This is a genomic window from Pseudooctadecabacter jejudonensis, from assembly GCF_900172275.1.
Lineage (GTDB): Bacteria > Pseudomonadota > Alphaproteobacteria > Rhodobacterales > Rhodobacteraceae > Octadecabacter > Octadecabacter jejudonensis.
Map to the genome: position 1 here is coordinate 225,181 of NZ_FWFT01000001.1, position 111,646 is coordinate 336,826.

Consider the following 111,646-nt stretch of genomic DNA (forward strand, 5'->3'; position numbering starts at 1 on the left):
TCTTTTTGCGGTCGTCGACCGTATCGGCACGGGCGCGAATTTAGAAGAACACTGGTTTGACGACCCTTATGTCGTGACGCCAGCCACCAAGCCCACAGCATAGCGGGCAAAATAACCTCAGGGAACAAGGGACTTCAACAATGACAACAACCTATTCAGATCCAAATGTGACACCGCCCATCGGGCAAGCCGTCCCGCTTGGGTTTCAACACGTGCTGGCGATGTTCGCCTCAAACGTCACACCGTCGATTATCGTTGGTCAGGCCGCAGGCCTTGCATTCGGCAGCCCTGATCTGATTTTTCTGATCCAGATGGCCATGCTGTTTGCAGGGGTTGCGACGCTCTTCCAGACTGTTGGCATTGGCCCCATCGGCGCACGCCTTCCGATCATGCAAGGCACAAGTTTTGCCTTTGTTGGGGTGCTTGCGGGGGTTGCGGCGACGCTTGGGCTGGGCGTGGCCCTGACCGCCTGTATCATCGGCGGTGTGGTGCATTTCATCCTTGGCGGATTTATCAAGCACCTGCGCTGGTTGTTCCCGCCGCTGGTCACCGGCCTCGTGATCTTGGCCATTGGCCTGTATCTGATCCCTGTTGCGATCAAATACGCGGCAGGCGGTGCGGCTGAATTCCAGATGGCTGCGGACAGCTTCGGTTCGCTGAAGCATTGGTCGGTCGCCCTGACCGTGATCATCGTGTCGCTGCTGATCAAGTTCTTCACCAAAGGGGCGCTGTCCAACTCTGCGATCCTTTTGGGCCTTCTGGCCGGTTATGGGTTGGCGTTCGTTCTGGGCATGGTCAATTTCGCGCCTGTTGCCGGGGCTGGCTGGTTCACACAGATCACGCCTCTGCCCTACGGGTTTGAATTCAACCTTGGTGCTGTGATTGCCGTGACATTGGTGTCCATCGTCTCCGCCATTGAAACCGTGGGGGATGCCTCTGCCACCGCCAAGGCGGGCGCGCAGCGTGATGCAACGGACGAAGAGATCGCAGGTGCGACCTATGCGGACGGTCTGGGCACGGCTGTCGCAGGTGTGTTCGGCGGTCTGCCCAACACGTCCTTCAGCCAGAACGTCGGCATTGTCGGGATGACCGGCATCATGTCGCGCCACGTCGTGACGATTGCTGGCCTGATCATGATCGTCTGTGGCTTGATCCCGAAAGTGGGTGCCGTCATTGCATCGATGCCACTGCCTGTGCTGGGTGGCGGTGTGATCGTGATGTTCGGTATGGTCGCAGCCGCTGGCCTGAACATGCTGAGCGAGATCACAATGAGCCGTCGCAACATGATCATCATTGCTGTGTCGCTGGCCTTTGGTCTGGGTCTGAACCTTGTGCCGACTGCCGTCCAGTATCTGCCGGATACGATCCGTGTGCTGGCGACATCTGCTGTGGCACCTACCGCGCTGATGGCTGTGATCCTCAATTTGGTCCTGCCTCACGAAGACGCCACATAAAACATCTGTGCATCAACACCACATGGCGGCGCCTGACCGGTGCCGCCATGTTCGTTTTTAGGGCGATCAAATCGCAGTGTGCGTAGGCCGCATCCATGATCAATCCGACCTTTGGCTCAGCGCAGGCCAGCTCGGCGTCACCACAGGCGCGGGCAAGGGCGTGACGGTACGGCGCCTACGCGCGCGCAGCCATGTGTCGGGTCATGTCGATCATGCGGGCTGAAAAGCCCCATTCGTTGTCGTACCACCCAAACAAACGCAGTTGGTTTTGTCCCAGGATTTGGGTTTCCCGTGTGGCGAGGATCAGGGATTCAGGTCGCGCGCGCATATCCGTCGACACGCAAGGATCCTCCGTCACCCCGATCACAGGATCGTCCCGAAACAGGTTTTGGATAAAATCCCCGAGCGGTTCATCGCGAACGCCAGACAGTTGAATGACGGCATCCACCGCAGACACCGAAAGACTGGGCACGCGCACGGCGGACACGGTCAAGCGGTCCTGAAATTCGGGCAGCACCTGGGTGATCTGATGCGCCGCGCTGGTGGTGGTGGGGATCATCGACACGGCCGCGGCGCGGCTGCGTTCCAGTGACGGGCCGGGCACATCGACGGTGGGCTGACTGCCCGTATAGCAATGGATCGTCGTGATATGCGCCCTCTCAATCCCGAGCCCCAGATCGACCGCGCGCATCAGGGGCGCAATCGCGTTGGTCGTGCAGGAGGCATTTGACACAATGCGATGTTGGCCCAGCTCACGCTCGTTGGCGCCCATGACAACCGTGACATCAGCGACGGGCGAGGGGCCGGAAATCAGGACCGCATCCGCGCCAGCGGTCAAACCCGCCTCAGCCACGTCGCGGGTCACGGCGCGGCCCGTGCATTCCAGAACCACATCAACGCCGGTCAAATCGACCTTCGCCAAATCCGTATGGGTCCAGACGGGAACCGCGTGATCTCCTGCGGTTAAAACATCACCTGACAGGTGCACCTGTCCAGGGAACGGGCCGTAGACGCTGTCGTATTTGAACAGATAGGCACAGGTTTCGGGCGGCGCGATATCATTGATCGCCACGACCTCAATGTCGCTATGTTGGGCGCCTGTCAAAAGTTGCCGCAGCACCGTTCGGCCGATACGGCCGAACCCGTTTATGACCACTCGGATCGTCATGCTCAGCCTTTCCCTTCCGGCCGCAAGATCGCTAAAAATCGACCTCGATCGCGACACCCTTTTCGACGGCCAGATTAACGACTGACGCAGCGACAGCAAGATCTTGCAGACCGACGCCGGTGCCGTCGAACACAGTGATCTCATCGTCTGACGCACGGCCCGCGTGGGTGCCGTTGATGACCGCACCAATCTGATAAACATCACTTTCTTTGATAAGCCCTGCGGCCACCGCGTGCTGCGCTTCGCCAATGGAAACCGACTGGGCAACTTCATCGGTAAAGACTGTCGCACGGGACAGCAATGCGGCCTCGACCTCTTGCTTGCCCTTGGTGTCAGTGCCCATGCAGGCGATATGCGTGCCAGGGCTGACGTGATCAGCCATCAATGAGGGTGTAAAGGCGGATGTGATCGAAATGATGACGTCTGCGTCTTTCATTCCAGGCAGATCGACAGCTTCAAACGGAACACCAGCGTCTGCCGCAACCTTTTCGATGTTGGACAGCATATCGGGGTGGTAGTTCCACCCGATGACCTTCTCATATGCGCGCGTTTCCAGTGCCGCACCCAACTGGAACGTGGCCTGGTGACCTGCGCCAATCATGCCCAGAACCTTGACGTCCTTGCGGGCCAGATGTTTGATAGACACAGACGACGCCGCAGCCGTCCGCAAGGCCGTCAACAGGTTACCCCCCACCATGGCCTTGGCCTTGCCGGTGTCAGGATCAAACAGAAAGACAGTGGACTGGTGATTGATCTCACCCCGTTTTTCAAGGTTGTGGGGCCAATACCCGCCTGCCTTCAATCCCAACGTCAGCCCCGCCTGATCAAAGCCGCCCTTGAACCCATAAAGCGCATCCTCATGGCCGATCGCTTCACGAACAACGGGAAAGTTATAGGCGTCTTTAGACGCCATGGCCGCAAAGACCTTTTCCACCGCCTCAAACGCCGCTTCAGGGGTCATTAGGTTTGCAATCTCACGTTCAGGGACGATCAACATCAGGCAGCTCCTTTGGGTGCGACGCGCGCGGCGCCCCATTTTCATCTTGGCGTTACAACTCTCAGGGGGTCTGGGGGCAGACTGCCCCCAGCGGATCGGATTGGCGAAGCCAATTCGAAATCAATAGGCACGACCACGCGCGCTGACGGGCCAGACAACCTCAACCTTGCCGCCACGAACCCCAACATACCAGTCGTGGACGTTTGCGGTCGGGTCACAGTGGCCCGGCACCAGCTTCAGCTTTTCGTTGATCGCCAGAACGCCGCCTGCATCCATGACCACACCGTGTTCATCCGAACATTTGACGTATTCCACATCGTCGCGTCCAAAGATCACGGGCAAACCGCTATCAACCGACTGCGCCTTCAGGCCTGCATCCACGATCGCTTTGTCCGCCTTGGCGTGGGACATCACCGACGTCAGCAGGAACATTGCGTTTTCCCATTCGCCGCGATCAATACGGTTGCCGTTTTCATCAAGGATCCGACCATAGTCGGCGTCCATAAACGCGTAAGATCCACATTGAAGTTCGTTGTAAACGCCTGAGTTGCTTTCGAAATAATACGACCCGGTCCCGCCGCCGCCCACGATGTCACATTCCAGTCCATGGGCTTTAAGCGTATCAACCGCATCTTTGACCTGTGCCACGGCCACTTCGATTTTCGCCTTGCGGTCGTCATAGCTGTCAAGGTGTTGCATCGCGCCCTGATAGGCTTGAATGCCCGCAAACTTGAGGCCCTCTGCCGCGTCGATCGCTTTCGCAATCTCAATCACGGCGGGGGTGGTCGTTACACCGCACCGGCCAGCGCCGCAGTCGATCTCGACCAGGCATTCAATCTGCGTGCCGTGCTTTTGGGCCGCGGCAGACAGGTCAGCCACGTTGTCCACGTCATCCACACAGCAAATGGTGCGCGCGCCCAACTTGGGCAGGCGGGCCAGACGGTCGATCTTGGCAGGCTCGCGGACTTGGTTGGACACCAGCACGTCAGTGACGCCGCCACGGGCGAACACCTCAGCCTCGGACACCTTCTGACAGCACACACCACAGGCACCGCCCAACTCTTGTTGCAGCAGCTGCACATCGACAGATTTGTGCATCTTGCCGTGGGTGCGGTGCCGCATCCCGTGCGCCTTGGCATAGTCGCCCATCTTCTTGATGTTCCGCTCAAGCGCATCAAGGTCAAGCACCAGCGCAGGGGTTTGAATTTCGCTCTCGTCCATGCCGGGCTTTGCGGGGATGTCGTAGCCCACTTCATAGTCGTCGAATGATGTTACGTCTTTCATCTCAAGTCTCCGTTCATTTGATCCACGGCAGTGTGTCGAGGTCGACATTTCCGCCCGTTACGATGACGCCCACACGCTTGCCGGCGAAAAAGTCTCTGTTCTTGAGGATGATCGCCAAAGGCACGGCACAGCTGGCCTCCATGACGATGCGCAAGTGTTTCCATGTCAGTTTCATCGCATCGATGATCTCTGCGTCCGATGCCGTCTGGATGTCGGTGACGTGGTTTGACACAAAATGCCACGTGCGGTCTTTCAATGGTACCAGCAGCCCATCGGCAATCGTCTTGGGCGCATCGTCTGCGATGATGTGGCCCGCCTTGAAACTGCGATAGGCGTCGTCGGCCTGTTCCGGCTCGGCCGCGATGATCTGCACCTCGGGCGCCAGGGTGGACAACGTCAGGCAGGTGCCTGAAATCATGCCGCCGCCGCCGATGGGGGCCACCATCATGTCCAGCCCGTCGGTCTGTTCCATGAACTCTTTGGAACAGGTGCCTTGCCCTGCAATCACACGCGGGTCGTTGTAGGGATGCACGAAATCGCCCCCCGTTTCGGCCTGCACCCGTGCGAAGGTCTCCTCGCGGGATGATGTGGACGGCTCACATTCGGTGATCTTGCCACCATAGCGCCGCACGGTTTCCTTCTTCGCCTGCGGTGCCGTTTTGGGCATCACCACATTGCACGGAATGCTGCGAAGCATGGCCGCATAAGACAGACACGAGGCGTGGTTCCCGCTGGAATGCGTCGCCACACCTGCTTTGGCCTGTTCATCATCCAGCCCGAACACCGCGTTCGTCGCACCGCGCACCTTGAAGGCCCCGGGGGTCTGGAAGTTTTCGCACTTAAAGAACAGCTCAGCCCCCGTCAGTTCATTGAGATAGGCCGAGGTCATCACCGGCGTGCGTACGATGTGCGGCGCGATCCGCGCATGGGCGTCCAGCATGTCTTGATAGGTGGGGATATACATGTCCTCTCCTTATGATCCGTGACGGTAGAAATCCTGAGCGGCCGCCACGCCAGAGCCCAGTTTGATATCAAGGCCAAGGTCCACCATGACCATTTCAGCCACGCCCAGACCGGACAGCATCATCGCATCCGTCAGCATACCCAGGTGGCCGATGCGGAAGACTTTGCCCGCGACCTCACCCAGACCGACGCCGAAGGCCATGCCGTATTGTTCGGCCGCGACAGTCACGATGTCTGTGGCGTTGAACCCGTCAGGCGTGCGGATGGCGGAGACACTATCAGAATAGACGTCAGGTGAATTGGCGCAGAGCGTCAGGCCCCAAGCGTCAACCGCATGACGCACGCCTGTGGCGATGCGGGTGTGGCGGGCGAAGACGTTCTCAAGCCCCTCGTCCTCGATCATGTTCAGCGACGCCAGCAACCCGCGCAGCAGGCCGACGGGCGGCGTGTAGGGGAACGCATTGGCGTCATAGCCCTTTTGCATGTCGTTTACGTCAAAGAAGGTGCGGGGCAGGGTCGCAGTTTGGGTCGCAGCCAGTGCCTTGTCCGAAAACCCCACGATAGCGAGGCCCGCAGGCAACATGAACCCTTTTTGCGACCCCGTTACGGCAACATCCACGCCCCAGTCGTCCATGCGAAAATCCATCGACCCGATGGAGGACACCCCATCCACAAACAGCATCGCAGGGTGGCCCGCGGCATCCAAGGCGGCGCGCACAGCAGCGATGTCGGATTTAACACCGGTCGCGGTCTCGTTGTGGGTGGCCAATACGACCTTGATGTCGTGGTTTTTGTCGGCCTTCAGGATCTTTTCGTACTTGGCCGCAGGCAGGCCATCGCCCCATGGTGTTTCGACGACCTGCACATCCAGCTTGTGACGTTCGCACATATCGATCCAGCGGTGCGAAAACATGCCATTGCGCGCGGCCAGAATTTTGTCGCCCTCAGACAGGCAATTGGACAGCGCCGTTTCCCAGCCGCCGGTGCCCGTGGAGGGGAAGATAAAGATATGCGCGTTTGTCGATTTCAACACGCGGCGCACACCGTCCAACACGGGGTGCAGGATATCGCCAAACAAAGACGAGCGGTGATCAATCGTCGGCATGGCGCACGCCTGAAGGAGGTGTTCGGGCATATTGGTCGGGCCAGGGATGAAGACCGGGTTTTGGAAGCTCATAACGAAATCCTCTGCAGTTTCCGATGGTATATCGGGGCGAATGCTGTCGTGCTATTTTTTTGAAATCATTTTTCACAAACGGAGAATCTCGATTTTTGACGTATTGTCAGTGGGTTGTATTTTTCATATTGTGAAAATGATTTTCTAATCTCAAAAAGGTGCACCATGGACTCCCCTGAAAACGCCCCCGCGGCAGGCCGTCGCGCACGCGGTCGTCCCCGTGGTTGGGATGACAAGACCGAACAAAACACCATCAAATCGCTGGACCGCGCGATGGAGGTGTTTGAGTTCCTGAGCGAAGCACAGGGTAAGGCCCTCACCAGCATCGCATCTGAGATGGGGCAATCACCCGCCACCGTGTACCGTATCTTGGTCACGCTGGAGGGGCGGGGCCTGGTGGAGTTCGATACAGATGATCAAAGCTGGCACATCGGGGCCAAGGCGTTTGTCATCGGAGCGCGGTTTTTGCGACGAACGTCACTGGTGGAGCGCGCGCGCCCGATCCTGCGCCGCCTCATGGAGGCCACAGGAGAGACAGCGAACCTTGGCGCCGAACGGGACGGGTCTGTTTTGTTCCTCAGTCAGGTTGAAACCCATTCCAACATCCGTGCCTTCTTTCCACCTGGGTCCCTGTCTCCGATGCATTCCTCGGGGATCGGCAAGGCACTGCTGGCACAAATGGACGAGGGTCAGATCGGCCAGATCATCGGGGATGGCCCGCTTGACACGTTCACCTCGCACACTCTCACGACACGCCGTGACTTGTTGGAGGATTTGGCCCGCATCAAGGTGCGCGGTTATTCGATTGATGCAGAGGAAAAGAACCTTGGCATGCGGTGCATCGCGGCACCTGTGTTTGACGTGAACGCAGAGGCCGTCGCGGGGCTGTCCGTTTCGGGCCCCACCAGCCGCATCCGCGAGGTGGATATAGACCACCTCAGCCGCGCCGTGATGGAGGCCGCGTCAGACCTCACAGCGGCCATCGGTGGCGTCGCACGTTAGCCTTTTGGCGTGATCCGCAGGTTCATGTGGCGGTTCACGTCTTTATACAGCAGATACCGGAACTTGCCCGGCCCACCGGCGTAACAGGCCTGCGGGCAAAAGGCGCGTAGCCACATGTAATCGCCGGCCTCAACCTCAACCCAATCGTTGTTCAGGTTGTAGACGGCCTTGCCCTCAAGCACATAAAGTCCGTGTTCCATGACGTGGGTTTCCAGGAACGGAATGACCGCGCCGGCCTCGAAGGTGACGATGGTGACGTGCATGTCGTGGCGCAAATCGGTCGGATCCACAAAACGCGTTGTCGCCCATTTGCCCTCGGTGTCCGGCATGACCGTGGGCGCAATATCCTGTTCGTTGGTGATGATGACATCTGGGGCATCAAGGCCCGGCACGACCTCATAGGATTTGCGCAGCCAATGGAACCGCGCGACCGCAGAGGAGGTGTTGCGCAAGGTCCAGCCGCAATCGGGTGGCAAATAGGCATAACCGCCTGCCGTCAGCGTGTGGGTTTCGCCGTTCACTGTCACATCGACTGATCCTTCAACGACGAACAAAACGCCTTCGGCCTGATCGTCGAGTTCGGGCCGGTTAGAGCCGCCCCCGGTCTGCACTTCCATGATATAGTGGGAAAATGTCTCGGCAAAGCCGGTCATCGGGCGGGCAATCACCCAAAGGCGGGTGTCGTCCCAGAACGGCAGAAAGCTGGTCACGATATCGCGCATCGTGCCTTTGGGGATCACCGCATAAGCGGCCTTAAAGATCGCCCGATCTGTCAGCAGTTGCGTCTGAGGGGGGTGGCCGCCCGTGGGCGCAAAATAGGTGTTTGACATGACAGATCCACGCTGCGGTTACTGTGTCATGATGCGCGGTTTCACCGCCCGCGACCACAGGCCCTCATCGCAAAAGACCTTTCATGAACTTTTGAAAATAGGTCGGATCATCAGCCTCACCCAACAGATAGAACGGTCGCTTTTGGCCAAGGGCCCGTCCAATGAATGAAGCAGGGCGGCCCCATTTGAAACATCGCTGCGCGGTGTTCCAAGGACGGCTATTATGGGCAAAGCCACGCGTTCAAGTAAACCATCAGTCTGCTTTGCACGTCTTGATCCGTGTGCAATGCGCAAAAGCTCAACGCGACGGCATTGATGCAAAAGGACTGCACCCCTTCGGCTTGAAGGTCCGTGGTTATATCGGTTCGAAACGGACTGTCCTTCAGCTGGCCCGCCAAGATCCGGTGGTGGCGGTAAATGGCTGTGGCAATGTCCCCGATGTCCTCAATGGCGAGGGCCCCTGACATGCGCAGGAAGACATCAAAGACAAAGCGATCACGCGAGAGGAATTGCAGAAGTGGGGTTGAATGCGCGACGAGGTCATCCACCGTATCGAACCGCGGGATGGCTTCCATATCATCAAGAAGGACGTTCAGCCTTTCCCCGATAAGGACGTCCATGAGGGCGTCTTTGTCTTTGAAATGAGAAAAGAATGTTCCCTTGGCGACCTGGGCGCGTCTGACCACATCCTGGGTGCGGAGGGCCTCAAACCCAGCGTCGGTCACGATCTGTCGCGCAGACTCCATGAGCAGTTCTCGGGTTCTCAAGGTTCTTTGCTGTACCGTGCGTTTCATGCTTTTTTCTAGGAAAATAATTGACCGCGGTCAATATTGCTGCAATGAAATGACCGCGGTCAATTTAAGGGTCTGTCTTATGGCGCAAAAACGCATCTTCGTTCTAAATGGTCATCCGGCCGCATCGTCCTTATCCAGGCTCTTTGCGGAAAAATATGTCCACGCTGCACAAAAGGCAGGTCATGATCTGCGCATCACACATCTGCACGATCTGGACTTCGATATCGATTTTGAAAATGGCGGATATGACAATGCGAAACCATTGGAACCGAGCCTGCAGACGGTTTTTCATGATCTTGAATGGAGCGAGCATTTCGTCCTTTTGACCCCGATGTGGTGGGGCGGGCTGCCTGCCAAGCTCAAAGGATTGATCGACCGCGCCTTCTTACCTGGGGCTGCCTTTGATACGCGCAAGTCAACGCTGCTCGGGTTGCCGATGCCATTGTTGTTAGGTCGCACGGCACGGGTGATTATGACGTCAGACACACCAAACTGGTTTTTCCGCTTTGTTTATAGATACGCGATGGTGCGACAGCTGCGGTCGCAGATACTGGGGTTCGTCGGTTTCAAGCCGACACGCGTCACGCACTTCTCAGGCGCAAGCCATCCCGATGTGGCAACTGTTGAAGCTTGGTCCAAAATCGTCACCAAGCTTGGACTGCATGCTGCATGAACGTTGGGCGTTATGGCGACGACACTGTCCCATGCAGGCTTGAAAACCGGCCTCTGCCCGCGGATCATTCGCTTACACCGAGAGGGAAGCCTGTCCTAAAATTATATAATTTTAGGGCCTCCGGCGGAGGTATTTTTCACCCAAAGAAGGCAGGGCGCAGCGCCATGGATTTTGAATCCTCGTGGTCCAACGGGCGGTCAATTGGCATGCTGTGACAAGGTGTCTTCAAGTGCCGTGACCGTATCCACCATCGTGATGAAGTCCAACAGCGAAGCATCGGCGAAGCCTTGGTTGACCACGTGATGCATGAGATCCAACAGTGGGGCCCAATAGTCGTTGATGTTCAGCACCACAATGGGTTTTGCGTGCAGGTCAAGTTGGCGCCATGTCAGGGCCTCGAACATCTCATCGAGTGAGCCTGCGCCTCCGGGCAACAGGACAATCGCATCCGCGTTCATCAACATCACCTTTTTGCGTTCGTGCATGGTTTCGGTGACGATAAATGTCGACAGGTCTGTTTTGCCGACCTCCCAATCCATCAAATGTTGCGGGATGACGCCAAACGTCGTGCCGCCTGCCGTTTGCGTGGCGCGGGCCACGCGGCCCATCAATCCGACGTCGCCCGCACCGTAAACCAGCCGCCAGTCTTGACGAGCCAGCATCTTGCCTGTGTCTTCGGCAGCCCCAGCATAGGCGGGGTCAGACCCGTCGCGGGATCCGCAATAGACGCAGACAGAAAAGGGCCGCTGGGACATGATGACTTCCGATCACAGGTTCGAGGGAGATGTAAAGGTTGTTTTGACCCCTGATACCGCCGTTGTTAAGGTCTGCCAAGGCTGCGTGACAGCTAGGGCTGTCCGCAGGGGCGGCACATGTCGGGGAGGACAGGCGTGCAGACATCAACACTTGCCTTATTGGGCGGAGGGGTCGTGGCTGCGGCTGTGACAGCGGCGGTCGTTTTTCGGCCCGTGCCACCGGCCGATGCGCCCACCGAGGATGCCGTCACCGCAGCGGTATCGACGGGTGCGGCACCTTCCGCGACGGAAGGGGGTTCTGTCGAGGTTGCGGACATCGCCGGTGAGGAGCCTGCCGAGGCTGCGAACATCGCCGTGGTGGAACCTGCCGAAGTGCCTGTTGCAGTGGAAGACGATGTGGCGGATACAGCCGCAGCTATGCCGCAAGAGGTGGACGAGCCCGTCAGCCAAGCGGACGTTCCCGATGAGATCACGGAGCCCGCGCCCGCCCCCCTTGAGCCCCCTGTGCTGACGGATATGCGGTTTGAGGCTGATGGCGGGTTGGTTCTTGCAGGGACCACTCAGCCAGGGGCAGATGTTTCTATCCGTGTTGACGGCCAAGAGGTGGCGCGTCTGACGGCGGATGGGCAGGGGGGCTTTTTCCACGTGGACCTCTTGGGGTTTTCGGATGTGCCGCGGGTGGTGTCTGTTGTTGCGGATCCTGATGGGGCGGCGATTGACGCGGACAGGACATTCGTTTTGCAGGCCAACCCCGCGCCCGTTGTGGTGGCGGCGGCGGAGCCTGTCGTGACACAAACCACCGCGTCTGAGGAGGAGGCCGTGGCCCCCACCCAAGACCCAGCCTCGGCTGAGGTGCCGGTCAATTCGCAGACCGCCACGGAGGTTGCGGAGACTGGGGTTGATACAGAGACACCGCAAGAGGCAGCACCGGAACCTCAGCCTGCGGACGTAACCGAAGACACCCCACCTGAGGCGCCGCCGGTTGAAACCACAGTGGCGCAAGCCCCAACTGTGGCCCCGGTGGAACCGGTTGAGGCTGCCCAACCCACAGCGCCTGCCATCCTTGCCATCACAAACGAGGGGGTTGAGGTGGTGCAGCCCGATCTTTCCGATGTGTCACCAGCCGTGATGTCGAGTGTGGCACTGGATACGATTACCTATGATCCGGATGGGGATGTGGTGCTGGGGGGGCGTGCCTTGGGTGATGGGTTCGTGCAGGTTTACGTGGACAACGCCCCCGTCAGCCGGTTGCCCGTTGACCCAGATGGCACATGGCGTGGTGACCTGCCGGATGTGGACACAGGTGTCTATACGTTGCGGATTGATGAGGTGGACGCGCGCGGCGATGTGGTCAGCCGCATCGAAACCCCCTTTCTGCGCGAAGACCCAGAGACGGTTGCGGATGTTCTGGCCGAGGAGGTGGATGATCCGTCGTTCACGGTTGCCACGCGCACGGTTCAGCCGGGGGCGACCCTGTGGGCCATTGCCGAAGAACGTTATGGGGCGGGAGTCCTTTATGTCACTGTGTTTGAGGCCAACCGCGACCGTATCCGCGATCCTAACCTGATTTACCCCGGACAGGTGTTTGTGCTGCCTGAGGGCGATCATTGACCGAAACAGACGCGATTCCAGAGACAGCTTTGGCATGGCATCGCGCGGGCGCGCCTGTGGCCGTTGCAACCGTGGTTGAAACCTGGGGGTCGGCCCCGCGGCCTGTGGGCAGCCAGTTGGTGATGGATGGCAACGCGCGGATGGAAGGGTCTGTTTCGGGCGGGTGCGTGGAAGGCGCTGTGATCGTCGAGGCACTCGAGGCGATGGAGGACGGTGGGCCGCGTCTGTTGGAGTTTGGCGTGACTGACGATGAGGCCTTTGCCGTCGGTCTGGCCTGCGGCGGGCGCATCCGCGTTCTGGTGGAACCCGTGGGGCAGGCGATGCCTGTCGATCTGTTGGAAACCTTGGTGGCCAGAAGGGCCACGATGACGCCGGTGGCCTATGTGGCCGACCTTGAGGGGGATGCGCGGCATTTGTCGGATCTGGCGGCCTACCCTGATCGGTTTCGTTTGGATCGGTCGGGGATTGAGGCGGATGGGCGCACCTTTGTGGCCATTCACAACCCGCCGTTGCGGATGGTCGTGGTGGGGGGCGTTCACATCGCGCAACATCTAATTCCGATGGCGCGCGCTTGTGGGTATGCGGTCACGCTGGTCGATCCACGGCCCGCCTTTGCCTCACCTGACAGGTTCCCGGACACCACGATGTGTGACGATTGGCCGGATGAGGCTTTGGCCGGTTTGGGTCTTGATGCGCGCACGGCGGTCGTGACCTTGACCCATGATCCCAAACTGGACGATCCGGCGATCCGTTCGGCCTTGGGCGCGCCGGTGTTCTATCTTGGCTGTCTCGGCTCAACCCGGACCCATGCCAAACGCGTGGCGCGACTGCAGGAGGCAGGCTTTGCCGCCGAGGATATCGCCCGCATCGCGGCCCCTGTGGGCCTTGATATCGGCGGGCGGTCCCCGGCTGAGATCGCGGTGAGCATCATGGCCGAGGTGACCGCACGTCTGCGTCAGGGGGCTGATGCGTGAACTTTCACCGTGTTCCGGTCTTGGCGGCGGAGGGGGCTATTTTGGCTCATGCAACGGTTTGTGCGGGGAAAAGCTCGCGTTCAAACGTGATTGCCAAGGGGACAAAGCTGACGTCGGACCACGTCACCGCTTTGCTGGCGGCGGGGGTCGAAACCGTGCAAGTGGCACAGCTTGACGCAGGCGACATCGTCGAGAATGAGGCCGCGACCTATGTGGCGCGCAAGCTGATCGAGGGGCAGCCCTGCGTGCACATGAGCACGGCCCTTGGCGGGCGGGTGAACATTCAGGCCGATTGTGCTGGGGTTGCAGCGTTGGAGGTGGACGCAATCCACCGCATGAATGCCGTCGATCCGGGCATCACCGTGGCCACCGTGCAGCCATGGATGCGGATGGGCGCGGGTGGCCTCATGGCGACGATTAAGATCATCCCGTTTGCGGTGCCTCAGCGGGCGCTGCATGACGCAGGTGCGGTTGCATGCGGTGCGATTGGCCTTCGACCGCCGGTGTTGGATACAGCCACGTTGATTGAAACCCGCGTCCGTCCGCAGGCCCCGCCGGACAAGGGGCGTCGTGCGATGCAAACACGGTTGGACAGGTTCGGGGTGTCGCTGACGGACCGTCTTGTCGTCCCCCATGAGGAAAGATCCATCTGTGAGGCCATCGAAACCGCGCGGTCCGATCTGATTTTGATCCTGACAGACACCGCCACGTCCGATCTGTACGATACCGCACCTGCGGCTTTGCGTCTCGCGGGCGGGGACGTCATCCACTACGGCATGCCCGTCGATCCCGGCAATCTGTTGTTTTTGGGTAAGATCGGGTCACGGCCCGTGATTGGCCTTCCGGGATGTGCGCGATCGCCCGCGTTGAATGGGGCCGATTGGGTCATGGAACGTGTGATCTGCGGCGTGGATGTCACGGCGGCGGACATCATGGGCATGGGGGTGGGCGGACTGCTCAAGGATATTCCGGAACGGGGCAAGCCACGCAGGTAACACTCTGTTGATCGCCGAACCCCGCCCCATGCGGCACTGCAGCGGAAAAAGAGGTTCTCAGATCAACCGATGCGTGCTTAACTCTAGGGAAATACAAAACAACGGGAGGACGCCATGGCACAGGTCTCAATGACTGTGAATGGAAAAACTGTCAGCGGTGAGGTCGAAGGCCGCACCTTGCTGGCTGAATTTTTGCGCGAAGGATTGAATTTGACCGGCACGCATATTGGCTGTGACACCAGTCAGTGCGGAGCCTGCGTCGTTCATGTGAACGGGGAGGCCGTGAAGTCCTGCACCATGTTCGCTATGGAAGCAGACGGTGCCGATGTGGGCACGATCGAAGGTCAGGCCAATGCGGACGGGTCGTTGAACGTGATCCAGCAGGCGTTTCAGGACCACCATGGGTTGCAGTGCGGATTTTGTACGCCGGGCATGGTCATGTCCGCGGCGGCGCTGCTGAAAGAGAACCCCAAACCCAGCGAGGCAGAGGTGCGGACCTATCTTGAAGGCAACATCTGCCGCTGCACGGGCTACCACAACATCGTCAAGGCGATCATGGCCGCATCTGGTCAGGACGTAAGCGCCATCGCGGCTGAGTAAGTACACAGCTTATCGCGGCCTTACGGCTCTCTTCGCAGGAGGAGGCGAAGAGACGACCGATAGGGCGCGTTGAGCCATTTTTTGGGAGGATTTTGAATGCCAAAGGACAATGGAATTGGAGCCGCGACCACGCGGCGCGAGGACATCCGGTTTTTGACCGGCGAAGGACAGTACACCGACGATATTAATCTGACAGGTCAGGCCCACGCCGTATTTGCCCGCTCGGACGTGGCGAATGGTGTGATCAAAAGCATCGACACCACTGCCGCGATGGACATGCCGGGCGTTCTGGCGGTTTTCACCGGTGAGGACTTTACCGAAGTGGGCGGCAACCCCGCAGGTTGGCTGATCAATTCACGCGACGGGGAGCCCATGAAGGAACCCAAGCGGCCCGTGCTGGCACACGGCAAGGTCCGCCACGTGGGTGACGCCTATGCCGCTGTCATTGCGGAAACCAAACAGCAGGCCCGCGACGCCGTTGAGGCCCTTGAGGTTGAGATCGAGGAATTGCCCGCCGTCATCGACATGGCGTCAGCCATTGGGGGCGGTGAACTGGTCCACGACGAGATTGAAACCAACGTCTGTTTCGATTGGGGTTGGATCGAAGACAACCGTGCGGCAACAGACGAGGCGATCAAAAACGCGCCTCATGTCACCACATTGGAACTGGTGAACAACCGTCTGGTGCCCAACGCGATGGAGCCACGGGCCTCCACTGCCGATTACAATCCCGGCACCGATGAATACACGCTTTATACCACGTCGCAGAACCCGCATCTGACGCGGCTGCTGATATCGGCCTTTGTGCTGGGCATTCCCGAAAACAAGCTGCGGGTTGTGGCCCCTGATGTGGGCGGCGGTTTTGGGTCAAAGATTTACCATTACGGCGAAGAAGCCTTGGTGCTGGCGGCGGCGAAAAAGCTGAAACGTCCAGTCAAGTGGACGGCCTCCCGGACAGAGGCGTTTTTGACAGACGCGCACGGGCGCGATCACGTCACGAAAATCGAACTGGCCTGCGAAAAAGACGGCACGTTCATCGCCTTCCGCACGGAAACGATGGCCAATGTGGGCGCCTATCTGTCGAACTTTTCGACCGCAACACCGACCTTCCTGCATGGCACCTTGATGGCCGGAAATTACACGGTACCCAATGTCTATGTGAACGTGAAGGCGGTGTTCACGAACACGGCCCCCGTGGATGCCTACCGCGGGGCAGGGCGGCCCGAGGCCACCTATTCCATCGAACGGGTCATCGATATGGCGGCACGTGAGTTGGGGATGGACCCGATTGAGCTCCGCCGCAAAAACTTCATCAAGCCGGATCAATACCCCTTCGCCAGCGCCGCCGGTCTGGAGTACGACAGCGGCAATTACGACGCGCAGATGGACAAACTTGAGGCGATGATTGACCGCGACGGCTTTGCCGCGCGGCGCGCCGAGAGTGAGAAAAACGGCAAGCTGCGGGGGCTTGGCGTGAACGCCTATATCGAGGCATGTGGCATCGCGCCGTCCAATCTGGTGGGTGTGCTTGGGTCCCGCGTGGGTCTTTACGATGCAGCGACCGTGCGGGTGAACGCCACCGGCAACCTGTCCGTCATGGTCGGCGCACACAGCCACGGGCAAGGCCATGAAACCGCCTTTCCGCAGGTGGTGGCCGATATGCTGGGCATCGAGGCGGAAAGCATCGATATCGTGCATGGCGACACAGCGAAAATTCCGTTCGGCATGGGCACCTACGGGTCGCGCAGTTTGGCCGTCTGTGGGTCCGCTGTGGTCCGCGCCACAGAAAAGATCATCGCCAAGGCCAAGAAGATCGCGGCACATATGCTCGAAGCCTCTGACGGGGATATTGAGCTGAAAGACGGCCAATTCAGCGTCGCAGGCACCGACAAATCTGTCAGCTTCGGAGAGGTGGCGCTGAAGGCCTACATCCCTCATCAGTTTCCCATCGAAGATATCGAGCCGGGGCTGGAGGAAACGGCGTTCTATGACCCCGCAAACTTCACCTATCCGTCCGGCGCCTATGCCTGTGAGGTTGAGGTCGATCCTCAGACCGGCAAAGTCACCGTGGACCGTTTTGCCGCGGCCGATGATTTTGGCAACATTATCAATCCGATGATCGTGACGGGGCAGGTCCATGGCGGCCTTGCCCAAGGCATCGGGCAGGCTTTGGTTGAAAACACGACCTATGATGAGAACGGTCAACTCCTCAGCGCGTCTTACATGGATTACTGCATGCCGCGCGCAGATGATCTGCCGTTCTATCAGGTGGATCATTCGGATGGTACGCCGTGCACGCACAACCCACTGGGTGTGAAGGGCTGTGGTGAGGCGGGGGCCATCGGATCGCCGCCGACGATCATCAATGCCGTGGTAGATGCCTTGCAATCGGGCGGGCATGACGTGGCACATGTGGATATGCCGCTGACCCCGTCACGGGTCTGGACTGCGATGCAGGGGTAGGGGGCAAGGGGGCTGTCTGCCCCCGGCCTTCGGCCTCCCCCGAGGATATTTGAGAAACAAAGACAGGCAGGACGACCCATAGGTCCCGAGTGTCTGGAAAGAGAGACGAAATGTATGAATTTGAAATGACACGGCCCACCACGATTGCCGATGCGGCCAAGGCCTTGGGTGATGAAGACGCGCAGGCTTTGGGTGGCGGGCAGACGTTGATCCCGACGTTGAAACAACGGTTGGCGATGCCGTCTGCGCTGGTGAGCCTTGGGGCCATCCCTGAGATGAAGGGCGTGTGCATGTCGGACGCCGGCGAGGTTTGCGTTGGCGGGGCGACACCCCATGCGGTCGTCGCGGCTGAGGCCACCGCCTATCCTGGGTTGGCGGGGCTGGCGGCCCATATTGGCGATCCGGCTGTGCGCAATCGTGGCACGGTTGGCGGATCCCTGGCCAACAACGACCCATCGGCCTGTTATCCAGCGGCGGCCTTGGCGTCTGGTGCCACCATCGTGACCAACACCCGTGAGATTGCAGCGGATGACTATTTTCAAGGCATGTTCTCGACGGCGCTTGAGGACGGCGAGATCATCACAGAGGTCCGTTTTCCGGTCCCTGAGGTCTCGCATTACGAAAAGTTCGTTCAGCCTGCGTCGCGCTTTGCCTTGGTGGGTGTGATGGTGGCCAAATTCGCAGACGGTGTGCGTGTGGCTGTGACGGGCGCATCGGAAGACGGTGTCTATCGCTGGACTGAGGCGGAGGCGGCACTGTCGGCATCCTTTAGCGCGGATGCCCTGGCCGATCTGGCTGTCAGCGGTGATGGTATGATTTCCGATTTGCACGGGTCGGGCGACTACCGCGCCCATTTGGTCAAGGTCATGACAGGACGTGCCGTGGCCAAAGCGGCCTGATCTATCGTCAATTGGACAAAAAAGAACCGCCGCCTCAATCATCGAGACGGCGGTTTTGATGCAATCGCGGAATGCACGAGGCGTTCAGCGCCGTGACCGTTTCAGCCCTTTTGTGGCAAAGGCCCGATCATCATGACCATTTGACGGCCTTCCATCTTAGGGAAGTTCTCGACCTTGCCGTGTTCTTTGGTGTCTTCGGCCACACGTTCAAGCAGTTCACGGCCCAGGTTCTGGTGGGCCATTTCACGGCCGCGGAACCGCAAGGTCACCTTTACCTTGTCGCCGTTCTCCAAAAACTTGAAGACGTTGCGCATTTTCACGTCGTAGTCGTTGGTGTCGGTGTTAGGCCGGAATTTAACCTCTTTAACCTCAATGACTTTTTGCTTCTTGCGGGCCTCGCTCTCGCGTTTTTGCTGTTCGTATTTGAACTTGCCAAAATCCATGATTTTGCACACGGGAGGGGTGGCATTGGGTGAAATTTCGACCAGATCGAGACCGGCGTCTTCCGCCATCATCAAAGCGCGTTCTGGTTTGACGACGCCGACGTTTTCACCCTCAGCGCCAATCAGGCGGATTTCAGGGGCGCGGATACGGTCGTTGACGCGCGGGCCGGTTTCACGTTGGGGCGGCGCGTTGTGGGGTCTGCGGGCTATGGGTCTTGTCCTTTGATTGTTTGTCTATGAATGCTGTAAGGTAAACCTGACGCAAGGCTACTTCAAGGCGCAAATGCAGTTCGCACGACGGCAATTTCAGGGGAATGGTGCCCCCCGCTTCCCGCTTTTCATTGCCAGGACCGCATGTCATATAGCCGTCCAAGGTCCAGTTTGGGGGCCATGTTTGTTTGAAGGACAATGATCATGAGAGGGACGATCTCAATTCTCGTCATCGCAGTGCTGGGCTTTTTTGGCTACCAGTGGGGCGTAAACGGTAAAGCACCGGCTGAAGTTTTTGCAGGCGCAACTGAGGCTGCATCCGACGCCGCAGAGGGCGCTGTTGAGGCCGCATCGGACGCCGCTGAGGGCGCCGCAGACATGGCGTCTGATGCCGCGGATGCTGTGACTGAAACAGCAGGTGACGCAGTGGACGCCGCCGGTGAGATGGCCTCTGACGCGGCGGATGCCGTTGAAGGCGCTGTGGAAGGTGCTGTTGAGGCCGCAGAAGGCGCAGCGGATGCTGTTGCAGACGCAGCCGAAGGCGCTGTGGATGCCGCAGGTGAGGCGCTTGAGGGGGCCGCCGATGCGGTCGAGGGGGCTGTTGAAGACGTCTCTGACGCGGTTGAGGGTGCTGTCGAAGGCGCAACCGACGAAGCCGCAGAAGCCGCCGCTGCCGCTGAGGAAGAGGCCGCTGCTGCTGCCGCCGCTGCTGAGGAAGAGGCTGCTGCCGCCGCGGCTGCCGCTGAAGAAGAGGCAGCTGCCGCTGCCGCCGCTGCTGAAGAAGCCGCCGCCGCCGAGGCCGCTGCTGCCGAAGAAGAGGCTGCCGCCGCCGCCGAAGCTGCCGCCGCCGAAGCTGCCGCCGCTGCCGCCGTCGAAGACGCCACAGCCGCCACTGAAGACACCGCAGCCGCCCTTGAGGATGCCGCCGCTGCAGAAGCAGCCGACGCTGTCGCCGAGGGGGCCGAAACAGTGTCTGAGGCCGCTGATGTCGCCACGGAACTGGCAACAGAAGCCGTGGAAGCTGGTGAGGCCGCACAGGAGGCAATCAGCGATGTGGCCGAGGCTGCCGATGGCATGGATCTCAGCACTCTTTTGACAACCGACGGCTTCGATTTTGACGCTGTGGCACAGTTGATCGAAAACTCCTCGCTGGACGATCAGACCAAAGCCGTGTCCCGCGCAGCCCTGATCGGCGCGCAGCGCAATCCCGATCTTCTGGAAGGGACATTGCAGCGTCTGGGCGAACGCCTGGGTCAGTAAGACTGGGTCAGTAACGCACTGGCCGAAAATGAAAGGGCCGCTCGATTGAGCGGCCCTTTTTGCATTCAAGTGTGCGTTCCTTAATCGAGGAACGCTTTCTCAACCACGTAATGGGCGGGTTTGGAATTGGCGCCTTCCTCCAGCCCGTACCCCTCGAACATCTCTTTGAGTTCAAGATTAAAGGCCAGGTTGCCGCAGATCATCGCGCGGTCTGTCTCTGCATTCAAAGGCTCTACACCGAGATCGGCAAAGGCCTCGCCCGATTTCATCAGATCGGTGATCCGGCCCATTTTTGGGCTCTCTTCGCGGGTTGTGGTGGGGTAGTATTTGATCTTTTTCCAGAAACCGTCCCCGATGACGTCATTCAGAAGCTCATCCTGTTTCAGGCTCTCGATCAGATCGCGGCCATAGGTCAGCTCCCCCACCTCTCGGCAGGTGTGGGTGATGATAACCTCATCATAATCCTCATAGGTCTGCGGTTCGCGCAATAACGAGGCAAAGGGGGCAAATCCGGTGCCGGTGGCAAAGAACCACAACCGCTGACCTGGCAACAGCGCATCATGCACCAGCGTGCCCACAGGTTTGGGGCGCAAGATCACCTCGTCCCCCACCTTGATGTGCTGCAATTTACTGGTCAGCGGCCCGTCTGGCACCTTGATGGAATAGAACTCCATCTCTTCATCCCAGCTGGGGGAGGCGATGGAATAGGCGCGCAAAAGCGGCTTTTGCTTGCCGGTCTCAGGGTGCGGGTCGCCCATCAGGCCGATCATCACAAACTCGCCCGACCGGAATCGCAACGATGCGGGCCGCGTGCAGCGGAAGCTGAACAAACGGTCGGTGTAGTGTTTGACGTCGGTCACCGTCTGCGCGTCAGGCAGGGCGGGGACAGCTTTGGTTTTCTCTTGGGTCACGGGTGTCATTTCTGTCATGTGCATCTGGCGCAGGGTACAGCCTGCGTTCCTTTAGTTACGCTGTGATCTTGGTCAGGGAAAGGGGGCGCGTCAGCCGCGCAGGCGGGCCTGATAGCTATGGGCCTGCCAATCGGCGCGCCGCAGCCACTGATCTTGTGGCTGCCGTGCAGCCAGATCAGCGTTGATCTCAACCTCGTCAAAACCTGACCGGCGGGCCATGGCATACTGATCCGCGATCACATGACCCCGGGCCCGCAACCGCCCCTGAAACCCCATCCGGCGCAGCTGGGCCGCAATGGTAAACCCGCGCCCGTCCGAAAAACTGGGGAAATCCACACGGATCAGATCAATCGCGTCCAACCGGCCTCGCAACGCGGCAGGCTCCGCATCCGAGGCCAGATCCACCCCGATGGCCACCCCATCATTGGCGGCAAGCTCCTCCAATGGCACGATCTGGGCGCCCCAGTCATCCGCAGAAAACCCGCTATCATTCACAATCACAGACATCATCTGTCCTTTCTCATACGGCCGAGAGAGACGCGCGGCCCCCCTTCATCTGACCAGAAAAACTCACTTCAAACGGTGCGTTCCGCGCCGTCCTTGCCGAAATGGATCCCACATTCCGTCTTGCTCTGATCACGCCACCGACCCGCGCGCGCCGCTTCCCCGTGGCCAACTGGCGACGTGCAGGGCGCACAGCCGATGCTGGGATAGCCCTTGGCGACCAGCGGATGACGCGGCAAATTGTGTGTCTCAATGTAGTCGCGCAGATCTTCGGTGTCCCAATGGGCCAGCGGATTAACCTTGATGCGGGGCAATTCGCCCAAGGGGCGGTCGACGTCAAACAAATCCAACGCCGCACGGGCCCCGCCTTGATGCCGTTTGCGCCCCGTGATCCAGGCATCCACTCCACGCAGGGTCTTTTGCAAAGGCTCGGTCTTGCGCAGGTGGCAACAGGCATCGGGATCGTGCAAGTGCAACAGGTTTTCGTTGTCGTGCTCAAACACCGCGGACCGTGGGGCACGGATCACTTCGACATTCGTCAGGCCCAAGGCATCTGCCACATCCTGTTGATACTGCAACGTTTCCTCAAACAGCATCTCGGTGTCGATAAAGACCACGCGCGCCGCCGGGTTCACCTGTGCGGCCATGTGCAACAGAACCACCGACTCCGCCCCGAAGGAGCTGACGAGTGCGGTTTCCCCCAGCATTGTCAACGCATGGACCACGACATCCTGTGCCGGTTTGTCGGCGAACAGGCGGTTTAGGGTTTGTGTACGTCCGTCAAGCGGCATGGGATTTGGCCTCCTGTGGGTAAAGGATTGCCTTGAAAGGGGCCGCACCCAGACGACGATAGGTCTGAATAAAGGTCTCGCCTTCGTCCACCCGCAGATCAAGATAACCAAGCATCAGGCGCTCAATCGCGGGCACGATTTCGTCGTAGGCAAAGCCGGGGCCCGCGCGCTCTCCGATGGCGGCGTCTTGCGTGGCGTCCCCGCCCAGCGTGATCTGGTAGTTTTCGACGCCCGCGCGATCAAGGCCGAGGATCCCGATATGGCCCACGTGGTGGTGCCCACAGGCGTTGATGCAGCCTGAGATCTTGATCTTCATCTCGCCCACGTCATGTTCGATTTTCAACGCATCGACCCGTTCTGCGATCTGCTGCGCGATGGGGATTGATCGCGCTGTGGCGAGAGCACAGTAATCCATGCCCGGACAGGCAATGATGTCAGAGGCCAGGCCAATATTGGCGGTGGCCAGATCATTTGCCCGCAGGATCTTGTAAATCGCAGGCAGGTCCGATTTGTGGACATGGGGCAGGATGACGTTCTGTTCATGGCTGATGCGCAATTCATCATGGCCAAACTGACGCGCAAGGTCTGCCATCACGCGCATCTGATCTGCTGTGGCATCGCCAGGGGTGGCCCCATGTTTTTTCAGCGAGATGCTGACGATGGCGTAGCCGTCGGCCTTGTGGTCCGTCAGGTTCGTGTCCGCCCAGGAACGGAATAAGGGGTCTGCGGCGTAAGCTCTGTCAAAGAGGTCCGTTTCAGCATTGCGGAACGCAGGGGCTGCGAACTGGGCTTCGATATCGCGCAACATGTCTTGGTCCACGCCCGAGAATGACGGCTTGATGGCCGCAAAACGGTCTTCCACGCGTTTGGAAATCTCATCGATGCCATGCTCATGCACGGTGATCTTGATGCGCGCCTTATATTTGTTGTCGCGGCGGCCCAAGCGGTTCCAGACGGAGACGACGGCCTCGGTGTAGGGCAGCAGGTCTTCCAAGGGCAGGAAATCGCGCAGCACCTTGCCAATCATCGGGGTGCGGCCAAGGCCACCGCCGACGATGACGCGCACGCCAGGCTGGCCGTCTTGGTCCAACAGCTGCAGGCCGATGTCGTGGGCGCGGATCACGGCGCGGTCGTTGTCCGCACCGGTCACGGCAATCTTGAACTTGCGGGGCAGGAACTGAAATTCAGGGTGATCCGTGGACCACTGACGCAGCAATTCCGCGATGGGGCGGGGGTCTGCGACCTCATCCTTGGCGGCACCTGCGAAGTGGTCGGCAGTGACATTTCTTATTGTGTTTCCAGAGGTTTGGATGGCGTGCATGCCGACGTCGGCCAGGTCGGACAGCATGTCGGGCACGTCTTTCAGGGCAGGCCAGTTGTACTGGATGTTCTGGCGCGTGGTGAAATGGCCGTAGCCTTTGTCATAGGTCTCTGCCAGATGGGCCAAGCGGTCCATCTGCGCGCTGTTTAATGTGCCATATGGAATGGCCACGCGCAGCATGTAGGCGTGCAGTTGCAGGTACAGACCGTTCATCAAACGCAGGGGTTTGAATTCATCCTCGGTCAGGGAGCCATCGATCCGGCGTTCCACCTGACCGCGGAATTGGGCCACACGTTCACGCACGAAAGCCTCATCGAAGTCATTGTAATTATACATGATTTTGCTCCTGCTTGCCGTGCGCATAATTGGACGGGCCGCGGGTGCGGAAGGCCTCGCGGAAGTGGGTGGGCTCGGGTCCGTTGTCGCCCTCTTTGGCATCGGCCAGATAAGCGCCGGCGATGACGTCTGCTTGACCCTGCGCCTGAAGCAGACGCAGATCGGCGTGGGCCTCATCTGTCATCAATTCCGCATCGGCGATGTCGGTGGACCATGTGTCCTGGGCCGTGAACCAGACCGCGTCGCCTTCGAGCAGACGGTTCGCAGTCACGACTTTGGGGGTGAATTGACGGGGCATCAGAGGGCCTCCTGCGGGGCAAAATTGGCGGTATGGTTTGCGTATGGCTGGCGTATGGCAGGCGTATGGCTGGCCGCCAGCGCATCACGGGGGGCGAGGCCGAGGAACGTGAGGGCGGGGCCGGTCAATCTGGCCTCGGTCATCGTGGGTTCGAGCGCGCCCAATGTGGTCGGGATGACCCGCTGATCCGTGCGGGAGACGTTTTCGATGATCGTCACAGATGTCATCGGGTCGGCCCCGTGCATCAACAACCGGCCTTGGATGAAACGTGCGGATTTTTTGCCCATGTAGATGGCGGCCACCTGACCGTCCTCGGCCAGTGCGCGCCAATCGTGATCGGCGTAGCCCTTGGTGTCGTGGCCGGTGATGAAGCGCACCGCAGAATTGCGGCCACGTTTCGTCAGGCTTTGCCCGATGCCCGCTACAGCGGCGGAGGCGGCGGTGATCCCCGGCACGATGGCATAGGAGATGTCGGCGGCGGTGATCGCGTCAATTTCTTCGTCCAGACGGCCAAAGACCGTCGGGTCGCCTGCCTTGAGACGCACTACGTGGTGGCCGTCCTGGGCGTGCTGCACGATCAGGTCGTTGATGTCGTCTTGCGCCATGGCGCGTCCGAAGCCTTCTTTGCCCGCGTCGATCATCACGGCCTCACGGCGGGCCAGTTCAAGGATTTCGGGGGTGACCAGACGGTCGTAGATGACCACATCGGCCTTATCGAGGGCCTTGCGGGCTTTGAGGGTCAACAGATCCGGATCGCCCGGCCCTGCGCCGACCAGATCCACATGACCCGGCTTGGCGTCGGTGTTGAGGTGGTCTTGAAGCAGGGCATGAAGGGCAGGTTCAACGGCGTCTTCGCCTTGCGCAACCGCGCGCGGACCTGCGTTGAAGTAATAGTCGGACCAGAAATTGCGGCGGGCCACGCCGAAGGGCAGGGCCTCGGCCATTTTGCGAAAGCCTTTGCCGATGCGGGCCAGCGTGCCCAAAGAGGCGGGCAGTTTTTCTTCGAGGTCTTTTTTGATCGCGCGAGCCAGAACGGGGGCCGCACCCTCGGTGCCGATGGCGATGGTGACGGGGTCACGATCCACGATGGCGGGGGTGATGAACTGGCTGTCGCCCAGATTGTCGACGATGTTGACCAGCGCGCCGTCGCGGTGGGCGAGGGCCGCGGTGCGGGCGTCTTCGACCGCATCCTCATGGGCGGCATAGAAGAGGGCGGCACACATGGCGTCGCCCGGCTCCATCGTGCGTGGGATCAAGGTGAGTTTGCCCGCGTCTGCCCAGCCGTGAATTTCGGGGGCGGCGTCGGCGGCAATGACTGTGATATTGGCTTGCGTTTTCAGGATCAGACGCAGTTTGGCCAAGGCGGCATCGCCCCCGCCCGCAAGGACGATGCGGCGGCCTTCGACGGCCAGAAAGATTGGAAAGTGCTTCATGGATCACCTCTTCGCTTCTGCAGAATATAGAATATTGTTCTGCGAATTGCGCCCCTGAGGGGGTTGAAAGGGATGATTGTTCTGTCTAACGCTAAGGTCAGTCAGGTTGTTTTCCAATAAGGGCAAAAAGCGAATGGATGTTCGGATAGACGAGTTGGACCGGAAAATCCTCAAGGCGTTGCAATCGGATGCATCGCGGTCACTGGACGATATCGCCAAAGAGGTCGGGTCGTCGAAAACGCCTGTGTGGAACCGGATTCGGAAACTGCGTGAGGCCGGTGTGGTCGGCCAGCATACTGTCATGCTGGACGCTGAAGCCTTAGGGTTTGAGGCCTGTTTTTTCGTGCTGATCCGCACGTCCGAGCATGAGGCCGAATGGCAGGCCAAGTTCTTGAAAGCATTGATGGATCACGACGAGGTGCAAGAGGCGCACCGGTTGGCAGGTGACATCGATTACATCCTGAAAGTGCGGGTGAAAAACGCGCGGGCCTATGATGAATTCTATCAGGCGCTGATCTCAGAGGTGCGGGTTTACAATGTGACCGCTCTCTTGAGTATGGAAGAGATCAAATCGACGGTGGCGTTGCCGTTGTGATCCAAAGTCTCGCGAGACCTTGGCTGCAGACTTTCGAGGAAAGTCTGGTCACCCGAAGATGCGGGACACTTCGCGCAGGATCTTTTCACGAATGGCGCGGGGGTAGTCACGGTGCCGCTGGGCTGTGATGACGAACCCGTCGCGGGTGATGACGTGGCGGGTGAAAAAGTTCGTGATGGCCAACCCCATGCTTTCGATCGCGATGCCGTTGATGGTGACACCGCGGCGTTCGGCCTCGCGGCTGGCCGTGCGGGTGTCGGAGCCTGCGTTGGGCGTGCCATCCCCTGAGATATCAATGACTTGGCGGGTGCAGCTGGGGGCCTGTTCCATATAGTCCAGCGCGAACATGATGGCCTCACCGGGGGCGGTGTCGGACATCACGAAGGCGCGCTGCATCAGACGCGCGTCGGCGGAAAATGTCTGGACATCGGCCAGTGTTCGGATCTGGCGCCACGGAATTGAAATTTCCTGCCGGTCAACGCCGGACCATTGCATGACAGCGACGGCCACCTGGCCTTGGATGAGTGCTTCGGACACCTCTTCATCCAAAACGGCGTCGGCCATACCGTCGGTCTGGAGGCGATATTCGGCCACGTCGATGGAGTTGGAGACATCGATGGTCAGTAACAACGCCGTGTCGCAGGCGATTGCGGGGGAGGCAAAGAGGGTGAGGACCGTGATCAAGCGTTTCATGTCTTTGAATGTAACCTGATTTTGCGCATCGAAAAGAGGGGTGTTTCGTCCCTTGCGGTCCTCAACCCGTTGGACGTGCGCGGGCTGATGTAGAACAGTCTTGGTGGCTGGGGGCAATGACAGGGAACGGGAGAGGTCATCAAACGAAGGGGGAGTAAGTGCAGGCTTCTGTTGCCGCAGGGGTCCAGGCAGGGGGCACCAACGACAGGCATGGGTGGCGGGAGAGGTCATCAAACGCAGGGGGGGGGAAGTGCAGGCTTCTGTTGCCAGGTGCCTGCGAACCCCGCCTAGACCTGCTAGGGCCTAGGGCTTAATTTTCGGTATTCCGCACAGCTTACGCTGCGAGTGCAACCGGAGCATTGTTGTCATTTGCAACTAGCTTAGATGAACCGATAACGGTGGTATCTCACCGAAACAAAGCTAACCCCTTTAGACGTTCGTCGATCCTGTTTCGTCCCCGCACACCCCAAATGAAGGTTTTTGGTGGAGACGCCGGGTACCGCCCCCGGGTCCGATCCGCTTATTACGAGCGCGTTTATGTTCATAGTCCCGAAGGACAATCCCTATATAGGGAGCGTGGCGCGGGGTTGCAAAGGGGGGATTTGCATATTTTTGAAACAGCGAAACGGGGCGGTGTGCCCGATCATGGGCGTTGGCCTGCGGGTCAGGCGGGCCAGTTGGCCCACATCAGATAGGCCGCGGGGGGCCATTCGAAGGCCAGAAAGACGAGGGCTTTTTTAAAGGGGGGCTTGTCGGTGACGATGGAGAGCGCGCGGCCTGCGCCTGCGCCAAGATAGGCCACACCGAGGGCGAAATACGCCACCGGGTCCAGTGTGATGAGGCACCAGAGGCCCATGGCGACAAACAGGCCGCCTGAGCCTGCGCGCAGTTCACTCAGCCCCATGGTGGAGCCTGTGGGTTCCAAATCCAGAGCGCCCGCCGTGTAGCGGGGGGCCAGAAAGCCGAATGCACCGAAGGCAATGGTGAGAAGGGCGATGGCGATGTTGATGTAATCCATGGGATCCTCTGCGGCGATATGGGGGGATACGTGAGACGGGGCGGATCAGTTCCCTTTTTGTGGTGTTTTCTGTTTTGCCGCGACGGTGGCACCGAGATCTGCGGTGTAATGCGCCAGCGTGTCGAGGCCCGTGACCAAGGCGTCTGTATCGCGGGCCTCAAGCGCGTCGGCAAGACCTTGATGCAGGGCTACGATCTGGTCGCGCGAGCGCGCGGTGAAGGTGATCATGTTCATCAGCGGTTCAATCGCCTCAACCGCGCCGGCAAGTTGGTAGCTGAGCACCGGATTGCCCGCCCCATCCACCAGCGCGCGGTGAAAGGCCACGTCGGAGGCGCAGAAGGCCTCATCCGTAAGACCCGGCTGGGCCTGGCGGGTGATTTCGGCGCGCATTGTGGCCAGATGATCCGCGGTGCGACGTTGGGCGGACAGGGGCGCGCAGGCACGTTCAAGGGCAAAGCGCGCCTCACATGCGGTGGTGAAATCAACTGCATTCATGCTCAGCAGCAGGGCGGAGGTGGTGATTTGCTGGCCGTAGGCGTCCTCAAACCGCAGTTTGTTCACAAAGGCGCCGCCCGTGGCGCCCCGCTGGGTGCGAATGAGCGATTGGGCCGCGAGGCGTTTGAGCGCCTCACGTACGGTGGAGCGGGAGACGTTGAATTGGTCGCTGAGCTCAGCCTCGCTTGGGAGGCGGTCGCCGACGTCCAGGTCACCGGAGACAATGGCATCACGGATGGATTTTGCGATTTGGGCGGAGAGGTCAGGTGCATTTTTCATTTGTCAGACATTTAAACGTCTGACATTTAGTTGGCAAATGATTTGGCACTGATTCAGGCCGCTTGGGAGGGCGCTGGAGCATGACAACCAGAGTGACATCCTTGTTGAACGCACGTTCGGTCCTTTGGCTTGCGTTTTTTGCGGCAATCGTGCTGGCATGGGCGGTGATGTACATGATGGCCATTATGTCCGGCCTTGATCTGATCGGGCGGCCCGTGGGCGAGAACATGATGCCGATGGTGACGTTTGGGGTCTTGTTTCCCATGTGGGCCATCATGATGGCGGCGATGATGTTGCCGACCTTGGTGCCCACGTTGCGCAGCTACGAAGACCTGATGGTGAGCGCCAATGGCACCCGTGCCGGCTGGACGGGCGTGCTGCTGGGCTATTTCATCGTGTGGGTCGGCTTTGCGGCGTTGATTTCTGTCGTGCAGGTGGGGCTGATCGCGGCGGGTGCGATTGATGCGCTTGGCATTGCGCATTCAGCGCTGTTGGCGGGGGCTTTGCTGATCGCGGTGGGGGCGTATCAGTTCACACGGGCGAAGGAGATTTGCCATGGGGTTTGCCACAGCCCGATGATGTATTTTGTGGGCCATTGGCGCACCGGGTTCGGGGGCGGGCTGCGCATGGGGCTTGGGCTGGGCGCGTTTTGCGTGGGCTGCTGTTGGGGCTTTATGGCGCTGGGGTTTGTCGGCGGTGTGATGTCGCTCCTTTGGATGGGGCTGGCCACTGTGTTTATGATTTTGGAAAAAGTGCCGAGCATCGGCCATGTTATCACAAAGCCTGCTGGGGTCGTTTTGATCGCGGCTGGCATCGTTTTGCCCGTTTGGGCGTATCTGTGAAGGAGAGGCCCATGGCCACGAAGGACCGCGCACCGTCTGATAAGTTGCCTGTGTCGCAGCGCATCGACAGCAAAATGGAAAGCAATCCGTTGCGTCGCAAGATGAAGCCCACGGAATGGGCCATCAAGGGCGAGCTGTTTTTGAACTGCTCTTGCACGGTGTTTTGCCCTTGCGTTGTGTCTCTTGGCGCGCATCCACCCACCGAAGGGCACTGCCATGCGTGGATGGCCATTGCCATTGATGAGGGGCATTTTGAGGGCGAGGATCTGGCCGGGCTGAACGTGGGCCTGCTGGTCGATATTCCGGGCCGTATGGGCGAAGGCAACTGGCGCGTGGCGGCTTACGTGGATGAACGGTCCACGCAGAAGGCGTATAACGGCTTGCTCAAGATCTTTTCGGGGCAGGCAGGTGGGACGACAGGGCTGTTCACCTTCCTTGTGTCCGAGATCATCGGGGCGGAGCGGGAGAAGGTCGAAATCGTGCGGGACGGCAAAAAGCGCGGCCTTTACATCGGGCGCAAGATTGCCGGTGAGATTGAGATGATCGATGGGGGCAATCCCGATCATCCGGTCATGATCACAAATTCCAAATACTGGATGGGGCCGGACATCATTGCGGCCAAGGGTTTGAAATCCAAGGTGCGTGATTACGGACGTGTTTGGGACTTTGGCGGTATGTCGGCAGAGATTTGCCCGATTGACTGGAAAGGCCCCAAGCCATGATCACAGGCCAGTACTGCCGGACGATGGCGCAGTATAACCAGTGGCAAAACAATGGCTTGCGCAACCTTATTAAGGCGATGGATGAAGAAGAGTTGCGGCTGGATCGCGGCGCTTTTTTCGGGTCGATCTTTGGCACGCTGAACCACGTTCTGTGGGCGGATATCTTGTGGCTGAGCCGGTTTGGGGCCGGTGACCCGCCGGACGTGCCCGCCGCACAACACCGCGACATGACGCCCAACAAAGCAGAGTGGGACCGTTTGCGGTTTATCACGGACGGGCGGATCAACACTTGGGCGGCAGGGCTGAAAGAGGTCGATTTGACGGGCGATCTGGAGTGGTATTCCACGATGCTGGACAAAACCATGCGGGACCCCAAGACGCTGTGTGCAGTTCATTTTTTCAATCATCAGACCCATCACCGTGGCCAGATCCACGCGATGATGACGGCGGCGGGCCAGACGCCCATCGACACTGATCTTTCTTTGATGGCGGAGTAGGGAAATATGGCAACGATTGCAGGTTCGCGCCGCGTGCGTCGCACGGCGTTCTCTGAGGGTGTCGAGGCGGCTGGGGTCAAGGGCTATACGGTGTACAACCGGATGCTTCTGCCCACGGTGTTTCGGTCGGTGGTTGAGGATTACCGGCATTTGAAGACCGCTGTGCAGGTCTGGGATGTCGCTGTCGAGAGACAGGTGGAAATTCGCGGGCCGGACGCGGGCCGTTTGATGCAAATGCTGACGCCGCGTGATCTGCGGGGCATGTTGCCGGGCATGTGTTATTATGTGCCGATGGTGGATGAAACCGGTGGGATGCTCAATGATCCGGTGGCGGTCAAGCTGGCGGAGGATCGCTATTGGGTGTCGATTGCGGACAGTGATTTGTTGTTGTGGATCAAGGGTTTGGCCTACGGTCTTCGCATGGATGTTCTGGTCGATGAACCGGATGTGTCGCCCTTGGCCATTCAGGGGCCTCTGGCCGATGAGCTGGCCGCACGGGTCTTTGGCGACAAGGTCCGCGACATCAAGTTTTTCCGCTACGGGATGTTTGAATTTGGTGGCAAAGACCATGTCGTGGCGCGGTCTGGCTATTCGAAACAGGGCGGATTTGAGGTCTATGTCGAAGGGTCCGAGAACGGGATGCCGTTGTGGAATGCCTTGATGGAGGCCGGGCGTGATCTTGACGTGCATGCCGGTTGCCCCAACCTGATTGAGCGCATCGAGGGCGGTTTGCTGTCTTATGGCAACGACATGACCCGCGAAAACACCCCGCATGAGGCGGGACTGGGGCGGTTTTGTTCGACCCAGACGGCGATTGGATGCGTGGGCCGCGATGCGCTGTTGCGCGTCAGTAAGGAAGGCCCCGTCAAACAGATCCGCGCAATCCGGATTGAGGGCGATTTGCCGCCCTGTGATCGGGCTTGGCCGCTGATGGACGGGCAACGCCAGGTGGGGCAGGTGACCTCTGCGGCCTACAGCCCTGATTTCGAACAGAATGTCGGGATTGGCATGGTCCGGTTGACCCACTGGGATCAGGGGACGGATTTGGATGTGGTCACGCAGGCCGGCGTTTTTCCGGCCATTGTACACGAAACATTCTGGATTTAGCGCGGGTCTAAAATTCCGGAATTTTAGACAGGCCCGCAAACACAGGAGAACGATATGTTTAACGCTTTGGTGGTTGAAAAGAACGACGAGGGGAAGACCTCTGCATCCGTGCAACAGATCGGTGAGGACGTCTTGCCCGCCGGTGAGGTCACGGTCGCGGTCGAGTATTCCACGGTCAATTACAAGGACGGTCTGTGCATCGGCCCCGGGGGGGGATTGGTGCGCAATTATCCCCATGTGCCGGGCATTGATTTTGCGGGCACCGTAGAGACGTCGGACGATGACCGTTACAAGCCCGGTGACAAGGTTGTGCTGACAGGCTGGCGCGTGGGCGAGGCCCATTGGGGCGGATATTCCCAAAAAGCGCGGGTGAAGGCCGATTGGTTGGTGCCTTTGCCCGAAGGGTTGGACACGCGTCAGGCGATGGCGGTGGGCACGGCTGGTTTCACTGCCATGCTCGCCGTGATGGCGCTTGAGGATCACGGTATCAAGGACGGGCCAGTTTTGGTGACGGGCGCCGCTGGCGGTGTTGGGTCCGTGGCAACGGCCATCTTGGCCAATCTTGGGCATGAGGTCGCGGGTGTGACGGGCCGCCCTGAGACGGCGGATTATCTGACCTCGCTGGGTGCCACCCAGATCGTGGCCCGTGAGGAGTTGAACGAAACGACCAAGCGTCCGCTTGAAGGGGAGACCTGGGGCGGCTGCGTGGACGCTGTGGGCGGTGAGATGTTGGCGCGTTTGCTGGGGCAGATGAAATACGGGGCCTCTGTTGCGGCTGTGGGTCTGGCCGGTGGGGCGGCTTTGCCTGCCACCGTCATTCCGTTTTTGCTGCGCGGCGTGAACCTGTTGGGCATCGACAGCGTCATGCAGCCCTATGACAATCGTGTGCGGGCCTGGGCACGGATTGCGCAGGATCTGCCGATGGAGAAGCTGGAGGCGATGGTTCAGCCTGCCACCTTGTCTGATCTGCCTGGCTTGGGGCGCGATATCCTGAAGGGTCAGGTCAAGGGGCGTGTTGTCGTTGACGTGAACGCCTGATTTGGCAAACGGGTGCGGTGCCGTCAGGTGCCGCGCCTGATCGCTGGCCGGCGGATTTGAGTTTTTTGGTCAGATGAAGGGTTGGCGCATCGTTTTGGCGGGTTAGGTTCCGGCCAAAGCGAAGGAGCCCCCGACATGACATCCGCGACACCTGTGATTTATTGGGTCCGCCGTGATTTGCGGCTGAGCGACAATGGGGCGTTGACGGCGGCTGTCGACACCGGGCGGCCTGTGATACCGCTGTTTATCTGCGATGAGGTGGTGGAAGGCCACGGGGCCGCGCCGAAGTTTCGTCTTGGCGAAGGGGTTCGTGTTTTTGGGGGGGCTTTGGCCGAAACAGGGTCGCGTTTGATCTTGCGGCGCGGCGCGGCTTTGGACGTGTTGCGGGAGGTCATCGCGCAAACGGGAGCTGAGGCCGTGTATTGGAACCGTTTGTATGATCCTGAGGCCAAGGCGCGCGACACCAAGGTTAAGGCGGCTTTGAAGGACGACGGGGTTGAGGCGAAATCCTTCGCGGGTCATTTGCTGTTTGAACCTTGGACAGTGGAGACAAAAACCGGCGGGTTTTACAAGGTCTTTACGCCCATGTGGAAGATGGTGCGCGACCGCGATGTGGCGGCCCCAGTGCCCGCCCCCGATGATATTCCCGCCCCTGCGGATTGGCCCGAAAGCGATGATCTGGATGATTGGGGGTTGGGTGACGCGATGCGGCGGGGGGCGGCCGTTTTGGCCCCCCATATGTGTGTGGGTGAGGAGGCCGCGCGAGGGCGGCTCGGCGCGTTTATGGCCCATAAGGTGGAGGGCTATGACACCAACCGTGATTTGCCGTCCGTGGATGGCACATCGCGACTGTCCGAAAACCTGACCTACGGAGAGATCAGCCCCGCCACTTGTTGGCATGCAGGCCGGCGTGGGATGGCCGAAGGCAAAAAGGGGGCGGAGACCTTTTGCAAAGAGCTGGTCTGGCGTGAATTTGCCTATCATCTGGCCCATCATACCCCGCGCATCACAACGGATAACTGGAAAGAAGATTGGGATGCCTTCCCGTGGAACGAGGATGAACGCAAGGCGGAGGTGAAGGCGTGGAAACAGGGGCGCACGGGGCTGCCCTTTGTCGATGCGGCCATGCGTGAGATGTATGTCACCGGCACGATGCACAACCGCGGCCGCATGATTGTGGCGTCCTATCTGACAAAGCACCTTTTATGTCACTGGAAGATCGGGATGAAGTGGTTTGAGGACTGCCTGATTGACTGGGACCCTGCCAGCAACGCCATGGGGTGGCAGTGGTCGGCGGGGTCTGGTCCGGATGCAACGCCGTATTTCCGCGTGTTCAATCCAGACACTCAGGTGGAGAAATTCGACCGGGACGGACAGTATCGCAAGACATGGATCGCGGAGCGGTATGGCAGCCCCAGCGACACGGCGTTGTCTTATTTTAACGCCATCCCCGAAAGCTGGCCCATGTCACCGGATGATGACTATCCCAAGCCGATCGTTGAGGCGTCAGAGGGGCGCAAACGGGCGCTTGAGGCCTATGAAAACCGCGACTTTTGAGTTGTCAATTTAATGTGACACGTAACGCGTGACAGTTTTCTGCGGTTTCGTTAACAATTGCGAAACCGATCTCGCGCGTCTTGCGTATCTCAATAAAGAAAACAACAACTTGGAATTCTGATGATCCTTACCACGACGGACGGGCAGGCCAATTTGCCCCGCTATTTCCCACAGGTCTTTGCCATGTCCAAAGGTCTTAAGCGCGGGCGGGTAGATTTTATTTTGCCAGACGGGCGGACCTTTCGCGCCGAAGCGCCTGAGCCAGGCTATGTGGCGGTGATTGAGGTTCACAACCCCGATCTGTTCGCGCGCCTGATCCGTGAGGGCGATTTGGGCTTTTCGGAGGCCTACATGGACGGGTGGTGGTCCACGCCGGATTTGATGGCCTTTATGGATTTGGTCAGCGACGACGCGGAAGACATCTACGATGGGTTCCCGGGCCAGGGCCTTGTGCGGACGTATGAAAAACTGCGGTTCTGGTTGCAGAGCAATTCAAAGCGGCAGGCCAAAAAGAACATCAGTTACCATTACGATCTGGGCAATGATTTCTACGGGCTGTGGCTGGACGACACGATGACCTATTCGTCGGCCAAATATGAGACGGGCCAAGAGGATCTGGAAAAGGCGCAGACGCAGAAATATGCCTCTATGGTGGATGAGATGGGCGCACAGCCCGGGGATCATGTGCTTGAGATCGGCTGCGGTTGGGGTGGGTTTGCGGAATACGCCGCAGGCCAGCGGGGGCTGCGCGTTACCTGCCTGACGATTTCCCAAGAACAGTATAACTACGCCGTGGATCGCATTGAAAAGGCTGGGCTTTCCGACATGGTGGAGTTCAAGCTGCAGGACTACCGCGATGAGACCGGCACCTATGACGGCATCGCCAGCATCGAGATGTTCGAGGCCGTGGGTGAGAAATATTGGCCCACCTATTTTGACACTGTCCGCGACCGGCTGAAGCCCGGCGCACGGGGCACGTTCCAGATCATTTTGGTGCAGGACCGCCGGTGGCACGTCTATAAACGCGGCGTCGATTTCATTCAGAAATACATCTTCCCGGGTGGCATGTTGCCTGCGCCCACGATCCTGCGCGATGTGATCCGCACATCGGGGCTTGAGGTCACGCAGAGTGTGGAATTCGGGCAAAGTTATTCGGAAACGCTGCGCCGTTGGTATGAGACCTTTAACGAAAAGTGGGATCATGTGGCTGATCTGGGCTTTGATGAGCGGTTCAAGCGGATGTGGAACTTTTACCTTACATCTTGCGCGGGGGCCTTCCGCGGGGGTATTTGCGATGTAACGCAAATTACGGTGACAAAGCCCACCAACTAGGCACCCGAGAGAGGTGCGGGGCCGCGCCACATAAAAATCGGGAGCAGGGATATGCCAACATTTGGACGTTTGGTCGGCGCGATCTGTTTCGGGGCGCTGGCGTGGTATGTCTCTTTGTTGATCATGCCGCTGTTTCCCGAAGGCACGAATTTGGGCTGGTTTCAGGAATTGAACACCGCGATTGGCTTGTTTGTGGGATGGAAGGTGGCGGGGCCACGGGCAGGCACGGGCTATGTGTCGGCGATCAGTTACGGTTTGACCACTTTGGTGGCGTTGGTCGTGATGGGGCTTTTCTTCAACTCGTTCTTTGTGATGATCGAGCTGTCGTTGCGCAAACGCTATGACGGCGCGGGGGAGGCTGTGACGGATGTGTTTGCGCTGTTCATCGAACACGGGATGATGATGGCCACGCCTGAAATCATCTCAACCCTGTTGGTGGGCGGCCTTGTGGGTGGCCTGGTGACTGAGTTTTTTGGGCGCAGGTTTACCTGATGGATCTGTTTATTTTCGGCACGTTGCTGCATCTTCCTTTGCTAGAGGTGGTCAGCGGGGACGCGGCGGTGGCGCAGAAGTGTACCCCCGCCACCAGAGACGGGCACGGGGTGGACCGTGTGGCCGGACAGGTGTTTCCTATGATGTCTGCGCAGGTGGATGCGGTGGCGTCTGGGATTATCCTGTCGGGGCTGGACGATGAGGCGCTTATGCGCCTCGATTTTTATGAAAAGGCTTTCGGGTATGATCGGGTTGCTTTTACGGTCACCGATCAGACCGGAGCCCAGCGCGATGTCACAGCCTATATGCCCGAAGAGGGCCGGTGGGAGCCAGCCAAGCCGTGGGATTTCGGCGGGTGGGCTGCCGCCTACGGGGAGGTGACAACGCTGACCGCGCGCGAAGCCATGGGCCTTTATGGCGAATTCACCCCGCGTGAGATGGGCGTGCAGTATCCGCAAATGATGGCGCGGGCAGCGTCGCGTCAGCGTGCCATGCGTGAGGCCGCAAAGGGCGATTTGGGCCGCGATGATGTTCAGGTGATTGAGGCACGCAAGGCGTATTCAGGCTTTTTCACTGTTCAGGAGATGGATTTGGCGTTCCGCCGTTTTGACGGGTCCATGTCGGAGCCGGTCAGCCGGTCGGTTTTTGTGGGTGTCGATTGCGCCATCGTGCTGCCCTATGATCCGGTGCGCGACCGTGTGATGGTTGTCGAACAGTTCCGGCCTGGCGCCTATATGCGCGGTGATCCGAACCCTTGGACGGTGGAACCCATCGCGGGCCGGATTGATCCCGGTGAGGGGCCGGAGGAGGCCGCCCGCCGTGAGGCCCGCGAAGAGGCGGGCGTGGACGTGCGGGCGCTGCATACGGTGTCTGCGGCCTACCCAAGCCCCGGCACCACGACGGAACATTTCTTTGTTTACGTGGGCGAATGCGATCTGCCCGATGTGGCCGCGCACATCGGCGGGCTTGAGGATGAGGCCGAAGACATCCGGTCGCACGTCATGGAGTGGGACGAATTTGATCAGGGCCTGTCGTCCGGTCGGTTCAACCTGCTGCCCTTGTTGGTGGCGGGGCACTGGTTGGCGCGCAACCGTGAACGCCTGAAGGCTGAGGCCGCCTAGCGTGCTGCCCTCGCAAGGGGGCGCGTTCTGCTTGAAGCCATGGGTTGCGTCCAATACACCGGACCCAATGCAATGAAAGGCGCGCCCATGACCATCCGTTCCGATCTCGCCGAGACTGTCGGCAACACGCCCCTGATCCGTCTCAATGCTGTGTCCGAGGCCACGGGATGTGAGATTTTGGGCAAGGCGGAGTTTTTGAACCCTGGCCAGTCTGTCAAGGACCGCGCGGCGCTGTTTATCATCCGCGACGCGATTGAACGCGGCGCGTTGCGCCCCGGTGGTACGATCGTTGAGGGCACGGCAGGCAACACCGGTATCGGGCTGGCGTTGGTTGGTGCGTCCATGGGGTTCAAGACCGTCATCGTCATCCCTGAGACGCAATCAGAAGAAAAGAAAGAGATGTTGCGCCTTGCTGGGGCTGAGTTGGTGCAAGTGCCTGCCGCCCCCTATCGCAACCCCAACAATTTCGTGCGCTATTCGGAACGGCTGGCCAAGGAACTGGCCCGCACCAGCAATGAAGGTGTCATCTGGGCCAACCAGTTTGATAACGTGGCCAACCGTCAGGCGCATGTTGAAACCACAGGGCCTGAAATCTGGGATCAGACCGGCGGCAAGGTCGACGGGTTCATTTGCGCTGTTGGGTCCGGCGGGACATTGGCGGGCGTGGCTGAGGTGTTGCAGCCCAAGGGGGTCAAGATCGGGCTGGCGGATCCAGATGGGGCCGCTCTTTACAATTACTACACCAAGGGTGAGCTGACGATGACCGAAGGCGGGTCGATCAACGAAGGCATCGGGCAGGTGCGCATCACCAAGAACCTTGAGAACCTGAAACCGGATTTCGCCTACAACATTCACGACACCGAGGCGTTGCCTTACGTGTTTGATCTGCTGGCGGACGAGGGGTTGTGTCTGGGCGGGTCCAGCGGTGTGAATATCGCAGGCGCTGTGCGCATGGCGCGCGACATGGGGCCGGGCCATCGGGTTGTGACCATCCTGTGTGACTATGGCACGCGGTATCAATCCAAGCTCTATAATCCGGAATTTTTGCGCGAAAAGGGCCTGCCTGTTCCCGAATGGTTGGACCGGCCCGCCCGCGATATCCCGTCGGTGATGGAAGACGTATGATCTTACGGATTGCCATATGTGTGGCGATGATCCTTGGGGTGGCGTTGGCTGTGGTGCCGCCGCAGGCCGTGGCACAGTCCACGGGCGTATTGGACGATCTGACCGGATCCGCAGAGCAGGAGGCCACCACAGACGAAACGCCCACCGATCAAGGCGCGGTTGAGCTGACGGACGAACAAGCCGCCGCAGCGGCCGCTTTGCCAGCCGTCTTTGAAGACCTGCCAGAGTGGGAGGCGTTCAGCCAAGAGGCTGGCGAAACCATTCAGGCGGGTCAAACGACCTCCGCTGCGTTGGCTGATCTGCGCGTTGAATTGGTGGACTGGCGCGATATCTTTCTGGCGCGGCAATCCACAAATTCCGCCCGCATCGCCACGGTGCAAGACCAGATCGACGCCTTGGGCACAGCGCCGGACATAGGCGAAGAAGACCCGCGGGTGATTGCCCGCCGCGCCGCCCTAACCGAACGTCTGCAAGAATTGCGCGCCCCCGCACGGCTGGCGGATGAGGCCTACACCCGCGCCAACGGGCTGATCGGGGAGATCGATGCCATCGTGCGCGACAGGCAGGCGCAGCAATTTACGGAACGGCTGACCTCTCCCTTGGTGCCCACCACATGGGGGCCTGCGATCAGCGCCTTTGTCAGCGGCGTGACCTCGACCGCGTTTGAGGTCACGACCCGACAAAGCACCCCCAGTCGCCGTGAGGATTTCACCCGCAACCTGCCTGCCATTCTTGCCTTGTTGGGGGTGGCCTTGGTGTTGGTCATGCGGGGGCGGGCGTGGTTTGGCCAGCTTGAGGGCGTGTTGGTGGCCCGCACACGGCGCGGTCAGGGGGTCGTGCGGTTTGTGCTGTCCCTGGGCCAGATTATCATCCCGTTTTTGGGGCTTGTTGCGCTCTCCGAGGCGCTGGAGCTGTCCAATATGCTGGGCCGCCGCACGTCTGATCTGGTGGCGGCGTTGCCCCAATACGGGTTGTTCCCGATCCTGGCCCATTGGTTGTCGGGCCTTTTGTTGCCCAGCGGGCGGACGGCGGATGACCATCCTCTCAAGCTTGATGAAGATCGGTCCGCCCGGGCCAGTCGTCGGTTTGTTCTCACGGGCTATGCGTTGATGGCGTTTGCATATCTCGATCTGTTTGTGTCGCTGAATACGCTGGGCGGGCAGGCGGCCTCGGTTGTTATGCTGCCGATGGGTGCGCTTCTGAGTTGGTCGGTCTTCTGGTTGGGGCATACATTGCGCCGCGACCGTGTTGACGAAGACGCAGACGCGGCACGGTCGTTTCGGCAATCCTTGCGCGGGATGGCCAGCCGAGGGCTGAAAGGCGCGGCCATTGTGGCGGTTCTGCTGGCCTGTTTGGGCTATCCGCTGGCGTTCAGCGCCATCGTGTTTCCGGCGGGGGTGACGCTTTATGTGCTGGGCATCTTGTTGATTCTGCAGCGGCTGTCGGTCGATGGGTATACATTGCTGTCGTCCAATGAAAACGCCGCCCAAGATGCGTTGATCCCCGTGCTGATCGGCTTTGCGCTGATCCTTGTGTCCCTGCCGATCCTTGCGGTGATCTGGGGCGCGCAAGTCACTGACTTGACCGAATTGTGGGCGCGGTTCCGCGAGGGCTTTGCCATTGGTGCGACGCGCATTTCGCCCACGTCGTTCCTCACGTTCCTGATTATCTTTATCATCGGCTATACCGTGACGCGGCTTATTCAGGCCGCCCTGCGGTCGACGGTTCTGCCGCGCACGAAACTGGATATCGGCGGGCAAAACGCGATTGTGGCGGGCATGGGGTATGTGGGGATTTTCCTTGCCGCGCTGATCGCCATCACGACGGCTGGTATTGATCTTAGCGGGCTGGCCATTGTGGCCGGTGCCTTGTCTGTGGGCATCGGGTTTGGCCTGCAAACCATCGTCAGCAACTTTGTGGCGGGCATTATTTTGTTGATCGAACGGCCCATCAGCGAAGGCGACTGGATCGAGGTCGGCGACCGCATGGGCTATGTGCGCGATATCTCCGTGCGCTCCACCCGGATTGAAACCTTCGACAAGACCGACGTCATCGTGCCTAACGCCGATCTGGTCAGCGGGCAGGTCACGAACTGGACCCGTGGCAACAATGTGGGCCGTGTGATCGTGCCCGTGGGCGTGGCTTACGGCACCGACACGGACAAAGTGCATAAGATCCTGTCGGACATTGCGCAAAATCACCCCATGGTGCTGGCGCGTCCAGAGCCGTCCGTGCTGTTTCGCGGGTTCGGGGCGGATAGTCTTGATTTTGAGATCCGCGCGTTTCTGCGGGATGTGAACTGGGTCATGGCGGTGCATTCCGATATGAACCACGCGATCAACGCGCGCTTTGCCGAGGCAGGGATTGAAATCCCGTTTGCCCAGCGGGATGTCTGGCTGCGAAATCCTGAGACGTTGACCTACAGCAACGGGGCCCCGCAGACACCGACCAACGCTGCGCAAAAAGACAACGACGGAGCCGACACGCCAGAGGGGGACGGCGAGGCATGACCAAACAGACCTTCATCGAAGACGCTTATCTGCGCGACGCCTCGGCTGAGGTTTTTGCCGTCACCGATGAGGGCGGGATCATTCTCGACGCCACGATTTTCTATGCCACCAGCGGTGGACAACCGGGCGACAGCGGGACGCTGAGTTGGCAGGGCGGTCAGATAGACATCGCAACGACCGTGAAGGGCGAGGGGGGGAGCATCATCCTGGTGCCCGCCGAACCCAACCCGCTGCCGCCTGTTGGCGCGCGGGTCATGCAAATGCTCAACTGGGAACGACGCCACCGGCATATGCGGGTGCACACGGCGCTGCATTTGTTGTCAGTGGTCGTGCCGCTGCCTGTGACGGGCGGGTCCATCAGCGCCGAAAAGGGGCGTCTGGATTTCGATATGGTCGACCCGCCCGAGGACAAGGCCGCGCTGGAAGACACGTTGAACAAGCTGATCGCCTGCGATTTCGTGGTCCGTGATGAATGGATCACGCAAAGCGAGCTTGAGGCCAACCCCGGCCTCGTGAAAACCATGTCCGTCGCCCCGCCCAAAGGTGCGGGACACATCAGGCTGGTCCGCATTGGGGAAGGCGAGAACACCGCCGATCTGCAGCCCTGCGGCGGCACCCACGTGCGCTACACATCCGAGATCGGGCCGATCCGCATTGGCAAAATCGAAAAGAAGGGCAAACAGAACCGCCGTGTTTATGTGCATTTGACGACATGATGTATCTTTGGGTGTTCCGCATCACCGGTGTCTTCGCCCTTGCCTTGGGCGTGCTGCTGTTGGTGGCACCCCATGTCTATCTGTCGCTCTATGTGCCCCTCTATGACCCGATCAACATGCCCTTTGCCGCCCAACGTCTGTCGCCCGCAATCATAGGGTTAGGCGCGCTTTTGCTGCTGGCGAGCTCTCTGCCCCAAGGGGCCTTCGCGGCCCGCTTTGCTATGCTCGCGGCATTGGTGTGGTTTGGGGTCGCGGGCACTGGCGTCTTTCACTATCTAACAGGGACGGCCACTTGGAATATACTGGTGGCCGCTGGCACAGAGGTGATCCTCGGCGTCCTGTTTCTGACCGCAGCGCGCAGCCATCGTACGCCCTGACTTCATCTGACCCGAAAAACTCGCCCCGCAGGGCCGGGTCGCGGCTTAAAATCCCTCGCCTTCGATGAGCGATGGTGTGGGAAATCAGGGCCTTTGAACATTTCGCACCCGAGTTCAGAAAAATCCTGATTTAGCCCTTGCCCCCATCCCCCATTCTTGGCTACACCCCGCCTCGGACAGGTGGCCGAGTGGTCGAAGGCGCGCGCCTGGAAAGTGCGTAGGCGGGAGACCGTCTCGAGGGTTCGAATCCCTTCCTGTCCGCCACTTCCCCCCTTTGAATTTGACGCAAAAGTTCGCCAACGCGGCCTCTAAATTTCCGGAAGTTTAGAGTGGGTCTAGCGGTGCGCGGTGTGCCAATCTTCGAACATTTGCGCCCGTTTGCGGCGCAGTTTGGCGGCGGTTTTGTCGCTGAGGGTCAGATCACCTGTGGGCGAGACATTGCGGCGCTCAAGCGACAGACTGACGCCAAGCCGCCCTTCGAAAAAGCCCACGGCCTTGTCCATCTGTTCATATTGAAACAGGTGATCAATAATCATGTCACCGCTGCGTCTGCGAATGAATTTCGGCGGATAGCCCAATTTATCCGCATAAATTGCGGGCGATCCTTTGGCGTATTCATTGCAAAAGTCGTCGAATGAAATGCCTTTGGTGCTGTTGGGCGCGCCATCCTTATCTGCGCGACCGCGGTATCTGTACCAGCTGCCCAACCAGCTGATGGGTTCGCGCAAGATGCACACCAGTTCGAGATCTTTCAGCCCGGAGCCCGCTAAGTACGGCTTCAATTGGTGGTGATAGCGATAGGCCGGTGTGTGTTTTAGATTCGGTGGATTGCGCATGACGACATCTGCGTGGGGTGCCAAAGCGGCCTCAAGTGCAGTTGTTCCGGTTTTGGGCACCGCCAAAAAGACCAGCTTTTCTTTTGCAAAAACAAGCACCTGAACTGCAATCCTTCCTGCTTCTGCTGTGTAAACTACTCTTTAACCTTTGGGCGGGGAAGATGGGACATGAACGATTTTAATTGCAATGTTCCTATTTTGATCTCATAAGAATGAGAACAAGAGGTGAACGAAGCAATCAATTGCAGCCCCTCAGCGGGCGTGGGATAAGGACGCAAATCATGGCAACGGCAGAGCTTTTCAACATGGCAGACAAGAAATCCGCGGACAAACAAAAGGCGCTGGATTCAGCCCTGGCGCAAATCGAACGACAGTTCGGTAAGGGATCCATCATGACGCTGGGCGGCAATGCCGTGCAGGAGATTGAATCGACCTCCACCGGGTCGTTGGGCCTTGATATTGCGCTTGGCATTGGCGGCATCCCTAAGGGGCGTATTGTTGAGATTTACGGGCCGGAATCCTCAGGTAAGACCACGCTTACGCTTCATTGTGTGGCCGAGGAGCAAAAAAAGGGCGGTGTTTGTGCCTTTGTGGACGCCGAACATGCGCTGGACCCGACCTATGCCAAAAAGCTGGGTGTTAACCTTGATGAGCTGCTGATTTCCCAGCCTGACACAGGCGAACAGGCGTTGGAGATTGTGGACACGCTGGTGCGGTCTGGTGCTGTATCTATGATCATCGTCGATTCCGTTGCGGCGCTGACGCCCAAGTCCGAGCTTGAAGGCGATATGGGCGACAGCTCTGTCGGGGTGCATGCGCGACTGATGTCTCAGGCGATGCGCAAGCTGACAGGGTCGATCAACCGCACGAACTGCACGGTGATCTTCATCAATCAGATCCGTATGAAGATTGGTGTGATGTTTGGCTCACCCGAGACGACAACGGGCGGCAATGCGTTGAAATTCTACTCCTCCGTCCGGATGGATATCCGTCGCATTGGGGCGTTGAAGGACCGCGATGAGGTCGTGGGCAATGCGACGCGGGTGAAGGTCGTCAAGAACAAGGTGGCGCCTCCGTTCAAGCAGGTGGAATTCGACATCATGTATGGCGAAGGCATCTCCAAGATGGGTGAGCTGTTGGATTTGGGTGTAAAGGCCGGTGTGGTCGAGAAGTCGGGGTCGTGGTTCAGCTACGGGGACGAACGGATCGGGCAGGGGCGTGAGAACGCCAAGACCTATTTGAAAGAGAACGCCAACACCGCGCTGCAGATTGAGGACAAGATCCGTGCGGCCCATGGGCTGGAGTTCGATTTCCAACCCAACGCCGAAGAAAAAGACGACGGCGCACTGCTGGAGGACTAAGGTCCAGTTCGTTATGTTCGACAATGGTCGGCCCCTGCGGGGCCGGCTTTGTTGTTTTTGGGGGGCGCTGCCCCCGTCCTGCGGACTCCCCCGGGATATTTGTGAAACAAAGACAGGGGGTCTGGTGTGCTGTGGACAGTGCGCCACAGCAGGGCTATTTGAAACGCAACAGTTTTGAAGGACGCCCCACATGACCAGCCTGAGTGACATTCGTTCCACGTTTCTTGAGTATTTCAAGCGTCAGGGACATGAGGTTGTGGCCTCCAGCCCGTTGGTGCCGCGCAATGATCCCACGTTGATGTTCACCAACTCCGGCATGGTTCAGTTCAAGAACCGCTTTACCGGCGTTGAAAGCGGGCCTTATCAACGGGCCACCACCAGCCAGAAATGTGTGCGGGCGGGGGGCAAGCACAACGATCTGGACAACGTCGGCTATACGGCGCGGCATCATACGTTCTTTGAGATGCTGGGGAATTTCTCATTCGGGGATTACTTCAAGGCGGAGGCCATTCCCTTTGCATGGGAGCTTTTGACCAAAGACTTCGGCATCGATAAATCCAAGCTTCTGACGACCGTCTACCACACGGACGACGAGGCGTTTGAAATGTGGAAGAAGATTGGTGTGTCTGAGGACCGGATCATCCGCATCGCGACGGATGATAATTTCTGGCGCATGGGCCCAACGGGCCCCTGTGGGCCTTGCACGGAAGTGTTTTACGACCACGGCGATCACATCTGGGGCGGGCCCCCTGGATCGGCTGAGGAAGATGGCGACCGGTTTATTGAAATTTGGAACGTCGTGTTCATGCAGAACGAACAATTCGAAGACGGCACCCTGAAGCCTCTTGATATGCAATCCATCGACACCGGCATGGGGTTGGAACGCATTGGCGCGCTGCTGCAGGGGGGGCACGACAATTACGAGACCGATCTGTTCCGTGCCCTGATTGAGGCGTCGGCCCATGCGACGTCGACGGATCCCTTTGGTGATCAGAACGTGCATCACCGTGTGATTGCCGACCACCTGCGGTCTACGTCGTTTCTGATTGCCGAAGGCGTGCTGCCATCAAACGAAGGGCGAGGTTATGTGCTGCGCCGGATCATGCGCCGCGCTATGCGTCATGCACATCTGTTGGGCGCGCAGGACCCTGTGATGCATCGTTTGGTGCCCGCATTGGTGCGCGAAATGGGCGCGGCCTATCCCGAATTGGGACAGGAGCAAAAGCTGATCGAGGATACGCTTCTCAATGAAGAAATCCGGTTCAAGACGACATTGGATCGCGGGCTGAAATTGTTGGATGATGCCCTGGTCGATGTGGCTGATGGCGCTGATTTGCCCGGTGAGACGGCGTTTAAACTTTATGATACATACGGCTTCCCGTTGGATTTGACGCAGGATGCCTTGCGCGAAAAGGGCCGCGGTGTCGACACCGATGGGTTTGATGCGGCCATGGCAGAGCAAAAGGCAAAGGCCCGCGCGGCCTGGTCGGGCACAGGAGCCGCGGCGGATGCGGCCATTTGGTTCGATCTGGCCGACACTCACGGCGCGACCGAGTTTCTGGGATATGAGACCGAAACGGCCGAGGGGCAGCTGGTCGCCCTTGTCAGCGGCACTGAGGCGGCTGAGGCCGCGGGCGAGGGGGAGGAGGTCACCCTCATCTTCAACCAAACGCCGTTTTACGCTGAATCCGGGGGGCAGGTCGGCGATACCGGCACCATCCGCACCGAAACCGGTGAGGCGCGGATCACCGATACGAAGAAAGCGGCTGGTCTGTTTTTGCACATCGCAACCGTGACCTCTGGCACCATCACACGCGGTCAAGGGGCTGAACTTGTGGTTGATCCTGCGCGGCGCGGGGCGATCCGTGCCAACCATTCGGCCACGCACCTTTTGCATGAGGCCCTGCGCGAGGCTTTGGGCGATCACGTGGCGCAACGCGGCTCTCTCAATGCGCCGGATCGGTTGCGGTTTGATTTCAGCCATACGGCAGCGATGGACACGTCAGAGTTGGAACAGGTTGAGCGGGATGTGAACCGGTTCATCCAGCAGAACACGGCTGTCACCACGCGCATCATGACACCCGATGACGCACGTGCGATGGGCGCGCAGGCGCTCTTTGGTGAAAAGTACGGGGATGAAGTCCGCGTGGTGTCCATGGGCGATGCGCCGACGGGCAAGGGGCCCGACGGGCAGACCTATTCGATTGAGCTGTGCGGCGGCACCCATGTGGCGCGCACTGGCGACATTGGCGTGTTTGCGCTTTTGTCTGAAGGGGCGTCCTCGTCTGGCGTGCGCCGGATAGAGGCCCTGACAGGTCAGGCCGCGTTGGACCATTTGCGCGACCGCGACGGGACGTTGACGCGGGTCGAAGGTTTGCTGAAATCGAAGGGGTCTGAGACGGCCGACCGTGTCAAAGCGCTGATGGACGAACGCAAGGCGCTGACGAATGAGGTGGCCCAGCTGCGCCGCGAGTTGGCCATGTCGGGTGGCGGTGCTGCGGCCCCTGAGGCGAAGGACGTGAACGGTGTGTCCTTCATGGCGCAGGTGATGCAAGGCGTCACTGGTAAGGATTTGCCCGGTATGATCGACGACATGAAAGGGGCGATGGGCAGCGGTGCTGTTCTGCTGATCGCGGACGCTGATGGCAAAGTTGCGGTGGCCGCTGGCGTCACACAGGATTTGACGGATCAGGTCAGCGCTGTGGATCTTGTACGCGCCGCGGTGGCTGAGTTGGGCGGCAAGGGCGGCGGTGGCCGTCCTGATATGGCCCAAGGTGGTGCGAAAGATGTGACCAACGCCGAAAGCGCAATCGCTGCGGCCGAGGCCGTGATCGCAGGGTGAGCGAACCCTACAGCTTTGCTGACATGTTGGCCCGCCACGCACAGGCGGGCCGCATAGAGTGGATTGGACTGCGGCCCGCGCGGCTGGAAAACCTCGTGTCGGTGCAAAGTGCGGCCCTGACAGACAGCGGACTGGAGGGGGACCATGCCCGCGCAGGCAAACGCGCGCTCAGCCTCATTCAGGCAGAACACCTTCCCGTCATCGCAAGCCTCGCAGGTCTTGATAAGGTCGCACCCGAAACCCTGCGTCGCAACGTGGTCATCTCAGGGATCAACCTCACGGCTTTGCGCAATCACCCGGTGCGCATTGGAGAGGCGATCGTCGAATTCACCACCGTCTGCGCGCCGTGTTCCCGCATGGAAAAGACGATGGGCTACGGTGCCTACTCTGCCATGCGCGGCCACGGCGGATGGTGTGCCACAGTTCTACAGCCAGGGCTCATCACCGTCGGAGACATGGTCACACGCGCGGCTTGACGCCCCGTTTGGTTTCGCTGTTTCAAAAATATGCCGGGGGACCGGGGGCTGGCCCCCGGCGGATCGGACAGGCAAAGCCTGTCCGAGACCTGATCAGTCTTTCTTGGCCATCCGCTTGCGTTCATGCGGGTCCAGATAGCGCTTGCGCAGACGCACAACGTTGGGTGTGACTTCAACCAGTTCGTCGTTGTCGATATAGGCGATGGCCTCTTCCAAAGACATCTTGACCGGCGTCGTCAAACGCACGGCTTCGTCGTTGCCTGACGCGCGCACGTTGGTCAGTTTTTTGCCCTTGAGGGGGTTCACTTCCAAATCGTTCTCACGGCTGTGTTCACCAATGATCATGCCCTGATAGACGGCTTCCTGCGCGCCGATGAAGAACTTGCCGCGATCCTCGAGGTTCCAGATGGCATAGGCCACGGATGTGCCGTTCTCCATTGAAATCAGAACACCCGCCCGTCGACCAGGAATAGCGCCCTTGTGCGGGGCCCATTCGTGGAACACACGGTTCATGACGCCCGTGCCACGCGTGTCGGTCAGGAATTCACCGTGATAGCCGATCAACCCGCGCGACGGCACATGGGCGATGATGCGGGTCTTGCCGCCGTTTTGTTTCATCTCGACCAGATCGCCTTTGCGCGCGCCGGTCAGCTTTTCGATCACTGCGCCAGAGTATTCGTCATCCACGTCAATGGTGACTTCCTCAACCGGCTCATGCTTGGCGCCGTCGATGTCTTGGAACAGCACCTGAGGGCGGGAGATTGACAGCTCAAACCCTTCGCGGCGCATGTTTTCGATCAACACGCCCATCTGCAATTCGCCGCGGCCTGCGACCTCAAACGCTTCCCCACCGGGTGTGTCAGAGATTTTGATGGCGACGTTGGATTCGGCTTCTTTCATCAGACGGTCACGGATGACGCGGGACTGCACCTTTTTGCCGTCACGGCCCGCCAGCGGGCTGTCGTTGATGCCGAAGGTCACGGTGATGGTGGGCGGGTCAATCGGTTGCGCGGGCAGGGGATCGGCCACGGAGGTGGCGACGATGCTGTCGGCCACGGTGGCCTTCGTCATGCCTGCAAGGGTCACAATGTCGCCCGCTTCGGCCAAATCGATGGGCTGTTGGCCCAAGCCGCGAAACGCCAGGATTTTGGTGCAGCGGAAGTTTTCAATGAGATCGCCCTCACGGCTCAGCGCCTTGACGGTTTCACCGGCTTTCAGCGTGCCGCTTTCCACACGGCCCGTCAGGATGCGCCCGATGAATGGGTCGGAGCCCAGCGTGGTGGCCAACATGCGGAAGGGTTCATCACGGGCGGCGACCTGTGCAGGTGCGGGCACGTGATCAAGGATAAGATCGAACAGCGCGTCGAGATTTTCGCGCGGGCCGTCGAGATCGGCATCACACCAGCCAGAGCGGCCAGAGGCATAAAGATGTGGGAAATCAAGCTGTTCTTCGGTGGCATCCAGCGAGGCAAAGAGGTCAAAACATTCATCCAGCGCGCGGTCAGGTTCCGCGTCGGGCTTGTCGACCTTGTTGAGAACCACGATGGGACGCAGGCCCAGCGCCAGCGCCTTGGAGGTCACGAATTTGGTCTGTGGCATCGGGCCTTCGGCGGCATCTACCAGCAGGACCACACCGTCCACCATGGACAGGATGCGTTCCACCTCACCGCCGAAATCGGCGTGGCCGGGGGTGTCGACGATGTTGATGCGGTGGTCTTTCCATTCCACCGAGGTGGCTTTGGCCAGAATCGTGATGCCGCGTTCACGTTCCAGATCGTTGCTGTCCATGGCCCGTTCTGTCGTGGCCTGATTGTCGCGGTAGGTGCCGGACTGTTTCAGCAGCTCATCCACCAGTGTGGTTTTGCCGTGGTCAACGTGGGCGATGATGGCGATATTGCGGAGTTCCATGGAAACGAGATCCTTTCGGGCGGTCCGGTGCAGACGATACAGACCGGACAGATAAAGCGTTGCGCGCGCCATATCGTGCCTTGCTGCAAAAGCAAAGGGGCCGTGATCTGATTGTGCGCTGCGCGCCCGTGATATTTTGATTTGGCGTCAGGTGGCCTGCATTGCGGCGAAATCGATTAGGGTGCGCATGGCTGTGGCGTAGCTGTCGTCATCGATCGTCATGGCGACCCGCACGTGGCCCGCGCCGGCCTGCCCAAAACTTTCGCCGGGCATGGTGGCGATCAGGTGCGCATCGAGCAGGGCATTGGCGAAATCATTGCCGGTCATCCCAGTGCTGCGGATGTCGAGCATCGCATACATCGCGCCTTGGGTGGGGCTGGCTTTGACTGTGTTTTGGCCTGAGAGAAGGGCCTCGGTGACCGCACGGCGGCGGCGGAAGGGGGCTGCGACCTCATCCTCAAGGACGGGGCCTTGGTTCAGCGCAAAGAGGGCGGCGTCCTGGATATAGCCCGGCACGCCGTAGGTCGTGTGGGTGGCCAGATTGATCATGTGCGAAATGGCCTCCGCCGGACCGCAGACCCAGCCCACGCGGCTGCCTGTCATGGCGTGGCTTTTGGACATTGAGCCTACGACGAGTGTGCGGTCGGCCATGCCGGGCAAGGCGCGGGGGCTGATGTGCGTGCCATCCCAGACTTGGGTGTCGTAGACTTCGTCCGAGATCAGGGTGATGTCGTGATCGATGCAGACCTGAGCGATCCCGTCCAAGGTGTCGCGGGCATAGACCGCGCCTGTGGGGTTGTTTGGTGTGTTGATCAGCAGGCTTTTGGCGCCTTCGGCATTGGCGGCGATGTCCGCTGCTTTGGGCTGAAACCCGGTGTCGGCCCGGGCGGGCACGGCGACAGGATCACCTCCCACACCGCGGATCGTTCCGGGGTAGGTGGCGTAATAGGGATCGATGTAGAGCGCGCGGTCGCCCTGATCGAGGACGGCATGGTGTGCGGCAAAGAGGGCCGCCTGACCGCCGGGGGTGATCAGGATGTTGTCACGGGTTGTGGGCACAGCCGTGCGGGCCGCGATGCGGTCGGCCACAGCGTCGCGCAGCGCATCGGTGCCCGGCACCATCGCATAGCCGGTGTGGCCTGATTTGGCGGCTGCATGCATGGCGTCCAGGATGGGGGCAGCGGTGCGGATGTCATGTTCACCGATGGTGAGTTCGGTCACGGGCTGACCTTCAGCTTTCATCCGACGCGCTTTGTAGAAAACCTCCCATCCGTCGGAGCCGGAAGGGGTGAGATGGGTTATGCGATGCGAGAGTTTCATGGCGCGACTTGACCCGTCTGATTGAGGGGTGTCAATCGTCGATCAGCATGCGTGGGCCCGTGCCGTCGGACGCGCGGGTGTCGTCGGGATTGTACAGCGCGCATGCCTCAAGCGAGAGGCAGCCACAGCCGATGCAGCCGTCCAGATTGTCGCGCAGGCGTTCCAGCGCCGTGATGCGTGCGTCGAGGTCGGCGCGCATGGCGGTGGAGATGCGTGTCCAGTCGGTTTTGGAGGGTGCTTTGTGGATGGGCAGGCCGGTCATATGAGCGGCGATGTCTGACAGCGGCAGGCCAAGTTTCTGGGCGATCATGGCAAAGGACAAACGCCGCAGATCATGGGCGCCGTACCGGCGGTGACCGCCCGCATTCCGCACGGGATGGACGATGCCGTGGGTTTCGTAGAACCGGATGGCCGATACAGCAAGGCCGGTCCGTCGGGCCAGATCGCCGATCGTGAGACCGGTTTGGGGCATGAAATGCGCCTTTCGATAATTCCGCTTGATCTAAAGTGAACTTGAGAAATGAGAATGGGTGTCGTCAAGGTATAAAGGAGTTGACGATGAAATGGATTTTCACAGTGCGCCGCGATTGTTTGCCGCGTGAGGTGACCGAGCATCTGGAGCGTCAGGGGCTTGGCTGGGGCCATGAACTGGATGCAGGATGTTTCAGGAGTGTAGAGGAGACGCGTCGTGGCTGAGTTGGAACATGTGAACATTATGGTTGCCGACGGCGCAGGGTTTGCCGCCATGTTGTGCGAGGTGTTTGACTGGCACGTCCGGTGGGAAGGCCCATCGACGGACGGCGCGGGTTACACCCGCCATGTGGGCAGCGAGACAAGCTATGTGGCGGTGTATGAGACAGACGAGGACATCGCCGCCGGAGGGCCATTGGGCCATATTGCCATGGTCGTGGACGATTTGGACGTCACCGAAGCGCGCATTGTCGCCCGCGGGCTGATCGCGCATCATCATGCGGAGTATGAGCCGGGGCGTCGGTTTTACTTTTTGGCGCCCGAGGGGATTGAGGTGGAGGTTGTGCAGTACGATTGACGACTGGTTTTGATTTATCGGTTGGAGGGGCTGTCTGCCCCTCTGGCCTGCGGCCATTCACCCCGAGAGTTTTTCTGGCCAGATGAAGAAAGGGCGTGAGACTAGGGCGGGTGGTTTAGTCCACCGGTGGCAGGTCGGCCTGGGCCTTTTTGGTGAGGCTTTTGCGGATGATGTCGTAGGAGATTGCGAGGCGGTGGGCCAATTCGCCTTCGCCGGCATCCAAAGGGACGTGCACCCATGAGCGGTGAAAGTAGGGGGCTTTGGGCCAGCCGAACAGATCTTGGAGGTGTTGTGCGTCCTCAACCGAGGCGCATTTGACGGACAGGCCGTCCCCTTTGGCGCCGATGGCGGCGAAAACCTTGCCGCCAACCTTCCAGACATCATGGCCCGGACCGAAGGGCTGATCGTGAGTGGCCCCTGCGCATTTGGCGGCCAAAGTATTGGCGAGATCACGTGACATGGGGAGATGCTGCGCGCTGATGGGCAGATTGGCAAGGGGCTTTGGACGTTGGGGTTTGGACGGGGGCCTTGGACGGGGGGCCTTGGACGGGGGGCCTTGGACGGGGGGCATGAGGCGTTGATTTTGCGCAGGCGGGACGTTATCAACGCAGGCATGAAGAGTATTTGCATCATCTGCTGCATTATTTCCTGCTGACATCTGTCGCGGGCTGCTCTTTCACGTTTCATCACAGATCGTAAGTTGCTAAGCCCGCGCGGGGGACCCCGTGAGAGGCGCTATGACGATTAAATTGTACAACACCCGCGTTCGTCAGAAGGTGGACTTTACGCCGATTGATGCGGCGAACGTGCGGATGTATGTCTGCGGGCCGACGGTGTACGACCGCGCCCATCTGGGCAATGCGCGGCCCGTGATTGTGTTCGATACGCTGTATCGGCTGTTGCGTCATACCTATGGGGCAGAGGCCGTGACCTATGTGCGCAATTTCACGGACGTGGACGACAAGATCAATGCGCGCGCTGCCGAGAGTGGGCGTGCTATCGGTGAGATCACGGCGGAGACGACCCAGTGGTATCTGGACGATATGGCGGCTGTGGGCGCGCTTGAGCCTGATGAGATGCCGCGTGCGACGGCGTATATTCCGCAGATGGTCAAGATGATCGAAGGGCTGATTGCTAAGGGGCATGCTTATGCTGCCGAAGGGCATGTGCTGTTTGCGGTGGACAGTTGGAAGGACAGCTATGGCGCGCTGTCGGGGCGGAGCGTGGATGATATGATTGCAGGTGCGCGGGTTGAGGTCGCCCCGTACAAACGCAACCCGATGGATTTTGTGCTGTGGAAGCCGTCTGATGAGGGGACGCCAGGGTGGGACAGTCCGTGGGGACGCGGGCGGCCGGGCTGGCATATTGAGTGCTCCGCGATGTCAAAGGCGCTGTTGGGGGAGACTTTCGATATTCACGGCGGCGGCAATGATCTGATGTTCCCGCACCACGAAAACGAGATCGCCCAAAGCTGCTGCGCCAATGATACGGACGTCATGGCCAATGTCTGGATGCACAACGAGATGCTGCAGGTGGAGGGCAAGAAGATGTCCAAGTCCTTGGGCAACTTTTTTACCGTTCGGGATCTGTTGGATCAGGGCGTGCCGGGCGAGGTAATCCGGTTCGTGATGTTGTCCACGCATTACCGCAAGCCGATGGATTGGACGGAGAAGAAGCGGATTGAGGCGGAGAAGACGCTTTGGACGTGGCGCGAGTTGTCGGACGGTGTTGAGCCGAGCTCCCCTACGCAAGAGATTGTTCGGGCATTGAGCGATGATTTGAACACGCACGAAGCGTTGAAAGAATTGCACCGTCAGGCGAATGTTTTGCTTGCATGGGACGCTGGTGCTGAGATCGACGAGCTTGATATAGACAAAGCCTATGCTGAATTTGCGGCCTCGGCGCAGCTTCTTGGTTTGCTAACTGAAGAGATAGGGGGCTGGGCCATCAATGCGTATGATTTGAGTGGATTTGAAATGCTGCTCAGTGCCAAACGGTATCATGCCATGCAGACCAAGGATTTTTCGGACGTGGACATCTTGAAGTCATCGCTCATCGATGCAGGTGTTGAGGTACGGATGACCAAGGAGGGCGTGGAGCTTACACCGACGCCTCAGTTTGATCCCTCGAAGCTGGAGGGCATCTTATGATCTGCGATCATCGCCTGCGGCGGGCGGGGGGCGACATGCTGTGCATGTCGCCACGCTTCGCGGAAGGTATTTTTGACCCAAAGAAACGGAAGGGTGCGCTGTGACCAAGGAGCGTTTGTACCTTTACGACACCACGTTGAGGGATGGGCAACAGACCCAAGGGGTCCAGTTTTCCACAGAGGAAAAGCATGCCGTGGCGACCTTGCTGGATGATCTGGGCGTTGATTACATCGAAGGGGGATGGCCCGGCGCCAACCCCACAGATAGCGCGTTTTTTGATGTCGCGCCCAAGACGCGGGCCGTGATGACCGCCTTTGGGATGACCAAGCGGGCGGGGCGGTCGGCTGAGAATGACGATGTACTGGCGGCGGTGATGAATGCAGGCACGCCGGCGGTCTGTTTGGTGGGCAAGACCCATGATTTTCATGTCAAGACCGCCCTTGGCATTTCGCTGGACGAGAATGTCGAGACGATCACCTCATCTGTTGCACACATTGTGGCGCAGGGACGTGAGGCGCTTTTTGATGCCGAACATTATTTTGACGGGCTGAAATCCAATCCCGACTACACCCTTCGTGCGGCCAAGGCAGCGTATGACGCCGGCGCACGCTGGGTGGTGCTGTGCGACACCAATGGCGGCGCGTTGCCCCATGATGTGCGCGCGGGCGTCAAGGCGCTGATTGAGGCGGGCGTGCCCGGCGACCACATCGGCATTCATACGCACAACGACACAGAGAACGCAGTGGCCAATTCACTGGTCGCCGTGGCGGCCGGTGCGCGTCAGATCCAAGGCACGTTGAATGGCCTGGGCGAGCGATGCGGCAACGCAAACCTGACCACACTGATCCCTACGTTGTTGTTGAAAGAGCCCTACGCCAGCCAATTCGAAACCGGCGTCACGGCTGAGGCTTTGCGGGGGCTCAAGGCCGCGTCGCGCCGGTTGGACGAAATCCTCAACCGTGTGCCGCACAAGCAGGCGGCTTTTGTAGGCGCATCGGCCTTTGCCCACAAGGCAGGGCTGCATGCCAGTGCCATTGCCAAAGACCCCAGCACCTATGAACACATCGACCCGGCAGCGGTGGGCAACACGCGGATCATTCCGATGTCCAATCAGGCGGGGCAGTCCAACCTGCGCGAACGGTTGGCGGGCATGGGGGTTACGGTCGCCAAGGGCGATCCCGCCTTGCAACGCATCCTCGACCGTGTCAAGGACCGCGAGGCGCAGGGCTTTTCCTACGATACCGCGCAGGCATCGTTTGAGGTGTTGGCCCGCGAAGAGCTTGGCCTTATGCCGCAGTTTTTCGAGGTCAAACGCTACCGCGTCACGGTGGAACGTCGCCGCAACAAGCGCAATGAGGTTGTGTCGCTGTCTGAGGCCGTGGTTGTGGTCAAGGTGGACGGTGAGAAGAAGCTCAGCGTGAGTGAAAGCCTTGGGCCGGATGGATCAGACCGCGGCCCGGTCAACGCGCTGAGCCGGGCATTGATGAAGGACCTCGGGCGTTATGCGGACCATGTGGACGACATCCGTTTGACAGACTTCAAGGTGCGCATCACCAATGGCGGCACAGAGGCTGTCACGCGGGTCATTATCGACAGTGAAGACGGGCAGGGCCGCACGTGGTCCACCGTGGGGGTCAGCGCCAACATCGTGGATGCGTCCTTTGATGCGTTGGTGGATGCGATCCGCTGGAAACTTGTCCGCGATGGGGCCGCGCAAGAGGGCAGGGGATGAGTTTTGAGGCCTGCGCGGGCATCGTTGAAAGGGGCGATCCGGACCGGTTCATGGCCGCAATGGCTGCACCACCAATGGCGCGCCAGATCCTGTTCCCGCTTTACGCCTTCAACGTCGAAGTCAGCCGGGCCCCTTGGGTGACAGAAGAGCCGATGATCGCGGAAATGCGCCTGCAATGGTGGCGCGATGCGCTGGAAGAAATCGCCGAAGGCCGGCCCGTGCGGTCGCATGAGGTCACAACGCCTCTGGCGGAGATATTGGACCCCGCGGGCGCCCAAGCCTTGGACAGATTGATCGCAGCGCGTCGATGGGATGTCTACAAGGATGCCTTCGAGGACGAAGGCCATTTGGCAGACTATCTTGAAGCGACAGGTGGGGAGCTGATGTGGCAAGCCGCGCGGGCCATGGGCACACCAGAAGACGCGCGCAACCCTGTGATACAGTTCGGCAAAGCCACGGCCACCGCGCGCTTTCTACAAGCGGTGCCAAAGCTGGAGGCCGCAGGGCGTGTGCCCTTGCTCGATGGTCGAGCCGAAGGCGTGGCCGACGTGGCGCGGCAGGCGTTACCCCACGCCCGCAGGCCCAAACTGACCCAAGTCCAGAATGCTGCAACGCTCGAAGGCTGGCAAACGGCCCCGATTCTGAACCAAATCGCCAAGACACCACTGCGCGTGGCCGCAGGCGCCGTTGGGCTTTCCCCGTTTCGCAGCAAAATCAGGCTGTTGATGTGGTCGTAACGCGCCGCTTCATCTGACCCAAAAACTCTCCCCGAAGGGCCGGTCTGCCAAGATCGATCAGATCGCAGCTGTGCGCGGCTTCAATGCCAACCAGATGAGCGCGCCGCCAGCGAGGGCCAAAAACGGCGCCATGGCGATATTGACGGCAGACCAGCCTTCGATCGGGACACCGCCGGAACAATTCATCAACCCACCAGACGCCAGAGAGGCCATGGTCACGGATCCGAAGACAACCATGTCATTCAGGCCCTGCACCACGCCGCGCTCACCGGCGGTGTGGGATGCGGTCAGGAGGGTCGTGGCGCCGATGAAGCCAAAGTTCCAGCCGAGGCCCAACAGGATCAATGCGGCGTAAAAGCTGATCAAAGACGGCTGATCGGCCTCAGCCAGATTGACACCAGCAAGGGCCGCAAGGCCTGCTGCGGCCAGAATGGCAAGGCCCGTCGCCATGATCGTTTTCACACCGAACCGGACAATCAGGTGACCTGTGAAAAAGCTGGGCGCAAACATGGCCAGCACATGGGCCGACACGATGTCATTGGCATCATCCAACGCATATCCGCAGCCAACCACGGCCAGCGGTGTCGATGTCATCACAAGGTTCATCAGCGAATAGGCCACAAGGGCGACGATCATCGCGACGATGATATTCGGGTCGCGCAGCAATTGGCTGCGGGTGCGGGCGGCGACGGGGGTGGCGGTTTGCGCCGTTCCGCGTGTGCCTTTGGGCAGATCCAACGCCAAGAACAACGCCATGCCGATCAGGTTCAGGACAATAATCGCTAAATAGGTCCCAAGGAACGGAACAACAAAGCTGCCTTCGACGATCTTGTTGAGTTGCGGGCCAAGGATCGCAGAGAGGAGGCCACCGGCCATCACATAAGAAATCGCCTTTGGCTTAAAGCTGTCGGAGGCGGTATCTGTCGCCGCAAAACGGTAAAAACCTTGAGCGGACATGTAGATACCAGTGAAATAGGATCCGACCAAAAGCACCGTAAATGAACCAATATAAAGACCATAGGCGGCAATCGCCGCACCCAGCGCACCGGCTAGCGCGCCGATGTAGAACCCAGCGCGACGCCCATAGCTTTGCATGAACGGCGACAGCCACGGCGCGGTGGTCATGGACCCGAAGATGATCAGCGAAATCGGCAGCGTGGCCCAGCAGATGTTTGACGCCAGCTGTTTACCCGCCAGCCCGCCGACCACAAAAATCATCGGCATCTGCGCGCCCAAAATGGCTTGCGCTGCGACAAGGACAGCGACATTGCGCTTGGCGCGGCTGTCATCGGGGTGGTGTGTTGCGTCAGTCATGGGGCCTCGCTACGCCTGCCGCAGGAGGCTGGCAAATGAATTATTGTGGGGATCACACTCAATTTTGTGCATGAAGGATCCGCAAACGCGCCCTTCGGACAGGCCGGTGGTGCCCAGATCGGCGCCCGTTGCGTCCTGCGCGTGGAACAAAGGCGGGCCGTCAGCGGACAGGGTCGTTGCGTAGTGGAACTCGTGTGCGGTGATCACCATGGGGGGTTTGGCATCCCCAAACGGTCGCAGGGTCCGGTAGCCAAGGTGCAGTTTCCGTGTCTCAAAACTTGTCGTGAGACCCAGCAGGCCCGCCATTTTATGGCGGGTTCCATCGGCATCAATCAGACCCTCGCCCAAAGTCATGTATCCGCCGCATTCTCCGTATATAACAGATGTTTGCGCGGCATGTTTAAGGCTTTGCATGAAGATCTGGTTTCGCGCAAGACGGGCCGCGTAGAGTTCTGGGTAGCCCCCCGGAAGAAACACCTCATCGGCTTGCGGGACAGGATCGTCCGCCAGCGGTGAAAAGAACGTGATCTGAGTGCCCGCGGCGGTCCAGTCAGCGATCTGGTGAGGGTAGACGAAAGAGAACGCTGCATCGCGGGCAATGGCAAGGGTTCGGGTTCGGGGCCGGGGGGGAGAGAAGGCCAAGGGCGGCACCGTTGGGATGGATCCCGCGAGCGTGTCCATTACGGCCTCAAGATCGAGGCAGGCATCCATCTGATCTGCGGCGGCCGTCAGAAAGCCCTCAAGATCCGGCATTTCACCGGCCTGAACCAGCCCAAGGTGACGTGAGGGGCGGCTGAGGGCGCCTGTTCGTGGAACGGCGCCCAAAACCCGCATGCCCAAAGGGGCCAACGCCGCACGAAGCATGTCGGTGTGACGCGGCGAGCCGATGTTGTTCAGGATCACGCCCGCGATGCGGACCTTTGCGTCATGAGACGCAAAACCCCGCACAAGGGCCGCGACCGAATGGGACATTGCGGCTGCGTTGACGACAAGCACCACGGGCATGTCGAACTGGCGGGCCAGATCCGCAACAGCACCTTTGCCGTCCGGGGGCGCGCCGTCAAAAAGGCCCATCGCGCCTTCGATGATCAAGGGTGTGTCGCCTGAGGCCAGTTGGGCGATGCGCTGTGGCGTCATCGCCCAGGCGTCGAGGTTCACGCAAGGGCTGCCGGTGGCCGCGGCATGAAAGGCCGGATCGATATAATCGGGGCCTGATTTGGCGGACCGAATGGCAATGCCTTTGCGCGTCAAGGCGCGCAGGAGGCCCAACGTAACCGTGGTCTTGCCCGCGCCTGAGGAGGGGGCTGCGATGATCAAACCGTGCATGGATGTTTGGCCAACCGGCCCTCCGGGGGGAGTTTTGTCGGGTCAGATGAAGCGAGGGCGCGCGGAGTGTTGGATGGGCGGAGCATGCTGCTTGGCGATCAGGCGGATTCCGCGGGGCGGCCGCGCGCCAATGGATCGAGGTTCACGGGCGGGATGCCTGCCGCTTGGGCCTGCCAATCCAGGACATCGCGCATGCGCACAGCCTGACCGATGCAGATGATTGCGGGCGGTTCGAGGTTCGCTGCCTTGATGTCCGCATCCAACGCACCCAGCGTCGTTTCCATGACGGCCTGATTGTCGGTGGTGGCCGTTGTCACGACGGCCACGGGTTCGGTCACGCTGCGGCCTGCCGCGATCAGCTGGGCGGAGATTTGGGCGGCGTGTTTCATGCCCATGTAGATTACGATCACCTGAGAGCCGCGCGCGATGCCCGCCCAATCCAGAGAGCTGGGCGTGTTGCCGGATTGATCGTGCCCTGTCACGAAGGTCACGGATTGGTTCACATCACGGTGGGTGACCGGAATGCCTGCGTAGGCCAGACCGCCGATGCCCGCGGAGATGCCAGGAATGATGCGGATGGGCACGCCGTGTTGCACCAGCGTCTGCGCCTCTTCACCGCCGCGGCCAAAGACGAAGGGGTCGCCCCCTTTCAGCCGCAGCACTCGCTTGCCTGCTTGGGCCAGATCGACAAGGCGCAGGGAAATGTCGCGTTGTTTCGCGCTGGGTTTGCCGCCGCGCTTGCCGGCATAGATGTGGTCGGCCTGCGGGGCCCAATCGAGGATCGCCTCTTGCACCAGCGCGTCGTAGATTACCACGTCGGCCTGCCGCAGCGCGTTCAGAGCATGAAGCGTCAGCAAGCCCGGATCGCCCGGACCCGCGCCACACAGCCAAACCCATCCGGGCTGCAGGGTGGGCCAATCTGTGGCGGGAAGAGTGGTATCAGTCATGCCCCCGTTATGACCCGCTTTCTGCCGTTGGGAAAGGTGCAAGACGACGCCTGTTTGTGCATTGGCGTCACGGCACCGCGCGGCTAAGGTCGGCCCATGACGCGAACGCCCGCCAAACCCATTTCTGACCTGCGCCGCGGCTGGACCACGGGGGCCTGTGCGACGGCTGCGGTTCAGGCCGCGCTTGGCGGGCTTTGGGGGGAGGGTATTCCTGCGCGCGTGGGCATCACCTTGCCCAAGGGGGAGACGCCGGAGTTTGACGTGGTGCGCGCCGAAACGGGCGATGGCTGGGCGCAGGCCGGAATCGTCAAGGATGCGGGCGATGATCCGGATGTGACCCATGGGGCTGTCGTTTTGGCGCGGGTTGAGGCCTCCTCCGGTGGGGTGGTGTTTCGGGCCGGTGAGGGCGTTGGCACGGTGACCAAGGCGGGGTTGCCCATTGCCGTGGGAGAGGCCGCGATCAATCCCGTGCCCCGGGCCATGATGGATGAGGAGGTCGCCGCAGCGGCCATTGCGCACGGGCGTTCGCCTGATGTGATGATCACCATCAGTGTTCCGAACGGGGCAGAGATTGCGAAAAAGACGTGGAACCCTCGGCTGGGGATCAAGGGCGGGCTGTCGATCCTGGGGACCACGGGCATTGTGCGTCCGTTCTCTTGTGCGGCGTGGATCGCATCCATTCACCGCGGTATCGACGTGGCGCGGGCGGATGGGCTGACCCATGTGGCGGGCTGCACGGGAAATACATCGGAGAGGGTGGTGCAGAGCCTGTTGGGTTTGCCGGATCACGCGATGCTGGATATGGGCGATTTCGCGGGGGGCTTGCTGAAATACCTTGCGCGCGCGCCTGAGGGGCAAAGCATTCAGCATGTCACGATTGGGGGTGGGATTGGCAAGTTGACCAAGCTGGCGCAGGGGGCGATTGATTTGCACTCTGGCCGGTCGCAGGTGGATTTTGAGGAGCTTGCCACGCGGTTTGCGCGCCCTGATGTGGCGCGGGCCAATACGGCGCTTGCCGTCTATGAAACGCTGGGTGCGGCCTTTGCGCAAGATACGGCTGCGCGGGCAAAAACAGCCGCTGAGAGGCTGTTGGAGGGGGCTGGCGTCGCGGCTTCTGTTGTTGTGATTGACCGGGCTGGCAAGGTGATTGGGCAGGCATGACGGTTTTGGTTTTGGCCGGCACCGCCGAGGCCCGGCGCAGTGTTGAGGTATTGGCCATGGACGGCGTGCCCGTTCTGGCCTCATTGGCGGGGGCCACACGGCAGCCTTTGGCAATGCCTGTGCCCACGCGGGTGGGGGGCTTTGGCGGCGAGGCCGGGTTTCGCGCCGTGCTGCGAGACCATGGCATCCGCGCAGTTCTGGACGCCACGCATCCTTTTGCCAGCCGGATCACGGACCGCACCGCGATGATCTGTGACCAGATGGGTCTGCCCTATGCGCAGATCCTGCGGCCCCCGTGGACGCCTGAGGCGGGGGACGACTGGACCCATGTTGCCCGTGCCGAAGATGTGAGCGCGCGGGTCCCCATGTCCGCCGTCGTCTTTTTGGCCACAGGGCGTCAAACGGCGGCGTCCTTTCGCGGGCTTGAGGGGCGGCGGGTGCTGCTGCGAGTTATTGATCCTCCCCGTGCGCCGTTGCCCTTTGAAGGGGGCGAGTTTGTGATCGGACGCCCCCCGTTCACGGTCGCATCTGAGCGGGATTTGTTTCGCGACCTTGGCGTGACCCATCTGGTCGCCAAAAATGCAGGCGGGCAGGGCGGACGGGCAAAGCTGGACGCAGCGCGCGCCCTCGGCCTGCCGGTTATCATGATCAACCGTCCTGCCATGCCAAAGGCCATGCGGTTTGAACGGGTGGCCGATGCGGTGGCATGGGCGCGGTCGCACAGTGGGATAAAAACATGACCGTAGGTCGCATCATCACCTGCGATGCGGACGTGTCAGAGGGCATGGACTGGCTGGCGGCGCGCTGCCCGCGGATGAAATCCGCCTATGCCCAGACGGGCCCGTTGCCCCTCAGGCGGAAACCCGATGGCTTTGCGCAGCTGTTGTCGGCCATCGTGGGGCAGCAAGTCAGCATCGCCAGTGCAGCCGCGATTTGGGGCCGGATGGCGACCGCGGGATTTGATGCGCCTCAGGCATGTTTGTCGGCCACGGATGAAGACCTGCGCGCTGTGGGGCTGAGCCGACAGAAAATACGCTACACCCGCGAACTGGCCCGCGCGGACATTGATTATATCGCGTTGCGCGATGCCCCGACGGATGAGGTTGTTAAAACGTTGGTCGCGGTGCCCGGCATCGGGCCATGGACGGCGGAGGTCTATGCGATGTTTTCGCTGGGCCGTGCCGATGTGTTCGCGCCAGGAGATTTGGCCCTGCAGGAGGCCGCAAAGGTGCTTTATGATTTGCCCGAGCGCCCGAAGGAGGCCGCGTTTCGAAAAATGGCACTGGACTGGTCGCCTTGGCGGTCGGTTGCAGCGCGGCTTTTGTGGGCGTACTACCGCGTGGTACAAGACAGGGAAGGCATCAGATGACACGGGTTTTGAATTCACAGCGGCGCGATGCGGCGTCCGGCGAAATGCGGTCCGCCGTGGTGTTTTTGCACGGATACGGCGCCAACGCCGCTGATCTGATGGGCTTGGCCGACCCGCTGGCCGAACATTTGCCTGACACCGCGTTTTTTGCCCCCGACGCACCAGAGGCCTGTGCAGGTGCGCCCATGGGGTTCCAGTGGTTTCCGATCCCATGGATTGATGGATCATCCGAGGAGGAATCGCGCGCGGGCCTTGAACGGGCCGCCGCCGATCTGAACGCATATCTGGACGGTATCATGGTGGATGAGGATCTGTTGCCCGAACAGGTCATGGTGTTGGGGTTTTCACAAGGCACAATGATGTCGCTGCATGTGCTGCCCCGACGTGAGGATGAGGTCGCAGGCCTGTGCGCCTTTTCCGGTCGCCTGCTTGAGCCTGAATTGCTCAAAGATGAGGTCGTTTGCCGCCCGCCAGTGCTGTTGATCCATGGAGATCAGGATGACGTGGTGCCGGTGCAATCGCTGCCCGATGCCGCGCAAGCCCTCCAAGAGGCCGGATGGAAAGAGGTCTACGCCCATATCCAGAAAGGCACGGGCCATGGGATTGCGCCCGATGGCCTTAGCGTGGCCCTTGCTTTTATGCGCGAACGGCTTGGCGTCAGCTAAAATGCGCGATTGCGTTACATTTTGGCCATGCTGGTTGAATTAACTTTCAAATTTTAGGCGTTTTCTGAGGCGCGTTAACTTTTTAGTCCCGCGGTTTGCCTAACGTAGACGGCAGGATGGTTGTGCGTTTTAGTATATTGACCGCTCTTAAGGTCTTCGCCCCGCGAACTGCACGGCAAGTTGTGCTGGCATTCGCGTTTTGGCAGGTCTTGTTCGGGATCGTTTATCTGCTGTTGCTGGCTGTGTTCGGCCAGCTTGGACGTGCGCCTTTGGCGGTGCATCTCACCATTTCTTTTCTGCTGTGCACGCCGTTTTTGTCGATTACGATGATGTTGGTGAGACAGCACCTTCAACGGTCACTCAAATTCAAGAATTTGGCGGGGGTGGATGCGCTGACCGGATTGCGCAACCGACGGGCCTTTGTGGATCAGGCCAATGCCCGCCATGACCCAGATGGGCGCGATTTGATCATTTTGCTTGATATCGACCATTTCAAAGCGGTCAACGATACTTATGGCCACGCCAAAGGCGACAGATGCCTCAGAGAGGTGGCCCGATTTCTGCAAGGGTGGCTGCGCCCCGAAGAAGATATTTTGTGCCGCTACGGGGGGGAGGAGTTTGCCGTGATGTTGCAAAATACTTCGGCGCGATTTGCAATGCAGATTGCGCGAACTGTCGCCGCCGGACACCGGTTTGATCTGGGCGACGGGCGCCAGATCAACGTCACGTTTTCCATGGGGCTGGCGGAATGGAACAGGGGCCAAACCCTCGAAGAGGTGTTGAAAGAGGCGGACGTGGCCCTTTATTGCTGCAAACAGGACGGACGGGCGCAGGCGCAGGTTTTCCAACCGTCGACCGAGGACGCCTTTGAGTTGGACAAAGGGGCGGCCTGACCGTTGGCCCTCATCGCGTGGGCAGGCGTCCGCAGCCCCGTTCGGCTGAGACTAAATGTAGCGGTCACAAAAAGCTTGGCAGGCTGATCTTGCAATATATAGTCAAACCAAAGGCAGGAGCGGGGCTCCCGCTCTGATGCCAAAGCTGCGGCAGACAGGGTGGGATTGGTTTTGCAAATTGGCACGCAACAGACGGCAGATTTTCGTACAGATTTCGTAAGGCAACCGTCGGGGCTGAAACAGCATCCTGCACTGGTGTTAAATGCGGACTACCGGCCTTTGTCCTACTATCCCTTGTCGTTATGGCCATGGCAGGATGCGGTGAAGGCCGCGTGGCTGGACCGTGTTGATATTATTGCCGAATATGATGAGGTTGCGCGGTCCCCGTCGATGGAAATCCGCATCCCGTCGGTGGTTGTTCTCAAGGATTTTGTCAAACCACAACGCAAGGTGGCGTTCACGCGGTTCAACCTGTTTTTGCGCGATGAGTTCACGTGCCAGTATTGCGGCGCCACGGGCGATCTGACGTTTGATCATGTCGTGCCGCGCGCGGCGGGGGGCGTGACATCGTGGGAAAATGTTGTGGCGGCCTGTTCGAAATGCAACCTGTCCAAGGGGTCAAAATCGTTGAAGCGGTCGGGCATGTCTTTGCGCAAACCACCGCGCCAACCTGCGGCTGAGCAGTTGATGAACATGGGACGGAAATTTCCGCCCCATTATCTGCACGAAAGCTGGCTTGATTTTCTGTATTGGGATGCCGAGTTGGAGGCATAAGGATCGCCAAGCACCGGATCTCGGTTTAGGTGCCGCGCCCCTGATGGGGTTTGCCCAAATCCAAGTCAAAGACGATATCAATGTGATCGGCGCTAGACTTGCCAAAGGTGTGCGGGTAAGAGGGCGGCGTTAGCGCTAACCCCGAGAGACCAACGGGGCAAAAGTCGGAGGTTCACATGGTATCCCGCGTCATCCCTGTTGAGGATTTTGATCTCGTCATTTTTGGTGGCACAGGGGATCTGGCCCGCCGCAAAATCCTGCCCGGATTGTTCCGGCGGTATCTGTCCGGTCAAATGCCTGACACGTCGCGCATCATCGGGGCCGCGCGGTCTGATCTTGATGACGCAGGCTATCGCGACATGGTGCGCGAGGCGATTGCCGAATTCGGCGGTGAGGAAGCAAAAAACACACAAGAGCTTTCCGCGTTTATCGCGCAGTTGCATTACGTCACCGTGGACGCCAAGGGCGACGGCGGCTGGTCAGAATTGCATGAGATGATCCGGTTTGAGGCGGTGAACGCCTTTTACTTTTCGGTCGCGCCGAGCCTGTTCGGGGATCTTGCCGAACGGCTGCACACTTACAAGATCGCTGATAAAGACAGCCGTGTGGTGGTGGAAAAACCGTTCGGCCGTGATTTGGACACCGCGCGAGAGTTGAACGCTACATTGGCGCAACATTTCGACGAAAAACAGATTTACCGCATCGATCACTATCTGGGCAAAGAAACGGTTCAAAACCTCATGGCTGTGCGGTTTGGCAACATCCTGTTTGAGCCGCTTTGGAACAACCACTACGTCGATCATATCGAAATTACGGTGGCAGAGACGGTGGGCGTCGGCGGGCGCGGGGCCTATTACGACAAATCCGGTGCGATGCGCGATATGGTGCAAAACCACCTGATGCAGCTTCTGTGTCTGATCGCGATGGAGGCCCCGTCGGTCTTTGACGCGGACGCTGTGCGCGACGAAAAGCTAAAGGTGATCCGTGCGTTGCAACCGGTGGAACCCCACCACATCGTGCGCGGCCAATATGACCGCGCGGGCGACGAGCCCAGCTACCGTGAGGATGCGGGCAATGAGCGGTCGTTCACCGAAAGCTTTATCGCCATGCGCACCGAGATTGCCAATTGGCGGTGGGCGGGCGTGCCGTTCTATCTGCGCACGGGCAAAAAGCTTAAGGCGCGCGCGTCCGAGATTGTTGTGGTGTTCAAGGACCTTGGACATTCGATCTTCCCCGGGGATCAGGAACGCCACCGCAATATCCTGTCCATTCAGCTGCAACCCAATGAGGGCATGCAGCTGCGTGTGACGATCAAGGAACCGGGGCCGGGGGGCATGCGTCTGGTCGACGTGCCGCTGGACATGACCTTTGCTGAGGCCTTGGAAGGCGACAATGACACGGTCGATGCCTATGAGCGGCTGATCATGGATGTCATCCGCGGCAACCAGACGCTGTTCATGCGCGGCGATGAGGTTGAGGCCGCGTGGGAGTGGACGGATCCCATCATCCAAGGCTGGGAAGCGCGCGGTGATGTGCCAAAGCTTTATGATCAGGGATCCGCAGGACCAGATGATGCGTTGCTTTTGATGCACCGCGAAGGGCGCCGTTGGAGCCAGATTAAGGCCTGATACGGTCACAAGACCATTGGGCCAATACAGACAAAGGATCCCCCATGAAGCTGATCGAATATCCAGACGCTGAGATGATGATGATTGATCTGGCCAATGTTTTGGCCGGTGAATTGGAGCAATGCTTGTTGAGCCACGATCGCGCGTCGTTTGCCGTGCCTGGAGGCACAACGCCTGGGCCGATTTTCGATGTGCTGTGCGGGGCGAAACACATTGATTGGGCGCGCGTTGATGTGATGCTGACGGACGAACGCCGCGTGCCCGAGGATCATGAACGGTCCAACACGCGACTGATCCGCGAACGTCTGCTGGTCGATGCGGCGGCCGCGGCCCATTATGTGAATTACATCCCTGAGGACGACGCAGGTCTTGCCACCAAGGCCGACGCGTTGCGCCCGCATCTTCCTGTGTCGGTCATGTTGCTTGGCATGGGGGCGGACATGCACACGGCGAGCATCTTCCCCAATTCGCCTGATTTGGATCACGCGTTGACCACGGATCAGCCGCTGGCCTTTGTGCAACCGCCCGATGGGTTGGAACCACGTGTGACGCTGTCGGCCAATGTTCTCAAGGGCGCGATGTCGCGGCATATCGTGATCAAGGGCGCGGACAAGCGTGCGGCGTTGGAAGCGGCGCAAAAAGTGTCCCCACAAGAGGCGCCGATCGCCGCTGTGTTGGCAGGATCTACCGTTCACTGGGCAGAGGGTTGAGCGATGTGGAATAAACTTCGCGCGCATTATGAGACGGTCAAAACCCGTCGGTTTGAAACCATGCTGGACGCCGCCCGCGCAGAGGATTTTGCCGCCACCGCAGGCGACATGCGGTTCGATTATTCAAAGACAAACATCGACGCCGACGGGCGGGCTGTGCTGATTGATCTGCTGGACCAAACGGACGTGGCCGCAAAACGCGATGCCATGTTTACGGGGGCCAAGATCAACGAGACCGAAGGCCGCGCCGTGCTTCATACTGCGCTGCGCAATCTCGATGGTGGACCGGTGCATGTGGACGGGCAAGACGTCATGCCGGAGGTGCTGGAGACGTTGGCCCGGATGGAAGGCTTTGCCGCCGACGTGCGCTCTGGCGCGTTTGCTGGGCAGGGCGGGGCGATTACGGATGTGGTGAACATCGGCATCGGTGGGTCCGATCTTGGCCCTGCCATGGGGGCGCTGGCCTTGCGGCCCTATCACGACGGGCCGCGCTGCCATTTCGTGTCCAACGTGGATCCTGCGGACATTGCGGATGTGCTGCGGTCATGTGATCCGGCGACAACGCTGGTGATTGTGGCGTCCAAGACCTTCACCACGATTGAAACGATGACAAACGCGAAGACCGCGAAGGCGTGGATGAGCGAGACCGTCGCTGATCCCGCGGCGCAGTTCGCGGCGCTGAGCACCGCTGCCGACAAGACTTCTGATTTCGGGATCCCTGCATCGCGGGTTTTCGGGTTCGAAGACTGGGTCGGCGGGCGCTATTCCATGTGGGGGCCTATCGGGCTGTCGCTGATGATCGCCATCGGGTCGGAGGCCTTTCGTGCCTTTTTACGCGGCGGGCAAGCCATGGACACCCATTTCCGCAATGCGCCTTGGGCGGACAACATGCCCGCAATGCTGGCACTGGTGGGGATCTGGCACAACCAGATTTGCGGCCATGCAACCCGCGCGGTGCTGCCCTATGACAACAACCTCAGCCGGTTGCCCGCCTATCTGCAACAGCTAGAGATGGAGAGTAACGGCAAGGGCGTGACGATGGACGGCGAAGACCTGTCCGTGAACTCCGGCCCTGTGGTCTGGGGGGAGCCGGGCACGAATGGCCAACACGCCTTTTACCAGCTGATCCACCAAGGCACGCGGGTGATCCCGTGCGAGTTTCTGGTCGCCGCACGGGGCCACGAGGACGATCTGCACCATCAGCATCAATTGCTGGTCGCCAATTGTCTGGCCCAGTCCGAGGCGCTGATGAAAGGTCGCGATCTGGAGGAGGCGCGCGCCAAGGTCGCGGATAAGTTCGAAGGGGCGGAGCTGGACCGCCAGGCCAAGCACCGCGTTTTTCCGGGCAACCGGCCGTCCACCACGCTGGCCTATCCGCAACTGGACCCGTTCACCCTGGGCCAGATCATCGCCCTTTATGAACATCGCGTGTTTGTCGAAGGTGTGATCCTGGGCGTCAATTCATACGACCAATGGGGCGTTGAGTTGGGCAAAGAGCTGGCCACGGCCCTGCAGCCCATCGTTGAGGGGGCGGATGCGTCGGACAAGGATGGATCGACTGCGGGCCTGGTGTCGTTCCTGCGCAAAAACGGGCTGTAGCGGCTAAAGCTGTTCGGCCCCGTCGCGGTCAATGAACAGCTGGCGCAGCCCATCCGTCAGCGGGCGTTTGCTGTTGTCCTGGTTCAGCACCACGCAGACACAATGTCCTGTCGTGGTGATCTGACCATCCACAAACGTGGCATATTCTTGTGTGAAACTGGTGGTGCGCATCTGTGTGGTGCGGGCGACATTGATGTAGGTTGACGCCCGTTTGACCTCAGCCCGGAAATCAAGGCCCACGGTTTTGACGACGAATTTCGGATCCGGCCCTGCCAGATCGTAAATGTCGTAGTCTTCCAAATACTGGACACGTAGGGTTTCATACCACCGCAGATAAACGACGTTGTTGACGTGGTTGAGAACGTCGAGTTCCCCGAACCGCACCCTGTCCGCGATCCCGTAGGACCACGGCGCGGGGACGCCGGCCGCGCGCAGGGCGGGGCCAGTCAGGGGGGTCAGATAGGGTGTCACGCTGGGTTTCACACTGCGGCCGTGACGATGATTTCGACCTTGAAGCCGGGCGTGGCCAGTTTCGCCTCTCCGGTCCAGCGAGCAGGGGCGCAGCCCTCGGGGACCCATGCGTCCCACACCGCGTTCATGTCGGCGAACTGTGTTGCGATGTCGGCCACCCAGATTTGCGCTGTTAGCAGTTTGGTTTTGTCGGTGCCGGCCTTGGCCAGAACCTCATCCACTGCGGCAAGGACGGCTTGGGTTTGTTCTGTCACGGTGCCGCCCTCGGCCCCGACCTGTCCCGCAAGATAGGCGATGCCGTTGTGAACAACCGCTTGTGACATACGGGCGGAGGTGTCGATGCGGGTGATGTCGGACATGGAATTTCCTTTGATAGACAGTGTTTTTGGTCCACAAATGAAACGCGCAAAACGTCCGAGTTTCAACCGCAGATCGGTATAAAGTTTGATCTAGACCCAAATCAGGCAAAGGCTGTGCGTCATATATTTTTGGGGCGGCGGCAGCAATCAGTCGGGCGGGGGTGTCCAGTTTGTGGTCGATGCAAACGACGTGGTCCAGCGCGTGAAAAGTTTTACAGTCGTCGGCCGTGAATGGGTTGAGGACACACAAGGTCCAACCGCCACGATCATTCAGCCCGCCTCGCAGGCCCCTGCCGCTGAAGCCCCATCAAATGGCGGCGGCGGACTGGGCATTGAACTGGAATGCCCGATCTTTTGCATCTCGCCGCGCGGGATCAATCGGGTGCGGCAATTTCCAATTCCGACACCACGGCTGAGACCGTGGTGTTCAGGTCGTCCGGGTCGATATCGGTCCAATACCTGATCCCGATTTTTTCAGGGCCGGGGACAAAGCAGGGTCGGTTGATCCCGAAACCAGACATCATCCGTGCGCACGTTAAGGTATTCGTCGTCGATCGGTCGAGACCGCTTCGCCGGAAGGGTCGCATAAAGGATATTGAGGGATTTTCCGGGCCGCCTGTGACGGCGATATGCCTCTGCTGACACAGCAATCAAAAGCGCCGGTTGGCTTAGGCCCAGTCGTTGCAGATCTCTTTGATGCGGCTGCGGGCGATAAAGAAGCGGTGGTAGGCGAAAGTACGAACGTCATGTTTTTCAGTCCAGGCCATCCCCAGATGCAAGCACCACATCAACGGCACCACCACAGAGGATCCGATGCGGATGCCAAGGGATGGGCCCGCATCATCCACGGGCCGTTGGCTGCGCGTGGTCAAGCGGCCTCGCAGGATATTGGCGACGTCGCCGCCTTCCATTGTGCCGTGGGTGGTGTGAAAGATCAGCCGTGAAAACCCGGCCCCGTCGTCTGGTTCAATGGTCCGACAGGTTGCACGAAACGCCGCCTTGCCGGTGTCTGAAAATGGTGTGGACAGCATCTTATCCATGGCGGTGTCGGCGGCGCCTTGCGTCGCGAACGTTTCAAACCTGCAGTCGGCCAGACGGTTCGCAGCACTTTGACTGGGCCGATAACAGCCGGCCACGGTGCCTTCTTCCCACAGCAATTGGGGTGCATTTTCCAGAATGATCAAAACCGTCTGTTCGAAGGCCTCTTGCAACATGACATGATCAAGCGTGGTGATTGCGGTGCTTGGCATTCCGATTGATCCCCTCTTGATGCTGATCCCGACCCATCTGTTGGTCTTGGGAGTGGCGGACGCGATGCATTTCACCTTCGCCACAGGGGCAGTCCCTGAACCGACGCGGACGACCGAAACGATCCTGGCTGGCTTTCGCGCGACGTTGCCCGCCGCTGTCGTGTCCTCTGTGACGACGATTTTTGCCTTCTTGGCCATGGTCGTGGCGGGGGGCAGGCTTTGCAGAACCTTGCTGTTTTCGGGACGATCGGCCTGTTGGTGCAGTTGGGCGCGATGTCTGTCGGGGTGCCGGTTCTGTTCTGTGTGTGTCGGCCCTCATTTTGATGGCGGCGGTGTTTGCGCCCCACGCAAAGACAGGACATGATCCGGCTGAACAGTTCCCTGCATCGTCTGGGATCAAAGCGGAAATTGAGGAAATGGATGCCGATCCTCAAGGCGCCGACCGAGTGTTTGTCGTTTTTGACGCCGCCGATCCTGTTCACCACCCTCATCGTGGCCAGTGGCTGTGCCACTTTGATGGTGTCGGACATCCCTGCCTTGTCGCAGGCAGGGGTGGTTTTGGCCGTCGCGGCGGTGACTGCTTTGGTCTGTGATCTGTTTCTCTTGCCCAGCTTTCTGGTGCGTCAGGGCATCAGCGGCGCACGTAGATGACCTGCAACGTGTCGCGACCGCTGTCGGCTGTGCGTTGAACAGCAAAGGCAAAACGGTCTGCGGAAACCTCGTCAAACTGCACCACGACCCGGCCTTGACGTGTGCCACCGCTCAGCAAGATGAAGTCGTTTTGCCATTGGCCTGACAGGGTTTCTGTCTGTGCTTGGGGGGCTGACGGATCAATCTCTTGGGTGACAGCGCGCCCGTCAGGGGTGAGCGTGAGGAGAAATGCGAAACGTTCCGTGCCCAATGCATTGCCGCAGCGGTGTTCAAAGAGGTGTTCCGTGCTTGACAGCTGTTCGACAGACAATGGGCAGCGGATCCGAACGGGATCGCCCATTTGCCACGCGGTGCCTTGCCCGCGCCAATCGCCTTGAAACGCGAAATCCGCCGGTTGGGCGGAAAGGGGGGACACCCCCATCATAAACAGGCAGAGGGCGAATGGGATGACACGGTTTCGCACCACGCGCTGTCCTTTGCGGTTGGGTCGGGGCATCTGACGTCTTTCATAGGTGCAGCCAAACCCGAACGCCTCAAGCGCAACGATAGATCTGTCGAAGGATCGAAAAGGTTGGAGCGGGTAACGGGAATCGAACCCGTAACTGAAGCTTGGGAAGCTTTCGTGATACCTTTTCACCATACCCGCCGCCGTGCGATCTAGGTAGGCGGGGCGACTGGTAAGGTCAATGTGAAAGTTCGAAAAAGCCGGTCAGATCGGCGTATGGACCGCAAGACACGACCGCGCAAAAAAAAGGCCGCCCAGCGGGTGCTGGACGACCTTTCTTGAATGCAAACACCAGTGTTTAGCTGGAGGGCAGGATGACCTGATCGATCACATGGATCACGCCATTGGACGTCATGATGTCACCGTTGATGACCTCAATATTCTCGTCCACGCCGATATCATTGTTGATGTAGAACGAACCGCCCACACGTTCGACCAGAATATCGGTCAGTGCCAGTGTGTCGAAGCTGAGCATGTTTTCGTCTTTCATCAACTCAAAGTCTTCCGCGAGCACTTCGTCCTGCAGCAGGGCCACTTCCATGTCACCGCGGGTGTATTCACCGGGGATCACGTGGGCGCTGAGGATATTGATCAGTTGGTCCTGATTCTCGGGCAACAGCAGATTTTCCACCGTGCCTTCGGGCAGGGCTGCAAATGCTGCATCGGTTGGCGCGAAGATGGTGAAGGGGCCTTCACCCATCAGATCGTCTGCCAGACCGGCGGCCTCAACGGCGGCCACGAGGGTTGAGAAGTTCTGCACCTTGGCAGCGTTCTCAACGATCGTTGCATTTTCGTCCAGAAGTTCACCGTTCAGGATGCCGTCTTCTTCGGCATTCGCTGCGGCTGCGGCCAGACCGAGTACGGAGGCGCTCAGGAGGGCTGCTTTGATTGTCGTTTTCATAACATAGTCCTTTCAGTGCGGCTCATGTGCCACTTGGGTAAACAACACGACCCCCCCGTCTGATGTTCCGATTTTTTCCAAATTTTTTGCCCAATGTCCGGTGCGCCCTTGCTGGACGGGGCCGCGCGCAATTGCGGCAAAAGGTCAGGGAACCCTGACTGTCACGGTTGACCTAGGGGACGTATTTAGGGGGAAGGGGCGCGATATTTTCCCCGTTCTTTATACCATCACGCATTTCGGGCAGTGATCCAATGATTGACGCTTTTCTAAACGGCCTTTGGGCCGACAGGTTTCTTGTGGCCGGTGTTCTGGCAGGGCTTTTGGGGCTCATGGCCTTTGCGCCCTATATTCGTGACATTTTGAGTGGTCAGACCCAGCCCGACCGCGCCTGTTGGTTGATCTGGGCCGTCTTGGCCAGCATTTCGGGCGCCAGCAATCTTTATGAAGGGGCTAGCACGTCCATGGTGTTCGTGGGGGTACAGGTCTTGGGGACTTTGGCGGTCTTTGGTTTGTCCGTGCGGTACGGCAGCGGCCATTTGTTGGGCCGGTCGAACATTGCGATCCTCACTGTTGCAGGGATCGGGTTGATTGTTTGGGCGGTGATGGAAACGGCTGCCGTGGCCTTGGCGATTTCCATCGCGGTGTCCGCCTTGGGTGGGGCTGCGACCGCGTATAAGGCGTATCACGCCCCGCACAGCGAAACGGTATCGGCGTGGATGATCCTGCTGGTCAGTTCTGTTCTTGGGGTGGCGTCCGTTGGGACCATGGATCTATTGTTGCTGGCCTATCCTGTATATCTGGCACTTCTTTATGCGGGTATTCTGATGGCGCAGATGTGCGGGCAGGCGGCCCAGAATGTGGCACAGGCAGAGGCTGCGCATGCGGACCGTCGCTTGACCGTTCCACCCGTCACCCGCGCGGGCCAACCACGCCTGGGCCGACGCCATGCCCCTACGTCCGAAGCCCACGGGGCACATATGAACCCTGATGGTGTGGCAGGGACATCTGTGGCGGCCTAAAGCGGCGATGCGCCAAGGGCCATCATTGACGTTTCAGAATGACATCGATGGCTTGGATGCTGCCCGTTGTGGTCAGAACGCTTGCCGCACTGAGCGTGACGGGGCCGTTAGAGTAAAACACATCGCGTCCGTCTTGGCGGCCCGTTTGGGTGAACCCTGCTGCCGCCAGTGTGTCGCGCAACGCAGCCGTTGTTGACCGGGGCGAGACGCTGCCCAACCATGTCATCCGGCAAAGCCCTCGGTTTTCCTGCACCACCACGAACAGATCAGGGGCGCGAAAGGACACGCCAGACAGCGCGCCACTTGGGCCGGTAAAACCAGCTTGCTGCAACCTTGCGACATCCAACGGCGCGCCGCTGGCATAGCCCACGCAGGCCCGGATCGCGGGGCGCGCTTGGGTCTGCAAGATGTCCGCCCGCGCGGCCATTGCATCCGCCTGAAGCGCAGAGCGTTCGGCCGGGGTTGGGGCGTCGCAGGCCGCGAGAAGCGCGAAGGCGACCGCACAAATATGGATCCGTTTCATTGGGTTCGTCTCTCTGGGTTCGTCAGCTGGCGCGGCGTCTGCGTCTGCGCCCGCCTGTGGTATCCCCACCGCTGCCGGTGTTGAAGCTGACATCGGGCAGGGGGGTCACGCTGCGCAGGGTTGTGAAGGGATCGGTTGCGTGGGGGATCGCATTTGCATTGACGAAATGTTCTTGGAATTTTGGCTCAATCGCTGTTTCGACCTTGGTGATTTCACGCACAGTCTTTTCAATCGACGCCCGCGCGGCGACAGAACACAGCGCCATACGCGCGCCGGTGCCTGCGGCATTGCCCGCTGAGGTGACCCTGTCCAGCGGGACATCCGGGATCATGCCCAGCACCATCGCATGTTTGGGCGAGATATGCGCGCCAAAGGCCCCCGCCAGCACAACGCGGTCTACGGTGTCGGTGCCCATTTCGTCCATCAGCAAACGTGCGCCCGCGTAGAGGGCGGATTTGGCCAGTTGGATGGCGCGAATGTCACCTTGGGTCACTGTCACCAGCGGGCCGCCGTCGGCTGTGCCGTCATAGATGACATAGGAATGGGTGCGCCCGTCTTCGATGCAGCGGGTCGTGCCGGTTTGTGCGGGGGAGCCGATCAGGCCTTTGGGGTCCAGAAGGCCCGCCATACGCATTTCGGCCACGGCCTCAATGATGCCGGAGCCGCAGATGCCGGTCACGCCGGTGGTGGCGATCGCGGCCTCGAACCCGTCTTCATCAGACCACAGCCCGCAGCCGATGACCTGAAAGCGGGGCTCTTTGGTGTCGGGATTGATCTCGATGCGTTCGATGGCACCGGGGGCGGCGCGTTGGCCGGATGAGATTTGTGCGCCCTCGAACGCGGGGCCGGTGGGCGAGGAACAGGCCAAAACTTGTGTTTTGTTGCCCAGCAGGATTTCTGCATTGGTGCCCACGTCTACAATCAGGGTCAGATCGTCCTGATCGCCCGGGGCCTCAGACAGGGCAACCGCTGCGGCGTCGGCGCCCACGTGCCCGGCGATGCAGGGCAGAACGAAGACGCGGGCGGCGTCATTGGTGGAATTGATGTCCAGATCGGCCACATGGAGCGCCACAGATTTGGAGGTGGCCAGTGCAAACGGCGCCTGACCCAGCTCAACCGGATCAATGCCCAGCAGAAGGTGGTGCATGACGGGGTTGCAGACGAACACAAGTTCCATGATCTGCTGGGGCACGATCCCGGCCTCGGCCGTCAGGGTGCCGATGAGCGCATTGATGGCCGTGCGCACCGCATCCGTCATTTCCACGGCGCCACCTGGGTTCATCATGGAGTAGCTGACACGGGACATCAGGTCTTCGCCGAAGCGGATTTGCGGATTCATGATGCCTGAGGAGGTCGCGACCTCACCCGTGCGCAGATCAGTCAGATGCGCGGCGATGGTGGTCGAGCCCAGATCAATCGCCACGCCGTAGATAGGACGGTCGTAATAGCCCGGTGCGATGCCAAGAATGCGGTGGGTGTCTTCGTCGTGATTTTTGTGCAGCACGACGGTGCAGGTCCATTTCCCTTTGCGCAGCATGTGCTGGAGGCGGCGCAACACGGAAATCCCCGCCTCGACCTTTTCAATGCCCCATTGGTCCTTGAGGGCTTCGGCCAGACGTTCCAGATCGCCGGTGGGCGTGTGCATGTCCGGCTCCGCCACCTCAACATAATAGGGGCGCACGGCGGGATCCATGACCATAGCGCGGGCGGAGGCCGCTTTGCGTACGACCTGTCGGTGGACCTGGCTTTCGGGCGGGACGTCGATGACAATGTCGTTTTGGACGGTGGCCTGACAGCCCAGTCGGCGGCCAGAGGCCAGCCCGCGTTTGTCGTCGTAGCGTTGTTCCACGCTGTTCCAATCCGACAACGCGCCTTTGCGAGCGGTCAGCCCATGTTTGGGAAATTCGCCATAGCTGGGCGTGATTTGACACTTTGAGCAGATGCCCCGCCCGCCACAGACAGAATCCAGATCGACCCCCAATTGACGTGCCGCCGTGAGGACGGGGGTGCCCACGGGGAAGCGCCCGCGTTTGCCGGAGGGGGTGAAGACGACGAGTGGGTCGGTGCTCATGCCAAATGCATCCTGTTGTTTGACGTCACAGTAGCGGGGTTCGGGGCAGGGTGCAGCCGTCTTGCGTCGTCTTTTTGTTCAAGACCGTCATGAGACGGGTTTGGGTGGGACGATCTGACGATCGGATCCTGCGGACGGCGGGGCGCGCGCCTGCGGCGCGGTATGGGCCTGTGCGAGGTGGCGCATGAAGCGCCCAAAGGAGGCGAGGACGGTGCGTTGGGGCATGGGTTGATTAGGTATTTTTGACCCAAAGAAGCGGGGGCGACGGGCACGTCGCGTGCGCGAGAAGCGGGCGGTGTGTTCGGTTTATGGGACGCTTTGGTGTGAATTGGGGCCTTTCGCGTCTGCGGCATCCGTGCAATAGGACCATGCCAAACGCATCCATGCTCAGGAGAGAATAATGGAGATTCGTGAGGCCCTCACTTTTGATGATGTTTTGCTGGTGCCCGGGGCATCGTCCGTGTTGCCCAGTACGGCTGACACGCGGACACGGGTGACGCGCAGCATTGATTTGAATATTCCGGTGTTGTCGTCGGCGATGGACACGGTGACTGAGAGCCGGATGGCTATCGCTATGGCGCAGGCGGGGGGCATGGGGGTCATCCACAAGAACCTGAGTGTCGAGGAGCAGGCCCGTGAGGTGCGCCGCGTAAAACGCTTTGAGAGCGGCATTGTTTATAACCCGGTGACGTTGACGGCAGATCAGACCTTGGCGGAGGCCAAGGCTTTGATTGAGCGATACAATTTTACGGGGTTCCCGGTGGTTGATGCGGCGGGGCGTGTCATGGGGATTGTGACCAATCGGGACATGCGGTTTGCGACCGCAGACGACCAGCCCATTTCGACACTGATGACATCCGATGATCTGGCCATCCTGCGGGAGCCTGCCGACCGCCAGGAGGCGATTTCGCTGATGAAGGCGCGTCGGATCGAGAAGCTGCTTGTGACCGATGAGGCGGGCAAGCTGACCGGTTTGCTGACCCTTAAAGACACCGAGCAAGCGGTGTTGAACCCGACGGCCTGCAAGGATGATCTGGGCCGTTTGCGGGTGGCGGCGGCCACGTCTGTCGGGGATGCGGGCTTTGAGCGAACGGAGGCTTTGGTCGATGCGGGCGTCGATATTGTCGTGATTGATACCGCCCATGGCCATTCCGAGGGCGTGATGGAGGCCGTGCGGCGGGCCAAGACGCTGTCCAATGAGGTTCAGGTGATCGCGGGCAACGTGGCCACGGGCGACGCCACCCGTGCGTTGATTGATGCGGGGGCGGATGCGGTCAAGGTCGGCATCGGGCCCGGGTCTATTTGTACCACACGGATGGTTGCGGGCGTTGGGGTGCCTCAATTGACGGCCATTTCCGACTGCGCCGAGGCGGCCGCGGATGTGCCGGTCATCGCGGACGGAGGGATCAAGTTCTCGGGCGATTTTGCCAAGGCGATTGCGGCGGGGGCCTCCTGTGCGATGGTTGGATCCATGATCGCAGGCACAGATGAAAGCCCAGGCGAAGTGATCCTGTATCAAGGGCGGTCGTTCAAGTCTTATCGCGGGATGGGCAGCCTTGGCGCGATGGCGCGCGGATCAGCGGACCGGTATTTCCAGAAGGATGCGGCCAGTGACAAGCTGGTGCCCGAGGGCATCGAGGGGCAGGTGCCGTATAAGGGGTCCGCTGGTGCGGTTGTGCACCAATTGGTGGGCGGTCTGCGCGCGGCCATGGGCTATACTGGGTGTGCCACGATTGATGAGATGCGGCGCAACTGCAAATTCGTGAAGATCACCGGTGCAGGCCTGAAGGAAAGCCATGTGCACGATGTTCAGATCACGCGCGAAAGCCCCAACTACCGGATCATGTGATGACCCCTGCGGCGCGGGTTGCAGCCGCGATTGAGATCCTGGATGACGTCTTGTCGGGGCAGAGCGCCGAAGCGGCCCTCAAGACCTGGGGACGGTCCAACCGTTATGCCGGATCCAAGGACCGCGCCGCGGTGCGCGATCATGTGTTTCAGGCCATCCGGCGCCGCGCGTCCTTTGCGTGGCTGGGCGGGGCCGACACGGGGCGCGGGCTTATGCTGGGGGCGGCGCGATTTACCGGCGACGTTGATGCGTGGTTTTCGGGGCAGGGCTATGCGCCGCCCCCGCCCGATGTGTCCGAAATCGGCCGCGATTTGGCCGATGCTCCGCGATCAGTGCGTTTGGACATGCCGGACTGGATGCTTCCCTATTTTGAGGACGCATTGGACGAAGGGGCGGATCATGCGATGGCCGCGTTGCAGGACCGCGCCGGGGTGTTTTTGCGCGTCAATCGTTTGGCCTCCGATGTGGACGCTGTGATTGCGTCACTGCAGGGGGACGGTATTGGGGCGGTGCCTGTAACAGAGGTCGACGGGGCGCTTCATGTGACATCAAACGAACGCCGGATTGCGCAATCGTCTGCCTATGTGTCTGGCTTGGTCGAGGTGCAGGACCCATCGTCGCAACGGGCGATCAATATGCTGTCGATCGACGCCAAATCCAAATGGCTGGACTATTGCGCGGGAGGCGGGGGGAAGGGCTTGGCGCTGGCGGCGCGGGGGGCCTCTGTCGTGGCGTACGATATTGATGCCCGCCGGATGGTCGATGTGCCGTCACGTGCAGCACGGGCAGGCGTGACAATTCCAACGTTGGCGACCGATGAATTGGCCCGCAACGCGCCGTTTGACGGTGTGTTCTGCGATGCCCCCTGTTCAGGCTGCGGGACATGGCGGCGCACGCCTGAGGCGAAGTGGGCCTTGACGCCAGAGCGCTTGATGACACTCACACAGATGCAGGATGATGTGTTGACCAATGCGGCCCCTTTGGTGGCGCGCGGTGGGCAGCTGATTTATGCGACGTGTTCGGTGTTCACCATTGAAAATGATGCGCGGGTCGCCGCGTTTCTTGACCGCTCGCCGGAGTTTACGAAGGTGAGCCACCAGCACATCGCGCCACACAGCGGCGGCGACGGCTTCTTTGTTGCGGTTCTCAAGCGGCACTAAACTATCGCTATAGTTGAGTTATTTTGAAATTCAGCTACTGTTTAAGCAGGCTTAATCGGTAATAAACCTTTTTCGGTTTGTTTGGCGACGTTGAGCATTGAGGATAATAACGTGTCGGACCAATTAGATCAGTCGCATATGACGGATAAGCCCAATGTGTTGGGCGGCTTGCGTGCGCCGGATCGGCGGGGCTTTTTGTTCGTGGGCGTCGGCGTCATGGGGGCGGCCTCTCTGGCCGCGTCGATGTTTGTATCGCCTGCTGAATTGTCCTTGGGGTTCTTGGGCTTTGGGTGCGTGGCCGTCCTTTTCGCGGTCTTTGGTGGTGTTTCATCTTTAACCCGATTGAGACGGCGTTCAATCGCAACCAATGCATTGATTTCATTGGTTGATAACGATGCCTCAGCCTGTTTTCTGGCTGATTTCGATGGTGAGATCACATTCGCAAATGATGCCGCGACCGAAAAATTTCGCGATCGAAAGCCGATCACCCTAGGGCAGGCATTTACGGATTTGTTCGCCAATCCCGGTGCGGTTTTATACAGGCTTCAAAGTAAATCGCAGGCCCTTGGCAGCGCCCGCGAGGATATTGTCACCCGCAAGGGTCACGTTCGGTTGTCGGTCAACACCGTGGATGAAAGCACGTTTTTGTGGCGGCTTGAGGATCTGTCTGATCGGGGCGGCGGGGCACGGGCCGTCGACGCGCTCTCCTTGCCGATGTTGACGGCAGGTCCGACGGGGACCGTTTTGTATATGAACGAAGCGTTCCGCAGGCTTTTGGGCGGACGGGCCAAGAACCTTGAAGGTGTCTTTGAAGAATTGCCGATTGTTTCAGGGCAAGTGCATCAGGTGATGACGGAAAGCGGCAAGATCGACAGCCTTGTTGCTGAGGTGCCCAGTCACGGCGGACGACGAGAGATTTACCTTCTGCCAGGCGAAAGCCTGAAAGACGCGGCCACTGTTGCTCCGGAATGGGATGCCATCGAAGAGTTGCCGGTGCCGTTGATCAAAATCGCCCCTACGGGTGAGATTTTGGCCTCCAATCATGAGGCCCGCGCTTTGCTGGACAACCGGATCAAACTGGGCACGCGTGTGTCCGATCTGTTGACCGGTCTGGGGCGACCATTGGTGGACTGGTTGACTGAAACGATTGAGGGCAAGGGCGAGGCAAAGCCCCAATTCCTTGAGGCCGTCCATGATACCCGTGAAATCCATGTTCAGGTGTCGTTGCATCCTGCAGGCCCCAGCGACAAACCCCATATTATTGGGGTACTGAACGATGTTACTGAATTCAAAAGCCTTCAGTTGCAGTTTGTTCAAAGCCAGAAGATGCAGGCCATCGGGCAGCTGGCGGGCGGCGTGGCCCATGATTTCAATAACCTGCTGACAGCCATTTCCGGCCACTGCGATCTGCTGTTGTTGCGCCATGATCAAGGTGACGGCGATTACGCCGATCTGGTGCAGATCCATCAAAACGCAAATCGTGCGGCCGCCCTTGTGGGTCAATTGCTAGCCTATTCGCGCAAGCAAAATCTGCAGCCAGAGGTCCTTGATCTGCGCAACACGCTGTCCGACAGCACCCATTTGTTGAACCGTTTGGTCGGCGAACGCATTTCGCTGACGCTCGACCATGATCCCGGCCTCAGCCCGATCCGCGCGGATAAACGTCAGCTTGAACAGGTGCTGATGAACCTTGTTGTCAACGCCCGTGACGCGATGCAAGGGGGCGGCAACATCCGGATCGAGACGGAAAACCTGACGCTGAACGAAGGGTTGTCACGGGACCGCGTGACTGTGCCGCCAGGGCCCTATGTGGCCTTGCGTGTGCACGATACCGGCAGCGGCATCCCTGAAGACAAACGGACCAAGATATTTGAACCGTTCTATACCACCAAAAAGACCGGCGATGGCACGGGGCTCGGTCTGTCTACGGCCTATGGGATCGTCAAACAGACGGGTGGCTACATCTTTGTGGATTCGACAGTTGGCATCGGAACCACATTCACCATTTTGATCCCCGTACACGACGCACCTTTGGAGATTGAACAGCCGGCGCTTGTGGCAGATCCTGTTGTGCCCACCAAGGGAGATGGTGTTGTGCTGTTGGTAGAGGACGAGGCCCCCGTGCGGGCTTTCGCGTCTCGCGCGCTTCGGCTCAGAGGGTTTACCGTGCTGGAGGCCGATTGTGCCGAAGCGGCGTTGGAAATGCTCAATGATCCCGATCTGGATGTCGATCTCTTTTTGACCGATGTCATCATGCCGGGAAAAGACGGGCCCACGTGGGTCAGGGAAGCTTTGGTGAACCGTCCGGACACAAAGGTCGTGTTTGTGTCAGGTTATGCTGAAGAGGCCTTCGGAGAAGAGCAAAAGGCGATCCCGAATTCCGTTTTCCTGCCCAAGCCGTTCTCACTCAATGAGCTTACAACCACGGTGCACAGCCAGCTGCATTAGTCGGGCGTCGACATCACCGCATGGATATGCGCGGCGGAGCCGATCAATGCAGCGTAGTCGTCTTCGACCACCGACACTGCGAAATTCGACATGAAGCCCGCAAAGCGTCCCTTGTCCCGAAACGCTTCGGCGAAACCAAATTGGGCGAGGTAGGGCGCAAAGGCCTGACTGACACCGCCCACCAGATACACGCCGCCGAAGGGCAGCTGGATCAAGGAAAGGTTGCCGCAGACCGTGCCCAAAATGCGCGCAAAGAGGGTTGCGGCCTCTGCGGCGCGCGGGTCGGACCCTTCGGCACAGGCCGCCATGATCTCTTTGCCCGATTTTGAGCGCGGATCGCCTGCGTCCTGACCCAAGAAGGCGTAGACCCGTTCCAAACCTCGTCCCGACAAAACGTCCTCAACGGCGGGGAACCCATGGGCGTTGGAGACATATTGGCACAACCGCAATTCTTGATCATTGCGGATCGGCAAGTTGGCATGCCCACTTTCGGACGGCGGGACAAACCGCCCCCCTTCGGTTTCAAAAACAGGGGCTGCATTGAACCCCGTGCCCACGCCGACCACGAGACGCACAGCTTTGGGGCTGGGCGGTGTGTCGGGCCCCGATACGATTGGCCGGATGGATCCATCCTTGAGATCCCCGATCGCATGGCCCTGGGCCTGTAGATCATTCAGGATGGCAACCGTCTCGGCCTTGGTGGCCCGCGCCAAAGTGTCTTTGTCGATTTGCCAATCCAGATTGGTCATGGTCGCAGCACCGTCGCGCACCGGACCGGCCACCGCAACACAGGCGGCGATGGGATCTACATCCCCTTCGTCGGATAAATATTGCCGCAAGACGACCTCAAGCCCCGAAAAATTGGCATTGGTGTAACGACGTACGGTGTCCGGCAGCACCGTTCGCCCATCCGCCAAAGCGCACCGGGTGTTGGTGCCGCCGATGTCGGCGACAAGGGACAGAGTGTTCGCAGGGTGGGACATATGGGGTTCCGTTTTAGCGCGCGAGCGCGTCTTTGAGGGCGTAGTACGAAGCTTTGGGGGTGCGTTTCAAGGTGTCAAAATCCATATGGATCAGGCCAAACCGTTTTTCGTAGCCAAGGGCCCATTCGTAGTTGTCCAACAAGGACCACAAGAAATAACCGGACACGGGCGCGCCGTCGGCAATGGCCCGTTTCACGGCATCAAGATGTGCACTGACGTAGGCGATCCGTTCGGGGTCATCGACCACGCCGTCCTTGATGACATCGGCGTTGGCCATCCCGTTTTCGGTGATGAACAAGGGCGTGTCGCCTGTGTAGTCCTGCGCGGTGCGGGTCAGGAAATTGTAAAGGCCGTCTGGATAAATTTCCCATCCCATCTGGGTGAGGGGCAGGCGGGTTGGTGCCTCTGCGTGGCTTGGCCATGCGTCATCCGTCGGTTTGACGATTTTGCGGGTGTAGTAGTTCAGGCCGACCCAATCGAGAGGCTGGCCAATAAGGTCGAAATCATCCTGCCAGCCGTCGGGCAGGTGGGGGGCGAAGCCTTCCATGACACTGTCGGGGTAGCGGCCCTTGTAAATTCCATCGAGAAAGAAGCGATTGTAATAGCCGTCGTAAAGGTCGGCTGCCTTGCGGGCCTCGGCGCTGTCATCGACAGGATGCGCCCATTCGAAATTAAAGACACCGCCAAGGTTTTTCACCCCAAGGCCGCGCATGACCTGAATGGCCGTGCCGTGGGATTTCAGGACGTGATGCATCGCGCGGGCCGTGGCCCGGATGTCGCGCAGGCCAGGTGCATGGTGGCCCAGAAAATGCGACAGCCAGCCCACGCACCACGGTTCATTGATGGGGGCGGCCGTGGCGACACGGTCCCCGATGCGGCCCATGATGCAGGCGGTGTAATCACCGAACCAATGGGGCATGTCTGCGCTGCGCCAGCCCCCCATATCGGCCAGAGGCGACGGCAATTCCCAGTGGTAGAGCGTCACATATGGATCGAGCCCCCGTTCCAGCATCGCATCCACCAAGCGATCATAGAAGTCCAAGCCTTCCGGATTGGGCGTTCGACCATCGGGCATGACCCGAGCCCATGAGGTGGAAAACCGGTAGGCGTCAAATCCCGCGGCTCGCATAAGGTCGAGATCTTCTTCGAACCGGTTGTAGTGATCGCAGGCCAGATCACCGTTTTCTTGGCGCACCACGTTGCCAGGCGTGGCCGCAAAGGTATCCCAATGGGTCGACCCCGCGCCGCCTGTCGCGTGGCCTTCGATCTGATAGGCAGATGTGGCGGCCCCGAATGTAAAGCCTTCGGGAAAGTCGGATCGGTTGAAATTCATAATATACCTTAGGGTTAAGCCGTTTGTTTCACGGCAGGGGCAGGCCCTGTGGACTGCCCCACGGTCAATTCGACCTCAAGCAATGTGCTTTGGGGGTTCGATGTGGGGTTCTGGATTTGCGACAACAACATTTGCGACAACGCGCGGCCTGCATCGCGCACCGATGACCGTGTGGCGGTGAAAATCGGAACATCTGCGCCATTGGTCAGATATGACAGGCTGTCGTCGTGGGTGATGATGGACACATCGCGCCCCATCACAAGGCCCGCCTCTTCGATCGCGCGGCGCACGCCCAAGGCAGAGATGATCGACGACACGAGGAACGCCGTTGGCGGGTTCGGCACCGTGAGCATGTCGCGCGTGGCGGTGTAGCCAAAGGTTTCTGTCATTTCTTCCGACCGCATGAGGCTTGCATCAATGGGCAGATGACGCGCGGTCAGGGCCTCTTCGTAGCCAAGGCGGCGCCGGTGGGCAAAATCCATAAACTCCAACCCGTTCAACAGGGCGATGCGACGGTGACCCAGATCCAGCAGAAAGTCGGTGGCGCGGGCGAAGGCGCTGCGGTTGTTCACATCGAGCCAGCTGTAAGGGGTCGAGATGCCCGAGGCACGGCCATGCACCACAAAAGGCAAGCCGATTTCTGTCAGCAAGTCGATTCGCGAATCGTTCATCTTCGGGCCGTGCAGAATCACCCCATCGACAGTGCTGCGGGTCTTGAACCCGCGGTAGACGTTTTCCTCCCCGCCATCCTGGACGATGGACAGAAGCATTTCGTAATTGTTGGCCGCATAGACTTCACCCGCACCGGAGATGAAATCGCCAAAAATCGGGTTCACCATTTCATGGCTGCTGGCCATGGGAATAACGTGTCCGATGGCATTTGAACGGCCTGTGGCAAGACTTTGGGCCCGCAAATTCGGGCTGTAGTTATGCGCCTTTGCGGCGGCCAGAACCTTTATGCGTGTGGCCTCGTTCACCTCAGGATAGCCGTTCAGCGCGCGGCTGACCGTGGTCTGTGACAAGCCCAGAATTTTGGAGAGTTCTTTGAGGTTCATGGGGTTGTTCAAACCGCTTTGAAGAGATGCAATCGATTTGATTCATGTCGAAACGTGATTGAGAAATCAACAGAATATAGCTGTTTTTATTGTGCGACTGCAGCATTTCGCACCGCTGAGACGATCTGATTGACAGTCGCGCGGGGATGCATCAAGGTTGCGGCACTCAAACCGCTTTGGACGAGGCGGGAGTAAGACAAACAATGATTGATGGGGCGTGCCCCATTGGGAGGAACACTATGAAAAAATCTTTGTATGCCGGTGTGGCAGCAGTCGCACTGACAGCAAGCATGGCCCATGCGGACGGTCACAAGCTGTTTGCGGACGGCGAAGGCCCGTTCAGCTGGGACAGCTTCAACGAATGGGCCGCCGGTGCGCCTGATCTGTCCGGTGAGACTGTCACCGTGTTTGGCCCCTGGCTGAGCCCAGAGGACGAGTACCTCGACAACATGTTCGTGTACTTCGAAGAAGCGACAGGCGCCGATGTGGTTTACACAGGGTCCGACGGGTTCGAGCAGCAGATCGTGATCGACGCGCAAGCTGGGTCCGCTCCGAACATTGCAGTGTTCCCACAGCCAGGTCTGGCCGCAAACTTGGCTGAACAGGGCCTTTTGACACCATTGGGTGACGACGCTGGTGCTTGGGTTGCTGAAAACTATGCTGCTGGCTCGTCCTGGGTTGACCTGGGCACCTACGCCGACGCCGAAGGCGCCGATCAGTTCTACGGCTTCTTCTTCAACGTCAACGTGAAGTCGCTGGTGTGGTATGTTCCAGAGAACTTCGAAGATGCTGGCTACGAAGTGCCTGAGACCATGGAAGAGCTGATCGCTCTGTCCGAGCAGATGATCGCCGATGGTGAGACACCATGGTGCATCGGTCTGGGATCCGGCCCTGCAACAGGTTGGCCCGCGACGGACTGGGTTGAAGACATCATGCTGCGCACACAGTCCCCTGCGGACTATGACGCATGGGTGTCCAACGAACTGCCCTTCAACGATCCTAAAGTGATCGAAGCCATCGAAACCTTCGGGATGTTCGCCAAGAATGATGACATGGTTGCAGGCGGCGCTGGCGCCGTGGGCACCACAGACTTCCGCGACAGCCCTGCGGGTCTCTTCTCGTCTCCTGCGCAGTGCTACATGCACCGTCAGGCGTCCTTTGCACCCGCGTTCTTCCCAGAAGGCACAGAAGTGGGTGAAGACGCAGACTTCTTCTACTTCCCATCCTTTGCTGAAAAAGACCTCGGCAACCCGGTTCTGGGTGGCGGTACGTTGATGGCGGTCACTGATCCGTCCGATGCGACCTTCGCCTTCATGGAATTCCTGCAGCAGCCCTTCGCCCACGAAGCGATGATGGCCCAGACAGGCTTCCTGACACCCCACACCGGTGTGAACCTGGACGCCTATGCTTCCGCTTCTTTGCGCGGTCAGGGCGAAATCCTGCAGAACGCCACCACCTTCCGCTTTGACGCATCTGACCTGATGCCAGGCGCGATCGGTGCAGGCACATTCTGGACAGGCATGGTGGATTATGTGGGTGGTGCATCCGCAGAAGACACAGCCAACGCGATCCAGGACAGCTGGGACGCAATCAAGTAAGACTTGAGACCCAAACGGGCGGCGCGGAACACCACCGCGCCGCCTGACGTTCCGGTATAGGGACAACCGGCGACTTTTAGTCAGATTTCTGATAAAACCAAACGCACGTCATTACACGCGCAAGCCAGATGCCGACCTGAGGAGGCCGGCATCGAAACAGGGACCGAATTTGGGCCATCGATCAGGCCAGGTGTTCGGCGATCATTTGGGGGAGGGGACCAATGCATCCAGCATTGCTCGGACTAATGACCATCATCGTCGGGGTCGGCGGATGCGTCGGCTATTTTTACGGGGCGAACCTGTTTTTGGACAAGGTTCTGTTTCCGGCAAAAGGGCCAAACGCAGGGCGCAACATCAACCGCGCCAATATCATCCGCCCTTGGATTTTCCTGTTTCCCGCTCTGTTCGCGCTTGGTCTGTATCTGGCCTATCCCGTGTTTGCGACACTGCGCCTGTCCTTTCTTGAGAGGCTGCCGGGCAATGAATACGCATTCGTGGGCTTTGAGAACTACACCAAGATGTTCGCTGAGCCGAAGTTCGTAGAAGCCATGAAAAACAACGTCTTGTGGTTGTTGGTGGTGCCTGCGGCGTCGACCGCCTTGGGCCTTTTGGTGGCGCAGCTGACGGATCGGTTGAAATGGGGCAGCATCGCCAAATCGATCATCTTCATGCCCATGGCGATTTCGTTCGTTGGTGCAGCGGTGATCTTCAAGTTGGTCTATGAGGCCCGCCCTGAGGACGTGGCGCAGATCGGTGTGTTGAACCATCTGTACTTGCTGTTTGGCGGTGACTCCCCGCAACAGTGGCTGACCATTCCGTTCTGGAACAACTTTTTCCTGATGATCGTGCTGATCTGGATCCAGACCGGTTTTGCCATGGTGATCCTGTCGGCCGCGCTGCGGGGCATTCCTGAAGAAACGGTTGAAGCAGCCGTGGTCGATGGGGCCAACCCGTTCCAGATCTTTTTCCGGATCAAAATTCCACAGATCATGGGCACGATCGTGGTGGTCTGGACGACAATCACAATCGCCACGCTCAAGGTCTTTGACATCGTGTTCGCGATGACAAACGGGCAGTGGGAAACGCAGGTTTTGGCCAATTACATGTACGATAAGCTGTTCCGCGCCAACGATTGGGGTATGGGGTCGGCTGCTGCGATGATCATCATGTTGCTGGTGACGCCGATCCTCGTTTGGAACGTGTACAACGCCCGCAAGGAGATGCGCTGATGGAAACCGCAGGTCAAAAGCCACTCGTTGTATGGGCACTCAACATTTCTGTCGTCGTGTTGGTGCTGTTGTGGATTTTCCCAACTTTGGGGCTGTTTGTCTCGTCGTTCCGCACCGGTGAACAGATCACTGCGTCGGGCTGGTGGTCGTCCATGTTCCCCGCCGAACAAACCGTGCAGTTGCGCGCGGCCGATCCTGATGACAACCGCATCGAAACCTCCGCCGGTGTGTTCATTGTGGAAGGCAATATCTTTGAAGGCGGCGATACGCTGACGATTGACGCCTGGGCCACATCGTCGCGCGATTTGGGCGCGTTTGCAGCTGGTGAGACAGCGGATTTGGGCGATGGGGAGACCCTGACGCTTGAGGCCGACGGATCCTACGTCTGGCAGGGCGATGAGGACCAGTTGTCGGGCCGTGGGCAACGTATTTTCGTCGATGCGACCGTGCCGCCGGAATTCACGACCAATAACTACGGCTTTGTCTTGTTTGATGAGGGCAATTCCGAAGGGATGGCGAAGGCGTTCTTCAACACGTTGACCGTTGTGATCCCCGCCACGATTATCCCCATCCTGATCGCGGCCTTTGCGGCCTATGCCTTGGCGTGGATGGATTTTCCGGGGCGCGCGTTGTTGATTGCCGCCGTGGTGGGCCTGTTGGTTGTACCGTTGCAGCTGGCGCTGATCCCGCTGTTGTCGCTGCACAATGCCATTGGCATCGGTAAGGGGTATTTGGGTGTCTGGCTCGCCCATACGGGATTTGGCCTGCCCTTGGCGATATATCTGTTGCGCAACTATATGGTCGGCCTGCCGCGGGACATTATTGAAAACGCCCGTGTGGACGGAGCGACAGAGTTCCAGATCTTCACCAAGATCATTCTGCCGCTGTCGTTTCCTGCCTTGGCCTCATTCGCGATTTTCCAGTTCTTGTGGACGTGGAATGACCTGCTGGTGGCCCTGGTGTTCCTCATTGACAGCTCCGGTCAGACGACCGTGATGACCAAGCAGATTGTTGAGCTGCTGGGCACACGCGGCGGCGATTGGGAGATCCTTGCGACCTCGGCTTTCGTGTCGATCGCGGTGCCGCTGGCTGTCTTCTTCATGATGCAACGATATCTGGTGCGCGGCCTTTTGGCTGGCTCCGTCAAGTAAAAGAAAGGGTCTTGGGCAATGACCAAGATGGAAACCATGGGGGACACAGCGTCCTTCGAAAAAGATGCGGATTGGTGGCGCGGGGCGGTGATCTATCAGATCTATCCGCGCAGCTATCAAGACAGCAACGGCGACGGGATCGGTGATCTTGGGGGCATCGTCGAACGGCTGCCCTATATCGCCAGCCTTGGCGTGGACGCGATCTGGATTTCGCCGTTCTTCACCAGCCCAATGAAGGATTTCGGCTACGACGTCAGCGATTATTGCGACGTGGACCCGATGTTCGGCACGCTCAGCGATTTTGACGCCGTGGTCAGCACGGCCCACGCGTTGGGTGTGAAGGTGATGATCGATCTGGTGTTGTCGCACACGTCAGATCAGCACCCGTGGTTTGCCGAAAGCAAGGCCGACAAGACCAACGACAAGGCCGATTGGTACGTTTGGGCCGACGCAAAGCCTGACGGGACGCCGCCCAACAACTGGCTGTCGATCTTTGGCGGATCGGCGTGGCAATGGCATGGTGAGAGGGAGCAGTACTATCTGCACAACTTCCTTGTCTCCCAGCCGGATTTGAATTTCTGGGAACCCGCCGTGCAGGAGGCGCTGTTGGATGTGGCGCGGTTCTGGTTGCACCGTGGGGTTGATGGGTTCCGGTTGGACACCATCAATTTTTACATGCACGACCGCGAGTTGCGGGATAATCCGGCCCTGCCGCCCGAACAGCGCAACAGCACCATCGCGCCGTCCGTGAACCCGTATAATCACCAAGAACACCTGTATTCCAAGAACCAGCCGGAAAACCTCGATTTCCTGCGCAAGCTGCGCGCGGTGATGGAACCGTTCAACGCCGCGGCCGTAGGAGAAGTGGGCGATGCCCAACGGGGGCTTGAGATCATGGGCGAATACACCGCTGGCGATGATCTGATGCAGATGTGCTATGCGTTTGAATTCCTCAGCGGGGCACAGCCCACAGCAAAGACAATCGCGGATGTGATGAAACGCGTCGATGAAAATGCGGCTGATGGTTGGGCCTGCTGGGCCTATTCCAACCATGACGTGGTGCGCCATGCGACGCGGTGGGATTTGCCGCCAGCCGCCCTGAGGGCCTTTGTATCCTTGATGATGTGCCTGCGCGGGTCTGCGTGCATCTATCAGGGCGAAGAGTTGGGCCTGCCCGAGGCGGACGTGGCGTTTGAGGATTTGCAGGATCCTTACGGCATCCAGTTCTGGCCCAAGTTCAAGGGCCGTGATGGCTGCCGCACGCCGATGGTTTGGGCCAGCGACAACCAGCATGGCGGGTTTTCGGACGCGCCGCGCACGTGGTTGCCCGTCAGCCATGAACATATGCATATGTCCGTGGCCGATCAGGAAGACGATCCCGGCGCGCTGCTGCACCATTACCGCCGCGCGATTGCCTTTCGGCATGCCCACGCAGCCCTGGCCAAGGGCGACCATGACGGCGTCAAACATGACGGCGACATCGTTTATTTCACCCGCACACACGACAGCGAGACCATCTTTTGCGCCTTCAACATGAGCGAGACACCGTCCGATTTCCCCGCGCCAAAGGGAACCTGGCGCACCATCGGGACCGAGATCGGATCGGCCCAGGTGTCAGACGATGGACACTTACACCTTGGACCGTGGCAGCCGTATTTTGCGGCAGCGATCTGAATTTGAATTAGGGGAGAGGGACAGATGGCAGATTTGAAACTGACGGATGTGGCCAAGGTTTATGGCGGCTCGGTTGAGGTGCTGAAAGACATCAACCTGGACATCAAACAGGGCGAGTTGATCGTCTTTGTTGGCCCATCGGGCTGCGGAAAATCCACACTTTTGCGCATGATTGCAGGGCTTGAAACGATCACCGGCGGTGAGTTGCAGATCGACGGGCAGGTGGTCAACAACATGCCACCGGCGCAACGGGGCATTGCGATGGTGTTTCAGTCCTATGCTCTCTACCCGCATATGACCGTGCGCGAAAACATGAGCTTCGCGATGAAGCTGGCCAAAAAGCCAAAGGCAGAGATTGAGGCCGCGGTGAACAAAGCGGCCAAGATCCTCCAGCTTGAGGAATATCTGGATCGTTTGCCCAAAGCGCTGTCGGGCGGGCAACGTCAACGTGTGGCCATCGGACGGTCCATCGTGCGCGACCCGAAGGTGTATTTGTTTGACGAACCTTTGTCGAACCTCGATGCGGCGCTTCGTGTCGCCACGCGGATCGAGATTGCACAGCTGAAGGAATCCATGCCGGATTCCACCATGATCTACGTGACCCACGATCAGGTTGAGGCGATGACGTTGGCCAGCCGGATTGTCGTTCTCGATGCACTCAAAGACAATAACTACAGCCATTCGATCGCGCAGGTCGGCACCCCGCTTGAGCTTTATGAGACGCCCGAGAATGAATTTGTGGCGCAGTTTATCGGATCTCCGGCGATGAACCTGATGGCTGGTGAAATTGTGGAAACAGGGGACCGCACAGGCGTGACTGTCAATGACGGGTCTGGCGTGATCTATTCCGACATCAAGACGCAGGCCGCCGACAAGGGGCTAAAGGTCAACGTCGGCATCCGGCCAGAGGATTTTGTGCCCGCCGAGGGGGGCGCCTATGCGTTTTCGGGCACGGTACAGATCGCCGAAGCCTTGGGTGAAGTGACCTTGCTGTATTTTGAGCCCCCCAAAGCAGACGACGACACCAAAACAGTGATCGCAAAAATGCCGGGCATTCACAAATCCATGCGCGGGCAGGAGGTTCATCTGACGGCCGATCCGGCCAAGGTGCATCTCTTCTCGAACGGCAAGTCGCTTTACTACCGTTAAGCTGCGGGATACGTCGGGGCATGGCTAAGAAACCAACCTCGGGGCCCAAATCACGGGCAGGCAAGAATTCATCAGGTCGCGGGCAACGCGACCTGACGGTGAAGGTAAAGACCGCCCGCGGGCGTAAAATGTCGTCAACCAAGTGGTTGCAGCGGCAGTTGAATGACCCCTACGTGCAGCGTGCAAAGGCCGATGGATATCGGGGGCGCGCGGCGTATAAAATCCTGGAACTTAACGAGAAATTCCATTTCTTTACGCCCGGAAAACGGGTGGTGGATCTGGGCGCGGCCCCCGGTGGGTGGTGTCAGGTTGCCGTGCCACGCATCAATGCGTTGGGCGAAAAGGCGGGCAAGCCTGTGGGCACGATCTTGGGCGTGGACCTGCAAGAGATGGAGCCTATCGCCGGTGCCACTCTGCATCAGCTTGATTTCATGGAAGACGACGCGGACGTGAAGGTCAAAGAATGGCTCGGCGGGCGCGCGGATGTTGTGATGAGCGATATGGCGGCTTCTGCCTCGGGGCACAAACAGACAGATCACTTGCGTATCATCGCGCTGTGTGAGGCCGCGGCCTATTTCGCGTTTGACGTTCTGGAAGAAGGCGGCGTGTTTATCGCCAAGGTTCTGGCGGGCGGGGCCGAGGGGGATTTGCAAAAGATCCTCAAGCAGAAATTCAACAAGGTTCTGAACGTCAAACCGCCCAGTTCGCGGTCGGACAGTTCAGAGAAATTTGTGGTGGCCATTGGCTATCGGGGCAACGGTGAGGACGAAGACGAATGACCCATATTCTTGCGATTGATCAGGGCACGACATCCAGCCGTGCGATCTTGTTCGATGACACTATGGCCGTCGCCCATGTGGCCCAGCAAGAGTTTACGCAGATTTACCCCCAATCGGGCTGGGTTGAACATGACGTAGAAGAGATTTGGGCAAGTGTTGTCGCGGTGTGCAAAGAGGTCGTGGCCAAGGCGGATGACATCGCCGCGATCGGCATCACCAACCAGCGCGAAACCACAATCGTGTGGGACCGTGAGACGGGCAAGCCCATCCACAACGCCATCGTCTGGCAGGACCGGCGCACCGCTAAGTTCTGCGAAGAGCTGCGCGCAGAAGGGTTCGAAGAGACAATCACCCATAAGACGGGGCTGTTGGCCGATCCGTATTTCAGCGCGACCAAGGTGCGCTATATCCTGCAAACCGTCGAAGGCGCGCAGGAAAAGGCCGAGGCCGGCAAGCTGGCCTTCGGCACTGTCGACAGCTTTTTGATCTGGCGTCTGACGGGCGGCAAACGGCATGTGACGGACGCCACCAATGCGGCGCGCACCATGCTGTATGACATTCGTGAGGGGCGCTGGTCTTCGACCATGTGTGATCGTCTGGGCATCCCCATGTCCATGTTGCCCGAGGTGCTGGATTGCGCGGCTGATTTTGGCACCACAGATCTTTTTGGCCCCCAGCTGCCGATTTTGGGTGTGGCGGGTGACCAGCAGGCAGCCACAATCGGACAGGCCTGTTTTGAGCCGGGCATGTTGAAATCCACCTATGGCACGGGGTGTTTTGCGCTGTTGAATACGGGCGAGGATTTGGTCCAAAGCCAAAACCGCCTGCTTGGGACAATTGCCTATCAGTTGGACGGCAAGACGACTTACGCGCTTGAGGGGTCGATCTTTATCGCGGGTGCGGTGGTGCAATGGCTGCGCGATGGCTTGGGCATTATTGCCAAGGCCGCCGACACGCATCCGCTCGCGGAAAAGGCGGACCCGTCGGTCGAATTGTATCTGGTGCCGGCCTTTACCGGGCTTGGTGCGCCCTATTGGGACGCCGACGCACGGGGTGCGATCTTTGGCCTGACCCGCAACGCAGGGCCCGAGGAGTTTGCGAAAGCGGCACTGGAAAGCGTCGGGTTCCAAACACGCGATCTGCTGGAGGCCATGCACGCGGATTGGTCGGGCGCGGCAGAGGGCACACTTCGAGTGGACGGCGGCATGTCGGCATCCGATTGGGCCATGCAGTTTCTTAGCGACATCATCGGCGCGCCCGTCGACAGACCAAAAGTGTTAGAGACAACGGCGCTTGGTGCGGCGTGGCTGGCGGGGATGCGGGCAGGGGTCTATCCCGCGCAGCAGGACTTTGCAGCCACCTGGGCACTGGATCAGCAGTTCACGCCCAAGATGGACGCAGCCGACAAGGACCGCCGGTATGCGGGCTGGACGGATGCAATCGCCCGCACCAAAAGCGCATAAACCGCGACGCTCACCTTGCCACTTTTCGTCATGAGGAGGGTGGGCAAGGTCGCGCGGCTTTGCGCAGGGCGGGATCAGTCCAGGGTGCAGACGTCGACGCCATGGGGCAATGTGCTGACCACATGGCCTTGTTCTGTTTTGCGGACATCATAGCCGTAGCCGCGCAGTCGGAACTTCCATTCGCGGTCGGACAGGGCGCTTGCGCGTTCGTTCATCACGAAGGTGCGGACTTCGGACACGATGGTCGCTGTGTTGCTAGTGAAATGCATTGTTCATTCTCCGATACCAATACTCATCTATTGGAGATGATTGTTTCCACCAATCGTGTTCGGAATTGGGCAACGTAAAGGGCATTTGAAGACGTTTGTGGGGCGCGCAGACGGGCGCGTTCGACGTTCGATGCAAGAGGGTGATGTGGCAGAGAGACGGGGATTCGAACCCCGGGTACCCGTGAAGGTACAACGGATTTCGAATCCGCCCCGTTCGACCACTCCGGCACCTCTCCGCGCTGATCTGGTGTGATCGGGGGCGTGATACTGGCGGGGCGGGCTGCGTGCAAGAGGGCAGATGACTTATCTGTCAATCAAGCCAGCCGCCCCTTGGAAAGCCCTGCTGCGACACATATTGATATGTATGACCAGCAAAAGGATCACAGGCATGTTTCGCACCACATTGACGGCCGCCGCCATGGGCGCAGTTCTGGCCATTGGCACCCCGGTTTTGGCCCAGGACGCCGAAATTGATGCGCTGTTCGAAGATCTGATGCTGGAAGACATCCTTTCGATCATGCGCGAAGAGGGCCTGAGCTACGGGGCCACGATCGGGCAGGATCTGTTTGCAGGACAACCCAGCGCCGAGTGGACGGCCACCGTTGAGAGGATATACGACTATGACGTCATGGTCGGCATGGTCCGAGAGGATTTTGGCGCCGCGTTGGAGGACGTGGATTTGGCCCCGATCATCGCCTTTTTTGGATCCGACCAGGGCCAGACTATCGTCAGCCTTGAGGTTGGCGCACGCCGTGCGTTTCTGGATGAGGCCGTGGAGGCGGCCAGCGAAGAGGCCGCCGCCGCCGCGATGGCCAGCGAAGACCCCCGCATGGGGCTGGTTGAGGATTTTGTGACGATCAACAACCTGATCGAAACCAACGTCGCGGCCTCGCTGAACTCAAACCTCGCGTTTTATGGCGGGTTGGTCGATGGCGGTGCCTTTGGCGGGTCGTTGACAGAAGAGCAGATTTTGATAGACGTTTGGGGCCAAGAGGCTGAAATCCGCGCCAACACCACGCAATGGATCCATTCTTTCTTGTTCTTGGCCTATGCCCCCTTGGATGAGGCGGATTTGCTGGCCTACATCGCGTTTTCTGAAACCGACGCGGGGGAAGAGATCAACCGCGCCATGTTTGTCAGCTTCGAGAGGTTGTTCAACGGGATCAGCCGGTCATTGGGCCGCGCTGCGGCCAATGAGATGACAAGCCAGGATCTGTAAATCTACACGTTAGAGACCACCATGATCGCCGTGATCAGGGCGGCGTAATTGGTCTGATACAATGCGGCGTCCGATTGCATCTGCAGGGTGTGGGGCGCACGGACGGAGGCCGGGACGTTTGCCAGATCAAACGCCGCTGTCAGGGTCGGGCCGCCGCCTGCGCGCAAATCCGACATGAGTGCGGGGTGGTTGGTTTTCACGAAGACCTCAACCTTGGCGCGCCGGTTGGCGTAAGCGGCGTTGCCCACGGCATTTGACACCGCGTTGAACGGCAAAAGAAGCGGATTGCCAAGGTGGTTGGCCTTATCGCTGCAGGCGGCTAGAAAACACAGACAAAGAAGGGCCGATTTGCGCATGAAGATCGCCTCATATGGGTTGACTTGCAGGCGATTTGGCCAGATAAGCCGCCATCCGAGCAAGGCTTTGTTCGGGACATAAGCGAAAATTCGCCCCAGACGGGCGCGCTGTCCACGGGTTGCAGATGCGATGAACGCCTTGGAAACAAGGGGCCCCAGAGACGCGATGGAAAAGGAAAAGACAATGTTTGCGGTTCTTAAAACCGGTGGCAAGCAGTACCGAGTCGCCTCTGGCGACGTTCTGCGTATCGAGAAAATCGCAGCCGAGGCTGGCGATAAAGTTCAATTCAACGACGTTTTGATGGTCGGCAACACCGTGGGTGCTCCGCTGGTCGAAGACGCTGGCGTTCAGGCCGAGGTCATTGACCAGATCAAAGGCGAAAAGACGATCAACTTCGTCAAGCGTCGCCGGAAGCACTCCTCCAAGCGCACCAAGGGCCACCGTCAGCAGCTGACGCTGGTTCGCATCACCGACATCCTTGAAAAGGGTGCTGGGAAATCCGGTGTCATGGCGGCTGTTGCCGGTGCGGGCTTTATGTCTGCGGCGATGATGGAACGCGCAAACGCCAAAGGCGCGCCGACGTCTGAAAAGGCTGCAGCTGCGGCTGAACGTGCGTCCGCCCCCAAGAAAGCGGCACCTGCCAAGAAAGCAGCCCCCGCCAAGACGGCCGAGCCCGCAAAGGCGGCTGAAGCCCCCGCAGCGGCAGGCGCAGATGACCTCAAGGAGCTGAGCGGCGTTGGCCCAGCCCTGGAGAAAAAGCTGCACGCATCCGGCATCACAACATTCGCCCAGATCGCAGCCTGGACAGAGGCCGACGTTGAGGAGTTCGGCGAAAAGCTGTCCTTCAAAGGCCGGATCGAGCGTGAAGGCTGGATTGAGCAAGCCAAGAAACTGGCGAAGTAAGTTCGAGATTTAGGAGATCCCCAATGGCACATAAAAAAGCAGGCGGTTCATCCCGTAACGGTCGCGACTCAGCCGGTCGCCGCCTTGGCATCAAGAAGTTCGGTGGCGAAGCCGTCATCCCAGGCAACATCATTGCACGTCAGCGTGGCAACAAGTGGTGGCCAGGTGAGGGCGTCGGCGAAGGCAAGGATCACACGATCTTTGCAACCGTCGAAGGCGCCGTGTCCTTCCGCAAGGGTTTCAAGGGCCGCACGTATATTTCCGTGATGCCGGTGGCCGAGGCCGCTGAATAACCGAACCCATAGGTTTTGAAAAATAAAAGGGGTCGGTGCAAACCGGCCCCTTTTTCGTTGCCGCTGCAAGGGAAGGAGGGCGTCATGACACGAAACACTGCACAGCCCGTCCTGACGTCGGGGGATGTGTCCTTGCGCAGGGTGACACACGACGACGTCGCAGACCGGTTTGCCCTGGGTCGATCGGCTGAGATCCTGAAGGGCTATGGCGTCGATGCCGCAGAGATGGGGCCCTACACCCACGACGATGCGAAGGCGTGGGTGGCCGCCCATGTGGATAAGGATCATGCTTTTGCCATTGATCACCGTGGCGCGCTGACCGGTGTTGTGTTTTTGCATTCCCTCGATGAGACCGACAAACGTGCGATATTGGCCGTGGGACTGTTGGATGAGGCCAAACTTGATCAGGGCATCGGGGAGGCTGCGATCCGGCTGATCCTGGGTTACGCGTTTGATACATTGGGTCTGCACCGCGTGGCGTTGCGGGTGCTGGATGACAACGCCCGCGCCATCGCCTGTTACCGCAAGTTGGGATTTGTGGAGGAAGGCCGTCTTCGTGAAAACGCCCTCGTGGCGGGCCGGTGGCAGGACGACATCATGATGGGCCTGTTGGCGTCGGAGTTTCCCGCATGAGCGTTGCGATCTTGCCATTTCTGACCTTCGCGGCCAGCCAAGTGGGCACGCCGGGCCCTGCCAATATGGTGCTGCTGACAACGGGCGCGCGGTTCGGGCTGCGTCGTGCGTTGCCTTTCGTGGTGGGTGTGGCATTCGGCAAACAGTTGATCATCTGGCCGTTGGGCTTTGGCCTGATGGCGGTGCAGGAAGACTATCCGCTGGTGTTTGATATCCTGAAATGGGTGTCGGTGGCCTACATCCTTTATCTGGCGTGGCGTGTGGCTGGGATGCGACTAACCGTCGGCCAAGCCGACGACCAGCCGCCCGGCTTTCTGGCCGGACTGATCGTGCATCCGCTGAACCCCAAAGCCTGGGGCATGATCACGACCGGGTTCACAACCTTCGTGAGCGCGGGCACCCCCCCCTTGCAGGCCACCGCCACCATCGCCATCTGTTTGTTGGGTCTACAAATCCTGCTGCACCCGATCTGGACCTTCGCGGGGCAGACCATTGCAGCGGGCGTGGCTGGCAAACCGGCGGAGCGGTATTTGATGTGGACACTGGCGGCCCTGACGGTGGCGTCGGTGATCTATGCGCTATTCGGAGGAGGACGCGCACCATGACAGCACAACTTCAAATCCAGACGGATGATGCATGCCCGCAAATGACGATGACAGCGGACAGGTTCAATCTGCGGGCCTTGCGGGCCTCTGATGCGGGGCTTTTGGGGATGTATCTGGGTGACGTGCGCGTGGCAGACATGACCCGCCAGATCCCCAATCCGCTGCCACCGGATTATGTGACGAATATGATCACGCGCGCCAACGCGCCCGATCGGTCTGAGGATTTTTGGGCCATCGACGGCAGCGCTCAGGGCCATGCCGAGGTGATGGGCCTATTGAAACTCAACCGTCTGGACCGCAACCAATCCGAAATCCGCTATTGGGTGGCGCCAGCCTTTTGGAACAGCGGCATCGCATCGGAGGCTGTGGCCTGTGTGTTGGCCGCCAACCCGCAAGGTGCTTGCGATATTTATGCGGAAGTTTTTCAGGACAACCCCACATCGGCCCGCGTGCTGACCAATGCGGGCTTTGCCTATCTGGGTGACGCGGAAACCTTTAGCGTGGCGCGCGGCGCGGTGATCCCCACGTGGACCTATGTGCGCAAGATGGGCACGGCTTGAGACACGCAGCGGTTTCGCGTATCGCGTGGCCTGAGACATAAGAAAGACCGAACCCATGAAATTCCTCGACCTGTGCAAAGTCTACATCCGCTCCGGCAGCGGCGGGGGCGGGTGCATTTCGTTCCGACGTGAGAAGTATATCGAATACGGCGGGCCCAATGGCGGTGACGGCGGCAAGGGCGGTGATGTGATTATTGAGGCGGTTGATAACCTCAACACGCTTATCGATTTCCGGTATCAGCAGCATTTCTTTGCCAAGAACGGTGAGGCTGGGAAGGGCCAGCAGCGCACCGGCGCGGATGGGGCTGACATCGTCCTCAAGGTGCCAACGGGCACAGAGATCATGGACGAAGATCAGGAAACCGTCATCAAGGATATGGACACCACGGGCGAACGCTTTGTGCTGGCCAAGGGGGGCAACGGCGGCTGGGGCAACCTGCACTTCAAATCCGCCACGAACCAAGCGCCACGCCGCGCCAACCCGGGGCAAGACGGGATCGACCGCACGATCTGGCTGCGACTGAAACTGATTGCGGATGCGGGTCTGTTGGGGCTGCCCAATGCGGGCAAATCCACGTTTCTGGCCGCCACATCCAACGCACGCCCCAAGATTGCCGATTATCCGTTCACCACGTTGGTGCCCAACCTGGGCGTTGTGGGCGTGGATGGCGCAGAGTTCGTGATCGCGGATATTCCCGGCCTGATTGAGGGCGCGTCTGAGGGAAAGGGCCTGGGCGATTTGTTCCTTGGACATGTTGAGCGGTGTTCGGTGCTCTTGCATCTGATCGACGGCACCTCAGGCGATCCGGTGGGCGATTACAAAACCATCATTGGTGAGCTTGAGAATTACGACGGGCCGCTGGCCGACAAGCCGCGGGTGACGGTGTTGAATAAGGTCGACACGCTTGATGACGAGGAACGTCAGTTCATCATGGATGAGATCAAGGCGGGCACAGGCGTTGACGTGACGATGATGTCGGGGGCCACGGGCGAGGGCACGGTTGAGGTGTTGCGCGCGTTGAAAGACGAGATCGCGGAGGACAAGCTGCGGCAGAAAACTGAAAGCCAAGAGGTCGCACCTTGGCAGCCATAGCAAAGGCCAAACGGCTGGTCGTCAAGATCGGATCAGCCCTGTTGGTGGATCAAGACACAGGATTGCGGGACGATTGGCTGCGCGCTTTGGCCGAGGACGTGGCAAGGATCCGTACGCGGGGGACGGATGTAATTTTGGTGTCGTCTGGGTCCATCGCGTTAGGGCGCGGGGTGCTGGGCCTTGGGGTCGGGGATTTGCCATTGGAACAGGCGCAGGCCTCTGCCGCAGTCGGCCAGATTCGACTGGCGCGCGCCTATGAGGAGGCTTTGGCGCCCCACGGGATCACGACGGCGCAGGTGCTGGTCACGCTGGAGGACAGCGAAGATCGGCGGCGCTACCTCAATTCCCGTGCGACGATGGAGACCTTGTTGTCGCTGGGCGTGACACCCATCGTGAACGAGAATGACACGGTTGCAACGGATGAAATCCGCTATGGTGACAATGACAGGTTGGCGGCCCAAGTGGCGGTGACGGTTGGGGCGGATTGTCTGGTGTTGTTGTCTGATGTGGATGGTCTGTATACAGACAATCCAAATATGAACAAAGACGCGCAACACTATGATATCGTATCAGAAATCACGCCAGAGATTGAGGCGCAGGCGGGCGACGCGGGATCGGGCCTCAGCAAAGGTGGCATGAAGACCAAGATCATGGCGGCAAAGCTGGCCACCGATGCGGGTTGTGCCATGGCGATTACATTAGGTTTGCCCCTTAACCCCTTGAAAGCCATGGAAGACGGCGCGCGCGCCACATGGTTCACGGCGCAAACCAACCCCACAGCCGCCCGCAAACGCTGGATCGCGGCAATGAAACCGCACGGCGAGGTATTCGTCGATGCAGGGGCCGAGGCCGCGTTGAAACAAGGCAAATCACTGCTGCCCATTGGCATTACGAACGTAACGGGGGATTTTGGCCGCGGGGATGCCGTGGCCATCCTGTCACCGGCGGGGGCCCAACTTGGCTTGGGGTTGTCCCGCTATGCGGCCGCAGAGGCGCGCGCGGTGCAGGGCAAACGCAGCCAAGACATCGCAACGGCGTTGGGCTATGAAGGGCGCAGCGTATTGATCCACCGCGACGACATGGTGATTTGAATGAAAGACGACATGAATATCAACGCCCTGATGGCCGACATCGGCGCACGGGCAAAAGCGGCGAGTGCCATTCTGGCCACCGCCACCGCCGACCGCAAACATGCCGCCCTTATTGGCGCGGCTGAGGCCGTTTGGGCCAACCGGCAGGACATAATCGATGCCAACGCCGAGGATTTGGTGTTTGGTGAGGAAAAGGGCCTGTCCGCGGCCATGATGGACCGGCTAATGCTGGATGAAGACCGCATTCGCGGCATTGTGGACGCCCTGCGCGCGGTGGCGGAACAGGCAGATCCTGTGGGTGCAGTGCTTGAGGAATGGGAGCAGCCCACGGGCCTGAAAATCCGACGTGTGCGCACACCCCTTGGCGTTATTGGCGTCATTTACGAAAGCCGTCCAAATGTGACGGCAGACGCCGGCGCGCTGTGTTTGAAGGCCGGCAATGCGGTGATCCTGCGCGGCGGGTCGGAGAGCTTCCATTCCTCCCGCGCGATCCACGCCTGCCTGCAACAGGGCCTTCGCGAGGCGGGATTGCCTGAGGATTCGGTACAGCTGGTGCCCACACGTGACCGCGCGGCGGTGCAGCAAATGTTGACCATGACGGACACGATTGATGTGATCGTGCCCCGTGGTGGCGAGGGCCTTGTGGGGCTTGTCCAACGTGAGGCGCGGGTGCCGGTGTTCGCCCACCTAGAGGGGATTTGCCATATCTATGTGGGCAAAACGGCCGATAAGAACATGGCGGAACGCATTGTTTTGAATGCCAAAACCCGCCGGACGGGTATTTGTGGCGCGATGGAATGTCTGCTGATGGACTGGCAGTATTACACCCAACACGGCGCCCATCTGATTGAGGCGCTGATGGCCAAGGGTGTTGAGGTCCGTACGACTGGCAAGCTGCTGGAGACCCCAGGCACGGTTGAGGCGGCCCCGGATGATTTCGGACGTGAGTTTCTGGATATGATCGTGGCGGTGAAACTGGTCGATGGGTTGGACGAGGCCATTGATCACATCCAGACCTATGGGTCCAACCACACGGACGCCATCATCAGCGAAGATCCGGTCGCGGTAGAGACGTTCTTTAACCGTCTCGACAGTGCGATCCTGATGCATAATGCATCCACCCAGTTTGCCGATGGCGGTGAATTCGGCATGGGGGGCGAAATCGGCATTGCGACGGGCAAAATGCACGCCCGCGGGCCGGTTGGGGCGGCGCAACTGACCAGTTTCAAGTATCTGGTGTCCGGCGGCGGGGCTGTGCGCGCCTAAGTCAGAACTGGATCTTGACCCAATCGGCCCCATGGCTGAGGGACAAGATCCGGCTTGCCTCTGCCGACATTTCCGGCAGCACACCGAAATGCACCTGCGCGGGGGTCAGCTCCTCTGGGCAGATGTTCTTGCTCAGCGGGACCCAAAGAGCGGGATCAAGGTTCAAACGGTCGTGCTGGGTTTGGATCGTCCACGTGTCGCCATCGTAATCGACCGTGATATCGCCCCCCATGGGCAGGGCGGTTTCCACGCACATCATCGACAGCAAAGCCACTCGCGCATCGCGGCGACTGGTGCTGCCACTGACATTCCACGAATAACTAAGGCGGCCACCACGGGCGATGGCCTCAAGCGTGCCCAGAATTTCAGTCCGTGACACAAGCTGATCGGCTGAGGCCGCACCAAAGGCCAAGCGCAGGAATTTCAGACGTGCGGTTGCGTTTTCGACACTGTCGCCCACCAGGTTCATCTCAGGGCCTTCGGCCACACCCGCAAGGCCCAGCAGTTCAAACCCATTGCTGATCGCGCCCAATGGGTTAATGAGGTCGTGGCAAATACGAGAGCCAATGAGGGCGTTTAGGTTTGGCACAGGAGGCTCCGTCTCAGATATGCAACACTCATTATTCCAGCCCGGTATGATCGTAAGACATCCACAGAAGTCAGACTGGGGTGAAGGACAGGTACAATCGTCCGTTGGTGGTAAAGTTACGATCAATTTTCAAAATGTAGGAAAAGTCGTCATTAACGAGGCCGAAGTCTTGCTGACGATTGTCTCTTTTCCCTAACACTTCCAACAGAGTATGTAAGTCATGATTAACAATCAAGTGGTCGTGAAAGAATATTGCGCCCAAAGTGAAAGATGATGGAACGCCGTCCCAGATTCTCTGCCCGTCTTGCGTCCTGCCCAGACGAAGTGGCAGCGGCGCAAAGGCTGCGATACTCCGTTTTTGTTGAGGAAATGGGGGCAGATGGCCCCATGGTGGATCATCCGAACAGGCGAGAGATTGACGCCTTCGACGCTCATTGTGAGCAGTTGATTTTGGTGGACCAGTCGCGGGCCGCAGATGATCAGGTGGTCGGCGTTTACCGCCTTATGGATAACGCCGCCGCGAGGGCCGCTGGTGGGTTTTATTCTGAGGAGGAGTTTGATTTGACGCGGCTTCACGCCTCGGGGCGGGCGATGTTGGAATTGGGCCGCACCTGTCTGCATCCGGACTATCGGGGGGGCACCGCGATGCTTGTAATGTGGCAGGCGTTGGCCCGACAAATCGACGCCAGAGGGGTTGAGGTGTTGTTCGGCGCGGCCAGTTTTCATGGCACCGATCTGCACAGCTTGGCCCCTGCGTTGCATCGGTTGTGGCAAGACCACATGGCGCCTGAAGCATTGCGCGTCACTGCCCGCGGCGGGGCGGTGGTGCCGGATGTGAAAGACATCGACCGGATCGCCGCCATGAAACAGGTCCCCGCCTTGATCAAAGCCTATTTGCGTCTTGGCGGGGTCGTGGGGCAGGGTGTTTTCGTGGATCAGCCGTTCAACACAACGGATGTCTGTTTGATTTTGGACCTTGCCGCCATGTCTGCGCGGCAAAAGGCTATTTATGGGGCGCGGGCATGACGTGGACATCGGATGATTTGCCGCCAAGCCATAAGGTGTCCGGCCTAGGTTGGCTGCGCCTTGCGGTGCGGGGCGGCGCGGTGGCGTTTGTGACGTTTGGCTGTTTGCTGATCTTGCTTGTCGTGCGGCTGATTGAACGGCCGTTGTTTGGACAAGGGCGCCCTGTTACGCCCTTCATTACGCAGTTTGTGTGCCGCACGGCTTTTGTCCTGATGGGCATCCGCTACCGACGAGTGGGGACGCCGATGGAGGGGGCCGGTGCGGTGGTGGCAAACCATTCCTCATGGCTTGATATCTTTGCCCTCAATGCGGCCAAGCGGATCTATTTTGTGTCCAAGGCCGAGGTCGCAAAATGGCCGGGCATCGGCTGGCTGGCGCGGGCCACGGGCACGGTGTTTATTGCACGCGACCGACGAGAAGCGGCGGCGCAAGTCCAGGTTTTCAAAGACCGGTTGCGCCATGGGCACAAGCTGTTGTTTTTCCCCGAAGGCACCAGCACCGATGGCAGGCAGGTCCTGACGTTCAAACCCACTTTGTTTGCGGCGTTTTTTGATGACAGTCTGCGCGATCATATGTCGGTGCAGGCCGTGTCGGTGATCTACACGGCCCCCGAAGGCACCGATGCGCGTCATTATGGTTGGTGGGGCGATATGGAATTTGCGACGCATTTGTTTGCCACGCTGGCCACGTCGCCACAGGGCAGCGTGACGGTTGTGTATCATCCGCCCGTTCAGGTTGCAGATTTTGCCAATCGAAAAGCCCTGGCCGCGCATTTGGAAGATCAGGTGCGGGCGGGCCATGCGCGGCTGTCGCAGGTGGCGAACGATTAGATCATCGCAGCGGCGAGGGCCTTGAGCGTGTCTTGCGGCGCGTCGGTGGACCAGACTTCATCGCCCAGCCCGAAGAAATCGGTGTGGGGGGCAAACTGGCGGATCAGGTCCGCGTCAAGCACGCCTTCAGCGACGACGGGCACTTCGATCATCATCGACCACCATTCGAACAACTCAAGTTCGGCCTGACGGCCATCGCCCAAGGGGGATTGCCCGATGGGACCGAAGGAGACGTAGTCGGCGCCAAGTTCACCCGCTGTCATACCGTCATGGCGGGAGTTGTGGCAAAACGCGCCCACAATCGCATCCTCACCCAGATCCTTGCGGACCTTTTTCACGGACCGTGCCGCATCCGTCAGGTGCACGCCATCAAGGCCAAGACGTTCGACCAACAGCATATGGGTGTCCATCACCAGGGCCACATCGCGGTCATGGGTGACCATGCGAAGCGCGTCTGCGGCGCGGGCAATGCGGTCTTCGTCTTTGGTTCCAAGGCTAAGGCGGACGCAGGCGACTTCGGTTGTATCCAGACAGGCCGCCAGTTGGTCAGGAAAACTGGAGAGCTCGAAATCGCTGGGCGTTATCAGATAGATCTGCGGATGATCGGGGGCGTTGATATCGTCAGTCATGGCGGTCATCCTTGGTCGTGTCGCGCGTCTATAGCGCCCAAATTGCCCTTTGGATAGGGGGCTGCTAAGGGGGGCGCGCAATTCCTATGACGGAGCCTGACCATGCCCACCGACCGCGCCCAACCGGCCTTTGTGTTGATCCGCCCGCAGATGGGTGAAAACATCGGGGCGGCGGCCCGTGCGATGTGGAATTTCGGGCTGGACCGCATGCGCATCGTCGCCCCGCGCGACGGCTGGCCAAACCCGTCCGCTGTGGCCATGGCGTCAGGCGCGGGACGCCTATTGGATGAGGCGGAGGTTGCTGGCGACGTGGCCGAGGGGCTGGCCGACCGCACCTATGTCTATGCCACCACGGCCCGCCCGCGTGAATTGACCAAGCCCGTGTTTTCGCCTGAAGCCGCCATGCGCGACGCCGCCGCACGTATCGCACGCGGAGAGAAGGTCGCGGTGATGTTCGGGCCCGAAAGATCAGGTATGGAGAACGCCGATATTGCCCATGCGCAGGCCATTATCACCGTGCCCGTGAACCCTGATTTTCCGTCACTGAACCTTGCGCAATGTGTGTTGCTTGTCGGCTATGAATGGCGCCGCGCCTGCGAAGAGGTGACGGACGTTGTCGTGCAGGGCCAACGCACGGATGTGGCGGAGCACCGTGATATCGAAGCCCTTGCACGTCATTATGAGGACCGGTTGGAGGAGGCGGGATTCTTTTATCCTGACCACAAGGCCGAGAACATGAAGGTGAACCTGCGCAACCTTTGGGCGCGGATGCCGCTGACACGGGCGGATGTGCAGATGCTGCATGGGGCGCTGCGTCAATTGTTGCGCGGAAAAACGAAGTAGGGATGATCTGGTCCTGCGGACACGATCTGGTCCTGCGGACGGCGGGGGGGGCGCCGCTGGCGCGGCGGATAGAGGCTTGGATGTTTGGCTCGGGTTGGAGCCTCCGGCGGGAGTTTTTTGGGGTCAGATGAAGGGGGGGTGCGGCGCTTTGGCGGCGCCCTCGTGCGCGGGTTGCCCATGGGGGGCACGCGGCATAGATTGCGCCCAACAAGCCAAGAGGTGAGACATGGCAATCAAGCCGCGCAGTATTTTCGAAGAGGTCAGCGAGACGCAAAAGCCGGTGGCCGCCCCAGGTGGGATTGACGCCAAGGGGCGGGGTGCGCGTGGGGCGATCCGTGTCTGGTTGATGATGCTTTTCGCGCTGGTTGTGGTGATGATCACCGTGGGTGGTTTGACGCGTCTGACGGACAGCGGCCTATCGATCACCGAATGGGCACCGCTGTCCGGGTCTGTGCCGCCCCTGAATGCGGCCCAGTGGGAGGCCGAGTTTGAGGCCTATAAGCAAATCCCAGAATACACCGAGCAAAACGCAGGTATGTCCATGGCCGAGTTCAAGGTGATTTACTGGTGGGAATGGGGGCACCGGCAGTTGGGGCGGTTTATTGGCCTCGTCTGGGGGCTTGGCTTTGCTTATTTTCTTGTGCGGCGACAGATCCCCACGGGATGGACCGGACGGCTGGTGTTTATTGGTGCCTTGGGCGGTTTGCAGGGGGCGATAGGATGGTGGATGGTGCATTCGGGCCTGCAAGAGGGCATGCTGGACGTGGCATCGTACCGGTTGGCCACCCATTTGGGGCTGGCCTTTGTGATCCTTGGGTTCATCGCATGGTACACGTTTTCGCTGGGCCGGCGAGAGGCTGATTTGATGCAGGCGCGGCGTGCGGGGGATGCAGGGCTGGTGACGCTCTCGGGCGTCCTTGTGGGGTTTGCCTTGGTGCAGATTTTGTTGGGCGCGCTTGTGGCGGGCATTGATGCGGGACGAAATTTCCCCAACTGGCCGTTGATGACCACGGGCACAGGGGCGTCGTTCTTTCCACCTGACCCATTTTCGTTAACGCCAATTTGGCGCAATTTCTTTGAGGACGCAGGATTGGTGCAGTTTGTGCACCGGATGTCCGGTTATCTGTTGATGGCCTTTGCCGTTTTCGTGTGGTGGCGGGCGCGACGGTCGCCCAACACGCAGACGCGGTTCGGCTTTAATGCTATGCTTGCCTTGATGGTGGTTCAGATGGTGATTGGGATCCTCACAGTTCTTTATTCGGCACCGGTGCAGATTGCGATTGTACACCAGCTCACAGCCGTTGTGCTGTGGATCGCAATTTTGCGGGCGCGTTTTCTGGCACGGTATCCGATCGCTCAATCCATAAGGGGATAAGACATGGCAGCCTATGAAGATTTGATGGCGTTTGAGCGCGAGACACAGGCGTTGGCGCAAGTGGCGGGCCGATTGGGTTGGGATCAGGAAACGATGATGCCCCGCGACGCGGGCCCTCAGCGCGGCGAAGAGATGGCCGCGATGGAGGGCGTTTTGCATGCGCGCAGGACGGATCCGCGTGTGGCCGACTGGCTTGAAGCGGCAGAGCCTGTAGGTGAGGTTGAGGCCGCTCAGCTTCACCACATCAAGCGATCCTATACGCGCGCCAGCAAAGTGCCCGCGAAGCTTGCCGCACAGATCGCGCGGGTGACCTCAGAGGCGCAGGGAACGTGGGCTGCGGCACGGGAGGTCGACGATTTTGCAACCTTTGCGCCTGTTCTTCGCGAGGTTGTGGCGCTGAAACGCGAGGAGGGGGCAGCGCTTTCGGCGGGGGGCGATGTCTATGATGCCATGCTCGACGATTATGAGCCCGGCGCCACGGCGGCAGAGCTTGCGGCGATGTTTGATGCGTTGCGGCCGGGGTTGGTGGCGTTGCGGTCCGCTGTTCTGGATGCGCCCGCGCCACCTGAATTGCAGGGTGAGTTTGATGAAGGCGCGCAGATGAAGCTGTCGCGCCAAATCGCCAAGGTCTTTGGCTATGACATGGCGATGGGGCGTGTGGACAAGGCGGTTCATCCGTTTTCCAGCGGGTCGGGCCTTGATGTGCGGATTACCACGCGCACGTCACAGAGTGACCCGTTCAATTGCATTTTTTCGACCATTCATGAGGTGGGTCATGCGGCCTATGAACAAGGGATCGACCGGCGCTATTTGCTAACGCCCCTGGGGGGCGGTGTGTCCATGGGGGTGCATGAAAGCCAAAGCCGGATTTACGAAAACCAGATCGGGCGCAGCCGTGCGTTTACGGGATGGCTTTATGGACAGATGCGCGATGCCTTTGGCGATTTCGGGATCGCGGATGAGGATACGTTTTATGCCTGCGTGAACCGTGTGCAGAATGGCTACATCCGCACGGAAGCTGATGAGGTGCAGTATAATCTGCATGTGCTGTTGCGGTTCGACCTGGAACGCGCGTTGATTGCTCGGGATCTTGAGGTTGAGGACCTTGAAGGGGCTTGGAACGAGCGGTTTGAGGCGGATTTCGGGGTTGCCGTGGATCGTGCCAGCAATGGTGTTCTTCAGGATGTGCATTGGTCTGTCGGGTTGTTTGGGTATTTCCCGACGTATTCGTTGGGCAATGTCTATGCAGGGTGTCTGAACGAAGCGATGCGGGCCGCGGTGCCGGATTTGGACAGCGCATTGGCCGAGGGCAATACTGCGCCTGCAACCGATTGGTTGCGCGAGAATGTGCAACGTCACGGGGGGCTTTATGCGCCACGTGATTTGATTGGGCAGGCGAATGGGGCCACCCCGAGCGAGGCACCGTTGTTGCGATATCTGGATAAGAAATTTCGTGGGATTTACGGCATCTGATCTTAAATTCGCTTTGGCTTTGCCAATCTGATCGCTTGGCGGTTTCGAATGAGCTTTGCTCATCCGACGGGTGCCCCTGACGGGGCGCAATAGGGGCGCTGCCCCGCAGACCTGCGGTCTGCCCCCCGAGGTATTTATGACCCAAAGAAGCAGGGGCGTTTGGGCGGGGGCGTGGTTAGGTCCAGTTTGGGGGACGTTTTTCCAAGAAGGCCGTGATGCCTTCGTTGGTTTGGACGTCAGCCATGTTTTGCACCATTACATCGCCGGTGTAGGCGTAGGCGTCGGCGGTTGTCATCTGTGCCTGAGCGTAGAACGCTTCTTTGCCATAGGTGACAGCGGCGGGGAGCTTTTGGGCCACTGTCAGGGCCAGATCGCGCGTGTGTTGGGCCAGTTCACTGTCGGGGACGGTGCGGTTGATCAGCCCGATCTCGCGCGCCTCGGAGGCGAGGAGAAAACGACCGGTTGTGAGCATTTCAAAGGCCTGCTTGCGCGGGACGTTGCGGGTCAGCGCGACCATGGGCGTCGAGCAAAACAGGCCAATATTGACGCCGTTGACCCCAAAGCGGGTGGTGTCGGCGGCCACAGCCATGTCGCAGGTGGCAACCAATTGGCAGCCTGCGGCGGTGGCAATGCCATGCACCTGTGCGATGACGGGTTGGGGCAGGGACTGCACGGTCTGCATCATCGTAGCACACCGATCAAAAAGATCGCGCCATGCGACTGTGCCGCCATCCGCATTTTGTCGCGCGGCCTGCATTTCTTTCAGATCATGCCCCGCGCAGAAGGCCTTGCCCGCCCCGGACAAGATCACCGCGCGGATGGTTTTGTCGGTTTTCAGTGCATCCAGTTCTGTTTGCAGCGCGACCAACATCGCATCGCTGAGCGCATTGAGGTTGTCGGGGCTGTTCAACGTCAGATGCGCGATATGGTCGGCGTCGGTGCGGGTCAGCAAGGTCATGTCTTGTCCTTTGGCAAAAGTTGACGGAACCTTAGGCAGGCACGAAAGGAAACGCCATGGAAATGAAGATGGATCAGGCCGCATTGCAGGCCTTTCTGGACCGCGATTTTCCGCAAGTCGCCGGTATGTTTGCCTTCGTCGAGGTTGCACCGCCGGTCGTGTCCATGGCGTTGATCGCCTCTGATCAGCATTTGCGGCCAGGGGGTACGGTGTCTGGCCCATCAATGTTTGGGCTGGCTGATGTCTGCGCCTATTTCTGCATCCTGAGTGTGCTTGGCCCGGTGGGCTTGGCGGTGACGACGAATTGTTCGATTGATTTCATGCGCAAACCTCCGCCCGGTCGGCTGATTTGCCGGATGGAGCTGTTGAAACTGGGGCGGGCCTTGGCCGTCTGCGAAGGGCGCATTTTCAGCGAGGGGGCACAGGACAAGCCCGTTGCGCGGGCGTCTTTGACGTACTCCATTCCACCAACGGGCTGAGCCAAAAAGGCCGGTTTGAAAACCGGCCCAGTCTCGACGTGGCCAAGATCGCGGGTCAGTCGCGCCAGAACGGTTT

At 59.6% G+C, this 111,646-nt stretch carries 113 protein-coding genes, 3 tRNA genes and 1 other RNA gene (2 of these 117 running past the window's edge); 71 read left to right on the plus strand and 46 right to left on the minus strand.

Translation table 11 applies throughout. The annotated features are described in order from the left end of the window. Positions 1-103, plus strand: the final stretch of a protein-coding gene (locus tag PSJ8397_RS01080) for an ureidoglycolate lyase (RefSeq protein WP_085862719.1). It extends 401 nt beyond the left edge of the window; only the last 103 of its 504 coding nucleotides appear in the window; its start codon lies off the left edge, out of view; its stop codon occupies positions 101-103. A 37-nt stretch (positions 104-140) separates the two neighbouring features. Beyond that, a complete protein-coding gene (locus PSJ8397_RS01085) occupies positions 141-1,454 on the plus strand; it encodes a uracil-xanthine permease family protein (protein WP_085862720.1) in 1,314 nt (437 codons plus the stop codon). 175 nt (positions 1,455-1,629) lie between these two features. On the opposite strand, the gene PSJ8397_RS01090 is transcribed toward PSJ8397_RS01085, so the two are convergent. The 5 genes from PSJ8397_RS01090 to bhcA form a co-directional block, all read right to left on the minus strand. Next, entirely contained in the window at positions 1,630-2,622 is a 993-nt protein-coding gene (locus tag PSJ8397_RS01090; RefSeq protein WP_085862721.1) for a type I glyceraldehyde-3-phosphate dehydrogenase, read from the minus strand. A 31-nt stretch (positions 2,623-2,653) separates the two neighbouring features. Then, the gene (gene bhcD, locus PSJ8397_RS01095) at positions 2,654-3,619 is read right to left on the minus strand and encodes an iminosuccinate reductase BhcD (RefSeq protein WP_085862722.1); all 966 of its coding nucleotides are present in this window, start codon (positions 3,617-3,619) and stop codon (positions 2,654-2,656) included. Positions 3,620-3,739: 120 nt separating this feature from the next. Continuing rightward, positions 3,740-4,903 (minus strand): 3-hydroxy-D-aspartate aldolase BhcC, encoded by a 1,164-nt coding sequence (gene bhcC / locus PSJ8397_RS01100; RefSeq protein WP_085862723.1) that lies wholly within the window; start codon positions 4,901-4,903, stop codon positions 3,740-3,742. Between the two features lie 13 nt (positions 4,904-4,916). Then, complete coding sequence (bhcB, locus tag PSJ8397_RS01105; RefSeq protein ID WP_085862724.1) at positions 4,917-5,867, minus strand: beta-hydroxyaspartate dehydratase BhcB; 951 nt, start codon at positions 5,865-5,867, stop codon at positions 4,917-4,919. A 9-nt stretch (positions 5,868-5,876) separates the two neighbouring features. Then, positions 5,877-7,043 (minus strand): L-aspartate--glyoxylate aminotransferase BhcA, encoded by a 1,167-nt coding sequence (gene bhcA, locus PSJ8397_RS01110; protein WP_085862725.1) that lies wholly within the window; start codon positions 7,041-7,043, stop codon positions 5,877-5,879. 165 nt (positions 7,044-7,208) lie between these two features. On the opposite strand from bhcA, the gene bhcR reads away from it, so the two are divergent. Next, positions 7,209-8,045 carry an HTH-type transcriptional regulator BhcR gene (gene bhcR / locus PSJ8397_RS01115; RefSeq protein WP_085862726.1) on the plus strand — a complete coding sequence of 279 codons (837 nt, stop codon included), beginning with the start codon at positions 7,209-7,211 and terminating at the stop codon, positions 8,043-8,045. On the opposite strand, the gene PSJ8397_RS01120 is transcribed toward bhcR, so the two are convergent. Beyond that, a complete protein-coding gene (locus tag PSJ8397_RS01120) occupies positions 8,042-8,875 on the minus strand; it encodes a bifunctional allantoicase/(S)-ureidoglycine aminohydrolase (protein ID WP_085862727.1) in 834 nt (277 codons plus the stop codon). The genes bhcR and PSJ8397_RS01120 overlap by 4 nt on opposite strands. 221 nt (positions 8,876-9,096) lie before the next feature. Beyond that, positions 9,097-9,621, minus strand: coding sequence for a TetR/AcrR family transcriptional regulator (locus tag PSJ8397_RS01125; RefSeq protein WP_235000533.1), 525 nt, complete (start codon positions 9,619-9,621; stop codon positions 9,097-9,099). 127 nt (positions 9,622-9,748) lie between these two features. Between PSJ8397_RS01125 and PSJ8397_RS01130 the strand changes: the two genes are divergently transcribed. Then, a complete protein-coding gene (locus tag PSJ8397_RS01130) occupies positions 9,749-10,342 on the plus strand; it encodes an NAD(P)H-dependent oxidoreductase (RefSeq protein ID WP_085862729.1) in 594 nt (197 codons plus the stop codon). A 197-nt stretch (positions 10,343-10,539) separates the two neighbouring features. Here PSJ8397_RS01130 and PSJ8397_RS01135 read toward each other — a convergent pair whose 3' ends face one another. After that, positions 10,540-11,097, minus strand: a complete 558-nt coding sequence (locus PSJ8397_RS01135) for an LOG family protein (protein WP_085862730.1) — start codon at positions 11,095-11,097, stop codon at positions 10,540-10,542. A gap of 135 nt (positions 11,098-11,232) precedes the next feature. On the opposite strand from PSJ8397_RS01135, the gene PSJ8397_RS01140 reads away from it, so the two are divergent. The 6 genes from PSJ8397_RS01140 to PSJ8397_RS01165 all read left to right on the plus strand — a co-directional run bounded on the left by PSJ8397_RS01140 (position 11,233) and on the right by PSJ8397_RS01165 (position 18,639). After that, on the plus strand, positions 11,233-12,708 hold the full coding sequence (locus tag PSJ8397_RS01140) for a LysM peptidoglycan-binding domain-containing protein (RefSeq protein WP_085862731.1): 1,476 nt from the start codon (positions 11,233-11,235) through the stop codon (positions 12,706-12,708). Continuing rightward, positions 12,705-13,682 (plus strand): XdhC family protein, encoded by a 978-nt coding sequence (locus tag PSJ8397_RS01145; protein ID WP_085862732.1) that lies wholly within the window; start codon positions 12,705-12,707, stop codon positions 13,680-13,682. The genes PSJ8397_RS01140 and PSJ8397_RS01145 overlap by 4 nt, the downstream gene beginning before the upstream one ends. Further along, on the plus strand, positions 13,679-14,677 hold the full coding sequence (locus PSJ8397_RS01150; RefSeq protein WP_085862733.1) for a molybdopterin-binding protein: 999 nt from the start codon (positions 13,679-13,681) through the stop codon (positions 14,675-14,677). Before PSJ8397_RS01145 ends, PSJ8397_RS01150 begins: the two co-directional genes overlap by 4 nt. A gap of 114 nt (positions 14,678-14,791) precedes the next feature. Next, on the plus strand, positions 14,792-15,277 hold the full coding sequence (locus tag PSJ8397_RS01155) for a (2Fe-2S)-binding protein (RefSeq protein ID WP_085862734.1): 486 nt from the start codon (positions 14,792-14,794) through the stop codon (positions 15,275-15,277). A 96-nt stretch (positions 15,278-15,373) separates the two neighbouring features. Continuing rightward, the gene (locus PSJ8397_RS01160; RefSeq protein ID WP_085862735.1) at positions 15,374-17,740 is read left to right on the plus strand and encodes a xanthine dehydrogenase family protein molybdopterin-binding subunit; all 2,367 of its coding nucleotides are present in this window, start codon (positions 15,374-15,376) and stop codon (positions 17,738-17,740) included. A 110-nt stretch (positions 17,741-17,850) separates the two neighbouring features. Further along, positions 17,851-18,639: an FAD binding domain-containing protein gene (locus PSJ8397_RS01165; protein ID WP_085862736.1), complete on the plus strand. Its 789-nt coding sequence runs from the start codon at positions 17,851-17,853 to the stop codon at positions 18,637-18,639. Between the two features lie 101 nt (positions 18,640-18,740). Here the strand turns inward: PSJ8397_RS01165 and infC are convergent, their stop codons facing one another. Then, on the minus strand, positions 18,741-19,292 hold the full coding sequence (infC, locus tag PSJ8397_RS01170) for a translation initiation factor IF-3 (RefSeq protein WP_085862737.1): 552 nt from the start codon (positions 19,290-19,292) through the stop codon (positions 18,741-18,743). A gap of 204 nt (positions 19,293-19,496) precedes the next feature. Between infC and PSJ8397_RS16970 the strand changes: the two genes are divergently transcribed. Continuing rightward, positions 19,497-20,552: a hypothetical protein gene (locus PSJ8397_RS16970; RefSeq protein ID WP_085862738.1), complete on the plus strand. Its 1,056-nt coding sequence runs from the start codon at positions 19,497-19,499 to the stop codon at positions 20,550-20,552. Positions 20,553-20,632: 80 nt separating this feature from the next. Here the strand turns inward: PSJ8397_RS16970 and PSJ8397_RS01180 are convergent, their stop codons facing one another. The 6 genes from PSJ8397_RS01180 to cysG form a co-directional block, all read right to left on the minus strand. Then, positions 20,633-21,481 carry a ferredoxin--NADP reductase gene (locus PSJ8397_RS01180; RefSeq protein ID WP_085863434.1) on the minus strand — a complete coding sequence of 283 codons (849 nt, stop codon included), beginning with the start codon at positions 21,479-21,481 and terminating at the stop codon, positions 20,633-20,635. A gap of 72 nt (positions 21,482-21,553) precedes the next feature. Then, positions 21,554-21,970: a DUF934 domain-containing protein gene (locus PSJ8397_RS01185; RefSeq protein ID WP_085862739.1), complete on the minus strand. Its 417-nt coding sequence runs from the start codon at positions 21,968-21,970 to the stop codon at positions 21,554-21,556. Positions 21,971-22,038: 68 nt separating this feature from the next. After that, a complete protein-coding gene (locus PSJ8397_RS01190; RefSeq protein WP_085862740.1) occupies positions 22,039-22,758 on the minus strand; it encodes a phosphoadenylyl-sulfate reductase in 720 nt (239 codons plus the stop codon). Further along, positions 22,748-24,415 (minus strand): nitrite/sulfite reductase, encoded by a 1,668-nt coding sequence (locus PSJ8397_RS01195; RefSeq protein WP_085862741.1) that lies wholly within the window; start codon positions 24,413-24,415, stop codon positions 22,748-22,750. The genes PSJ8397_RS01190 and PSJ8397_RS01195 overlap by 11 nt, the downstream gene beginning before the upstream one ends. Continuing rightward, entirely contained in the window at positions 24,408-24,713 is a 306-nt protein-coding gene (locus PSJ8397_RS01200) for a DUF2849 domain-containing protein (protein WP_085862742.1), read from the minus strand. The genes PSJ8397_RS01195 and PSJ8397_RS01200 overlap by 8 nt, the downstream gene beginning before the upstream one ends. Then, complete coding sequence (gene cysG, locus PSJ8397_RS01205) at positions 24,713-26,146, minus strand: siroheme synthase CysG (protein ID WP_085862743.1); 1,434 nt, start codon at positions 26,144-26,146, stop codon at positions 24,713-24,715. Before cysG ends, PSJ8397_RS01200 begins: the two co-directional genes overlap by 1 nt. A 133-nt stretch (positions 26,147-26,279) precedes the next feature. Between cysG and PSJ8397_RS01210 the strand changes: the two genes are divergently transcribed. Next, a complete protein-coding gene (locus tag PSJ8397_RS01210; RefSeq protein WP_085862744.1) occupies positions 26,280-26,741 on the plus strand; it encodes an Lrp/AsnC family transcriptional regulator in 462 nt (153 codons plus the stop codon). Positions 26,742-26,789: 48 nt separating this feature from the next. Here the strand turns inward: PSJ8397_RS01210 and PSJ8397_RS01215 are convergent, their stop codons facing one another. From PSJ8397_RS01215 to PSJ8397_RS01230, 4 genes are all read right to left on the minus strand, one after another. Then, entirely contained in the window at positions 26,790-27,434 is a 645-nt protein-coding gene (locus PSJ8397_RS01215; RefSeq protein WP_085862745.1) for a DUF1194 domain-containing protein, read from the minus strand. 249 nt (positions 27,435-27,683) lie between these two features. Next, positions 27,684-28,031: a transfer-messenger RNA gene (gene ssrA, locus PSJ8397_RS01220) on the minus strand. A gap of 67 nt (positions 28,032-28,098) precedes the next feature. Beyond that, positions 28,099-28,452 (minus strand): DUF4345 family protein, encoded by a 354-nt coding sequence (locus tag PSJ8397_RS01225; protein ID WP_085862746.1) that lies wholly within the window; start codon positions 28,450-28,452, stop codon positions 28,099-28,101. 45 nt (positions 28,453-28,497) lie between these two features. Then, a complete protein-coding gene (locus PSJ8397_RS01230) occupies positions 28,498-29,226 on the minus strand; it encodes a FadR/GntR family transcriptional regulator (protein ID WP_085862747.1) in 729 nt (242 codons plus the stop codon). A gap of 80 nt (positions 29,227-29,306) precedes the next feature. Between PSJ8397_RS01230 and PSJ8397_RS01235 the strand changes: the two genes are divergently transcribed. From PSJ8397_RS01235 to PSJ8397_RS01300, 14 genes are all read left to right on the plus strand, one after another. Then, positions 29,307-30,068, plus strand: a complete 762-nt coding sequence (locus PSJ8397_RS01235) for a DUF2182 domain-containing protein (protein WP_143515310.1) — start codon at positions 29,307-29,309, stop codon at positions 30,066-30,068. Positions 30,069-30,079: 11 nt separating this feature from the next. Continuing rightward, a complete protein-coding gene (locus PSJ8397_RS01240; protein ID WP_085862748.1) occupies positions 30,080-30,790 on the plus strand; it encodes a DUF1326 domain-containing protein in 711 nt (236 codons plus the stop codon). Beyond that, positions 30,787-31,287 carry a DinB family protein gene (locus PSJ8397_RS01245; RefSeq protein WP_235000534.1) on the plus strand — a complete coding sequence of 167 codons (501 nt, stop codon included), beginning with the start codon at positions 30,787-30,789 and terminating at the stop codon, positions 31,285-31,287. The genes PSJ8397_RS01240 and PSJ8397_RS01245 overlap by 4 nt, the downstream gene beginning before the upstream one ends. Positions 31,288-31,293: 6 nt before the next feature. Next, complete coding sequence (locus tag PSJ8397_RS01250; protein ID WP_085862749.1) at positions 31,294-32,394, plus strand: dimethylsulfoniopropionate demethylase; 1,101 nt, start codon at positions 31,294-31,296, stop codon at positions 32,392-32,394. Positions 32,395-32,448: 54 nt separating this feature from the next. Beyond that, entirely contained in the window at positions 32,449-33,432 is a 984-nt protein-coding gene (gene acuI / locus PSJ8397_RS01255) for an acryloyl-CoA reductase (protein ID WP_085862750.1), read from the plus strand. A 135-nt stretch (positions 33,433-33,567) separates the two neighbouring features. Beyond that, the gene (locus PSJ8397_RS01260; RefSeq protein WP_085862751.1) at positions 33,568-34,989 is read left to right on the plus strand and encodes a cryptochrome/photolyase family protein; all 1,422 of its coding nucleotides are present in this window, start codon (positions 33,568-33,570) and stop codon (positions 34,987-34,989) included. A 120-nt stretch (positions 34,990-35,109) separates the two neighbouring features. Next, positions 35,110-36,321, plus strand: coding sequence for an SAM-dependent methyltransferase (locus PSJ8397_RS01265; protein WP_085862752.1), 1,212 nt, complete (start codon positions 35,110-35,112; stop codon positions 36,319-36,321). Positions 36,322-36,372: 51 nt separating this feature from the next. Further along, positions 36,373-36,813, plus strand: coding sequence for a TrgA family protein (locus tag PSJ8397_RS16775; RefSeq protein ID WP_143515311.1), 441 nt, complete (start codon positions 36,373-36,375; stop codon positions 36,811-36,813). Then, positions 36,813-37,934 (plus strand): NUDIX domain-containing protein, encoded by a 1,122-nt coding sequence (locus PSJ8397_RS01275; RefSeq protein WP_085862753.1) that lies wholly within the window; start codon positions 36,813-36,815, stop codon positions 37,932-37,934. Before PSJ8397_RS16775 ends, PSJ8397_RS01275 begins: the two co-directional genes overlap by 1 nt. 87 nt (positions 37,935-38,021) lie before the next feature. Then, on the plus strand, positions 38,022-39,059 hold the full coding sequence (locus tag PSJ8397_RS01280; protein ID WP_085862754.1) for a cysteine synthase A: 1,038 nt from the start codon (positions 38,022-38,024) through the stop codon (positions 39,057-39,059). Beyond that, positions 39,056-41,569: a DUF3772 domain-containing protein gene (locus PSJ8397_RS01285; RefSeq protein WP_235000535.1), complete on the plus strand. Its 2,514-nt coding sequence runs from the start codon at positions 39,056-39,058 to the stop codon at positions 41,567-41,569. Before PSJ8397_RS01280 ends, PSJ8397_RS01285 begins: the two co-directional genes overlap by 4 nt. Next, a complete protein-coding gene (locus PSJ8397_RS01290) occupies positions 41,566-42,285 on the plus strand; it encodes an alanyl-tRNA editing protein (protein ID WP_085862755.1) in 720 nt (239 codons plus the stop codon). The genes PSJ8397_RS01285 and PSJ8397_RS01290 overlap by 4 nt, the downstream gene beginning before the upstream one ends. Beyond that, positions 42,282-42,662: a hypothetical protein gene (locus tag PSJ8397_RS01295; protein ID WP_143515312.1), complete on the plus strand. Its 381-nt coding sequence runs from the start codon at positions 42,282-42,284 to the stop codon at positions 42,660-42,662. The genes PSJ8397_RS01290 and PSJ8397_RS01295 overlap by 4 nt, the downstream gene beginning before the upstream one ends. Before the next feature lie 174 nt (positions 42,663-42,836). Then, positions 42,837-42,926: transfer RNA gene (locus tag PSJ8397_RS01300), tRNA-Ser, on the plus strand. Between the two features lie 71 nt (positions 42,927-42,997). Here PSJ8397_RS01300 and PSJ8397_RS01305 read toward each other — a convergent pair. Continuing rightward, positions 42,998-43,597, minus strand: a complete 600-nt coding sequence (locus PSJ8397_RS01305; RefSeq protein WP_085862757.1) for a sulfotransferase family protein — start codon at positions 43,595-43,597, stop codon at positions 42,998-43,000. 182 nt (positions 43,598-43,779) lie between these two features. Between PSJ8397_RS01305 and recA the strand changes: the two genes are divergently transcribed. The 3 genes from recA (at position 43,780) to PSJ8397_RS01320 (ending at position 48,177) form a co-directional block, all read left to right on the plus strand. Further along, positions 43,780-44,859, plus strand: coding sequence for a recombinase RecA (gene recA / locus PSJ8397_RS01310; protein WP_085862758.1), 1,080 nt, complete (start codon positions 43,780-43,782; stop codon positions 44,857-44,859). 190 nt (positions 44,860-45,049) lie between these two features. Then, positions 45,050-47,701 (plus strand): alanine--tRNA ligase, encoded by a 2,652-nt coding sequence (gene alaS, locus PSJ8397_RS01315; protein ID WP_085862759.1) that lies wholly within the window; start codon positions 45,050-45,052, stop codon positions 47,699-47,701. Continuing rightward, entirely contained in the window at positions 47,698-48,177 is a 480-nt protein-coding gene (locus PSJ8397_RS01320; RefSeq protein WP_306372127.1) for an MOSC domain-containing protein, read from the plus strand. Before alaS ends, PSJ8397_RS01320 begins: the two co-directional genes overlap by 4 nt. A gap of 93 nt (positions 48,178-48,270) precedes the next feature. On the opposite strand, the gene typA is transcribed toward PSJ8397_RS01320, so the two are convergent. The 3 genes from typA to soxR form a co-directional block, all read right to left on the minus strand. After that, on the minus strand, positions 48,271-50,085 hold the full coding sequence (typA, locus tag PSJ8397_RS01325) for a translational GTPase TypA (protein ID WP_085863440.1): 1,815 nt from the start codon (positions 50,083-50,085) through the stop codon (positions 48,271-48,273). A gap of 147 nt (positions 50,086-50,232) precedes the next feature. Next, the gene (locus tag PSJ8397_RS01330) at positions 50,233-51,405 is read right to left on the minus strand and encodes a pyridoxal phosphate-dependent aminotransferase (RefSeq protein ID WP_085862760.1); all 1,173 of its coding nucleotides are present in this window, start codon (positions 51,403-51,405) and stop codon (positions 50,233-50,235) included. Between the two features lie 31 nt (positions 51,406-51,436). Further along, on the minus strand, positions 51,437-51,877 hold the full coding sequence (gene soxR, locus PSJ8397_RS01335) for a redox-sensitive transcriptional activator SoxR (protein ID WP_085862761.1): 441 nt from the start codon (positions 51,875-51,877) through the stop codon (positions 51,437-51,439). 86 nt (positions 51,878-51,963) lie between these two features. Here soxR and PSJ8397_RS16975 point away from each other — a divergent pair, with 86 nt between their 5' ends. Together PSJ8397_RS16975 and PSJ8397_RS01340 are read left to right on the plus strand one after the other, a co-directional pair. After that, positions 51,964-52,101, plus strand: coding sequence for a hypothetical protein (locus PSJ8397_RS16975; protein WP_159453077.1), 138 nt, complete (start codon positions 51,964-51,966; stop codon positions 52,099-52,101). Next, positions 52,094-52,453 (plus strand): VOC family protein, encoded by a 360-nt coding sequence (locus PSJ8397_RS01340; RefSeq protein WP_235000536.1) that lies wholly within the window; start codon positions 52,094-52,096, stop codon positions 52,451-52,453. Before PSJ8397_RS16975 ends, PSJ8397_RS01340 begins: the two co-directional genes overlap by 8 nt. 115 nt (positions 52,454-52,568) lie before the next feature. On the opposite strand, the gene PSJ8397_RS01345 is transcribed toward PSJ8397_RS01340, so the two are convergent. Further along, positions 52,569-52,913 (minus strand): MmcQ/YjbR family DNA-binding protein, encoded by a 345-nt coding sequence (locus tag PSJ8397_RS01345; protein WP_085863442.1) that lies wholly within the window; start codon positions 52,911-52,913, stop codon positions 52,569-52,571. Between the two features lie 277 nt (positions 52,914-53,190). On the opposite strand from PSJ8397_RS01345, the gene cysS reads away from it, so the two are divergent. The 3 genes from cysS to PSJ8397_RS01360 all read left to right on the plus strand — a co-directional run bounded on the left by cysS (position 53,191) and on the right by PSJ8397_RS01360 (position 57,072). Then, positions 53,191-54,603: a cysteine--tRNA ligase gene (cysS, locus tag PSJ8397_RS01350; protein ID WP_085862762.1), complete on the plus strand. Its 1,413-nt coding sequence runs from the start codon at positions 53,191-53,193 to the stop codon at positions 54,601-54,603. Positions 54,604-54,703: 100 nt separating this feature from the next. Beyond that, complete coding sequence (cimA, locus tag PSJ8397_RS01355) at positions 54,704-56,335, plus strand: citramalate synthase (RefSeq protein ID WP_085862763.1); 1,632 nt, start codon at positions 54,704-54,706, stop codon at positions 56,333-56,335. Continuing rightward, on the plus strand, positions 56,332-57,072 hold the full coding sequence (locus tag PSJ8397_RS01360; RefSeq protein WP_085862764.1) for a squalene/phytoene synthase family protein: 741 nt from the start codon (positions 56,332-56,334) through the stop codon (positions 57,070-57,072). The genes cimA and PSJ8397_RS01360 overlap by 4 nt, the downstream gene beginning before the upstream one ends. Before the next feature lie 57 nt (positions 57,073-57,129). On the opposite strand, the gene PSJ8397_RS01365 is transcribed toward PSJ8397_RS01360, so the two are convergent. From PSJ8397_RS01365 to cobA, 3 genes are all read right to left on the minus strand, one after another. After that, positions 57,130-58,386 carry an MFS transporter gene (locus tag PSJ8397_RS01365; protein ID WP_085862765.1) on the minus strand — a complete coding sequence of 419 codons (1,257 nt, stop codon included), beginning with the start codon at positions 58,384-58,386 and terminating at the stop codon, positions 57,130-57,132. A 9-nt stretch (positions 58,387-58,395) separates the two neighbouring features. Continuing rightward, the gene (locus PSJ8397_RS01370; protein ID WP_085862766.1) at positions 58,396-59,712 is read right to left on the minus strand and encodes a cobyrinate a,c-diamide synthase; all 1,317 of its coding nucleotides are present in this window, start codon (positions 59,710-59,712) and stop codon (positions 58,396-58,398) included. 98 nt (positions 59,713-59,810) lie between these two features. Further along, positions 59,811-60,659 (minus strand): uroporphyrinogen-III C-methyltransferase, encoded by an 849-nt coding sequence (gene cobA, locus PSJ8397_RS01375; RefSeq protein WP_085862767.1) that lies wholly within the window; start codon positions 60,657-60,659, stop codon positions 59,811-59,813. Between the two features lie 96 nt (positions 60,660-60,755). Here cobA and PSJ8397_RS01380 point away from each other — a divergent pair, with 96 nt between their 5' ends. The 9 genes from PSJ8397_RS01380 to pgi all read left to right on the plus strand — a co-directional run bounded on the left by PSJ8397_RS01380 (position 60,756) and on the right by pgi (position 69,458). Next, on the plus strand, positions 60,756-61,820 hold the full coding sequence (locus PSJ8397_RS01380) for a cobalt-precorrin-5B (C(1))-methyltransferase (protein WP_085862768.1): 1,065 nt from the start codon (positions 60,756-60,758) through the stop codon (positions 61,818-61,820). Further along, the gene (locus PSJ8397_RS01385; RefSeq protein ID WP_085862769.1) at positions 61,817-62,560 is read left to right on the plus strand and encodes a cobalt-precorrin-6A reductase; all 744 of its coding nucleotides are present in this window, start codon (positions 61,817-61,819) and stop codon (positions 62,558-62,560) included. Before PSJ8397_RS01380 ends, PSJ8397_RS01385 begins: the two co-directional genes overlap by 4 nt. Further along, positions 62,557-63,189 carry a DNA-3-methyladenine glycosylase family protein gene (locus tag PSJ8397_RS01390; RefSeq protein ID WP_085863443.1) on the plus strand — a complete coding sequence of 211 codons (633 nt, stop codon included), beginning with the start codon at positions 62,557-62,559 and terminating at the stop codon, positions 63,187-63,189. The genes PSJ8397_RS01385 and PSJ8397_RS01390 overlap by 4 nt, the downstream gene beginning before the upstream one ends. Continuing rightward, a complete protein-coding gene (locus PSJ8397_RS01395) occupies positions 63,186-63,854 on the plus strand; it encodes an alpha/beta hydrolase (protein ID WP_085862770.1) in 669 nt (222 codons plus the stop codon). Before PSJ8397_RS01390 ends, PSJ8397_RS01395 begins: the two co-directional genes overlap by 4 nt. 116 nt (positions 63,855-63,970) lie before the next feature. After that, positions 63,971-64,747 (plus strand): GGDEF domain-containing protein, encoded by a 777-nt coding sequence (locus PSJ8397_RS01400; protein ID WP_085862771.1) that lies wholly within the window; start codon positions 63,971-63,973, stop codon positions 64,745-64,747. A 177-nt stretch (positions 64,748-64,924) separates the two neighbouring features. Beyond that, positions 64,925-65,521: an HNH endonuclease gene (locus tag PSJ8397_RS01405; protein ID WP_085863444.1), complete on the plus strand. Its 597-nt coding sequence runs from the start codon at positions 64,925-64,927 to the stop codon at positions 65,519-65,521. A gap of 176 nt (positions 65,522-65,697) precedes the next feature. After that, positions 65,698-67,149: a glucose-6-phosphate dehydrogenase gene (gene zwf / locus PSJ8397_RS01410; protein WP_085862772.1), complete on the plus strand. Its 1,452-nt coding sequence runs from the start codon at positions 65,698-65,700 to the stop codon at positions 67,147-67,149. Between the two features lie 44 nt (positions 67,150-67,193). Next, a complete protein-coding gene (gene pgl, locus PSJ8397_RS01415) occupies positions 67,194-67,859 on the plus strand; it encodes a 6-phosphogluconolactonase (protein WP_085862773.1) in 666 nt (221 codons plus the stop codon). 3 nt (positions 67,860-67,862) lie between these two features. Further along, entirely contained in the window at positions 67,863-69,458 is a 1,596-nt protein-coding gene (gene pgi / locus PSJ8397_RS01420; RefSeq protein WP_085862774.1) for a glucose-6-phosphate isomerase, read from the plus strand. Positions 69,459-69,461: 3 nt separating this feature from the next. Here the strand turns inward: pgi and PSJ8397_RS01425 are convergent, their stop codons facing one another. The 4 genes from PSJ8397_RS01425 to PSJ8397_RS01435 form a co-directional block, all read right to left on the minus strand. After that, positions 69,462-69,941, minus strand: a complete 480-nt coding sequence (locus tag PSJ8397_RS01425) for an acyl-CoA thioesterase (protein ID WP_235000538.1) — start codon at positions 69,939-69,941, stop codon at positions 69,462-69,464. Next, entirely contained in the window at positions 69,938-70,288 is a 351-nt protein-coding gene (locus PSJ8397_RS01430; protein WP_085862776.1) for a RidA family protein, read from the minus strand. Before PSJ8397_RS01430 ends, PSJ8397_RS01425 begins: the two co-directional genes overlap by 4 nt. 374 nt (positions 70,289-70,662) lie before the next feature. Continuing rightward, entirely contained in the window at positions 70,663-70,812 is a 150-nt protein-coding gene (locus PSJ8397_RS16980) for a hypothetical protein (RefSeq protein ID WP_159453078.1), read from the minus strand. Between the two features lie 144 nt (positions 70,813-70,956). Continuing rightward, complete coding sequence (locus tag PSJ8397_RS01435) at positions 70,957-71,538, minus strand: hypothetical protein (RefSeq protein WP_143515313.1); 582 nt, start codon at positions 71,536-71,538, stop codon at positions 70,957-70,959. A gap of 420 nt (positions 71,539-71,958) precedes the next feature. On the opposite strand from PSJ8397_RS01435, the gene PSJ8397_RS01445 reads away from it, so the two are divergent. Then, entirely contained in the window at positions 71,959-72,189 is a 231-nt protein-coding gene (locus PSJ8397_RS01445; protein WP_085862779.1) for a hypothetical protein, read from the plus strand. Here PSJ8397_RS01445 and PSJ8397_RS01450 read toward each other — a convergent pair. The 3 genes from PSJ8397_RS01450 to PSJ8397_RS01460 form a co-directional block, all read right to left on the minus strand. Further along, positions 72,170-72,652, minus strand: coding sequence for a hypothetical protein (locus tag PSJ8397_RS01450; protein ID WP_143515315.1), 483 nt, complete (start codon positions 72,650-72,652; stop codon positions 72,170-72,172). The two genes, PSJ8397_RS01445 and PSJ8397_RS01450, sit on opposite strands and share 20 nt — an antisense overlap. 109 nt (positions 72,653-72,761) lie before the next feature. Beyond that, a tRNA-Gly gene (locus PSJ8397_RS01455) sits at positions 72,762-72,835 on the minus strand. A gap of 157 nt (positions 72,836-72,992) precedes the next feature. Further along, positions 72,993-73,595, minus strand: coding sequence for a fasciclin domain-containing protein (locus PSJ8397_RS01460; RefSeq protein ID WP_085862781.1), 603 nt, complete (start codon positions 73,593-73,595; stop codon positions 72,993-72,995). Positions 73,596-73,846: 251 nt separating this feature from the next. Between PSJ8397_RS01460 and PSJ8397_RS01465 the strand changes: the two genes are divergently transcribed. Then, on the plus strand, positions 73,847-74,614 hold the full coding sequence (locus PSJ8397_RS01465) for a hypothetical protein (RefSeq protein WP_085862782.1): 768 nt from the start codon (positions 73,847-73,849) through the stop codon (positions 74,612-74,614). A gap of 22 nt (positions 74,615-74,636) precedes the next feature. Here PSJ8397_RS01465 and PSJ8397_RS01470 read toward each other — a convergent pair whose 3' ends face one another. Continuing rightward, the gene (locus tag PSJ8397_RS01470; RefSeq protein WP_085862783.1) at positions 74,637-75,137 is read right to left on the minus strand and encodes a hypothetical protein; all 501 of its coding nucleotides are present in this window, start codon (positions 75,135-75,137) and stop codon (positions 74,637-74,639) included. A gap of 22 nt (positions 75,138-75,159) precedes the next feature. Next, on the minus strand, positions 75,160-77,208 hold the full coding sequence (locus PSJ8397_RS01475; RefSeq protein WP_085862784.1) for an ASKHA domain-containing protein: 2,049 nt from the start codon (positions 77,206-77,208) through the stop codon (positions 75,160-75,162). Positions 77,209-77,608: 400 nt separating this feature from the next. On the opposite strand from PSJ8397_RS01475, the gene guaB reads away from it, so the two are divergent. The 3 genes from guaB (at position 77,609) to PSJ8397_RS01490 (ending at position 82,665) form a co-directional block, all read left to right on the plus strand. Beyond that, on the plus strand, positions 77,609-79,057 hold the full coding sequence (guaB, locus tag PSJ8397_RS01480) for an IMP dehydrogenase (protein WP_085862785.1): 1,449 nt from the start codon (positions 77,609-77,611) through the stop codon (positions 79,055-79,057). After that, positions 79,057-80,217: an RsmB/NOP family class I SAM-dependent RNA methyltransferase gene (locus tag PSJ8397_RS01485; RefSeq protein WP_085862786.1), complete on the plus strand. Its 1,161-nt coding sequence runs from the start codon at positions 79,057-79,059 to the stop codon at positions 80,215-80,217. Before guaB ends, PSJ8397_RS01485 begins: the two co-directional genes overlap by 1 nt. A gap of 216 nt (positions 80,218-80,433) precedes the next feature. Further along, complete coding sequence (locus PSJ8397_RS01490) at positions 80,434-82,665, plus strand: ATP-binding protein (protein ID WP_235000578.1); 2,232 nt, start codon at positions 80,434-80,436, stop codon at positions 82,663-82,665. Here PSJ8397_RS01490 and PSJ8397_RS01495 read toward each other — a convergent pair. The 3 genes from PSJ8397_RS01495 to PSJ8397_RS01505 are packed head-to-tail and all read right to left on the minus strand — an operon-like array spanning position 82,662 to position 86,036. Then, a complete protein-coding gene (locus tag PSJ8397_RS01495) occupies positions 82,662-83,648 on the minus strand; it encodes a glucokinase (protein ID WP_085862788.1) in 987 nt (328 codons plus the stop codon). The two genes, PSJ8397_RS01490 and PSJ8397_RS01495, sit on opposite strands and share 4 nt — an antisense overlap. Positions 83,649-83,661: 13 nt before the next feature. Further along, on the minus strand, positions 83,662-84,981 hold the full coding sequence (locus tag PSJ8397_RS01500; RefSeq protein ID WP_085862789.1) for a GH1 family beta-glucosidase: 1,320 nt from the start codon (positions 84,979-84,981) through the stop codon (positions 83,662-83,664). 14 nt (positions 84,982-84,995) lie between these two features. After that, positions 84,996-86,036, minus strand: coding sequence for a LacI family DNA-binding transcriptional regulator (locus tag PSJ8397_RS01505; protein ID WP_085863445.1), 1,041 nt, complete (start codon positions 86,034-86,036; stop codon positions 84,996-84,998). Positions 86,037-86,275: 239 nt separating this feature from the next. Here PSJ8397_RS01505 and PSJ8397_RS01510 point away from each other — a divergent pair, with 239 nt between their 5' ends. The 7 genes from PSJ8397_RS01510 (at position 86,276) to glpK (ending at position 95,079) form a co-directional block, all read left to right on the plus strand. Next, positions 86,276-87,634, plus strand: a complete 1,359-nt coding sequence (locus PSJ8397_RS01510; protein ID WP_085862790.1) for an ABC transporter substrate-binding protein — start codon at positions 86,276-86,278, stop codon at positions 87,632-87,634. Positions 87,635-87,855: 221 nt separating this feature from the next. Then, entirely contained in the window at positions 87,856-88,863 is a 1,008-nt protein-coding gene (locus PSJ8397_RS01515; protein ID WP_085862791.1) for a carbohydrate ABC transporter permease, read from the plus strand. Continuing rightward, on the plus strand, positions 88,860-90,014 hold the full coding sequence (locus PSJ8397_RS01520; RefSeq protein WP_143515349.1) for a carbohydrate ABC transporter permease: 1,155 nt from the start codon (positions 88,860-88,862) through the stop codon (positions 90,012-90,014). Before PSJ8397_RS01515 ends, PSJ8397_RS01520 begins: the two co-directional genes overlap by 4 nt. A gap of 18 nt (positions 90,015-90,032) precedes the next feature. Next, complete coding sequence (locus PSJ8397_RS01525) at positions 90,033-91,688, plus strand: alpha-amylase family glycosyl hydrolase (RefSeq protein WP_085862793.1); 1,656 nt, start codon at positions 90,033-90,035, stop codon at positions 91,686-91,688. A 24-nt stretch (positions 91,689-91,712) separates the two neighbouring features. Continuing rightward, positions 91,713-92,837 (plus strand): ABC transporter ATP-binding protein, encoded by a 1,125-nt coding sequence (locus PSJ8397_RS01530; protein WP_085862794.1) that lies wholly within the window; start codon positions 91,713-91,715, stop codon positions 92,835-92,837. Between the two features lie 20 nt (positions 92,838-92,857). Beyond that, a complete protein-coding gene (locus PSJ8397_RS01535) occupies positions 92,858-93,616 on the plus strand; it encodes an RlmE family RNA methyltransferase (RefSeq protein WP_085862795.1) in 759 nt (252 codons plus the stop codon). Next, positions 93,613-95,079 (plus strand): glycerol kinase GlpK, encoded by a 1,467-nt coding sequence (glpK, locus tag PSJ8397_RS01540; protein ID WP_085862796.1) that lies wholly within the window; start codon positions 93,613-93,615, stop codon positions 95,077-95,079. The genes PSJ8397_RS01535 and glpK overlap by 4 nt, the downstream gene beginning before the upstream one ends. A gap of 74 nt (positions 95,080-95,153) precedes the next feature. Here glpK and PSJ8397_RS01545 read toward each other — a convergent pair whose 3' ends face one another. Next, complete coding sequence (locus PSJ8397_RS01545) at positions 95,154-95,348, minus strand: hypothetical protein (protein WP_085862797.1); 195 nt, start codon at positions 95,346-95,348, stop codon at positions 95,154-95,156. 146 nt (positions 95,349-95,494) lie between these two features. Further along, a tRNA-Ser gene (locus PSJ8397_RS01550) sits at positions 95,495-95,584 on the minus strand. 152 nt (positions 95,585-95,736) lie between these two features. On the opposite strand from PSJ8397_RS01550, the gene PSJ8397_RS01555 reads away from it, so the two are divergent. Next, entirely contained in the window at positions 95,737-96,567 is an 831-nt protein-coding gene (locus tag PSJ8397_RS01555) for a DUF2059 domain-containing protein (protein WP_085862798.1), read from the plus strand. A 2-nt stretch (positions 96,568-96,569) separates the two neighbouring features. On the opposite strand, the gene PSJ8397_RS01560 is transcribed toward PSJ8397_RS01555, so the two are convergent. Next, positions 96,570-96,923, minus strand: a complete 354-nt coding sequence (locus tag PSJ8397_RS01560) for a hypothetical protein (protein ID WP_085862799.1) — start codon at positions 96,921-96,923, stop codon at positions 96,570-96,572. Between the two features lie 184 nt (positions 96,924-97,107). Between PSJ8397_RS01560 and PSJ8397_RS01565 the strand changes: the two genes are divergently transcribed. The 8 genes from PSJ8397_RS01565 to PSJ8397_RS01600 all read left to right on the plus strand — a co-directional run bounded on the left by PSJ8397_RS01565 (position 97,108) and on the right by PSJ8397_RS01600 (position 103,368). Further along, complete coding sequence (locus tag PSJ8397_RS01565) at positions 97,108-97,827, plus strand: 50S ribosomal protein L21 (protein ID WP_085862800.1); 720 nt, start codon at positions 97,108-97,110, stop codon at positions 97,825-97,827. A 23-nt stretch (positions 97,828-97,850) separates the two neighbouring features. Further along, positions 97,851-98,120, plus strand: a complete 270-nt coding sequence (gene rpmA / locus PSJ8397_RS01570) for a 50S ribosomal protein L27 (RefSeq protein ID WP_085862801.1) — start codon at positions 97,851-97,853, stop codon at positions 98,118-98,120. An 84-nt stretch (positions 98,121-98,204) separates the two neighbouring features. Continuing rightward, positions 98,205-98,753 (plus strand): GNAT family N-acetyltransferase, encoded by a 549-nt coding sequence (locus PSJ8397_RS01575; RefSeq protein WP_085862802.1) that lies wholly within the window; start codon positions 98,205-98,207, stop codon positions 98,751-98,753. Beyond that, complete coding sequence (locus PSJ8397_RS01580; RefSeq protein ID WP_085862803.1) at positions 98,750-99,358, plus strand: LysE family translocator; 609 nt, start codon at positions 98,750-98,752, stop codon at positions 99,356-99,358. Before PSJ8397_RS01575 ends, PSJ8397_RS01580 begins: the two co-directional genes overlap by 4 nt. Then, a complete protein-coding gene (locus PSJ8397_RS01585; RefSeq protein ID WP_085862804.1) occupies positions 99,355-99,918 on the plus strand; it encodes a GNAT family N-acetyltransferase in 564 nt (187 codons plus the stop codon). Before PSJ8397_RS01580 ends, PSJ8397_RS01585 begins: the two co-directional genes overlap by 4 nt. 55 nt (positions 99,919-99,973) lie before the next feature. Continuing rightward, complete coding sequence (gene obgE / locus PSJ8397_RS01590) at positions 99,974-101,011, plus strand: GTPase ObgE (RefSeq protein ID WP_085862805.1); 1,038 nt, start codon at positions 99,974-99,976, stop codon at positions 101,009-101,011. Then, a complete protein-coding gene (gene proB / locus PSJ8397_RS01595; protein ID WP_085862806.1) occupies positions 100,999-102,102 on the plus strand; it encodes a glutamate 5-kinase in 1,104 nt (367 codons plus the stop codon). Before obgE ends, proB begins: the two co-directional genes overlap by 13 nt. Beyond that, the gene (locus tag PSJ8397_RS01600; RefSeq protein WP_085862807.1) at positions 102,103-103,368 is read left to right on the plus strand and encodes a glutamate-5-semialdehyde dehydrogenase; all 1,266 of its coding nucleotides are present in this window, start codon (positions 102,103-102,105) and stop codon (positions 103,366-103,368) included. A gap of 1 nt (position 103,369) precedes the next feature. On the opposite strand, the gene PSJ8397_RS01605 is transcribed toward PSJ8397_RS01600, so the two are convergent. Further along, positions 103,370-103,957: a histidine phosphotransferase family protein gene (locus tag PSJ8397_RS01605; protein WP_143515317.1), complete on the minus strand. Its 588-nt coding sequence runs from the start codon at positions 103,955-103,957 to the stop codon at positions 103,370-103,372. 46 nt (positions 103,958-104,003) lie between these two features. Between PSJ8397_RS01605 and PSJ8397_RS01610 the strand changes: the two genes are divergently transcribed. From PSJ8397_RS01610 to PSJ8397_RS01620, 3 genes are all read left to right on the plus strand, one after another. Next, on the plus strand, positions 104,004-104,153 hold the full coding sequence (locus tag PSJ8397_RS01610) for a DUF3553 domain-containing protein (RefSeq protein ID WP_085862809.1): 150 nt from the start codon (positions 104,004-104,006) through the stop codon (positions 104,151-104,153). Between the two features lie 74 nt (positions 104,154-104,227). Further along, positions 104,228-104,983, plus strand: coding sequence for a GNAT family N-acetyltransferase (locus PSJ8397_RS01615; protein WP_085862810.1), 756 nt, complete (start codon positions 104,228-104,230; stop codon positions 104,981-104,983). Further along, entirely contained in the window at positions 104,980-105,813 is an 834-nt protein-coding gene (locus tag PSJ8397_RS01620; protein ID WP_085862811.1) for a lysophospholipid acyltransferase family protein, read from the plus strand. Before PSJ8397_RS01615 ends, PSJ8397_RS01620 begins: the two co-directional genes overlap by 4 nt. On the opposite strand, the gene PSJ8397_RS01625 is transcribed toward PSJ8397_RS01620, so the two are convergent. Continuing rightward, on the minus strand, positions 105,810-106,442 hold the full coding sequence (locus PSJ8397_RS01625; RefSeq protein WP_085863446.1) for a thiamine phosphate synthase: 633 nt from the start codon (positions 106,440-106,442) through the stop codon (positions 105,810-105,812). The two genes, PSJ8397_RS01620 and PSJ8397_RS01625, sit on opposite strands and share 4 nt — an antisense overlap. Before the next feature lie 102 nt (positions 106,443-106,544). Here PSJ8397_RS01625 and PSJ8397_RS01630 point away from each other — a divergent pair, with 102 nt between their 5' ends. The 3 genes from PSJ8397_RS01630 to PSJ8397_RS01640 all read left to right on the plus strand — a co-directional run bounded on the left by PSJ8397_RS01630 (position 106,545) and on the right by PSJ8397_RS01640 (position 110,133). Continuing rightward, positions 106,545-107,285: an RNA methyltransferase gene (locus PSJ8397_RS01630; protein ID WP_085862812.1), complete on the plus strand. Its 741-nt coding sequence runs from the start codon at positions 106,545-106,547 to the stop codon at positions 107,283-107,285. A gap of 226 nt (positions 107,286-107,511) precedes the next feature. Then, the gene (ctaA, locus tag PSJ8397_RS01635) at positions 107,512-108,660 is read left to right on the plus strand and encodes a heme A synthase (RefSeq protein ID WP_085862813.1); all 1,149 of its coding nucleotides are present in this window, start codon (positions 107,512-107,514) and stop codon (positions 108,658-108,660) included. A gap of 3 nt (positions 108,661-108,663) precedes the next feature. Beyond that, the gene (locus tag PSJ8397_RS01640; protein WP_085862814.1) at positions 108,664-110,133 is read left to right on the plus strand and encodes a carboxypeptidase M32; all 1,470 of its coding nucleotides are present in this window, start codon (positions 108,664-108,666) and stop codon (positions 110,131-110,133) included. A 175-nt stretch (positions 110,134-110,308) separates the two neighbouring features. Here the strand turns inward: PSJ8397_RS01640 and PSJ8397_RS01645 are convergent, their stop codons facing one another. Then, positions 110,309-111,091 carry an enoyl-CoA hydratase gene (locus PSJ8397_RS01645; RefSeq protein WP_085862815.1) on the minus strand — a complete coding sequence of 261 codons (783 nt, stop codon included), beginning with the start codon at positions 111,089-111,091 and terminating at the stop codon, positions 110,309-110,311. Positions 111,092-111,147: 56 nt separating this feature from the next. Between PSJ8397_RS01645 and PSJ8397_RS01650 the strand changes: the two genes are divergently transcribed. Further along, positions 111,148-111,570: a PaaI family thioesterase gene (locus tag PSJ8397_RS01650; RefSeq protein WP_085862816.1), complete on the plus strand. Its 423-nt coding sequence runs from the start codon at positions 111,148-111,150 to the stop codon at positions 111,568-111,570. Positions 111,571-111,625: 55 nt separating this feature from the next. Here the strand turns inward: PSJ8397_RS01650 and PSJ8397_RS01655 are convergent, their stop codons facing one another. Next, a protein-coding gene (locus PSJ8397_RS01655; protein ID WP_085862817.1) for a DUF1127 domain-containing protein crosses the window boundary here: on the minus strand, positions 111,626-111,646 show its 3' portion. It continues 207 nt past the right edge of the window; only the last 21 of its 228 coding nucleotides appear in the window; the start codon falls outside the window, past its right edge — the gene reads right to left on this strand; the stop codon is at positions 111,626-111,628.

Excerpts from the sequence above, each read along its gene's own strand:
- PSJ8397_RS01560 (WP_085862799.1), bottom strand. The coding sequence starts at position 96,923 with ATGCGCAAATCGGCCCTTCTTTGTCTGTGTTTTCTAGCCGCCTGCAGC.
- PSJ8397_RS01365 (WP_085862765.1), bottom strand. The coding sequence starts at position 58,386 with ATGACTGACGCAACACACCACCCCGATGACAGCCGCGCCAAGCGCAAT.
- PSJ8397_RS01165 (WP_085862736.1), top strand. The coding sequence starts at position 17,851 with ATGTATGAATTTGAAATGACACGGCCCACCACGATTGCCGATGCGGCC.
- PSJ8397_RS01515 (WP_085862791.1), top strand. The coding sequence starts at position 87,856 with ATGCATCCAGCATTGCTCGGACTAATGACCATCATCGTCGGGGTCGGC.
- PSJ8397_RS01185 (WP_085862739.1), bottom strand. The coding sequence starts at position 21,970 with ATGTCTGTGATTGTGAATGATAGCGGGTTTTCTGCGGATGACTGGGGC.
- PSJ8397_RS01615 (WP_085862810.1), top strand. The coding sequence starts at position 104,228 with ATGATGGAACGCCGTCCCAGATTCTCTGCCCGTCTTGCGTCCTGCCCA.
- PSJ8397_RS01510 (WP_085862790.1), top strand. The coding sequence starts at position 86,276 with ATGAAAAAATCTTTGTATGCCGGTGTGGCAGCAGTCGCACTGACAGCA.
- recA (WP_085862758.1), top strand. The coding sequence starts at position 43,780 with ATGGCAACGGCAGAGCTTTTCAACATGGCAGACAAGAAATCCGCGGAC.
- PSJ8397_RS01275 (WP_085862753.1), top strand. The coding sequence starts at position 36,813 with ATGGATCTGTTTATTTTCGGCACGTTGCTGCATCTTCCTTTGCTAGAG.
- PSJ8397_RS01640 (WP_085862814.1), top strand. The coding sequence starts at position 108,664 with ATGGCAGCCTATGAAGATTTGATGGCGTTTGAGCGCGAGACACAGGCG.
- PSJ8397_RS01280 (WP_085862754.1), top strand. The coding sequence starts at position 38,022 with ATGACCATCCGTTCCGATCTCGCCGAGACTGTCGGCAACACGCCCCTG.
- PSJ8397_RS01245 (WP_235000534.1), top strand. The coding sequence starts at position 30,787 with ATGATCACAGGCCAGTACTGCCGGACGATGGCGCAGTATAACCAGTGG.
- PSJ8397_RS01240 (WP_085862748.1), top strand. The coding sequence starts at position 30,080 with ATGGCCACGAAGGACCGCGCACCGTCTGATAAGTTGCCTGTGTCGCAG.
- PSJ8397_RS16975 (WP_159453077.1), top strand. The coding sequence starts at position 51,964 with ATGAAATGGATTTTCACAGTGCGCCGCGATTGTTTGCCGCGTGAGGTG.
- PSJ8397_RS01460 (WP_085862781.1), bottom strand. The coding sequence starts at position 73,595 with ATGAAAACGACAATCAAAGCAGCCCTCCTGAGCGCCTCCGTACTCGGT.
- PSJ8397_RS01485 (WP_085862786.1), top strand. The coding sequence starts at position 79,057 with ATGACCCCTGCGGCGCGGGTTGCAGCCGCGATTGAGATCCTGGATGAC.
- PSJ8397_RS01475 (WP_085862784.1), bottom strand. The coding sequence starts at position 77,208 with ATGAGCACCGACCCACTCGTCGTCTTCACCCCCTCCGGCAAACGCGGG.
- PSJ8397_RS01120 (WP_085862727.1), bottom strand. The coding sequence starts at position 8,875 with ATGTCAAACACCTATTTTGCGCCCACGGGCGGCCACCCCCCTCAGACG.
- cysG (WP_085862743.1), bottom strand. The coding sequence starts at position 26,146 with ATGAAGCACTTTCCAATCTTTCTGGCCGTCGAAGGCCGCCGCATCGTC.
- bhcD (WP_085862722.1), bottom strand. The coding sequence starts at position 3,619 with ATGTTGATCGTCCCTGAACGTGAGATTGCAAACCTAATGACCCCTGAA.
- PSJ8397_RS01545 (WP_085862797.1), bottom strand. The coding sequence starts at position 95,348 with ATGCATTTCACTAGCAACACAGCGACCATCGTGTCCGAAGTCCGCACC.
- PSJ8397_RS01180 (WP_085863434.1), bottom strand. The coding sequence starts at position 21,481 with ATGACAGAAATGACACCCGTGACCCAAGAGAAAACCAAAGCTGTCCCC.
- PSJ8397_RS01160 (WP_085862735.1), top strand. The coding sequence starts at position 15,374 with ATGCCAAAGGACAATGGAATTGGAGCCGCGACCACGCGGCGCGAGGAC.
- PSJ8397_RS16980 (WP_159453078.1), bottom strand. The coding sequence starts at position 70,812 with ATGATGTCTGGTTTCGGGATCAACCGACCCTGCTTTGTCCCCGGCCCT.
- PSJ8397_RS01190 (WP_085862740.1), bottom strand. The coding sequence starts at position 22,758 with ATGCCGCTTGACGGACGTACACAAACCCTAAACCGCCTGTTCGCCGAC.
- bhcR (WP_085862726.1), top strand. The coding sequence starts at position 7,209 with ATGGACTCCCCTGAAAACGCCCCCGCGGCAGGCCGTCGCGCACGCGGT.
- alaS (WP_085862759.1), top strand. The coding sequence starts at position 45,050 with ATGACCAGCCTGAGTGACATTCGTTCCACGTTTCTTGAGTATTTCAAG.
- PSJ8397_RS01630 (WP_085862812.1), top strand. The coding sequence starts at position 106,545 with ATGCCCACCGACCGCGCCCAACCGGCCTTTGTGTTGATCCGCCCGCAG.
- pgi (WP_085862774.1), top strand. The coding sequence starts at position 67,863 with ATGTGGAATAAACTTCGCGCGCATTATGAGACGGTCAAAACCCGTCGG.
- PSJ8397_RS01650 (WP_085862816.1), top strand. The coding sequence starts at position 111,148 with ATGGAAATGAAGATGGATCAGGCCGCATTGCAGGCCTTTCTGGACCGC.
- PSJ8397_RS01210 (WP_085862744.1), top strand. The coding sequence starts at position 26,280 with ATGGATGTTCGGATAGACGAGTTGGACCGGAAAATCCTCAAGGCGTTG.
- bhcC (WP_085862723.1), bottom strand. The coding sequence starts at position 4,903 with ATGAAAGACGTAACATCATTCGACGACTATGAAGTGGGCTACGACATC.
- PSJ8397_RS01585 (WP_085862804.1), top strand. The coding sequence starts at position 99,355 with ATGACAGCACAACTTCAAATCCAGACGGATGATGCATGCCCGCAAATG.
- PSJ8397_RS01265 (WP_085862752.1), top strand. The coding sequence starts at position 35,110 with ATGATCCTTACCACGACGGACGGGCAGGCCAATTTGCCCCGCTATTTC.
- PSJ8397_RS01430 (WP_085862776.1), bottom strand. The coding sequence starts at position 70,288 with ATGTCCGACATCACCCGCATCGACACCTCCGCCCGTATGTCACAAGCG.
- PSJ8397_RS01345 (WP_085863442.1), bottom strand. The coding sequence starts at position 52,913 with ATGTCACGTGATCTCGCCAATACTTTGGCCGCCAAATGCGCAGGGGCC.
- PSJ8397_RS01135 (WP_085862730.1), bottom strand. The coding sequence starts at position 11,097 with ATGTCCCAGCGGCCCTTTTCTGTCTGCGTCTATTGCGGATCCCGCGAC.
- PSJ8397_RS01535 (WP_085862795.1), top strand. The coding sequence starts at position 92,858 with ATGGCTAAGAAACCAACCTCGGGGCCCAAATCACGGGCAGGCAAGAAT.
- ctaA (WP_085862813.1), top strand. The coding sequence starts at position 107,512 with ATGGCAATCAAGCCGCGCAGTATTTTCGAAGAGGTCAGCGAGACGCAA.
- PSJ8397_RS01580 (WP_085862803.1), top strand. The coding sequence starts at position 98,750 with ATGAGCGTTGCGATCTTGCCATTTCTGACCTTCGCGGCCAGCCAAGTG.
- bhcB (WP_085862724.1), bottom strand. The coding sequence starts at position 5,867 with ATGTATATCCCCACCTATCAAGACATGCTGGACGCCCATGCGCGGATC.
- PSJ8397_RS01625 (WP_085863446.1), bottom strand. The coding sequence starts at position 106,442 with ATGACTGACGATATCAACGCCCCCGATCATCCGCAGATCTATCTGATA.
- PSJ8397_RS01330 (WP_085862760.1), bottom strand. The coding sequence starts at position 51,405 with ATGAAACTCTCGCATCGCATAACCCATCTCACCCCTTCCGGCTCCGAC.
- cysS (WP_085862762.1), top strand. The coding sequence starts at position 53,191 with ATGACGATTAAATTGTACAACACCCGCGTTCGTCAGAAGGTGGACTTT.
- PSJ8397_RS01225 (WP_085862746.1), bottom strand. The coding sequence starts at position 28,452 with ATGGATTACATCAACATCGCCATCGCCCTTCTCACCATTGCCTTCGGT.
- PSJ8397_RS01525 (WP_085862793.1), top strand. The coding sequence starts at position 90,033 with ATGACCAAGATGGAAACCATGGGGGACACAGCGTCCTTCGAAAAAGAT.
- PSJ8397_RS01370 (WP_085862766.1), bottom strand. The coding sequence starts at position 59,712 with ATGCACGGTTTGATCATCGCAGCCCCCTCCTCAGGCGCGGGCAAGACC.
- PSJ8397_RS01470 (WP_085862783.1), bottom strand. The coding sequence starts at position 75,137 with ATGAAACGGATCCATATTTGTGCGGTCGCCTTCGCGCTTCTCGCGGCC.
- PSJ8397_RS01530 (WP_085862794.1), top strand. The coding sequence starts at position 91,713 with ATGGCAGATTTGAAACTGACGGATGTGGCCAAGGTTTATGGCGGCTCG.
- PSJ8397_RS01215 (WP_085862745.1), bottom strand. The coding sequence starts at position 27,434 with ATGAAACGCTTGATCACGGTCCTCACCCTCTTTGCCTCCCCCGCAATC.
- PSJ8397_RS01235 (WP_143515310.1), top strand. The coding sequence starts at position 29,307 with ATGACAACCAGAGTGACATCCTTGTTGAACGCACGTTCGGTCCTTTGG.
- PSJ8397_RS01505 (WP_085863445.1), bottom strand. The coding sequence starts at position 86,036 with ATGAACCTCAAAGAACTCTCCAAAATTCTGGGCTTGTCACAGACCACG.
- PSJ8397_RS01500 (WP_085862789.1), bottom strand. The coding sequence starts at position 84,981 with ATGAATTTCAACCGATCCGACTTTCCCGAAGGCTTTACATTCGGGGCC.
- guaB (WP_085862785.1), top strand. The coding sequence starts at position 77,609 with ATGGAGATTCGTGAGGCCCTCACTTTTGATGATGTTTTGCTGGTGCCC.
- PSJ8397_RS01495 (WP_085862788.1), bottom strand. The coding sequence starts at position 83,648 with ATGTCCCACCCTGCGAACACTCTGTCCCTTGTCGCCGACATCGGCGGC.
- PSJ8397_RS01085 (WP_085862720.1), top strand. The coding sequence starts at position 141 with ATGACAACAACCTATTCAGATCCAAATGTGACACCGCCCATCGGGCAA.
- PSJ8397_RS01555 (WP_085862798.1), top strand. The coding sequence starts at position 95,737 with ATGTTTCGCACCACATTGACGGCCGCCGCCATGGGCGCAGTTCTGGCC.
- PSJ8397_RS01610 (WP_085862809.1), top strand. The coding sequence starts at position 104,004 with ATGATCGTAAGACATCCACAGAAGTCAGACTGGGGTGAAGGACAGGTA.
- PSJ8397_RS01645 (WP_085862815.1), bottom strand. The coding sequence starts at position 111,091 with ATGACCTTGCTGACCCGCACCGACGCCGACCATATCGCGCATCTGACG.
- pgl (WP_085862773.1), top strand. The coding sequence starts at position 67,194 with ATGAAGCTGATCGAATATCCAGACGCTGAGATGATGATGATTGATCTG.
- soxR (WP_085862761.1), bottom strand. The coding sequence starts at position 51,877 with ATGCCCCAAACCGGTCTCACGATCGGCGATCTGGCCCGACGGACCGGC.
- PSJ8397_RS01200 (WP_085862742.1), bottom strand. The coding sequence starts at position 24,713 with ATGCCCCGTCAATTCACCCCCAAAGTCGTGACTGCGAACCGTCTGCTC.
- PSJ8397_RS01565 (WP_085862800.1), top strand. The coding sequence starts at position 97,108 with ATGTTTGCGGTTCTTAAAACCGGTGGCAAGCAGTACCGAGTCGCCTCT.
- PSJ8397_RS01575 (WP_085862802.1), top strand. The coding sequence starts at position 98,205 with ATGACACGAAACACTGCACAGCCCGTCCTGACGTCGGGGGATGTGTCC.
- PSJ8397_RS16970 (WP_085862738.1), top strand. The coding sequence starts at position 19,497 with ATGAGAGGGACGATCTCAATTCTCGTCATCGCAGTGCTGGGCTTTTTT.
- zwf (WP_085862772.1), top strand. The coding sequence starts at position 65,698 with ATGGTATCCCGCGTCATCCCTGTTGAGGATTTTGATCTCGTCATTTTT.
- typA (WP_085863440.1), bottom strand. The coding sequence starts at position 50,085 with ATGGAACTCCGCAATATCGCCATCATCGCCCACGTTGACCACGGCAAA.
- PSJ8397_RS01295 (WP_143515312.1), top strand. The coding sequence starts at position 42,282 with ATGATGTATCTTTGGGTGTTCCGCATCACCGGTGTCTTCGCCCTTGCC.
- PSJ8397_RS01285 (WP_235000535.1), top strand. The coding sequence starts at position 39,056 with ATGATCTTACGGATTGCCATATGTGTGGCGATGATCCTTGGGGTGGCG.
- PSJ8397_RS01125 (WP_235000533.1), bottom strand. The coding sequence starts at position 9,621 with ATGGAGTCTGCGCGACAGATCGTGACCGACGCTGGGTTTGAGGCCCTC.
- PSJ8397_RS01155 (WP_085862734.1), top strand. The coding sequence starts at position 14,792 with ATGGCACAGGTCTCAATGACTGTGAATGGAAAAACTGTCAGCGGTGAG.
- rpmA (WP_085862801.1), top strand. The coding sequence starts at position 97,851 with ATGGCACATAAAAAAGCAGGCGGTTCATCCCGTAACGGTCGCGACTCA.
- PSJ8397_RS01445 (WP_085862779.1), top strand. The coding sequence starts at position 71,959 with ATGCCGATCCTCAAGGCGCCGACCGAGTGTTTGTCGTTTTTGACGCCG.
- PSJ8397_RS01385 (WP_085862769.1), top strand. The coding sequence starts at position 61,817 with ATGACGGTTTTGGTTTTGGCCGGCACCGCCGAGGCCCGGCGCAGTGTT.
- PSJ8397_RS01230 (WP_085862747.1), bottom strand. The coding sequence starts at position 29,226 with ATGAAAAATGCACCTGACCTCTCCGCCCAAATCGCAAAATCCATCCGT.
- PSJ8397_RS01600 (WP_085862807.1), top strand. The coding sequence starts at position 102,103 with ATGAAAGACGACATGAATATCAACGCCCTGATGGCCGACATCGGCGCA.
- PSJ8397_RS01250 (WP_085862749.1), top strand. The coding sequence starts at position 31,294 with ATGGCAACGATTGCAGGTTCGCGCCGCGTGCGTCGCACGGCGTTCTCT.
- PSJ8397_RS01380 (WP_085862768.1), top strand. The coding sequence starts at position 60,756 with ATGACGCGAACGCCCGCCAAACCCATTTCTGACCTGCGCCGCGGCTGG.
- PSJ8397_RS01390 (WP_085863443.1), top strand. The coding sequence starts at position 62,557 with ATGACCGTAGGTCGCATCATCACCTGCGATGCGGACGTGTCAGAGGGC.
- PSJ8397_RS01620 (WP_085862811.1), top strand. The coding sequence starts at position 104,980 with ATGACGTGGACATCGGATGATTTGCCGCCAAGCCATAAGGTGTCCGGC.
- PSJ8397_RS01490 (WP_235000578.1), top strand. The coding sequence starts at position 80,434 with ATGGGGGCGGCCTCTCTGGCCGCGTCGATGTTTGTATCGCCTGCTGAA.
- obgE (WP_085862805.1), top strand. The coding sequence starts at position 99,974 with ATGAAATTCCTCGACCTGTGCAAAGTCTACATCCGCTCCGGCAGCGGC.
- acuI (WP_085862750.1), top strand. The coding sequence starts at position 32,449 with ATGTTTAACGCTTTGGTGGTTGAAAAGAACGACGAGGGGAAGACCTCT.
- cobA (WP_085862767.1), bottom strand. The coding sequence starts at position 60,659 with ATGACTGATACCACTCTTCCCGCCACAGATTGGCCCACCCTGCAGCCC.
- PSJ8397_RS01435 (WP_143515313.1), bottom strand. The coding sequence starts at position 71,538 with ATGCCAAGCACCGCAATCACCACGCTTGATCATGTCATGTTGCAAGAG.
- bhcA (WP_085862725.1), bottom strand. The coding sequence starts at position 7,043 with ATGAGCTTCCAAAACCCGGTCTTCATCCCTGGCCCGACCAATATGCCC.
- PSJ8397_RS01090 (WP_085862721.1), bottom strand. The coding sequence starts at position 2,622 with ATGACGATCCGAGTGGTCATAAACGGGTTCGGCCGTATCGGCCGAACG.
- PSJ8397_RS16775 (WP_143515311.1), top strand. The coding sequence starts at position 36,373 with ATGCCAACATTTGGACGTTTGGTCGGCGCGATCTGTTTCGGGGCGCTG.
- PSJ8397_RS01465 (WP_085862782.1), top strand. The coding sequence starts at position 73,847 with ATGATTGACGCTTTTCTAAACGGCCTTTGGGCCGACAGGTTTCTTGTG.
- PSJ8397_RS01360 (WP_085862764.1), top strand. The coding sequence starts at position 56,332 with ATGAGTTTTGAGGCCTGCGCGGGCATCGTTGAAAGGGGCGATCCGGAC.
- PSJ8397_RS01260 (WP_085862751.1), top strand. The coding sequence starts at position 33,568 with ATGACATCCGCGACACCTGTGATTTATTGGGTCCGCCGTGATTTGCGG.
- PSJ8397_RS01395 (WP_085862770.1), top strand. The coding sequence starts at position 63,186 with ATGACACGGGTTTTGAATTCACAGCGGCGCGATGCGGCGTCCGGCGAA.
- PSJ8397_RS01290 (WP_085862755.1), top strand. The coding sequence starts at position 41,566 with ATGACCAAACAGACCTTCATCGAAGACGCTTATCTGCGCGACGCCTCG.
- glpK (WP_085862796.1), top strand. The coding sequence starts at position 93,613 with ATGACCCATATTCTTGCGATTGATCAGGGCACGACATCCAGCCGTGCG.
- PSJ8397_RS01130 (WP_085862729.1), top strand. The coding sequence starts at position 9,749 with ATGGCGCAAAAACGCATCTTCGTTCTAAATGGTCATCCGGCCGCATCG.
- PSJ8397_RS01195 (WP_085862741.1), bottom strand. The coding sequence starts at position 24,415 with ATGTATAATTACAATGACTTCGATGAGGCTTTCGTGCGTGAACGTGTG.
- PSJ8397_RS01400 (WP_085862771.1), top strand. The coding sequence starts at position 63,971 with ATGGTTGTGCGTTTTAGTATATTGACCGCTCTTAAGGTCTTCGCCCCG.